This is a genomic window from Chryseobacterium sp. KLBC 52 (genome assembly GCF_003347605.1).
Taxonomy (GTDB): domain Bacteria; phylum Bacteroidota; class Bacteroidia; order Flavobacteriales; family Weeksellaceae; genus Chryseobacterium.
On the sequence record NZ_QDFZ01000004.1, the window covers coordinates 173,015 to 288,120 of the forward strand.

General features: G+C 36.5%; 118 protein-coding genes, 6 tRNA genes and 1 pseudogene (1 of these 125 cut by a window edge). 85 read left to right on the forward strand and 40 right to left on the reverse strand.

Going from position 1 to position 115,106, the window contains the following annotated elements; translation table 11 throughout:
• From DDF69_RS05600 to DDF69_RS05640, 9 genes are all read right to left on the reverse strand, one after another.
• Nucleotides 1–11, reverse strand: a tRNA-Glu gene (locus tag DDF69_RS05600); it reaches 61 nt to the left of the window's first position.
• Nucleotides 12–74: 63 nt separating this feature from the next.
• Nucleotides 75–146, reverse strand: a tRNA-Glu gene (locus DDF69_RS05605).
• Nucleotides 147–229: 83 nt separating this feature from the next.
• Nucleotides 230–301: transfer RNA gene (locus DDF69_RS05610), tRNA-Glu, on the reverse strand.
• Nucleotides 302–364: 63 nt separating this feature from the next.
• Nucleotides 365–436, reverse strand: a tRNA-Glu gene (locus DDF69_RS05615).
• A gap of 83 nt (nucleotides 437–519) precedes the next feature.
• Nucleotides 520–591, reverse strand: a tRNA-Glu gene (locus DDF69_RS05620).
• 10 nt (nucleotides 592–601) lie between these two features.
• The gene (gene rpsT, locus DDF69_RS05625) at nucleotides 602–856 is read right to left on the reverse strand and encodes a 30S ribosomal protein S20 (protein ID WP_002983073.1); all 255 of its coding nucleotides are present in this window, start codon (nucleotides 854–856) and stop codon (nucleotides 602–604) included.
• A gap of 66 nt (nucleotides 857–922) precedes the next feature.
• Entirely contained in the window at nucleotides 923–1,243 is a 321-nt protein-coding gene (locus tag DDF69_RS05630; RefSeq protein ID WP_114819915.1) for a hypothetical protein, read from the reverse strand.
• Between the two features lie 370 nt (nucleotides 1,244–1,613).
• Nucleotides 1,614–1,685, reverse strand: a tRNA-Glu gene (locus DDF69_RS05635).
• Between the two features lie 60 nt (nucleotides 1,686–1,745).
• Nucleotides 1,746–3,032, reverse strand: a complete 1,287-nt coding sequence (locus DDF69_RS05640; RefSeq protein WP_185144316.1) for an N-acetylmuramoyl-L-alanine amidase — start codon at nucleotides 3,030–3,032, stop codon at nucleotides 1,746–1,748.
• A 53-nt stretch (nucleotides 3,033–3,085) separates the two neighbouring features.
• Between DDF69_RS05640 and DDF69_RS05645 the strand changes: the two genes are divergently transcribed.
• The 3 genes from DDF69_RS05645 (at nucleotide 3,086) to DDF69_RS05655 (ending at nucleotide 6,650) form a co-directional block, all read left to right on the forward strand.
• A complete protein-coding gene (locus DDF69_RS05645; protein WP_114819916.1) occupies nucleotides 3,086–5,671 on the forward strand; it encodes a putative LPS assembly protein LptD in 2,586 nt (861 codons plus the stop codon).
• A 143-nt stretch (nucleotides 5,672–5,814) separates the two neighbouring features.
• Complete coding sequence (locus DDF69_RS05650; RefSeq protein ID WP_034694591.1) at nucleotides 5,815–6,195, forward strand: RidA family protein; 381 nt, start codon at nucleotides 5,815–5,817, stop codon at nucleotides 6,193–6,195.
• Entirely contained in the window at nucleotides 6,195–6,650 is a 456-nt protein-coding gene (locus DDF69_RS05655) for a hypothetical protein (RefSeq protein ID WP_034694594.1), read from the forward strand. The genes DDF69_RS05650 and DDF69_RS05655 overlap by 1 nt, the downstream gene beginning before the upstream one ends.
• A 68-nt stretch (nucleotides 6,651–6,718) precedes the next feature.
• On the opposite strand, the gene DDF69_RS05660 is transcribed toward DDF69_RS05655, so the two are convergent.
• On the reverse strand, nucleotides 6,719–8,248 hold the full coding sequence (locus DDF69_RS05660; RefSeq protein ID WP_114819917.1) for a trypsin-like peptidase domain-containing protein: 1,530 nt from the start codon (nucleotides 8,246–8,248) through the stop codon (nucleotides 6,719–6,721).
• 340 nt (nucleotides 8,249–8,588) lie between these two features.
• Here DDF69_RS05660 and DDF69_RS05665 point away from each other — a divergent pair, with 340 nt between their 5' ends.
• Genes DDF69_RS05665 through DDF69_RS05680 form a run of 4 tightly spaced genes read left to right on the forward strand, consistent with a single transcriptional unit; the run spans nucleotide 8,589 to nucleotide 12,063 of the window.
• Entirely contained in the window at nucleotides 8,589–9,950 is a 1,362-nt protein-coding gene (locus DDF69_RS05665; RefSeq protein ID WP_114819918.1) for a rhodanese-related sulfurtransferase, read from the forward strand.
• 57 nt (nucleotides 9,951–10,007) lie between these two features.
• Nucleotides 10,008–11,252: a peptidase U32 family protein gene (locus DDF69_RS05670; protein WP_114819919.1), complete on the forward strand. Its 1,245-nt coding sequence runs from the start codon at nucleotides 10,008–10,010 to the stop codon at nucleotides 11,250–11,252.
• Nucleotides 11,252–11,482 (forward strand): ferredoxin, encoded by a 231-nt coding sequence (locus DDF69_RS05675; protein ID WP_114819920.1) that lies wholly within the window; start codon nucleotides 11,252–11,254, stop codon nucleotides 11,480–11,482. Before DDF69_RS05670 ends, DDF69_RS05675 begins: the two co-directional genes overlap by 1 nt.
• A gap of 5 nt (nucleotides 11,483–11,487) precedes the next feature.
• Complete coding sequence (locus DDF69_RS05680) at nucleotides 11,488–12,063, forward strand: 5-formyltetrahydrofolate cyclo-ligase (RefSeq protein WP_114819921.1); 576 nt, start codon at nucleotides 11,488–11,490, stop codon at nucleotides 12,061–12,063.
• Here DDF69_RS05680 and DDF69_RS05685 read toward each other — a convergent pair.
• Both DDF69_RS05685 and DDF69_RS05690 read right to left on the reverse strand, forming a co-directional pair.
• Nucleotides 12,012–12,593, reverse strand: coding sequence for a hypothetical protein (locus tag DDF69_RS05685; RefSeq protein ID WP_114819922.1), 582 nt, complete (start codon nucleotides 12,591–12,593; stop codon nucleotides 12,012–12,014). The genes DDF69_RS05680 and DDF69_RS05685 overlap by 52 nt on opposite strands.
• Entirely contained in the window at nucleotides 12,577–13,758 is a 1,182-nt protein-coding gene (locus DDF69_RS05690) for a hypothetical protein (protein WP_114819923.1), read from the reverse strand. The genes DDF69_RS05685 and DDF69_RS05690 overlap by 17 nt, the downstream gene beginning before the upstream one ends.
• Nucleotides 13,759–13,941: 183 nt before the next feature.
• On the opposite strand from DDF69_RS05690, the gene DDF69_RS05695 reads away from it, so the two are divergent.
• Nucleotides 13,942–14,271, forward strand: a complete 330-nt coding sequence (locus tag DDF69_RS05695; protein ID WP_034694620.1) for a hypothetical protein — start codon at nucleotides 13,942–13,944, stop codon at nucleotides 14,269–14,271.
• Nucleotides 14,272–14,393: 122 nt separating this feature from the next.
• On the opposite strand, the gene DDF69_RS05700 is transcribed toward DDF69_RS05695, so the two are convergent.
• The 4 genes from DDF69_RS05700 to rmuC form a co-directional block, all read right to left on the reverse strand.
• The gene (locus DDF69_RS05700; RefSeq protein ID WP_114819924.1) at nucleotides 14,394–15,161 is read right to left on the reverse strand and encodes a TrmH family RNA methyltransferase; all 768 of its coding nucleotides are present in this window, start codon (nucleotides 15,159–15,161) and stop codon (nucleotides 14,394–14,396) included.
• Nucleotides 15,162–15,181: 20 nt separating this feature from the next.
• Nucleotides 15,182–15,973: a CPBP family intramembrane glutamic endopeptidase gene (locus tag DDF69_RS05705; protein ID WP_114819925.1), complete on the reverse strand. Its 792-nt coding sequence runs from the start codon at nucleotides 15,971–15,973 to the stop codon at nucleotides 15,182–15,184.
• Nucleotides 15,974–16,063: 90 nt separating this feature from the next.
• Entirely contained in the window at nucleotides 16,064–16,903 is an 840-nt protein-coding gene (locus DDF69_RS05710) for a LytTR family DNA-binding domain-containing protein (protein WP_114819926.1), read from the reverse strand.
• A gap of 12 nt (nucleotides 16,904–16,915) precedes the next feature.
• Nucleotides 16,916–18,421 (reverse strand): DNA recombination protein RmuC, encoded by a 1,506-nt coding sequence (rmuC, locus tag DDF69_RS05715; RefSeq protein WP_114819927.1) that lies wholly within the window; start codon nucleotides 18,419–18,421, stop codon nucleotides 16,916–16,918.
• A 200-nt stretch (nucleotides 18,422–18,621) separates the two neighbouring features.
• Here rmuC and DDF69_RS05720 point away from each other — a divergent pair, with 200 nt between their 5' ends.
• From DDF69_RS05720 to DDF69_RS05740, 5 genes are all read left to right on the forward strand, one after another.
• Nucleotides 18,622–19,302, forward strand: coding sequence for a response regulator transcription factor (locus DDF69_RS05720; protein ID WP_114819928.1), 681 nt, complete (start codon nucleotides 18,622–18,624; stop codon nucleotides 19,300–19,302).
• The gene (locus DDF69_RS05725) at nucleotides 19,299–20,663 is read left to right on the forward strand and encodes a sensor histidine kinase (RefSeq protein WP_114819929.1); all 1,365 of its coding nucleotides are present in this window, start codon (nucleotides 19,299–19,301) and stop codon (nucleotides 20,661–20,663) included. The genes DDF69_RS05720 and DDF69_RS05725 overlap by 4 nt, the downstream gene beginning before the upstream one ends.
• Before the next feature lie 330 nt (nucleotides 20,664–20,993).
• Nucleotides 20,994–22,268: a TolC family protein gene (locus DDF69_RS05730; protein ID WP_114819930.1), complete on the forward strand. Its 1,275-nt coding sequence runs from the start codon at nucleotides 20,994–20,996 to the stop codon at nucleotides 22,266–22,268.
• Nucleotides 22,269–22,271: 3 nt separating this feature from the next.
• The gene (locus tag DDF69_RS05735; protein ID WP_114819931.1) at nucleotides 22,272–23,387 is read left to right on the forward strand and encodes an efflux RND transporter periplasmic adaptor subunit; all 1,116 of its coding nucleotides are present in this window, start codon (nucleotides 22,272–22,274) and stop codon (nucleotides 23,385–23,387) included.
• Complete coding sequence (locus DDF69_RS05740) at nucleotides 23,387–26,485, forward strand: efflux RND transporter permease subunit (RefSeq protein WP_114819932.1); 3,099 nt, start codon at nucleotides 23,387–23,389, stop codon at nucleotides 26,483–26,485. Before DDF69_RS05735 ends, DDF69_RS05740 begins: the two co-directional genes overlap by 1 nt.
• 59 nt (nucleotides 26,486–26,544) lie before the next feature.
• Here DDF69_RS05740 and DDF69_RS05745 read toward each other — a convergent pair whose 3' ends face one another.
• Both DDF69_RS05745 and DDF69_RS05750 read right to left on the reverse strand, forming a co-directional pair.
• The gene (locus DDF69_RS05745) at nucleotides 26,545–27,300 is read right to left on the reverse strand and encodes a DUF5995 family protein (RefSeq protein WP_114819933.1); all 756 of its coding nucleotides are present in this window, start codon (nucleotides 27,298–27,300) and stop codon (nucleotides 26,545–26,547) included.
• A gap of 204 nt (nucleotides 27,301–27,504) precedes the next feature.
• Nucleotides 27,505–27,759 (reverse strand): hypothetical protein, encoded by a 255-nt coding sequence (locus DDF69_RS05750; RefSeq protein WP_114819934.1) that lies wholly within the window; start codon nucleotides 27,757–27,759, stop codon nucleotides 27,505–27,507.
• A 317-nt stretch (nucleotides 27,760–28,076) separates the two neighbouring features.
• Here DDF69_RS05750 and DDF69_RS05755 point away from each other — a divergent pair, with 317 nt between their 5' ends.
• Nucleotides 28,077–29,477: an MAC/perforin domain-containing protein gene (locus tag DDF69_RS05755; protein WP_114819935.1), complete on the forward strand. Its 1,401-nt coding sequence runs from the start codon at nucleotides 28,077–28,079 to the stop codon at nucleotides 29,475–29,477.
• Between the two features lie 143 nt (nucleotides 29,478–29,620).
• On the opposite strand, the gene DDF69_RS05760 is transcribed toward DDF69_RS05755, so the two are convergent.
• From DDF69_RS05760 to DDF69_RS05770, 3 genes are all read right to left on the reverse strand, one after another.
• Entirely contained in the window at nucleotides 29,621–30,091 is a 471-nt protein-coding gene (locus DDF69_RS05760; RefSeq protein WP_114819936.1) for a YciI family protein, read from the reverse strand.
• 127 nt (nucleotides 30,092–30,218) lie between these two features.
• Entirely contained in the window at nucleotides 30,219–31,397 is a 1,179-nt protein-coding gene (gene pncB / locus DDF69_RS05765; protein WP_114819937.1) for a nicotinate phosphoribosyltransferase, read from the reverse strand.
• Between the two features lie 95 nt (nucleotides 31,398–31,492).
• Nucleotides 31,493–31,969, reverse strand: a complete 477-nt coding sequence (locus tag DDF69_RS05770; protein ID WP_114819938.1) for a Dps family protein — start codon at nucleotides 31,967–31,969, stop codon at nucleotides 31,493–31,495.
• A 442-nt stretch (nucleotides 31,970–32,411) separates the two neighbouring features.
• On the opposite strand from DDF69_RS05770, the gene rpsL reads away from it, so the two are divergent.
• The 8 genes from rpsL (at nucleotide 32,412) to DDF69_RS05810 (ending at nucleotide 41,717) form a co-directional block, all read left to right on the forward strand.
• On the forward strand, nucleotides 32,412–32,825 hold the full coding sequence (gene rpsL / locus DDF69_RS05775) for a 30S ribosomal protein S12 (protein WP_002983146.1): 414 nt from the start codon (nucleotides 32,412–32,414) through the stop codon (nucleotides 32,823–32,825).
• A gap of 23 nt (nucleotides 32,826–32,848) precedes the next feature.
• A complete protein-coding gene (gene rpsG, locus DDF69_RS05780; RefSeq protein WP_062673583.1) occupies nucleotides 32,849–33,325 on the forward strand; it encodes a 30S ribosomal protein S7 in 477 nt (158 codons plus the stop codon).
• A 6-nt stretch (nucleotides 33,326–33,331) separates the two neighbouring features.
• Nucleotides 33,332–35,449 carry an elongation factor G gene (gene fusA, locus DDF69_RS05785; RefSeq protein ID WP_114819939.1) on the forward strand — a complete coding sequence of 706 codons (2,118 nt, stop codon included), beginning with the start codon at nucleotides 33,332–33,334 and terminating at the stop codon, nucleotides 35,447–35,449.
• Nucleotides 35,450–35,465: 16 nt separating this feature from the next.
• Nucleotides 35,466–35,771 (forward strand): 30S ribosomal protein S10, encoded by a 306-nt coding sequence (rpsJ, locus tag DDF69_RS05790; protein ID WP_002661363.1) that lies wholly within the window; start codon nucleotides 35,466–35,468, stop codon nucleotides 35,769–35,771.
• Nucleotides 35,772–36,092: 321 nt separating this feature from the next.
• Nucleotides 36,093–38,348, forward strand: a complete 2,256-nt coding sequence (locus tag DDF69_RS05795) for a TonB-dependent siderophore receptor (RefSeq protein WP_114820019.1) — start codon at nucleotides 36,093–36,095, stop codon at nucleotides 38,346–38,348.
• A gap of 15 nt (nucleotides 38,349–38,363) precedes the next feature.
• Complete coding sequence (locus DDF69_RS05800) at nucleotides 38,364–38,651, forward strand: hypothetical protein (RefSeq protein WP_114819940.1); 288 nt, start codon at nucleotides 38,364–38,366, stop codon at nucleotides 38,649–38,651.
• 145 nt (nucleotides 38,652–38,796) lie between these two features.
• A complete protein-coding gene (locus DDF69_RS05805; protein ID WP_114819941.1) occupies nucleotides 38,797–39,294 on the forward strand; it encodes a low affinity iron permease family protein in 498 nt (165 codons plus the stop codon).
• A 143-nt stretch (nucleotides 39,295–39,437) separates the two neighbouring features.
• Nucleotides 39,438–41,717: a zinc-dependent metalloprotease gene (locus tag DDF69_RS05810; RefSeq protein WP_114819942.1), complete on the forward strand. Its 2,280-nt coding sequence runs from the start codon at nucleotides 39,438–39,440 to the stop codon at nucleotides 41,715–41,717.
• Between the two features lie 60 nt (nucleotides 41,718–41,777).
• On the opposite strand, the gene DDF69_RS05815 is transcribed toward DDF69_RS05810, so the two are convergent.
• The 7 genes from DDF69_RS05815 to DDF69_RS05845 all read right to left on the reverse strand — a co-directional run bounded on the left by DDF69_RS05815 (nucleotide 41,778) and on the right by DDF69_RS05845 (nucleotide 51,063).
• Nucleotides 41,778–44,498 carry a hypothetical protein gene (locus tag DDF69_RS05815; RefSeq protein ID WP_114819943.1) on the reverse strand — a complete coding sequence of 907 codons (2,721 nt, stop codon included), beginning with the start codon at nucleotides 44,496–44,498 and terminating at the stop codon, nucleotides 41,778–41,780.
• Nucleotides 44,499–44,574: 76 nt separating this feature from the next.
• A complete protein-coding gene (locus tag DDF69_RS05820) occupies nucleotides 44,575–45,552 on the reverse strand; it encodes a hypothetical protein (protein ID WP_114819944.1) in 978 nt (325 codons plus the stop codon).
• Between the two features lie 241 nt (nucleotides 45,553–45,793).
• On the reverse strand, nucleotides 45,794–46,216 hold the full coding sequence (locus tag DDF69_RS05825) for a hypothetical protein (RefSeq protein ID WP_114819945.1): 423 nt from the start codon (nucleotides 46,214–46,216) through the stop codon (nucleotides 45,794–45,796).
• Between the two features lie 168 nt (nucleotides 46,217–46,384).
• Complete coding sequence (locus DDF69_RS05830; RefSeq protein WP_114819946.1) at nucleotides 46,385–47,194, reverse strand: hypothetical protein; 810 nt, start codon at nucleotides 47,192–47,194, stop codon at nucleotides 46,385–46,387.
• An 8-nt stretch (nucleotides 47,195–47,202) separates the two neighbouring features.
• A complete protein-coding gene (locus DDF69_RS05835; protein WP_114819947.1) occupies nucleotides 47,203–47,934 on the reverse strand; it encodes an MIP/aquaporin family protein in 732 nt (243 codons plus the stop codon).
• 23 nt (nucleotides 47,935–47,957) lie between these two features.
• On the reverse strand, nucleotides 47,958–49,454 hold the full coding sequence (gene glpK / locus DDF69_RS05840) for a glycerol kinase GlpK (protein ID WP_114819948.1): 1,497 nt from the start codon (nucleotides 49,452–49,454) through the stop codon (nucleotides 47,958–47,960).
• 10 nt (nucleotides 49,455–49,464) lie between these two features.
• A complete protein-coding gene (locus DDF69_RS05845) occupies nucleotides 49,465–51,063 on the reverse strand; it encodes a glycerol-3-phosphate dehydrogenase/oxidase (protein ID WP_114819949.1) in 1,599 nt (532 codons plus the stop codon).
• 116 nt (nucleotides 51,064–51,179) lie between these two features.
• On the opposite strand from DDF69_RS05845, the gene DDF69_RS05850 reads away from it, so the two are divergent.
• The 29 genes from DDF69_RS05850 (at nucleotide 51,180) to rplQ (ending at nucleotide 65,997) form a co-directional block, all read left to right on the forward strand.
• Complete coding sequence (locus DDF69_RS05850; RefSeq protein ID WP_114820020.1) at nucleotides 51,180–51,944, forward strand: DeoR/GlpR family DNA-binding transcription regulator; 765 nt, start codon at nucleotides 51,180–51,182, stop codon at nucleotides 51,942–51,944.
• A 249-nt stretch (nucleotides 51,945–52,193) separates the two neighbouring features.
• Nucleotides 52,194–52,817 carry a 50S ribosomal protein L3 gene (gene rplC, locus DDF69_RS05855; RefSeq protein WP_047427595.1) on the forward strand — a complete coding sequence of 208 codons (624 nt, stop codon included), beginning with the start codon at nucleotides 52,194–52,196 and terminating at the stop codon, nucleotides 52,815–52,817.
• Nucleotides 52,808–53,437 (forward strand): 50S ribosomal protein L4, encoded by a 630-nt coding sequence (rplD, locus tag DDF69_RS05860; RefSeq protein ID WP_034694672.1) that lies wholly within the window; start codon nucleotides 52,808–52,810, stop codon nucleotides 53,435–53,437. The genes rplC and rplD overlap by 10 nt, the downstream gene beginning before the upstream one ends.
• Before the next feature lie 3 nt (nucleotides 53,438–53,440).
• Nucleotides 53,441–53,731 carry a 50S ribosomal protein L23 gene (gene rplW, locus DDF69_RS05865; RefSeq protein WP_002983204.1) on the forward strand — a complete coding sequence of 97 codons (291 nt, stop codon included), beginning with the start codon at nucleotides 53,441–53,443 and terminating at the stop codon, nucleotides 53,729–53,731.
• A gap of 22 nt (nucleotides 53,732–53,753) precedes the next feature.
• Nucleotides 53,754–54,575, forward strand: a complete 822-nt coding sequence (gene rplB / locus DDF69_RS05870; RefSeq protein ID WP_027381305.1) for a 50S ribosomal protein L2 — start codon at nucleotides 53,754–53,756, stop codon at nucleotides 54,573–54,575.
• A 2-nt stretch (nucleotides 54,576–54,577) separates the two neighbouring features.
• On the forward strand, nucleotides 54,578–54,856 hold the full coding sequence (gene rpsS, locus DDF69_RS05875) for a 30S ribosomal protein S19 (protein ID WP_002983209.1): 279 nt from the start codon (nucleotides 54,578–54,580) through the stop codon (nucleotides 54,854–54,856).
• A gap of 2 nt (nucleotides 54,857–54,858) precedes the next feature.
• Complete coding sequence (gene rplV / locus DDF69_RS05880) at nucleotides 54,859–55,257, forward strand: 50S ribosomal protein L22 (protein WP_002983214.1); 399 nt, start codon at nucleotides 54,859–54,861, stop codon at nucleotides 55,255–55,257.
• 7 nt (nucleotides 55,258–55,264) lie between these two features.
• Entirely contained in the window at nucleotides 55,265–56,014 is a 750-nt protein-coding gene (gene rpsC, locus DDF69_RS05885) for a 30S ribosomal protein S3 (protein ID WP_034694675.1), read from the forward strand.
• Nucleotides 56,015–56,112: 98 nt separating this feature from the next.
• Entirely contained in the window at nucleotides 56,113–56,538 is a 426-nt protein-coding gene (rplP, locus tag DDF69_RS05890) for a 50S ribosomal protein L16 (protein WP_076596996.1), read from the forward strand.
• Between the two features lie 12 nt (nucleotides 56,539–56,550).
• Complete coding sequence (gene rpmC, locus DDF69_RS05895) at nucleotides 56,551–56,736, forward strand: 50S ribosomal protein L29 (RefSeq protein ID WP_034694678.1); 186 nt, start codon at nucleotides 56,551–56,553, stop codon at nucleotides 56,734–56,736.
• Nucleotides 56,737–56,748: 12 nt separating this feature from the next.
• The gene (gene rpsQ / locus DDF69_RS05900; protein ID WP_027371715.1) at nucleotides 56,749–57,003 is read left to right on the forward strand and encodes a 30S ribosomal protein S17; all 255 of its coding nucleotides are present in this window, start codon (nucleotides 56,749–56,751) and stop codon (nucleotides 57,001–57,003) included.
• Nucleotides 57,004–57,005: 2 nt separating this feature from the next.
• A complete protein-coding gene (rplN, locus tag DDF69_RS05905) occupies nucleotides 57,006–57,374 on the forward strand; it encodes a 50S ribosomal protein L14 (protein ID WP_002983226.1) in 369 nt (122 codons plus the stop codon).
• Between the two features lie 21 nt (nucleotides 57,375–57,395).
• On the forward strand, nucleotides 57,396–57,722 hold the full coding sequence (gene rplX, locus DDF69_RS05910) for a 50S ribosomal protein L24 (RefSeq protein WP_047427597.1): 327 nt from the start codon (nucleotides 57,396–57,398) through the stop codon (nucleotides 57,720–57,722).
• 11 nt (nucleotides 57,723–57,733) lie between these two features.
• Nucleotides 57,734–58,285 (forward strand): 50S ribosomal protein L5, encoded by a 552-nt coding sequence (gene rplE, locus DDF69_RS05915; protein WP_034694682.1) that lies wholly within the window; start codon nucleotides 57,734–57,736, stop codon nucleotides 58,283–58,285.
• Between the two features lie 3 nt (nucleotides 58,286–58,288).
• Complete coding sequence (gene rpsN, locus DDF69_RS05920; RefSeq protein WP_002983233.1) at nucleotides 58,289–58,558, forward strand: 30S ribosomal protein S14; 270 nt, start codon at nucleotides 58,289–58,291, stop codon at nucleotides 58,556–58,558.
• A gap of 147 nt (nucleotides 58,559–58,705) precedes the next feature.
• Entirely contained in the window at nucleotides 58,706–59,104 is a 399-nt protein-coding gene (gene rpsH / locus DDF69_RS05925; protein ID WP_002983236.1) for a 30S ribosomal protein S8, read from the forward strand.
• A 17-nt stretch (nucleotides 59,105–59,121) separates the two neighbouring features.
• A complete protein-coding gene (gene rplF, locus DDF69_RS05930) occupies nucleotides 59,122–59,667 on the forward strand; it encodes a 50S ribosomal protein L6 (RefSeq protein ID WP_110008552.1) in 546 nt (181 codons plus the stop codon).
• A gap of 15 nt (nucleotides 59,668–59,682) precedes the next feature.
• Nucleotides 59,683–60,036: a 50S ribosomal protein L18 gene (gene rplR / locus DDF69_RS05935; RefSeq protein WP_034694689.1), complete on the forward strand. Its 354-nt coding sequence runs from the start codon at nucleotides 59,683–59,685 to the stop codon at nucleotides 60,034–60,036.
• 19 nt (nucleotides 60,037–60,055) lie between these two features.
• A complete protein-coding gene (gene rpsE / locus DDF69_RS05940) occupies nucleotides 60,056–60,577 on the forward strand; it encodes a 30S ribosomal protein S5 (protein ID WP_002983245.1) in 522 nt (173 codons plus the stop codon).
• An 11-nt stretch (nucleotides 60,578–60,588) separates the two neighbouring features.
• Nucleotides 60,589–60,765, forward strand: coding sequence for a 50S ribosomal protein L30 (rpmD, locus tag DDF69_RS05945; protein ID WP_027371710.1), 177 nt, complete (start codon nucleotides 60,589–60,591; stop codon nucleotides 60,763–60,765).
• 21 nt (nucleotides 60,766–60,786) lie between these two features.
• Nucleotides 60,787–61,236 carry a 50S ribosomal protein L15 gene (gene rplO / locus DDF69_RS05950; RefSeq protein ID WP_114819950.1) on the forward strand — a complete coding sequence of 150 codons (450 nt, stop codon included), beginning with the start codon at nucleotides 60,787–60,789 and terminating at the stop codon, nucleotides 61,234–61,236.
• A 9-nt stretch (nucleotides 61,237–61,245) separates the two neighbouring features.
• The gene (secY, locus tag DDF69_RS05955; RefSeq protein ID WP_034694694.1) at nucleotides 61,246–62,625 is read left to right on the forward strand and encodes a preprotein translocase subunit SecY; all 1,380 of its coding nucleotides are present in this window, start codon (nucleotides 61,246–61,248) and stop codon (nucleotides 62,623–62,625) included.
• A 3-nt stretch (nucleotides 62,626–62,628) separates the two neighbouring features.
• Nucleotides 62,629–62,844, forward strand: coding sequence for a translation initiation factor IF-1 (gene infA / locus DDF69_RS05960; protein ID WP_027381317.1), 216 nt, complete (start codon nucleotides 62,629–62,631; stop codon nucleotides 62,842–62,844).
• A 64-nt stretch (nucleotides 62,845–62,908) separates the two neighbouring features.
• The gene (rpmJ, locus tag DDF69_RS05965) at nucleotides 62,909–63,025 is read left to right on the forward strand and encodes a 50S ribosomal protein L36 (RefSeq protein WP_007839480.1); all 117 of its coding nucleotides are present in this window, start codon (nucleotides 62,909–62,911) and stop codon (nucleotides 63,023–63,025) included.
• Nucleotides 63,026–63,032: 7 nt separating this feature from the next.
• A complete protein-coding gene (gene rpsM / locus DDF69_RS05970; protein ID WP_034694696.1) occupies nucleotides 63,033–63,410 on the forward strand; it encodes a 30S ribosomal protein S13 in 378 nt (125 codons plus the stop codon).
• Nucleotides 63,411–63,422: 12 nt separating this feature from the next.
• The gene (rpsK, locus tag DDF69_RS05975) at nucleotides 63,423–63,812 is read left to right on the forward strand and encodes a 30S ribosomal protein S11 (protein WP_034694697.1); all 390 of its coding nucleotides are present in this window, start codon (nucleotides 63,423–63,425) and stop codon (nucleotides 63,810–63,812) included.
• A gap of 19 nt (nucleotides 63,813–63,831) precedes the next feature.
• Nucleotides 63,832–64,440 (forward strand): 30S ribosomal protein S4, encoded by a 609-nt coding sequence (gene rpsD / locus DDF69_RS05980; RefSeq protein ID WP_062673615.1) that lies wholly within the window; start codon nucleotides 63,832–63,834, stop codon nucleotides 64,438–64,440.
• 33 nt (nucleotides 64,441–64,473) lie between these two features.
• Complete coding sequence (locus DDF69_RS05985) at nucleotides 64,474–65,469, forward strand: DNA-directed RNA polymerase subunit alpha (RefSeq protein WP_047376582.1); 996 nt, start codon at nucleotides 64,474–64,476, stop codon at nucleotides 65,467–65,469.
• 6 nt (nucleotides 65,470–65,475) lie between these two features.
• Nucleotides 65,476–65,997 (forward strand): 50S ribosomal protein L17, encoded by a 522-nt coding sequence (gene rplQ, locus DDF69_RS05990; protein ID WP_062673619.1) that lies wholly within the window; start codon nucleotides 65,476–65,478, stop codon nucleotides 65,995–65,997.
• A 103-nt stretch (nucleotides 65,998–66,100) separates the two neighbouring features.
• Here rplQ and DDF69_RS05995 read toward each other — a convergent pair whose 3' ends face one another.
• The gene (locus DDF69_RS05995) at nucleotides 66,101–66,535 is read right to left on the reverse strand and encodes a hypothetical protein (protein ID WP_114819951.1); all 435 of its coding nucleotides are present in this window, start codon (nucleotides 66,533–66,535) and stop codon (nucleotides 66,101–66,103) included.
• 563 nt (nucleotides 66,536–67,098) lie between these two features.
• Between DDF69_RS05995 and DDF69_RS06000 the strand changes: the two genes are divergently transcribed.
• The 8 genes from DDF69_RS06000 (at nucleotide 67,099) to DDF69_RS06040 (ending at nucleotide 75,036) form a co-directional block, all read left to right on the forward strand.
• Nucleotides 67,099–67,731, forward strand: coding sequence for a response regulator (locus DDF69_RS06000; RefSeq protein ID WP_114819952.1), 633 nt, complete (start codon nucleotides 67,099–67,101; stop codon nucleotides 67,729–67,731).
• Nucleotides 67,732–67,735: 4 nt separating this feature from the next.
• The gene (locus DDF69_RS06005; RefSeq protein ID WP_114819953.1) at nucleotides 67,736–68,566 is read left to right on the forward strand and encodes a hypothetical protein; all 831 of its coding nucleotides are present in this window, start codon (nucleotides 67,736–67,738) and stop codon (nucleotides 68,564–68,566) included.
• A 618-nt stretch (nucleotides 68,567–69,184) separates the two neighbouring features.
• Nucleotides 69,185–69,973, forward strand: coding sequence for a sensor histidine kinase (locus DDF69_RS06015; RefSeq protein ID WP_114819955.1), 789 nt, complete (start codon nucleotides 69,185–69,187; stop codon nucleotides 69,971–69,973).
• Nucleotides 69,974–70,044: 71 nt separating this feature from the next.
• The gene (locus DDF69_RS06020; protein WP_114819956.1) at nucleotides 70,045–70,374 is read left to right on the forward strand and encodes a hypothetical protein; all 330 of its coding nucleotides are present in this window, start codon (nucleotides 70,045–70,047) and stop codon (nucleotides 70,372–70,374) included.
• Nucleotides 70,375–70,399: 25 nt separating this feature from the next.
• Nucleotides 70,400–70,891 carry a hypothetical protein gene (locus DDF69_RS06025; protein ID WP_114819957.1) on the forward strand — a complete coding sequence of 164 codons (492 nt, stop codon included), beginning with the start codon at nucleotides 70,400–70,402 and terminating at the stop codon, nucleotides 70,889–70,891.
• Nucleotides 70,892–70,906: 15 nt separating this feature from the next.
• The gene (locus tag DDF69_RS06030; protein ID WP_114819958.1) at nucleotides 70,907–72,118 is read left to right on the forward strand and encodes a hypothetical protein; all 1,212 of its coding nucleotides are present in this window, start codon (nucleotides 70,907–70,909) and stop codon (nucleotides 72,116–72,118) included.
• 250 nt (nucleotides 72,119–72,368) lie between these two features.
• The gene (eno, locus tag DDF69_RS06035; RefSeq protein WP_114819959.1) at nucleotides 72,369–73,661 is read left to right on the forward strand and encodes a phosphopyruvate hydratase; all 1,293 of its coding nucleotides are present in this window, start codon (nucleotides 72,369–72,371) and stop codon (nucleotides 73,659–73,661) included.
• 88 nt (nucleotides 73,662–73,749) lie between these two features.
• On the forward strand, nucleotides 73,750–75,036 hold the full coding sequence (locus tag DDF69_RS06040; protein ID WP_034694713.1) for a citrate synthase: 1,287 nt from the start codon (nucleotides 73,750–73,752) through the stop codon (nucleotides 75,034–75,036).
• Between the two features lie 100 nt (nucleotides 75,037–75,136).
• On the opposite strand, the gene DDF69_RS22005 is transcribed toward DDF69_RS06040, so the two are convergent.
• Complete coding sequence (locus DDF69_RS22005) at nucleotides 75,137–75,301, reverse strand: hypothetical protein (RefSeq protein WP_162800874.1); 165 nt, start codon at nucleotides 75,299–75,301, stop codon at nucleotides 75,137–75,139.
• 290 nt (nucleotides 75,302–75,591) lie between these two features.
• Between DDF69_RS22005 and DDF69_RS06045 the strand changes: the two genes are divergently transcribed.
• The 11 genes from DDF69_RS06045 to DDF69_RS06095 all read left to right on the forward strand — a co-directional run bounded on the left by DDF69_RS06045 (nucleotide 75,592) and on the right by DDF69_RS06095 (nucleotide 86,148).
• Nucleotides 75,592–76,506, forward strand: a complete 915-nt coding sequence (locus DDF69_RS06045; protein WP_114819960.1) for a dimethylarginine dimethylaminohydrolase family protein — start codon at nucleotides 75,592–75,594, stop codon at nucleotides 76,504–76,506.
• A 106-nt stretch (nucleotides 76,507–76,612) separates the two neighbouring features.
• The gene (locus DDF69_RS06050; RefSeq protein WP_185144317.1) at nucleotides 76,613–77,020 is read left to right on the forward strand and encodes a four helix bundle protein; all 408 of its coding nucleotides are present in this window, start codon (nucleotides 76,613–76,615) and stop codon (nucleotides 77,018–77,020) included.
• A 55-nt stretch (nucleotides 77,021–77,075) separates the two neighbouring features.
• Nucleotides 77,076–77,999 (forward strand): citrulline utilization hydrolase CtlX, encoded by a 924-nt coding sequence (gene ctlX / locus DDF69_RS06055; RefSeq protein WP_114819963.1) that lies wholly within the window; start codon nucleotides 77,076–77,078, stop codon nucleotides 77,997–77,999.
• A 20-nt stretch (nucleotides 78,000–78,019) separates the two neighbouring features.
• On the forward strand, nucleotides 78,020–78,379 hold the full coding sequence (locus DDF69_RS06060) for an S-adenosylmethionine decarboxylase family protein (protein ID WP_114819964.1): 360 nt from the start codon (nucleotides 78,020–78,022) through the stop codon (nucleotides 78,377–78,379).
• Between the two features lie 129 nt (nucleotides 78,380–78,508).
• The gene (locus tag DDF69_RS06065; RefSeq protein WP_228411930.1) at nucleotides 78,509–79,843 is read left to right on the forward strand and encodes a DUF4178 domain-containing protein; all 1,335 of its coding nucleotides are present in this window, start codon (nucleotides 78,509–78,511) and stop codon (nucleotides 79,841–79,843) included.
• Nucleotides 79,840–80,034, forward strand: coding sequence for a hypothetical protein (locus DDF69_RS06070; RefSeq protein ID WP_185144318.1), 195 nt, complete (start codon nucleotides 79,840–79,842; stop codon nucleotides 80,032–80,034). Before DDF69_RS06065 ends, DDF69_RS06070 begins: the two co-directional genes overlap by 4 nt.
• A gap of 13 nt (nucleotides 80,035–80,047) precedes the next feature.
• Nucleotides 80,048–80,263, forward strand: coding sequence for a DUF350 domain-containing protein (locus tag DDF69_RS06075; protein WP_045491052.1), 216 nt, complete (start codon nucleotides 80,048–80,050; stop codon nucleotides 80,261–80,263).
• Nucleotides 80,256–81,770, forward strand: a complete 1,515-nt coding sequence (locus tag DDF69_RS06080) for a polyamine aminopropyltransferase (RefSeq protein ID WP_114819966.1) — start codon at nucleotides 80,256–80,258, stop codon at nucleotides 81,768–81,770. Before DDF69_RS06075 ends, DDF69_RS06080 begins: the two co-directional genes overlap by 8 nt.
• Nucleotides 81,771–81,807: 37 nt before the next feature.
• Nucleotides 81,808–83,337: an NAD(P)-binding protein gene (locus tag DDF69_RS06085; protein ID WP_228411931.1), complete on the forward strand. Its 1,530-nt coding sequence runs from the start codon at nucleotides 81,808–81,810 to the stop codon at nucleotides 83,335–83,337.
• A gap of 4 nt (nucleotides 83,338–83,341) precedes the next feature.
• Entirely contained in the window at nucleotides 83,342–84,391 is a 1,050-nt protein-coding gene (locus DDF69_RS06090) for a hypothetical protein (RefSeq protein WP_114819969.1), read from the forward strand.
• Nucleotides 84,392–84,393: 2 nt separating this feature from the next.
• Nucleotides 84,394–86,148, forward strand: a complete 1,755-nt coding sequence (locus DDF69_RS06095) for a discoidin domain-containing protein (RefSeq protein ID WP_114819970.1) — start codon at nucleotides 84,394–84,396, stop codon at nucleotides 86,146–86,148.
• Between the two features lie 49 nt (nucleotides 86,149–86,197).
• Here the strand turns inward: DDF69_RS06095 and DDF69_RS06100 are convergent, their stop codons facing one another.
• The 6 genes from DDF69_RS06100 to recJ form a co-directional block, all read right to left on the reverse strand.
• Nucleotides 86,198–87,058 (reverse strand): alpha/beta hydrolase, encoded by an 861-nt coding sequence (locus DDF69_RS06100; RefSeq protein WP_114819971.1) that lies wholly within the window; start codon nucleotides 87,056–87,058, stop codon nucleotides 86,198–86,200.
• A 79-nt stretch (nucleotides 87,059–87,137) separates the two neighbouring features.
• Nucleotides 87,138–89,396, reverse strand: a complete 2,259-nt coding sequence (locus DDF69_RS06105) for a TonB-dependent receptor domain-containing protein (protein WP_114819972.1) — start codon at nucleotides 89,394–89,396, stop codon at nucleotides 87,138–87,140.
• A gap of 46 nt (nucleotides 89,397–89,442) precedes the next feature.
• Nucleotides 89,443–91,704, reverse strand: coding sequence for an outer membrane beta-barrel family protein (locus tag DDF69_RS06110; RefSeq protein WP_114819974.1), 2,262 nt, complete (start codon nucleotides 91,702–91,704; stop codon nucleotides 89,443–89,445).
• Between the two features lie 374 nt (nucleotides 91,705–92,078).
• Nucleotides 92,079–92,417 (reverse strand): DUF3817 domain-containing protein, encoded by a 339-nt coding sequence (locus tag DDF69_RS06115; RefSeq protein WP_062673669.1) that lies wholly within the window; start codon nucleotides 92,415–92,417, stop codon nucleotides 92,079–92,081.
• An 80-nt stretch (nucleotides 92,418–92,497) separates the two neighbouring features.
• On the reverse strand, nucleotides 92,498–93,082 hold the full coding sequence (nadD, locus tag DDF69_RS06120) for a nicotinate (nicotinamide) nucleotide adenylyltransferase (RefSeq protein ID WP_114819976.1): 585 nt from the start codon (nucleotides 93,080–93,082) through the stop codon (nucleotides 92,498–92,500).
• A gap of 121 nt (nucleotides 93,083–93,203) precedes the next feature.
• Nucleotides 93,204–94,916 (reverse strand): single-stranded-DNA-specific exonuclease RecJ, encoded by a 1,713-nt coding sequence (gene recJ / locus DDF69_RS06125; protein WP_114819979.1) that lies wholly within the window; start codon nucleotides 94,914–94,916, stop codon nucleotides 93,204–93,206.
• Between the two features lie 332 nt (nucleotides 94,917–95,248).
• Here recJ and DDF69_RS06130 point away from each other — a divergent pair, with 332 nt between their 5' ends.
• Both DDF69_RS06130 and DDF69_RS06135 read left to right on the forward strand, forming a co-directional pair.
• Nucleotides 95,249–96,061, forward strand: coding sequence for a M48 family metalloprotease (locus DDF69_RS06130; RefSeq protein WP_114819989.1), 813 nt, complete (start codon nucleotides 95,249–95,251; stop codon nucleotides 96,059–96,061).
• Nucleotides 96,062–96,452: 391 nt separating this feature from the next.
• Nucleotides 96,453–97,250 carry an SDR family NAD(P)-dependent oxidoreductase gene (locus DDF69_RS06135; RefSeq protein WP_114819990.1) on the forward strand — a complete coding sequence of 266 codons (798 nt, stop codon included), beginning with the start codon at nucleotides 96,453–96,455 and terminating at the stop codon, nucleotides 97,248–97,250.
• Nucleotides 97,251–97,324: 74 nt separating this feature from the next.
• Here DDF69_RS06135 and DDF69_RS06140 read toward each other — a convergent pair whose 3' ends face one another.
• A complete protein-coding gene (locus DDF69_RS06140) occupies nucleotides 97,325–98,947 on the reverse strand; it encodes an ABC-F family ATP-binding cassette domain-containing protein (RefSeq protein WP_034694751.1) in 1,623 nt (540 codons plus the stop codon).
• A 121-nt stretch (nucleotides 98,948–99,068) separates the two neighbouring features.
• Here DDF69_RS06140 and smpB point away from each other — a divergent pair, with 121 nt between their 5' ends.
• From smpB to DDF69_RS06165, 5 genes are all read left to right on the forward strand, one after another.
• The gene (gene smpB, locus DDF69_RS06145) at nucleotides 99,069–99,527 is read left to right on the forward strand and encodes an SsrA-binding protein SmpB (RefSeq protein ID WP_034694839.1); all 459 of its coding nucleotides are present in this window, start codon (nucleotides 99,069–99,071) and stop codon (nucleotides 99,525–99,527) included.
• A 77-nt stretch (nucleotides 99,528–99,604) separates the two neighbouring features.
• Entirely contained in the window at nucleotides 99,605–101,116 is a 1,512-nt protein-coding gene (locus DDF69_RS06150; RefSeq protein WP_114819991.1) for an OmpA family protein, read from the forward strand.
• Between the two features lie 95 nt (nucleotides 101,117–101,211).
• On the forward strand, nucleotides 101,212–101,952 hold the full coding sequence (locus tag DDF69_RS06155; protein ID WP_034694756.1) for a YebC/PmpR family DNA-binding transcriptional regulator: 741 nt from the start codon (nucleotides 101,212–101,214) through the stop codon (nucleotides 101,950–101,952).
• 57 nt (nucleotides 101,953–102,009) lie between these two features.
• Entirely contained in the window at nucleotides 102,010–102,834 is an 825-nt protein-coding gene (locus DDF69_RS06160; RefSeq protein ID WP_114819992.1) for a UDP-2,3-diacylglucosamine diphosphatase, read from the forward strand.
• Nucleotides 102,835–103,806 (forward strand): glycosyltransferase family protein, encoded by a 972-nt coding sequence (locus DDF69_RS06165; protein WP_114819993.1) that lies wholly within the window; start codon nucleotides 102,835–102,837, stop codon nucleotides 103,804–103,806. It abuts the gene before it with no gap.
• Here DDF69_RS06165 and DDF69_RS06170 read toward each other — a convergent pair.
• Together DDF69_RS06170 and DDF69_RS06175 are read right to left on the reverse strand one after the other, a co-directional pair.
• Complete coding sequence (locus DDF69_RS06170; protein WP_114819994.1) at nucleotides 103,795–104,085, reverse strand: GNAT family N-acetyltransferase; 291 nt, start codon at nucleotides 104,083–104,085, stop codon at nucleotides 103,795–103,797. The genes DDF69_RS06165 and DDF69_RS06170 overlap by 12 nt on opposite strands.
• 172 nt (nucleotides 104,086–104,257) lie before the next feature.
• Nucleotides 104,258–105,007 carry an RDD family protein gene (locus tag DDF69_RS06175; protein ID WP_114819995.1) on the reverse strand — a complete coding sequence of 250 codons (750 nt, stop codon included), beginning with the start codon at nucleotides 105,005–105,007 and terminating at the stop codon, nucleotides 104,258–104,260.
• A gap of 28 nt (nucleotides 105,008–105,035) precedes the next feature.
• On the opposite strand from DDF69_RS06175, the gene DDF69_RS06180 reads away from it, so the two are divergent.
• From DDF69_RS06180 to DDF69_RS06215, 8 genes and pseudogenes are all read left to right on the forward strand, one after another.
• A complete protein-coding gene (locus tag DDF69_RS06180; protein ID WP_114819996.1) occupies nucleotides 105,036–106,019 on the forward strand; it encodes a stage II sporulation protein M in 984 nt (327 codons plus the stop codon).
• Nucleotides 106,003–106,965 carry a DUF4013 domain-containing protein gene (locus DDF69_RS06185; protein ID WP_114819997.1) on the forward strand — a complete coding sequence of 321 codons (963 nt, stop codon included), beginning with the start codon at nucleotides 106,003–106,005 and terminating at the stop codon, nucleotides 106,963–106,965. Before DDF69_RS06180 ends, DDF69_RS06185 begins: the two co-directional genes overlap by 17 nt.
• Nucleotides 106,958–107,749, forward strand: coding sequence for a DUF4129 domain-containing protein (locus DDF69_RS06190; protein ID WP_114819998.1), 792 nt, complete (start codon nucleotides 106,958–106,960; stop codon nucleotides 107,747–107,749). The genes DDF69_RS06185 and DDF69_RS06190 overlap by 8 nt, the downstream gene beginning before the upstream one ends.
• Before the next feature lie 12 nt (nucleotides 107,750–107,761).
• Nucleotides 107,762–108,919, forward strand: a complete 1,158-nt coding sequence (locus DDF69_RS06195) for a hypothetical protein (RefSeq protein ID WP_114819999.1) — start codon at nucleotides 107,762–107,764, stop codon at nucleotides 108,917–108,919.
• Nucleotides 108,920–109,032: 113 nt separating this feature from the next.
• Nucleotides 109,033–110,064, forward strand: a complete 1,032-nt coding sequence (locus DDF69_RS06200; RefSeq protein ID WP_185144319.1) for an AAA family ATPase — start codon at nucleotides 109,033–109,035, stop codon at nucleotides 110,062–110,064.
• 62 nt (nucleotides 110,065–110,126) lie between these two features.
• Nucleotides 110,127–110,477, forward strand: a pseudogene (locus tag DDF69_RS06205) (four helix bundle protein).
• A gap of 67 nt (nucleotides 110,478–110,544) precedes the next feature.
• Entirely contained in the window at nucleotides 110,545–111,867 is a 1,323-nt protein-coding gene (locus DDF69_RS06210; RefSeq protein ID WP_114820000.1) for a DUF58 domain-containing protein, read from the forward strand.
• 28 nt (nucleotides 111,868–111,895) lie between these two features.
• Nucleotides 111,896–112,315, forward strand: coding sequence for an OsmC family protein (locus DDF69_RS06215; protein ID WP_002983375.1), 420 nt, complete (start codon nucleotides 111,896–111,898; stop codon nucleotides 112,313–112,315).
• Between the two features lie 72 nt (nucleotides 112,316–112,387).
• Here DDF69_RS06215 and DDF69_RS06220 read toward each other — a convergent pair whose 3' ends face one another.
• Nucleotides 112,388–115,003: an MGH1-like glycoside hydrolase domain-containing protein gene (locus tag DDF69_RS06220; RefSeq protein WP_114820001.1), complete on the reverse strand. Its 2,616-nt coding sequence runs from the start codon at nucleotides 115,001–115,003 to the stop codon at nucleotides 112,388–112,390.
• Nucleotides 115,004–115,106: the final 103 nt, after the last annotated feature.

Genomic DNA, 115,106 nt, shown 5'->3' on the forward strand with positions numbered 1-115,106 from the left:
ACGAACGGGCCCTCTATCTTCCATTACCAAAGTAATGTGTTAGTTTTTGTTTTTATAAGTATCAACTCTTATTGTAGCCCGTAGGGGAATCGAACCCCTCTTACCAGAATGAAAATCTGAGGTCCTAACCGATAGACGAACGGGCCGGTTAGATTTATTTTTAATATAGCTTTTTCTACTTTGATCTTTATAAAACCACCGTTGTTACAGTGGTCTTATAAGATGTAAGTAGCCCGTAGGGGAATCGAACCCCTCTTACCAGAATGAAAATCTGAGGTCCTAACCGATAGACGAACGGGCCCTCTATCTTCCATTACCAAAGTAATGTGTTAGTTTTTGTTTTTATAAGTATCAACTCTTATTGTAGCCCGTAGGGGAATCGAACCCCTCTTACCAGAATGAAAATCTGAGGTCCTAACCGATAGACGAACGGGCCGGTTAGATTTATTTTTAATATAGCTTTTTCTACTTTGATCTTTATAAAACCACCGTTGTTACAGTGGTCTTATAAGATGTAAGTAGCCCGTAGGGGAATCGAACCCCTCTTACCAGAATGAAAATCTGAGGTCCTAACCGATAGACGAACGGGCCAGCTATATTGTTACGCTAATTTATTAACGTGCTTTGTTAATTTGCTTTTCAAGTTAGCTGCTTTGTTTTTGTGGATAATATTTTTCTTAGCTAATTTATCCAATAAAGCGATAACTTTTGGCAATTGTTCTGTAGCAGCAGCTTTGTTCTCTTCATTTCTTAAAGCTTTTAAAGCTGTTCTAGCAGTCTTGTGGTAATATCTGTTACGAAGTCTTCTAGTTTCGTTTTGTCTGATTCTCTTTAGTGCTGATTTATGATTTGCCATATCGTTTAAATGTGAGTGCAAAACTATAAACTTTTTTTTAAACTACCAAATTTATTTTTAAAAATTTTAATTTTCTTCTGATAGGTACTTTCTCAGTTTATTTATTGCTTGTTCTATTTTTAAATTTTCTTGTTCTTTCTCTATTTTTTTGATCGTATTTCCCAGCATGATCAGTGCATTATTCCATTCTCCAGTGGTATTGGTGAAAGTAAGTCCGTCAATTGTTACTTCAAAAGCAACCCTTTCTCCAGTCCTGTAAAGCCTGAAACTGATTTTATCATCTCTGCCTGTAATCCCGCCTTCATTGATTTGTAAATCGTAACTTTTTGGGTTAGAGTGGATTTTCTTAAAAAGCAATTTCGCTTCTTGTATTTTTAAATCCGGCATGATATAAAATTTGATGGTCTGCAGAAAACTACAAACAATGATTTATCAATAATATTTTTCATCAGTGTTACCATATTGGTATAACCAACTATGGATAAATTTTTTGCAAATATAATGCTTTTGTGACATATAACATATAGGGATTGCTTTTTTCAAATAAAAGTCCCTACCTTTTTAGTATAATGATAGTAATTATCAGACTGTCAGTATCCTAAAATTCGGTTATTATTTCATCTGTTATTCTATAATCACAAAATTTGAAAAGCTCTTCAAAGCTGTAGTGCTTAAAAATAATTTTTTAAAAGCAGAATACAGAAATGAGGTCCTCATAAAAAAACCTTTAACTTATCAGCTAAAGGTTTGTAAATTGTAGCCTATAGGGGAATCGAACCCCTGTTGCAAGAATGAAAATCTTGAGTCCTGACCACTAGACGAATAGGCCAAATTTTGAGGTCGCAAAAGTAAGAATTAACTTTGAGACTTCAAAATTATTTTTCTTGATTTATTTGTAGACTTTTTGTATCACGGTATTTTTGACACCTTTAGCTTCAAGTTCTTTTTGAAGTTTTACAGCATCTTCCAAGGTGTATACTTTTCCATACGTATAATAAAAGACTCCATTATCCTTGTTTCTTTCTACATCTTTTAAATTCTGTAGGATATAAGAATTGCCATTCAGCTTATCGCCTGCATACACTTCAATAGTATAATATCCCATGCTGATTCTCTGATTAGGCATAAATCCTACGGCAAATGCATTTCTGAAACCTGCATCTTTTGCTGTTTTAAGGTTAATATCTTTTACCGAAGCCATATTGGTTACAGCATAGTAATACTTGTACTGTCCGTTTTCTTTAAGCGTAAGAATATAGTTCAGACCTTTCAGGGCAGGGTCATTTTCATTATATTTCGTAGGAGAACTCATCAATAGAATTCTGAAATCATTTTTCAAAGGAACTTCTGCCGGTTTTTCAGGTTCTGGCTTTCTTGTTGCAATGGAACCTCCGGATTTTCTGTCAACCGCTTTCTTATAATCAATAATAGCATTGTAGATACTTTCTGCAATTTCGGTCTGTCCTTTGTCTGAAGCAATATAGTGGCTTTCCTCAGGGTGATTGATAAAACCTGTTTCTATCAGTACGGATGGCATGGCATTCATACGGAGAACGTGAAGGTTTTTCTGAAATACACCTCTTGAAGATCTTTTATCTTTATTTACAAAGTTATCTTCTACCAATCCTCCCAGAAGAAGACTTGATTCCAGGTATTTACTTTGCTGAAGTTTCAAAGCAATTAATGACTCCGGAGAATCCGGATTATAAGAGCCAAAGATTTGTTTATCTTTCTCATCCAGGAAGATTACGTCATTTTCCCTTTTGGCGACTTCAAGGTTTTCGTTATTCTGGTTAGGTCCCTGTACATACGTTTCAGTTCCATAAGCTGTAGGCCTTTGAGAAGAATTACAGTGAATAGATACAAAAAGGTCTGCCTTGCTTCTGTTGGCAAGATTGGTTCTGTCGGATAAAGAAGGATACTCGTCTATTTTACGGGTATAGATAACTTTGAAGTCTCTGTTTTTCTCCAACATGGCCCCTACCTTTAATGTAATGGCAAGTGTAATGTCTTTTTCTGCAACTCTTCCGATATCAGAATACGTCCTGTTGGCTCCATGATCACTTCCTCCGTGTCCCGCATCCAGAACGATTGTAAACTTCTTTTGAGAGAAAATAAAGTTGCTGATAAGGATAAGGAGAAATGATAAAATTATTTTAAAATTTTGTTTGTACATCTTACAGTTATAAAAATTATATTAATTTTGGGCCTTAATTATATAGTATAAAATTGGCCAAAACCGTCTTCAAAAATATATTACAAATTTTAATTATCCTAATTTTTAACAATTTTTTAGCACAGAAAACTCCTGAAAAATTGCCTAAAAATGCGGTTAATGATACTATTTCCAAAAAGGATACCATAGTTGTAAAAAAAGAACCCTTAAATGATGTTCTTCGTACAAAAGCGGATGATCAGAGAAGAGATGTTCCAAAAAAAATGACTTTTCTGAACAAGAATGCTCAGGTAAAATATCAGGATATGCAGATTGATGCAGATTACATCTCTATTGATGATAACAAAAATCTGATCTATGCAAGAGGGAAACAAGACTCTTTAGGGAAAATTGTAGAACCTGTAATTACTACGCAGGCAGGGAAAAAATACGAAACCAACGAGTTCAGCTATAATACAAAAACGAAACAGGCCATTGCCTTCAATGCAAGAACAGAAGAAAGTGAAGGGGTAATTATAGCGCAGAAAACTAAAAAATACAATGATTCCGTATTCGCGATGAGAAAAGCGGATTACACAACGGATGATTATTTCATTAAGAAAAAAGATACAGCAGCGGATTATTTTATGAGAGCTTATAATATTAAGCTGATTAAAACCAAAACAAAATCCCAGATCGTTACAGGACCTATTCAGATGTTTATTGAGCAGGTGCCTACACCACTTTATCTTCCATTCGCTATTTTACCATTCTCAGATAAAAGAGCCGCAGGTATTCTGATTCCAAGTTTCGGGGAAAGAGAAGATGTTGGTTTTTTCCTGAATGGAATTGGATACTACCAACCTATTGGAGAGCATTTTGACCTTAAAGTTTTAGCTGATATTTACACAAAAGGAAGCTGGAATTTACGTCCTCAGGTGAATTACCAGAAAAAATACCGTTACTCCGGAAACTTTACGGCAGATATCGGTACAATGGTGAGAGGAATCAAAGGTCTGGACGATTATACTAAAAACAGTACCTACCGAATCAACTGGACTCACTCGCAGGATTCCAAAGCCAATCCTTTCCTTACATTCAGTGCTTCTGTAGATATTGTAAGTACCAAATTCTATAACAACCCGCTGAACAACAACTACATTTTCAACCAGAATGTATTAAATACCCAGCAGAACTCTACGGTAACCCTTACCAAAAGATTCCTGAAACTGCCGATGACTATTACCGGAACAGCTTCCTATTCTCAGAACTTTGCCACAGGATTGGCAGATCTTCGTCTTCCGCAGATGAACGTGGCCATCAATCAGTTCTATTTGTTTAAATCAAGAACAGGAATCAGACAAGGACTTCTTGAAAATATTACGGTAAATACCGGGTTCAACCTTACCAATTTCGTGAATACTCAGGAAAATGAGTTGTTTAAAAAAGAAATGTGGGATAAAATGCAGACAGGGCTTAAAAACAATATCGCATTGGCTACCAATACAACACTGGCCAAATATTTTACTTTCAGTTTAAGTGCGAATATTGATAATGCTTTGACTACAAAAACGCTGAACAGGTATTATGATCCGGTAAAAAATGTTACGGTTGACGAGATCAATAAAAACTTTACAGGGTATTCTACATTCTCCACTTCTGCCAGTCTTCAGACCACCCTTTTCGGAATGATGAAATTCAAAAAAGGATCTGCAGTGGAAGCGGTAAGACATATGATGACTCCAAGTGTGAGTTTTACTTATTCACCAGACTTTTCAAGTCCTAGCTTCGGATATTACAGAAACTATTATAATGCAACCGGAGCGCTGACACCATATTCCATTTTTGAAAAAGGAATCATCGGAAGTCCTTCAAGTGGTATGCAGGGAGCTTTAGGTTTCAATATCGGGAACAATATCGAAATGAAAGTAAAGTCTAAGAGTGATTCCACGGGAGTGAAGAAAATCAAAATTTTTGAATCTTTAAACCTTGCAGGAAGCTATAACTTTGCTGCTAAAGATCACCCTTGGTCTGTATTCTCCATCAACGGACAATCTTCATTTTTCAACAATAAGCTGACCGTAAATACCAGCCTTGCACTGGAACCTTATAAAATTGAGTTCTTACCAGGACAGGATACAGGAATCAGAACAGAGCAGTTCGGACACTTCAGTGTACAGGGTTTCAACGTTCAGTTATCTTATCCTTTAAGCAGCGAGATTTTTGGAGAAAAAACAGATTATGCTAAAAAGTACTCCTCGAAGGGAGAAGTCCGAAATGAAAATTACTATTTTGATGATGATCATTATGCGCACTTTGATCAGGCATGGACTTTAAATGTCAGTGCCAATTATGCTTACTCTAAAGGCTTGAGCAGGTTTGGTAATAAAATTGCATCCTTAGGTTTGGATGGAAGTATCAAACTAACTCCATACTGGAATATCAACGGAAGTACCCATTATGATATGGTGACCAAAGAATTGGCCTACACAAGGATTGGTTTTTCAAGAGATCAGCGAAGCTTTACGATCAATTTCAACTGGGTTCCATTTGGACAGTATAAAGTATACGACTTCTTTATCGGTATCAAAGCCAATATCTTAAGTGACGCCTTGAAGTACAAAGACAGAAGCTTTACCCAGCCTAATGCACCTTTCTAATATCAGATTGGCATTTGAGAATATAAATTTTATATTTGCAGGCAGAATAAATTCTAATGAAATCACTGTTGGCAGAATTCAAAGACCAATATATTGCAGATAGTGATTGCTTATGAACTTAGAAAAAAATTAAATATCCGCATATGAAACAAATAATCAACACAGTTAATGCACCCGCAGCTATCGGGCCTTATTCACAAGCTAATATGGCCAACGGAGTTTTGTATATCTCCGGGCAGATTCCTGTAGATCCTGCAACTGGTAAACTGGTAGAAGGTATTGAAAAAGAAACGCATCAGGTAATGAAAAACCTTGAAGCGATTCTTACTGAAGCTGGCATGACTTTCAAAAATGTTGTAAAAGCGACCATCTTCCTTAAAAGTATGGATGATTTTGCTGTAATGAATGATATCTATGCATCTTACTTAGATTCAGAAAGCTATCCAGCCCGTGAAACAGTACAGGTTTCATGTTTGCCTAAAAATGTGGATATCGAAATTTCTATGATTGCACATCAGGATTAATGAACTTTATAAGAAATACAATTGCGGTTCTGATAGGTCTTGGTATTGCAGGACTTATTATTACTCTTGGTATAAGGGCTTTTCCGCAATGGGTAACTTTTGAGGCTTTTGCTCCGTTTGAGCACTGGCAGAGGTTTCTTTTCAGCATGAAAGATGATAAGGCGTTTTTCGGCTTCCTTTTGTTTATTTCCGGATTAGGAACTACTATCGGAGGAGTTGCAACTGCCATTATCGTTAAATACGCTAAAGTAGCCTATGCTATTCTGATTGGCTTTATTATGCTTTTTATTGCCATGTTGGATGTTATTATTTTTCCTTATCATCCTACATTTTACAAGATCTCCATTTTCCTTACGTTCTTTCCGTTTTCCTGGATCGGAGGTAAGATTGTTGAAGTGATCTACGAAAGAAATAAAAAGAAAAGTATTGCTGATAAAATGAACAAGTCTAAATAAACAATAAAAAAACGCTGCAAAGATCTGCAGCGTTTTTTGTTGATATGAAAAACTGATTTGTTTTCTGATTAAGGCATTTTGAAACCTTTGGTATAAATTCTTCCGTAGTCATCCACAAATTTCACCTGTACATTCCCCTGATATTTCTCAAGGATCTTTTCAACATCTTTCTGTGAATTCACCGGTTTACCATTTACCTCGATGATGATATAGTTGTCCACGATTCCGATTTTAGCCATTTCGCTGCCCTCAGATACGTTTTTAGCCACGACACCACTGTTCAGTCCGTATTCTGTTTTGAAACGTTCTGTAAGAGGATCAAATTCAGCCCCGATTTTTTCAGTTACAGTAAGATCTGCTTTCGTTCTGGTAGAAGTACCTCCTTTCTGGTCTCTAAGGGTTACAGTAGTAGTACCTTCTTTACCATTTCTTGAATACGTTACCTGAACTTTATCACCAGGACGTTTGCTTCCGATAGACATAGAAAGATCCGCAAAATCTGTGATATCGTAGTTGTCTACTTTAGTAATTACATCTCCTTTTTTCAATCCTGCATCTTCAGCACCACTGTTTTCGCCAAATCCTGTAACATAAATTCCGGAACCGACCTTCAGGTTAGTTTTGAACTGTTTGTTGTATGAAGATACCAATTGATCATTTGAAAGGTCTAAAGACTGAACGCCCAGGAATCCTCTCTGTACAATTCCGAATTTCTTGATATCCTCAACGATTTTTCTTGCCAGGTTGGAAGGAACAGCAAATCCGTATCCCTGATAATATCCTGTAGTAGACTGAATCGCAGAGTTGATTCCGATAAGCTCTCCATTAGTGTTCACTAAAGCTCCTCCTGAGTTACCCGGGTTAATAGCAGCATCCGTCTGAATGAAACTTTCAATAGGATTAGTAGCTTTTCCCTGGCTTCCCAAGATTCCGATACCTCTTCCTTTTGCAGAAACAATACCTGCTGTTACCGTAGAATTTAATCCCAATGGATTTCCTACTGCAAGTACCCACTGTCCTACATCAATATTGTCAGAATTTGCAAAATTCAGATAAGGAAGACCCTTTTCTTCAATCTTTAATAAAGAAATGTCCGTGTTAGGATCTGTTCCTACTAAAGTTGCAATATATGATTTCTTGTTGCTTAATACGACTTCCAGTTTATTAGCACCTGCTACCACGTGGTTGTTGGAAATAATATAACCGTCCGGAGAGATGATGACCCCTGAACCCATTCCCGATGGCATGTTGTCTGGAGCCTGCTGCTGCTTTTGTCTCTGCTGTCCTCTTCCTCCAAAAGGATCTCCAAAGAAAAAGTCAAACAAATCCTGCTCTGAAGCACGGCTTGATGTTCTGCTTTGGTAGTTTTTAATGGTCACTACAGCTGGAACGGTTGTTTTAGCTGCCTTTACAAAATCTTCACCTACCGCTCCCGTATTCATTCCTGCGAATGAGGTGTTGGGGGCTGCTGTTGTGAAATAAGATTGATCTCCATTGTTGGAGCCGTGTCCGAAATATTGTAAAGCTCCAACGGTAGTAGCTCCGGAAATGACTCCAACTACTGCAAATGGTAATAGTTTTTTTAAAGTACTCTTCATTGTATATCTTTCTTGTTTATTAATTAATTTTTCTTTTTATGTTTTTGAGTAAACAAATTTAATGTTAAATAAGTAAGCAATTAGTATGCTATGTTTCAATTTTAACTAAAATTTAACGGCTATTATATCATTTTATGCCTTATGTCATAATTGTTAATGCCACAGTTAACAAAACTTAAAAAAAAATTAAAGAAAATATGGCAGACTTATGATATAAAGTCGTGTGTTTTTCATCGTTGTCATGTCATTACTCACTGTTCGTGATTGTTGTCATAAATATACTTAATTCTAAAATTATTATCTTTGCAAAAATTTTATTCTCACTTAAAACGTTTATAGCATGCAACTGTATAACACCTTAAGCGCAGAAGAAAGAGCTCAGCTTATTGATGAAGCCGGTAAAGACCGTCTTACTTTGTCTTTCTATGCGTATGCCAAAATCGAAGACCCTAAAAAATTTCGCGACGAATTATTTATAGCCTGGAATGCATTGGATGCACTCGGCCGTATTTATGTTGCAACAGAAGGAATCAATGCTCAGATGAGTGTTCCTGCTGATCAGTTTGAGGCTTTTCGTGATACGCTGGAAGTATATGACTTCATGAAAGGAATCCGTTTGAACGTAGCGGTAGACCAGGACAATTACTCATTTTTAAAATTAACCATAAAAGTCAGAAATAAAATTGTTGCTGACGGTTTGAATGACGAGACTTTTGATGTGACCAATAAAGGAATTCACTTAAAAGCTCAGGAGTTCAATAATATGCTGGATGATCCCAATACCATTGTCGTAGATTTCAGAAATCACTACGAAAGTGAAGTGGGGCATTTTGAAGGAGCGATTACTCCGGATGTGGAAAACTTCAGAGAAAGTTTACCAATCATTAACGAACAGCTGCAGGATTTTAAAGAAGATAAAAACCTATTGATGTACTGTACCGGAGGAATCCGTTGTGAAAAAGCAAGTGCGTACTTCAAACACCAGGGTTTCAAAAATGTATATCAATTGGAAGGAGGTATCATTGAATATACACGTCAGATCAAAGAAGAAGGAATAGAAAGTAAGTTTATCGGTAAAAACTTTGTATTTGACCACCGTTTAGGGGAGAGAATTACAGATGATATTATTTCACAGTGCCACCAGTGTGGAAAACCTTGTGATAATCATACGAACTGCGCAAACGATGCGTGCCACCTTCTATTTATCCAATGTGACGAATGTAAAGCGGCAATGGAAAACTGCTGTTCTACAGAATGTCTGGACACCATCCATTTACCTTGGGATGAGCAGGTGAAATTAAGAAAGGGACTTCAGGTTGGAAATAAAGTATTCAGAAAAGGAAAATCTGATGCTTTGAAATTCAAAAACTCCGGAGACTTATCAGACAAACCTTTAGCAAAAGCTGAAACAAAAAATATCCGTCAGAAGATTGCTGTCAAAAAAGAATTGATTGGAAAAGCAGAACATTACTATTCCAAATCAAAAATTGCACAGTTTTTAATTGAAAATAAAGATCTGTCGGTAGGGGATAAAATAATAATTTCAGGTCCGACAACAGGAGAGCAGGAAGTTACTGTTACTGAAATCTATGCTAACGGAGGCCCTTGCGAAACAGCAAAACAAGGAGATCAGATTACTTTTGCATTACCATTCAGAGTTCGCTTATCTGATAAGCTGTACAGAATTGTGCAAAATTCATAATTCAGGGCTTTCAGTAAATTATTTCTGTTTTAATAACCTAGTAATTCCGGACTCAAAATGACAAAAAACGGAACAATAGAGTTGATGTCTCCTGCAGGAGATTTCATATCACTTCAGGCAGCTATAGATAATGGTGCAGACTCTGTCTATTTTGGAGTTGAGCAGCTCAATATGCGTGCCAGAGCCACAATGAACTTTACCATTGATGATCTGCCGGAAATTGCCGCAAGATGTGCTGAAAAAGGAGTAAGAACGTATCTTACCCTTAATACCATCATCTATGACCATGATCTCTCCATCGTCAGAACACTTCTTGATAAAGCGAAAGAGGCAGGTCTTACAGCAGTAATTGCAATGGATCAGGCTGTAATTTCTTATGCAAGGCAAATTGGTATGGAGGTGCATATTTCCACCCAGATTAATATAACCAATATTGAAACGGTAAAATTCTATGCTCTTTTTGCTGATACAATGGTAATGAGCCGTGAATTAAGTATCAGCCAGATCAAAAAAATCTGTACCCAGATTGAAAAAGATCAGGTAAAAGGACCTTCCGGTAATCTTGTTGAAGTGGAAATTTTCGGACATGGTGCCTTATGCATGGCAGTATCCGGGAAATGTTATCTGAGTCTTCATTCCCATAATTCTTCAGCAAACAGAGGTGCCTGCAAACAGAACTGCCGGAAAAAATATACTGTGATTGATCAGGAGTCAGGTTTTGAAATTGAACTTGACAACGAATATATGATGTCTCCCAAAGACCTTTGTACGATTGGTTTCCTGAATCAGATTGTGGATGCCGGAGTGAAAGTCTTGAAGGTAGAAGGAAGAGGAAGGGCTCCGGAATATGTAGCAACAGTTACAAAATGTTATAGGGAAGCAATCGACAGTATTGCCGAAGGAACATTTTCTCAGGAAAAAGTGGATAAGTGGATGAAACTTCTGGAGACCGTCTACAACAGAGGTTTCTGGAGTGGTTATTATCTTGGCCAGGAGCTGGGTGAGTGGTCTTCAAACTCAGGTTCCGGTGCAACACAAAAGAAAGTTTATATCGGAAAAGGACGACACTTCTATCCGAAAGCCAATATCGCAGAATTTGTGGTTGAAGCGTATGATATTTCTGTAGGAGACAATGTGCTTATACAGGGACCCACTACAGGATCACAGGAAATGGTCATCGAAAGCATGATGGTTGATGAGAAGGAAGGAGCGGACAAGGCAACAAAATCTGATGTGATTACTTTTCCTACGAAGTTCCGCATACGCCCAAGTGACAAATTATATAAAATTGTGAAAGCGTAATGGTCATTGCTACACTTCAAAGAGATAAATGTATTGGGTGTAATTACTGTGTCGAATTCGCTCCGGAATATTTTAGAATGTCCAAAAAAGATGGTAAATCAGTATTGCTTAAGACCATTGATAAAAAAGGCTTCTACACGTTAAAAACACCAGACCAGGAAGCGTTTGAATATTTGGAGAGAGCCGCCAACGCCTGTCCTGTGAAAATTATTTCTGTAAGAATCACTTAATCATTATGCTGAAAGCTGAGCTTAGAAAAAAATATACCCAAAAAAGGAAAGCCTTGTCTTCAGATGAGGCTTTTCTGTTATCTGAGAAGATTTTTGAAAATTTCATTCAATATTTTAAGCCAAAAGAATCAGAAAAAGTACATATTTTTATCCCGATTCCGGCAAGAATGGAAATTGATACCCGGATCTTCATTCAATATTTTTTAGCGCAGAACATCCGTGTTTATGTACCTAAAATTGTTGCTGATAAGCTGATTAATATTGAAATTTTTGAAGATACTGTTTTTGAAACCAACAATTGGGGGATTTCGGAACCTGTTTCCAATGATGATTCCGGAGAAAATTATTTTCATTATGTGATTACGCCTTTATTGTACTGTGACAAAAAAGGGAATAGAGTAGGATACGGTAAAGGTTTTTATGACGGATTGTTTCAAAGTATTTCTCCTGAGACAAAAAAAATCGGAGTCAATTATTTTGACCCCGATGAATATGTGGATGATGTCTGGGAAAATGATATTCCATTAGACTATTTGGTTACTCCTACTGAGGTGCTGTCTTTTTTAAGCGGTTTGGAATAAAAATCCAGAAAGTAGAATTTAAATTCTTTTTTAAGCTTGGACGTAGAAAGCAGGATGTATTGTGCGTTCTTTTCAAAGCTTCCCAAAGATTTATTTTTACTGTCAAAGTACTCCACATCGAACTTGGCGTAGTCCAGCGTATCTTTTTTATAAAACTCTTTATACACATTCAGGTTGCTTACTTTAGCTGTTTTTGCTTTCATGCTGTCCAGCTCTTTTAGCAATGTTTTAAATGTCAGAGAATCCGGTTTGTGGAAATAACTTTCCATTTGTGAATAAATCACGGTATCTATTTCTGTATTTCTGTTTCCGCTAAGGTATAGGGTAGACAGATCAAGAAGTTCCTGAACTTTTTGTTTGGTAATGGAATTAATCGCCTGCATACTATCCATCTGTACAGCAGGATAGCTTTTTTCGTTGGTGCTGTTTCGTAGTTTATCGAGGTCGCTTACCTCTGAGGTTTTATTGTTACAGGCAATAAATAAAGTCAGAAGCACGGTGAAAATTAAAAAATTACTTATTCTTTTCATCTGTGGTAGCAATTTTAAATTTGATGGATACAATTTTACCTTTGATATCCTTTTTCATTTCTATTACATTCAGGTTTTTCAGAGAGGTTGTAGGAGTCGTTACCAGCGTGATATACTTCTGCTTATCCAGCCTTTCAATACCATAAGTATCATTATCATATACCTGATAGATCACTGCATTGTTGCTGATCAGGTTTTCAAGCTGATTTCTTTTTTGCTTGATAAGAGCCACCTGCTCATCAGGATTTCCTCCTTTGATGTCTTTTATAGAGAAATAATAGACCGCCATCTTATAATCATCCGGCTTTAGTTCTATTTTCTCTTCTTCAGGAGCATTTTCAAGGTTTCTGTTAACTTCCAGCGGTTCGTAGAAAGGAGCGCTGATTCTCATTTTTAAATTTTTATCCTTGGTCGAATAATAGAAACACTCGCCCGGCTTTATTTTATACATCAATGGAGATTCATTTTCTTTCACTACCATTATTTCTAAGGTATTGATCACAGAAACTCCTCTGTCTTTGTCGATGAAACAATATTTGTAAGTTTTTGAAAAAAGAACATCTTTAAATCCTAATAGACCGGTAATCGTAATTAAAACTGAAGTAACAAGTGCCCAGGCATTCTTTTTGAAGAAATTTTTCTTAGGATGAACAGCTGGAATTTCAATTTCGTTGGTTGCTGTTTTATTTTGTGTAATTGTTTGGTTTTCAGTGTTCGATTTTTGTAAATCAGTATTTTCTTGAGCTCTGGTATCAACTTTTTTAGGTTGAAATTCAATTTTTGGAAGTTCAGGAGCTTCAGAAACTGTTTTTTCAAGTTCGTCCAGATCTTCGTCATCAAAATTTTCATTTTCCTGGAGTAATTCACCAGCAAAAAGATGTTGTTTCTTGAAATCGTACCATGAGTCATAACCTGCATAAATACTCAATAAATTGAGCATATCTATTCTTGGTAATTTAGTAACCGGTGAAGTTTTAAAGTAGGTGTAAAATGACTTTTCACTGATGTTTCCTTTCGCCTTTTTTCGAAGGTCTTCCTGAAAATATATAATATCTATACCCTTCCACTTGGATATGTCATCCTGCGAAGGGGTATATTCTTTTAAGTATTGACCCTGAACATCCTTTTTTAGCTGCTCAAAGTGTAATAGATCTAAATCTGTCAATTTTTCAAAAAATAATTAAATTGTTGATTATCAGCTATGTTTTTTTGTAAAACTATTTTACAAAGGTATTACAATTATTTTTCATAGACAAATTTTCTAACTGCTCTACCTTTGTCTTGTTCAAATAACAGAACAGAAGAAAATTTTATAAAACAATATTAACAAAATTAAATTTAATTTATTATGAAAAAGTCATTATTCGTAGCTGCTATCGCTGCAATCTCTCTAGTTGCTTGTAAAAAAACTGAAGCTACTGCTACTGAAGGTACAACTGATTCTGCTGCTGCTACTGTAGCTGATTCTGCTGCTGTAGTTTCTGATTCAGCTGCTAAAGTTGTTGATTCTGCTGCAACTACTGCTGTAGAAGCTACTAAAGATGCTGCTGCTGCTACTACTGCTGCTGGTGCTGAAGTTGCTAAAGATGCTGCTAAAGGTGCTGCTGACGCTGCTAAAGGTGCTGCTGATGCTGCTAAAGGAGCTGCTGATGCTGCTAAAGATGCTGCTAAGAAATAATTCTAGCATACGCTTAACAATAAAAGAACCGTTTCACCCAGTGAAACGGTTTTTTTATGCTTAGTCATTGCGAGCCGAAGGCGAAGCAATCACTTTTATATCAAAATCAGATCGGGAATAGATTATCCCTTCTTTTGTTTCAGAGATTCATAGCACGTAATTGCTACTGCATTACTCAGGTTCAAAGAATCAATACTTCCAGCCATAGGAATTAACGTGTTTTTTCCTTTTCCAATCCAGAAATCACTCAATCCGGAATGTTCCGTCCCGAATAATACCGCAGAACGCTGCTTGAAATCTCTCTTATAAAGATCTTCCGCACTTTCGTCCATAAGCGTTGTGTAGATATTGAAGCTGTTTTTTTGCAGAAATTCCAAGGTTTCTTCATTCTCAGCCTGATAGACTTCCATTCCGAAAAGGCAGCCAACACTGGATCTGATGACATTCGGATTATAAAAATCGGTTTTTCCGTCTGCAACAATCAGTGCATCGACTCCAAAAGCTTCACAACTTCTTAAAATAGCACCAAGATTTCCCGGTTTTTCTACGCCTTCAACAATAATTACCGTAGAATCTTCTTTAGGAACAAAGGTTGAAAGCGGAGTTTCTTTTGCCTGGTAGATGCCGATAATTCCTTCAGAACTTCCTCTGTAAGCAATTTTTTCATAGACTTTTTCACTTACATAATGGATTTTTCCATCAGGAAGAGTTCCTTTGAAGATATTTTCAGAGATAAAGAACTCCAGCGGCTCAAAATCATACCGCATGGCTCTTTCATTTTCCTGCTGGCCCTCTACCACAAAAACTTTTGATTTTTTACGAAACCTGTTGTCAGTAAGGAGCTTAGTGACGTTTTTTATTTTATCGTTTTGAAAACTTTCTATCAACATGCTGCAAAATTATGCAAAATTTATGATTGAACTTCTCTGGTTTTGATAAAAAGACTTTTCCACGTAATCTCCATTGGAATTTTATTTTTCCTTTTATAATAGATGACCGCTAAGATCAGGACGATAATGGATAGAAGTTTATAGAGATTTCCATAGAAGTTTCCGGAAACATTTTCCGATACATTAAAGATTTCCCAGTACAGATTCATAAAAAAATGAAGGAAAATTGCGGTCCATAAGTTGTATTCCGATTCAAAATATGCCCAGGCGAAGAATATTGATCCTAAAAATGTAATGGCAAATATCTCAACAAGTTCCGTTATATTTTGACTTTGGTAGATATGTACCTGTGCAAATAATAGTGAACCCAATAAGGCAGATGATAAAAATCCAAGCCGTGTAAATCTGTATAGTATTCCAATAAGAAAAGCTCTGAAAATAAATTCTTCAAAAAATGCTGATGAAAGAGTATTGATAAACAAGGATTCAAAATTTATTTTTAAGATTGGTTTAAAATGAATCAGGTATCCAATGAGCATAGGAGTAGTTCCGGTAAGTGCTAACACAAATCCTTTGATAATGGGTTTGTTTAATGAGAACAGATCAAGGATCTGTTTTTGGGGTAACAGAATTTTTAAGGTGACTATCAATGGAATTAATGTTACCGAATAAGCAATTATATGGGCTATTGCTTTACTGTGAAACAAATCTTTTGAGAAAGTCTGTATGGTTTTAAAAAAGAGAAAATCAAAGAAATAATAGGTTGTAAATCCTAGAATAAAGATTAAAAAGAAGCGGATGTTTTTACTCATAACTGTTAATTTTGAGCAAAAATGTAGCTTTAAATCAATGCTTTCAACTTAATGTGATGAATGACAAAGAATAGTGACGAATGACAAAATTTATAGATTTTGCTGCTGTAACTGAGGAATAATTGAAGGAATAAAACTTCTTGAAACAGGAATTTCAAAATCAATTTTGGGAAGAATTAATTTATAACCCTGAGCATTTCCTTTGATTTTCTTTACCCTTCCAAGGTTGACAATATAAGAACGGTGGCATTTTTTGACAGAACCTGTTTCGATTTGTTGTAAAACATTGGCTAAACTTATTCTGATCAATGCTTTTTGTAAGCTGTTGTTCTCTAAAAAGTAAAATGTACAATAATTTTCCATAGACTGAACGAATAGAAAATCGTTCTCATTAATGATAAGTTCTGTATTTTGTGCCGTTATTTTTAACAGATTTTGTCGTTGTTCAGAAGCCGAAACGGGAAGATGTTGAGAAATATCGCGGGCTTTCTTTTCATGAATATTCTTTAAATAGATGTACCGTGATAAAATATAGATGATTGAAATAGGAATTCCGACAGCCAAAGTATACAGGAACATATAAAAGTAATTGACTATATCCAGCTTTACATGGCTCAAGAATAATGAATTGTAAAAGTAGGATAAAACAGAACCCAGAAATAGGATGAGAGTTATTTTTAAGAGTTCAGAACCAATATTCCAGTTGCTGAAACGGGAAGTTGTAAGATTGGCCATTAAAAATGCCATTCCAAAAATAATGCAATAGGGAAAAAGTAATACAAATTTATAGGGATGCTGAAAATTTTCGGTACCAAAAGGCTGAAAAATAATCAGAAACAAATAGACAGCAATTCCTGCTCCCAGTGAAGAAACGAAAATTTCTTTGAAAGATTCAGACTTTGGGTATGGATATGCAGCAAATGAAAACATAAAACCTGGGATTTAGCTTTCTGATGGTTCAATAAAATTACCGTTGTCGATAAGACTTTGAGGCAGGTCTTTTTTATTTTTAATTCCAAGTGACTTCAATTTCTGCGTCTGGATCACCAGGTTGTCATTTCCGGTATGAAGCTGTTTGTAAGCATCATTGAATACATTTTTCGCCTGATCCAGATTTCGGCCTACTTTTTCCAGATTTTCTACAAAACCTACGAATTTGTCATAGAGTCTGGCTCCACGATCAGCAATTTCAATAGAATTCCGGTTTTGATATTCACGCTTCCAAAGATCGGCAATCAGCTTAAGAGAAGTGATCAGATTACTTGGATTCAACAACAGTATTCTTCTTTCGTAAGCATAGTTCCAAAGGTTCTGGTCTGCCTGCATTGCTGCAATATAAGCCGGTTCACTCGGAATAAACATCATCACGAAATCCAATGATTTTCCATAATCGTCATAGGCTTTTTGACTGAGTTGATTAATATGATTTTTAATTGAACCAAGATGCTGGCTCAATTTTATCGCATAAACATCTGCATCAGTTTCATCTACCAATTCTGTGAAAGCAGTCAGAGATACTTTTGAATCAATAATAACATTCCTTTCGTCAGGGTATTTTACAACGGCATCAGGACGCATTTTCTTTCCGGAGAATTCTGAAAACAGAGCTTTATTGTCTTCATCGCGTAATTCATGCTCAAGGAAATATTCTCTTCCTTTTACCAGTCCGGATTTTTCAAGAATGCTTTCCAGAATCATCTCACCCCAGTTCCCCTGGGTTTTACTTTCTCCTTTCAGGGCGCGGGTTAATTTTTTGGCATCTTCGGAAATCTGCTGGTTCAGTTCCGCCAGTTCTTTTACTTTTTCCGCCAGGGAAAAACGTTCTTTATTTTCCTTTTCATAGGCTTCGTTGACTTTATTTTTTAAATCCGCGATTTTCTCCTGAAAAGGTTCAAGGATATTTTTTAAGTTATTTTGATTTAAGGCAGTAAACTTTTCAGTTTTTTCTTCTAAAATTTTATTGGCAAGGTTTTCAAACTGAAGTTTAGAATCTTCCTGAATCTTGACAATTTCTTCTTTCTGGGTGTCAAGAGATTGCTGAAGACCTTCATTTTTAGCCGAAAGCTCAGAATTTTTAGCAAAAAGAGTCTGTTTTTCAAGAATGTGAGTGTCTATCTGAGAAGTCTGTCTCTGATTGATTTGTTTCAATTCCTGAAACTGAAGATTTAACGATGAATATTCGGCCGATATTTTAGAAAATTCATTTTTCAGGTCATCCAAAAGATCCTGCTGCAGCATATTGGCTTCTTTTTCTTTACTGATATTCTGATGAAGCTCCTGAATTTTCAGGTTTGAATTTTCAAGATCAGATTGATTTTTTATAGATAAGGTGTTCAGTGCATCATAAGAACTTCTTGAGACCATTGATGATTTCAAGGCAAAATATAATATAACAGCGCCAAGTATACCACCGGCAATCAATCCAATAATTAAATATATCATCTCCATCTTCCAAAATTATGAAAAAAGGTCGGAAGCTGGAAGCGGGATGTCGGAAGTTCCTTTTGGACAGATAAGAACTGACTGCTTTTTTTAAAGGTAAATAAAATGGAAACTATTGCTTTATAAAATTCTATTACTTCTCTCTTCCAGCCCCATCTTCCTTTCTGAATTAGAATACCTATATTTATGGGAAATTTCAGAGACTTATGAATATTTTGTTGGTAGAAGATGATCAAAGAATCAGCAATTTTCTGATTAAAGGCCTTTCTGAGGCTGGCTATAATACGACCCTTGCAGATTCCGGTGAAAAGGCGCGTGAGCTTATTCATACCTATGATTTTGATATTATTTTAATGGATATCATGCTTCCAGGGCTTGATGGAATGCAGCTTACCCAGATTATCAGATTTAAAGGAAACTATACCCCGATTTTGGTTTTAAGTGCGCTGAACAGTCCTGATGATAAAATCAAAATGCTCGATATGGGCGCTGATGATTATTTATCCAAACCCTTCCATTTTGAAGAACTGATTTCAAGGATTAAAGCCTTAACCAGAAGAAATAAAATGAGCTACCAAAAGGAGGATCAATATTTATCATGTGGAAATATCGTCATTGATACGGATCTTCATAAAGTAACTCAGAATGACAAGGAAATAGAATTTTCCCCTACGGAATACAAATTGTTTACTTTCCTGATGGAGAATAAAAATAAAGTATTGAGCAGAACCCAGATTTTACATAAAGTATGGGGAATTGATTTCGATAATACAACGAATGTAGTGGATGTTTATATTTCCTATGTCCGTAATAAGATTGATGAGACCGAACAGAAAATTATTCATACAGTAAAAGGAACCGGATATTTGATCAAAGACTCAAAATGACGCTCAGAAACAGATTTACCCTTATTTCAAGCCTGTCGTTCGGCATTGTTTCTATCATCACATCTGCGGTGATATTTTTTGCCTACTATGACAGCACCAAGATTTTTTATTTTGAAAAACTGAGAAATACGGCTCTTATCTCTGCTATTTATTATCTCGAAAAAGACGAACTCCCGAAAGACCGACATGCCCAGATCAAAAAAGAATACAATCATCTGATTCAGAATAACAGGGTAGCGGTTTATAATCAGAATAATGAAGTTACTTTTGGACACAATCTGAATGATAAGAATATAAAACTTTCCCATTTACAGGCTGTACGAAGCAATAAAGGAATACAGTTTATGTCTGATAATCAATTCTACTACGGGATTTTTTATCCGGATAATCAGGGAGATTTTGTTGTTTTTGTGAAATCTTCCAACGATTCTTTCCAGTCGCAGATTCTGAGATTGGCTATTATCATGCTTTCGGTGCTTGTAATTGGACTGCTTGCCATCTATTTTCTGAGCAGATATCTTTCCAAGGTGGTTTATAAACCTATTTCCAATGTGGTAGAACGGATCAATAAAGTGGAGTATAATAACATTTCTACGGCAATTATTACTTCTACTAATACCAATGACGAGATTGAAGATCTGATAAAGTCCTATAATAAACTACTGGGTAGAATCTCTGAAAATGTACTCCTGCAGCAGAACTTTATCAATTATGTTTCCCATGAATTTAAAACACCCTTAGCTGCAATTTCCGGAAATCTGGAAGTGTTTGCCCAAAAAGACCGTACGCCGCAAGAATATAGAGAAGTAGCAAAAGAGTCATTGGAAAACGTGTATGAGATTGAAAATATTCTGAACAACCTTTTACTGATGTCCGGAATGACAAAGCTGGAATCTTCTCACAAACCCATGAGAGTAGATGAGCTGATCTGGAAGATTTATGAAAAACTGGAGCCCAAAGCAAAGGAAAACCATTCATCCATTAAAATACAGCTTCAGGTAACAAAACCTGCTTTGCTGGAATTTCCGGGAAACGAAACACTTCTCTATCTTGCGTTATATAATATTGTAGAAAATGCCATCAAATATTCCTATGATAAACCTGTAGTGATTATATTATCAGAAAAAGACAACCAGTTGTTTATTGAGGTCAGAGATGAAGGAAGAGGAATTCCGTCTGATGATCTTGTGAAAATATCTGAAACTTTCTACAGAGGAAAAAACGTAGATACTGTGAAAGGAAGTGGAATTGGCTTGTCTCTTTCAAAAAGTATCTTTGATCATCATCATATTGTAATGAGAATTGATTCTACAGTCAATGTGGGAACCAATGTCCTTCTTGAATTTCCTGCTCATTCCTGATTTTTTTCTCGCAGATTTTGCTGATTGAGCAGATTCATAATCTTAGATTAATTTAAAATCTTATTAAGAACATATTCATAATAACGAAATCTGCGTTATCTGCAAAATCTGCGCGAGAGTAAAAATATTCAATAGGAGCGGGTTTTAACCCGCTTACAAAATACAATCAAAATCCTTCGGCTTTAGCGAAAACATACCAATTCAAACACAATTCCCAGGAATAAAAAAAGTTCTAATCAAACTCTAATGTTGAACTAACCGAATTTTAATTTTCTTTACAATTCCCTCTAATATTAGACAAATAGCTTTGTGGTCTTAAAATAAGAGACTTTGAAAAAGCTATTTTTTACACTATTTTATATTCATTGTTTCAGTTTCTTTTCCGCACAGATTTCAGATACCCTGAAAATTGGAAGGAAGGAAGCTGAAACTATTTTTCTGGCTAAAAACCTTGACCTGATTGCTCAGAAGCTGGAAATTTCACAAGCTGAAGCAAGAGCAGTACAGGCGAAATACTGGCCTAATCCTACATTAAGCATCAGTGAAGTTAATCTATGGAGAACTTATGACATAGAAGAGCAGCCTGCCCTTATCGGAAACTGGGGAAAGAATACCCAGATTTCTGCGGAAATAGAACAGGTAATTCAGACTGCGGGTAAAAGACGAAAAAATATTGAACTCCAGAAAATAGAAGTGGAAGTAGAGAAGTATGAACTGCAGGAAGTTCTGCGTGAACTTAAAAAGACCCTCAGAAATACCATTACTGAAGTTCTTTACAATCAGGAACAGCAGAAAATTTATCTGGGACAGATTGCTTCCATTGAAAAATTAACAAAATCCTATAATAATCAGTTAAACCTCGGGAATATCAGTAAAGCTGAATATGTCCGCTTAAAAGCCCAGGAGATTGAATTCAAAAAGAAACTGGTTTCATTGAAGCAGGAAATCGAAGAGCAGCAGGTAGAACTGAAAGCTTTATTAATGCTGCCTTCTCAAACGCATCTGGAGATTTCAGATTCATTTGTCATGCCCGAAAAACAACTATCAGAACTGGAAGTGAACCAATGGATAGACAAGGCAAAAGAAAACCGCCCTGATATCATGATCTCGAAAAACAAAGAGAAACATGCTGCCAAAAACCTGGAAATTCAAAATGCCATGAAAACTCCTGACGTTGCGGTTTCCATAGGGTACGACCGCGGAGGGAATATTATGAAAGACTTTATAGGATTAGGAGTTTCTATGGATCTGCCCATTTTCGACCGTAACAAAGGAAATATTCAGGAAGCTAAGCTCGAAATTGAGAAAAGTAAACTGGAGACCCGCAAAAACATGCTGAAATCTGAGAACGAAATTGTCTCTGTTTTCAGAAATTATATCAGAACACAACAGGTTTCAGAAGAGATTGATGATAATTATGAATCTACACTGGACGGTCTGCTGGTAAGCCATGAGAAGAATTTCAGACTAAGAAATATCAGCATGCTGGAGTACATGGATTTTCTGGATACCTACATCGGAAATAAAATGATCATCCTGGACACTAAAAAAGAATTGAATCAATACTACGAAAACCTGCAGTATGTTGTAGGACAAGATTTATAAGATATGAACAAAAATATTACTAAATACACTGCTGCAGCTTATCTGTCTGCCCTCATCATTTTTACAGGCTGTGCCGGAAAACAGGAAAATAAGGAAGCCGAAAAAGGCTACTGCATCAGCAAAGAACTCAAAAAAGATATTAAACTGGCCCAGGCAGAACTGCTTCCCATAGAAGAAAGTATCACCCTTACAGGAGAAGTGGAAAGCAATTCTGATAAAACAGTTCCTTTTGTAAGCCTTGTAGACGGAGTGGTGATAGATACTTACTTCTCACTGGGTGATTATGTGAAAAAAGGACAAACGCTGGCAAGTGTAAAAAGTACAGCTGTGAATGAAATGCAGGATGATACTCAAACTTTACAGGCTCAGCTGGCAGTGGCGAAAAGAAAGCTGTCTTCCGTAGAAGCCATGTATAAAGATGATATTGCCTCTCAGAAAGATTTGCAGGAAGCGCGTTCTGAAGTAGCCATACTGCAATCCAATATTTCCAAGACACAGAAAAATATGCAGCTGTATTCCGCAGGAAGAAATACCATTCAGATAAAAGCTCCGGCAGACGGATACGTTATTTCAAAAAATATTTCCAAAGGAATGCCTGTTACTGCAGGAGGAGATCAGCTGTTTACGATTTCCAATCTGGATAAAGTATGGGTAATGGCCAATGTGTATGCTACCAATATGAGACACGTGTATGTAGATCAGCCGGTAGTGGTGAAAACGCTTGCTTATCCGGACGACAGCTTTTCAGGAAAAATCAATAATATTTCTCAGGTTTTTAATGAAAATGAAAGAGTACTGAAGGCTAAAATCATTATGGATAATAACGGAATGAAGCTAAGGCCGGGAATGTCTGCAGATGTTGTATTGCCAGTGAATTCACAAAATAAAAGCGCCCTGGCTATTCCTGCGAAATCTTTAATCTTTGATAACAACCAAAGCTATGTAGTGGTGTATAAAAAAGACTGTGAACTGGAGATCAGACCCGTAACAGAGATTGCTTCCAACAGCCAGTATATTTATGTAGAAGGCAATTTAAAACCAGGTGAAAATATCATTGCTTCCAACGGACTATTGATTTATGAAAACCTGAAAAACCAATTAAATAATTCCACGAAGTAATGCGAAAATTTGTACAGAATATAGTTTCCTTCTCGTTAAAAAACTCACTGATTGTTCTTTTGGGAACTTTTCTTTTGCTGGCCGGAGGAATCTATTCCTATATGCATACGCCCATTGAAGCATTTCCGGATGTTACCAATACAAGGGTAAGAGTGATTACCCAGTGGCCGGGAAGAAGTGCTGAAGAAATAGAAAAATTTGTCACTTTACCCATTTCCAAGGAAATGAATGCCATCCCGAATAAAACATCGGTGCGTTCCATTTCCTTATTTGGATTGTCTGTGGTGACGGTTATTTTTGATGATCATGTGAATGATTTTTATGCCCAGCAATATGCTTCCAATAAACTCGGAAATGTAGAACTTCCAGCCGGAGCAGAATATAGTATTGAGCCTCCTTCGGGAGCTACCGGTGAAATTTACAGATATATTATTAAAAGTAAACTTCCCATCAAAGAAGTAACCGCTATTCAGGATTGGGTAGTGGAAAGAGAATTGCTTGCCGTTCCCGGAGTGGCGGATGTGGTGAGCTTTGGTGGAGAAGAGAAGACCTATGAAATAAAAATTAATCCTACGGAATTACATAATTACGACCTTTCCCCCCTGGATGTGTATGAAGCGGTTTCGAAGAGTAATATCAATGTAGGAGGTGATGTAGTGGCAAAAGGTGATCAGGCTTATGTAGTGCGGGGGATCGGTCTTTTGGAGAAAAAAGAAGATATTGAGAATATTCAGATCGAGGTCAAAGGTTCTACGCCTATTCTGGTGAAACACGTAGCGGAAGTAAAAGTTTCTGCAAAACCTAGATTGGGGCAGGTAGGATACAACAAAGAAAATGATGTTGTAGAAGGAATTGTGATCATGCTTCGGGGTGAAAACCCTAGTGAAGTCATTGCAAGACTGAAAGACAGAATAGAAGAATTAAATGGGGGAGAGCTTCCCGGTGACGTACAGATTGTTCCGATTATCGACCGTACAGAGCTTGTGAACACAACGGTTCATACCGTTTCCAAAAACCTTATTGAAGGAGTTATTCTCGTTTCCATTATTGTATTTATTTTCCTTTACAACTGGAGAACCACTTTTATTGTAGCATCTGTGATTCCTCTGTCTTTCCTGTTTGCTATTATTATGTTGAAAATTCAGGGTCTGCCGGCCAACCTGATTTCCATGGGAGCGCTGGACTTTGGATTGCTTCTGGAAGGAACACTGGTTATTGTCGAACATGTCTTTGTCGCCCTCGAACTTAAAGCGAAAAAAATTGGACTGCGGAGATTTAATAAAATTTCAAAACTGGGAATCATCAAGAAAAGCGCAGGAAGCGTAGCAAGCTACATTTTCTTTGCCCTGTTGATTCTGATTGTTGCCCTGATGCCGATTTTCTCTTTCCAGAAAGTAGAAGGAAAAATGTTCTCACCATTAGCATTTACACTTGGGTATGCATTATTGGGATCATTGATTTTAAGTTTGACTTACGTTCCGGCAATGTGTAAGCTGCTATTGACTAAAAATATTGAAGAGAAAGAAAACTTTATTTCAAGATTCTTCAGAGTTAATATTTATAGGATCTATGAATTCAGTGACCGTCATAAAAAAGGATTTATCATTGGTTTCGTTGCCTTGCTTGCTGTTTGTGGATGGAGATTTTCCAATTACGGATCCGAATTCTTACCCAAACTGAATGAAGGTGCTATCTACGTAAGAGCCACTCTTCCCAACAGTGTCAACCTGGATGAATCTGTACGATTGACTAAAGAGATGAAAGAGATTCTCATGAAGTATGATGAAGTAAAATTTGTCATGACCCAGACCGGACGTCCCAATGACGGAACCGATCCCACCGGATTCTTTAATATCGAATTTAATATTCAGCTGAAACCGGAAAATGAATGGAAGAAAAAAATATCCAAAGAAGAACTCCTTGAAGAAATGAGAGTTTCCCTTGAAAGATTTCCGGGTATCAATTTTGGATTCAGCCAGCCGATTCAGGATAATGTGGAAGAATATGTAGCAGGAGTAAAAGCTCCGCTGGTCATTAAAATTTTTGGAAATGATCTTTTCGAACTTGAAAATTATGCCAATAAAGTAGCCAACTCCATCAGAACAGTTCCGGGAATATCGGATGTGAATGTTTTCAAAAATATAGGACTTCCGGAGTTGAGAATACAGCTTCACGATTCCAAAATGGCAAAATATGGTGTTTCCACAGCAGATGCCCAGGCAGTCATCGAAATGACGATCGGAGGGCAGGCTGCCACCAAATTTTACGAAGAAGAAAGAATGTTTGACGTAATGCTTAGGTTCGAAAAAGATTACAGAGATACGCCGGAAAAGATGGGGAACATTCTCATTCCGACTCAGGATAATAAAAAGGTTCCATTGAAAGAAATTGCAACCATTGATTATCATACCGGACCGTCATTTATTTATCGTGAAGGAAACAGCAGATATATCGGAGTTGGATTTAATATTGAAGGTCGAGATTTGGGTAGCACTATCAAAGAAGCAAAAGCCAAGGTAGATAAGGAAGTAAAGCTTCCGAAGAATCATAAAATGACCTGGGCCGGAGAGTTTGAAAGTAAAGAAAGAGCCGCAAAACAACTGGCTATGGTGGTACCGATTTCTTTAGTTCTTATTCTGATGCTGTTGTATTTCAACTTCGGAAACATCAAAGACACGCTGATTTCTTCCATTACATTGGCATTTGCGTTTATCGGAGGATTCTTATCCCTTTGGTTTACGGGAACCATCTTTGGAATTTCAGCAGGAATTGGTTTCATTATCCTTTTCGGAGTGGCCACCATTGATGGTATCGTTCTGATCGGAGTGATGAAGGAAAATCTGCAAAACAGGATGTCACTTAAAGAATCCATAGCCCAGGGAGTGAAAAGCAGAATCCGTCCTGTGGTAATGATTGCCCTGATGGGATCCATGGGACTTCTTCCGGCAGCCATGTCAAACGGAATGGGTTCGGAAATTCAGAAACCTTTAGCCATTATGATTGTTGGCGGGCTGATCGTCTGTATGCTGCTGTCATTTACAATACTACCTATCATTTTCCATTATGCTTACCGTAAAAAGCATAAGGAAGCAATATAGTTTTTTTCATTTTGTTCATTATGAGGCCGGGATCCGTGAGGAAGATCCCGGCCTTTTTGTTATGAGTTTTTTGTAGCTTCTAAAATCTCAATATTTTTTACCACATCACTACTTTCGCAATTTTTTAGTTCTTTTAAAAGGGCAGGAGTGAGTATTTTCGGATTCAGAATTTGGGTGGCAACTTTAGCGGCTGCGTAATCAACAATACCAATCACGGATTCTTTTAAAAAATTCGGTGTATTGGAAGCAATGACTGCTGTTGCCCAGGAAGTGTCTCTTGCCTTGGAGATGGCAAAATCAAGTACAGCATTATCTTTTCCGTTAGAAAGTTTGTCAACAAGATCCACAGGATAACAGATTTTGTTTAAAGAATCCTGTACGTTCTGATTAATGGAAGCAATGACATTATTAATGTTCTCAAAATCTTTTTTTAAAGGATTTATTTTCCTGTAAGGCATAATAGAAGCGGCAGCTACGCCCAGGTCAAGATTGATGTGTGCATTCATCCCAAGGAATATATGCTGCAATATCAAAAGATTCTTGTTTTTGGTGGCTTCAAAAGCGGTATACCAGGAATTGGTACATCTTTCTCCTTTGCTATAGCTTTCCCATGCCTGAAGATACCTTTGGGCAAAAGCAATATCAAGCAATGTCATTCTGGGATTATCTTCAAACCTTTTCTGCTGAATACCTTTCAGAACCTGTGCGGTCATGATTCGGTAAGTACAGGCAAAATATCCAGCGGGACTCTTGTTTTCCTTACACCAGACAATAATTTCATCCAGTTTTTTCAGAACTTCCTCAATGGTTTTCATGATGGTTTTGTTTACTTGAAGATACTAAAAAAGAGGCGTCTCAAAATTGTCATTCTGAACGAAATGTAATGTAGTGAAGAATTTCATGTAGTTGTTTATCAATAAGATTCTTCCTTCGTCAGAAATCGAAGATTCGACGTAGTCAATGACAAAAGCCAATTGTTTGACTTTTGAGACCGCTTCTTTATGTATTGTTCATTCTGATTATGGGGTGATGGTTATCGGATCAGTGATGATAATCGGATCAGGAAAAGGTTCAAGAATAAGTGGCTTGCACATCGCTGCCGGTTGGCAGGTTCCTCCCATGCATATAAAGTTAGTCATTGTGGTAGTGCCGTCAGGACATCTGATCATGCCTTCGCCATGGCATCCCCCCGGACATTCTGCCGGATACAGGGTTCCTCCGAATACATCTTTCAGCTCCGTTCTCGAAAGTTTTGTAATGTTTAATTTTTTCATGAGTTTAATTTTTAATTATGGTATTGGTTTGTTGTAACCCGCTCACAATTAATAGAGTGAGGTGAGTTGTTAATAAGCTAAAATAATTAAATTAATTCATTGGTAAAAGAAATAAGGTTTAAATTTTAAATTTTTTATATGTGTAATCAGTTGAAATGAAATAGGTTGTGTTTTAAATGATATACTTATTTCTATGTAAAGAGATATAAGTTGTTTTAGTTTTCTATTGTTAATTGTTTATTAATTCCCTTATTAATGATTTATGTCATTCTGGTTTTGAATGCAAAGAATTAAGTTTGTGCACTTAAAATAAAAATATGAAAAAACTAAGTTTCTTTTTTACCAGTATTGTTTTGCTGTTTTTAACATCCTGCTCTACTGAAGAATTTGAAAATTCTAACCAAAATGAAAACTCAAAAAAAAGCTCAGGGAGAAATTTTGCTAAATTTGCTGGTGATGGCGCTTATGACATCTTAGGATACGGTTATAACGCAACAGGAGAATATGCAAATTCAAACTCCTCAGGATATCAGGTAATTGATCTTGAAAAGTTCAAAAATGAACAGGCAGGAAGATTGATTACTGATAATGTATTTTCTCAGGAATATCTTGAAGAATATGGAGAAAATGCAGAAGCGTATTCAAAAATGGTTTCCACAAAGGTAGGAGCAACAGCAGGATTCTCTTTATTCAAAAAGCTTATTTCGGTTACTTTTAGCTCTTCAGTGAGTAACACGACAACCAATAAATTTGATGCTAAATATATTTATGGAAGCTATAATCTTTTAATTAAACAAAGAAGATTCAGATTTAATGCAACTCCTGTTTTATTATCAGATTATTTGACTCCGGAGTTTATGAGTGATCTACAGGCCAATAGCCCTGCGCAGATTGTAAACGATTATGGAACCCATGTTGCCGTAGATATTTATACAGGTGCTAAGATGGATGTTATGTTTCAGTCTGAAACAACCAATCAAAGCCGTGAAAAAGCAGCCAGAGTGGGAGTTAAAGTAGGGGTGAAAAGTATTTTTGATGCCAATGTTGATAACGACATAGATACTTCAGAATCCAATAAAAACTTTTCCAGAAAATTATCCTTTAAAACCAGAGGAGGAGATCCATCGAAGAGTTTGGTAGGAGAATTGAACCTTGATCAGACGAATCCTAAAATTAATATTTCAAGCTGGCAGAACAGCTCAACACCCACTAATGCGGTATTGGTAGAATTTGGAAGCAATGGTTTGATCCCTCTTTATGAATTTATTAAAGATCCTGTGAAGCAAGCTCAACTGAAAGCTTATATCAATCAATATTTAATTGATAATCAGGTGAGGTTAGATTATACCAATACGGCTAATCTTGTGAATGGTAATTTTGTTAGAAATCCTGCGACCAACCAGATCTTTTTTATGTTTGAAAACAAATTGAGATATATTCAAAGTCCCATGACCCTTTACGGATTATTTAATATTACCAGTGGTGAAATCGCTACAGTGAGCCCAAGTAATTTGTCAACGGTGGAACGCGGAGCAGATTTAACTCCTGATAATGATCTTAAACAGGATAATTATACCAATAAGATCTATATGAGAGAAGGTAATACTTTAAGATATATTCCCAATATTGGTATTTATAATAAATATAGATTTAATAATAATGCAGTTAAAAAAATAAATGGTACCAATGGTTATACAATAGGTAGCGATATTTTTTAATTTAAAATTAGAACTGTAAAAAGAGACTGTCACCAAAGACAGTCTCTTTTTATTTCTCAAATGTTTGCGGATAATTATTTGAATGCAGACGGAATATTTTATGTGTTTATTCCAGGAAAGAAGTTAATTCTTTTCCTCTTTATTTAAGGATTTTCTTTCGAGATTTCATCATGATGCTTAAGATACAATGGCAACGCTGCAGAACCGTACCAAGGGAAAATTTCATAGCTGAATACACCGGCCTGAACTGCAGGATCTGTTTTTACCCATTGTTCAGCTTCTTCTTTAGATTTGGTATTGAAAATAAACATACCGCGGTAGTTTTCCTTATTCTTTTCAAGGAAAGGGCCGGCAACAACAATTTTGCCTTCATTTGCCAGCTTGCCGATATTGGCCATGTGCCCTTTCATGAGTTCGCCCATTTTGGCTTTATCTTCAATTTTAGTAGTGCCTGATGTCAGCATAACAATCGTATAGGGTTTCATCCCATATTTGTCCGCTCCTAAAGAAGTTGCCATTTCCTGGTTATATTTAGGCTTTTCTGCTTTCTTTTCCTGAGAAAAGGAAAATGCTGATAGGAGAAGACCTGCAAGTAGTAAAGTTCTTGATTTCATCTTGTTTTATTTTGATAAATATAATAAATCCTTACAGATTTCTGAAAACTGAATTTTTAAGTGGTGATATGAAACAAAAAAACCTCGATGATTTCGAGGTTTATATGTAATTGTTCTGATGAGGTTATTAATCTTTTATTCTTAAAAATTCTTTAGCCAGTTCGATCATCTTTGGATCACCGGTATATTTACCGTGCTCATCGGAAAGTTTTACTGTAGGAATCCACTCTTTATTGGGAGCCTGTACGCCAATAAGTTTCATGACGATATTCATGGGCTTTAATCCCACATCATTCGTGAGGTTGGTGCCGATTCCGAATGAGATACCAATTTTTCCTCTGCAATAATTGGTGATTTCCTCTACTTTTTCCAGATTTAAAGCATCCGAAAAAATAATATATTTAAACATAGGATTGATGCCATTTCTTTGATAGTGGGCAATGGTTTTATCTGCAAATTCCAGAGCATCTCCACTGTCATGACGAACGCCATCAAAAAGCTTAGCAAATTTTTTGTCAAACTGCTGGAAGAAAACATCGGTAGTATAAGTGTCAGACAAGGCTACTCCAAGATCACCTCTGTAAACATCTACCCAATGTTCCAGTGCCAACTCATTGGCCATCTTGAATCCATATTCAGCTGCGTGGAACATAAACCATTCATGAGCATGCGTTCCGATGGGTTTTACTCCATATTTCATAGCAAAATGAACGTTGGAACTTCCGATAAAAGTAGAGTCTTTTTTCTGGGTTAAAGCTTCCATCACCAGATTTTGTACCTTATAAGAGTGTCTTCTTCTGGTTCCGAATTCGGCAAACGTTACTCCAAGTCTGCCCAATGAGTCTGCCTTCTCTATGGTTTTACTCATTACCACCTCGTTGGAATCTCTTTCCATGTGGTTCATTTCGTAATGGAGTTCGCTGATGAGTGCCAGCAGTGGAACTTCCCAAAGAATGGTTCTGTACCAAAGCCCTTCCACAATGACGGAAAGGTCTCCTCCTTCCTGGTGGATTTTTACTTCAGACGGATCATAATGATAACCTTCTAAAAAATCAAGATAGGGCAGATCTATATAAGGACATGTTCTTGCCATGAACTTTTTTTCATCTTTCGTAAGTTTAAGCTCGGCCATTTTATTGACCGCTTCTCTTAAAGCAGCGTCAAACCCTTCCGGAAAGTGGTGTTTTCCCCTGTTGATAAATTCGTATTTTACAATAGAACTCGGGAATAGTTTTACCACAGCATTCTGCATGGTTATTTTATAGAAATCATTATCAAGGATAGAGTTTAATCTGACGTCGTTCATAATATGTGTAATTTTAACGCAAATATAGAAATAAAAAATAAAATCGCCTAAATGTAAGGCGATTTTTTTGAAATATTTCCATGCTTTTGACGGAGTTATTTTCCAAGATAAGAATTGTACATCCAAACTTCTTTTTCCTGCTCGGTAATATAGTCGCTCATTTGCGAATTTGTACCTTCATCTCCCGCTTGATCTGTAATATCTAAAAGTTCTCTCTGCAGATCAATTACCACTTTGAATGAACTTAGAATCTGTTCCACACTTTTAGTGCCGTCAGTTACTTCTTTACTTTCTTTAATGGTTGCCACCTTTAAGTAATCTGAATAATTATGTGCAGGAGTAGCTCCTAACGTAAGGATTCTTTCTGCAATTTCGTCAATCTTTAATACAAGGCTGTTGTATAATTCTTCAAACTTGGGGTGAAGCGTGAAGAACTGATCACCTTTAATGTTCCAGTGAGAACCTCTTGTGTTCTGATAGAATACAGAATAGTTGGCTAACAGTACATTTAATTTTTCTGAAATGTTCTTACAGTCGGCTTCTTTAAGACCGATAATACTCGCGTTTTTCATATGTATATATTTATTTTTAAAATGAGATACAATCATCACTTCAGTTCAGTAGAGTATGAAACTTTTTTATGATGACTGATGTGTTTATCATTTGTATATCCCAAATTTACGAAATATCGTGCCGAACTCGCTTGATTATTAATAGATCATAACTATTAGAAAGTTTTTAATTATAGTTTGGTTGTATCAGATAAAAACCACAAATCCCTTTATAATTGAAATTGTATTAAATAATAAATTTCATAATTATTTAATATTCATTTTTTAAGCGGTAAGCTCTATTTCTTTTTATCACTTTCCCTCATGTATATTATGGTTCTGCGATGATACTTATGAAAAGCGTTTGATTTGAGATGTAAGTATTTGATTTTAATTTTTATATAAGTGTTTGCAGATTAAAAAAATATTACTATTTTTGCACCCTAAAATAAAAAGCAATTAAATGCCTACTATTCAACAATTAGTAAGAAAAGGAAGAGCCACGCTTGCCAAGAAGAGCAAATCGGCTGCCCTTGATTCTTGTCCACAAAGACGTGGTGTATGTACGAGAGTATATACAACTACACCGAAGAAACCTAACTCTGCACTTAGAAAAGTAGCAAGGGTAAGACTTTCTAACGGTAAAGAAGTTAATGCCTATATCCCGGGCGAAGGACACAATCTTCAGGAGCACTCGATAGTATTGGTTAGAGGCGGAAGGGTGAAAGACCTACCGGGAGTACGTTACCACATCGTAAGAGGTGCATTAGACACCGCTGGTGTAAATGGAAGAACTCAGAGAAGATCTAAGTACGGAGCTAAGAGACCTAAACCAGGACAAGCAGCTGCTGCTCCTGCAAAAGGAAAGAAAAAATAATCATTAAATAAGGTACAAAAGCAATGAGAAAGACAAAAGCGAAAAAAAGACCGTTGTTACCAGATCCGAAATTTAATGATCAATTGGTAACGAGATTCGTAAACAACTTAATGCTTGACGGTAAGAAGTCAATCGCATTCAAAATTTTCTATGATGCATTGGATATCGTAGAAACTAAAAAAGGAGATAACGAAAAAACTGCACTTGAAATCTGGAAAGATGCACTTACAAATGTAATGCCTCACGTAGAAGTACGTTCTAGAAGAGTAGGTGGAGCTAACTTCCAAATCCCTATGCCAATCAGAGCTGATAGAAAAATTTCTATGGCAATGAAATGGTTAATCAAGTATTCTAAAGCTAGAAATGATAAGTCTATGGCTTTGAAATTAGCTAATGAAGTTGTAGCTGCTTCAAGAGAAGAAGGTGCTGCTTTCAAAAAGAAATCTGATACTCACAAAATGGCGGAAGCTAACAAGGCTTTCTCACACTTCAAATTCTAATCTGAAATGGGAAGAGATCTTAAATTTACAAGAAATATTGGTATCGCTGCTCACATTGATGCAGGTAAAACTACCACTACAGAAAGGATTTTATTCTATACAGGGGTAAACCACAAAATTGGAGAGGTTCACGATGGTGCTTCTACAATGGACTGGATGGAGCAGGAAGCAGAAAGAGGTATTACTATTACTTCAGCTGCAACTACTTGTTCTTGGAACTTTCCAACAGATCAAGGAAAACCTGTTGCTGATACTAAGCCTTACCACTTCAACATTATCGATACACCGGGACACGTTGACTTCACTGTAGAGGTAAACAGATCTTTAAGAGTATTAGATGGATTGGTATTCTTATTCTCTGCAGTAGATGGAGTAGAGCCTCAGTCTGAAACAAACTGGAGACTTGCTGACAACTACAAAGTTGCAAGAATGGGATTCGTAAACAAAATGGACAGACAAGGTGCTGACTTCCTTAACGTGGTAAACCAGGTTAAAGAAATGTTAGGATCTAACGCAGTTCCAATCGTTTTACCAATCGGTGCTGAAGAAGATTTCAAAGGAGTTGTTGACTTAATTAAAAACAGAGCGATCATCTGGGATGAAGCAGGACAAGGAGCTACTTTCGAAGTAGTGCCAATTCCTGAAGATATGAAGGATGAAGTTCTTGAATATAGAGAGAAACTAGTAGAAGCTGTTTCTGAATATGACGAAACTTTGATGGAGAAATTCTTCGAAGATCCGGATTCAATTACAGAAGAAGAAATCAATGCTGCATTGAGAGCTGCTACTATCGATTTATCTATTATCCCAATGACTTGTGGTTCTTCATTCAAGAATAAAGGAGTACAGTTTATGTTGGATGCAGTATGTAAATACCTTCCTTCTCCATTGGATAAAGATGATATCAAAGGTACTGATCCAAGAACAGACGCTGAGATCACAAGAAAGCCATCTGTAGATGAGCCTTTCTCTGCTCTAGCATTTAAGATTGCTACTGACCCGTTCGTGGGAAGATTAGCATTCTTCAGAGCATATTCTGGAAGACTGGATGCTGGTTCTTATATCTTGAACACTCGTTCAGGAGATAAAGAAAGAATCTCAAGAATCTATCAGATGCACGCTAACAAGCAAAATCCAGTAGAATATATTGAAGCTGGAGATATTGGTGCAGCAGTAGGATTCAAGTCTATCAAAACTGGTGATACGATGTGTGACGAGAAAAACCCGATCATTCTTGAATCTATGGTTTTCCCTGATCCGGTAATTGGTATCGCTGTTGAGCCTAAAACTAAAGCTGACCAGGATAAAATGGGTAACGCTTTAGCTAAATTGGCAGAAGAAGATCCTACGTTTACTGTTAGAACTGACGAAGCTTCTGGACAAACGATTATCTCTGGTATGGGTGAGCTTCACTTAGATATCATTGTTGACCGTATGAAGAGAGAGTTCAAAGTTGAAGTAAACCAGGGACAACCTCAGGTAGAGTACAAAGAAAACTTAACAAAAGTTGCTCAACACAGAGAAGTTTACAAAAAACAATCTGGTGGTAAAGGTAAATTTGCTGACATTGTATTTGAACTAGGACCTGCAGACGAAGGTAAAGTTGGTTTAGAATTTATCAATGAGATCAAAGGTGGTAACGTTCCTAGAGAATTTGTTCCTGCAATTGAAAAAGGATTTAAAGCTGCAATGAAGAACGGTCCTTTGGCTGGTTTCGAAGTTGAAGGTATTAAAGTTACTCTTAAAGATGGATCTTTCCACGCGGTGGATTCTGATGCTCTTTCATTTGAAATGGCTGCTAAATTAGGATTTAAAGAAGCGGGACGTGCTGCTAAGCCAGTAATCATGGAGCCTATTATGAAACTGGAAGTTGTAACTCCGGAAGAATATATGGGTAACATCATTGGTGACCTTAACAAGAGAAGAGGTACTATCAGTGGTCAGGAAGAGAAAAATGGAGCTGTTGTAATCAAAGGTTCTGTTCCACTTTCTGAAATGTTTGGATACGTAACTACTCTAAGAACACTTTCATCAGGAAGAGCTACTTCTTCTATGGAATTAGAGAAGTACCAGGCTACTCCACAAAACGTTGCTGAAGAAATCATAGCTAAAGCAAAAGGTTAATTTTTAAATTAAAGAAATGTCACAAAGAATCAGAATAAAACTAAAATCTTACGATTACAACTTGGTAGACAAGTCTGCTGAGAAAATCGTAAAAACGGTAAAGGCTACTGGTGCTGTTGTAAACGGTCCAATTCCATTACCAACGAACAAGAGAATCTTCACAGTGTTGAGATCTCCGCACGTAAACAAGAAAGCAAGAGAGCAGTTCCAATTATCAGCTCACAAGAGACTAATGGATATCTACTCTTCTTCTTCTAAGACTGTTGATGCTCTAATGAAATTAGAACTTCCTTCAGGTGTAGACGTTGAAATTAAAGTGTGATAAATGCATACTTTGCAATGATTATACAATCCGTTCCTTTTAAGGGACGGATTTTTTTATGCACCAAATCTAACACACCAACACAAGAGTGATGGTGTGTATATCACTAAACCGGCTTTTTTTTGCATTGTAATTTCTGTAATCATAAAAGGCCTCGAATCAATAGCCTTTAATGATGCTACGGATCTGTTTGGAGATTGTAATGGGCTGTAGGATATGATTAATGATCTGATATTACTGGTTGTTTCCAGGGTGACATATGTCACACTTATTAATTTATTTAGAATTAATAAAAATAATAATTTTGCTAAAAATTATCAGATGAATAAAGTAGTATCCTTTTCTCTGCTATTATTGGGTGGGGTTCTTGCCAATGCGCAGAAAGTAAATGATTCAGTAAAACACAAGAAAATTGAAGAAGTAGAACTGTTTGGTGAGAAAAAGAAACAACCGCAAGGTCTTGATGCCATTACAAGATTGCCTTTGAAAACCAGAGATCAGATTCAGAGTATTTCAATAATCTCCCATAAAGCCATTGAAGAATTAGGAGCACTTACAGTCACTGATGTTGCCAAAAACGTTCCTGGGGTAACTTTGTTTTCAAGCTACGGCGGAGGAAACGAAAGTATGTCCATCCGGGGATATCGTGGAGTTCCGGTATTAAAAAACGGGGTTCAGCTGGATTCAGATTTCCGTACTGCAGGGATGATTACAGATATGCAGGGCGTAGAAAGTATTCAGGTGATTAAAGGATCTGCTGCAATTGGTCAGGGAATCGGAAATGGTTTGGGATCTGCAGGAGGAGTTATCAATGTTGTAACAAAAAGACCTCAGTTTGTTGATCAGACTAATGTAGGATTTCGTTACGGAAGCTGGGATTTTTACAGACCTACAGTAGATTTCCAGAGAGTATTGGATTCTCAGGGAAAAGTAGCTGTGAGATTCAACGGAGCGTACCAGAATAATAATTCATTCAGAAGCCATGTGCAGGGCGAAAGAATTTATGTAAACCCATCTGTCGCTTTCCGTCCGGATGATAAAACATTAATCAATGTGGAAATGGATTATCTTCATGATAAAAGAACACCGGACAGAGGAACCATCAACCTTGCTCCTGGAACTGTTGAAGCATTATATCACATGCCAAAAGGAAAATTTCTAGGATATACATCTGATTATTCAAAAACAGAAACTTTCAACTTTGCTACGACAATCGTTCGTAACCTTACCGATAAATTAAAGGTAAGAGCAGCTTTCGTTAATTCGGTAAGCAATACGGATTCTGAAGCTTCTTCAGTTTCATTACCAGCTGGTGAAACAAACTATAATATCAGACAGCGTACTATAGGAAAATCGCAGGGTGAAGATATCAATAAAGTACTACAGTTAGACTTCATCGGAGAGCAGATAAAGACAGGATTTATCAACCATACCTTCCAGGTCGGTTTCGATTGGAGAGAAACAGAAACTTCATCCACAACTTACGAAGCTTATAAAAATTCAATTGCACCCGGGAATTTAATTACGGCACGTGCTACAAAAATTGGTAATACAACTTACACTGCCAATCCACTGGATATTTTTGATGTAGTGAACGGGAGTATTCCCAATCAGCTTCCTGTAAACGTTATTTATAAAAACCTGGGAAGGTCAAACGCTGTTTTAACTCCAAGTATCGGGGCTATGGCTCAGGATGTCATGACGATCGGGAAATATGTAAAAGCCCATTTAGGACTTCGTTACAGCAGATTAAATGGCTCAGCCAATGAATCTGTAGATACGTGGAATCCTAATTTCGGATTGATCGTTTCTCCACTTCCAAATGTGAATGTATTTGGATCATATACAACAACAACTTCTTTAAGATCTTCTAACAACTTCCTGTTAGACGGGGGAAGAGTAGGACCGTCCATGACTAAACAGTGGGAAGCAGGAATTAAATCAGATTGGTTTAATGAGCGTTTAAGATTTAACGTAACGGTATTTGACATTAAAACAGACCACCTTTCATTCACTATTCTTGACGAAAATTATAACCCTGTTGTGATCGACAAACAAACAATGTATGGTCTTGCAGGAAATCTTAGAAGAAAAGGAGTTGAAGTAGAATTGATCGGAAGAATTCTACCCAACCTTCAGGTAATGTCAGGATGGGCTTATCTCGATGCGCAATATCAGGACAGCCCTGCTTACATGAACGGATCTGCACCTATGAATGCACCTAAACATACTGCAAACGGATGGTTGAATTATAAATTCAATAAAGGTACTTTATCAGGACTTGATGTTGGTGCAGGAATTTATTATGTTGGAAAAAGACCGGTTGATGAATGGACTCAGAAAACATTTACAGCGGGCCACCTGAACAGTGTGAAGCCTGGAGATAAACCTTTCGATATGCCGGAATATACAACAGTAGATGCTCAGGTCGGTTATTCTCTGAAAAATGGAATGGGATTAAGAGTATTCTTCAATAATATTTTTGACAGCGTAGGATACAGTTCTTATTTCAGAGGAGGATACATTGATCAGATTCAGCCAAGAAACTTTGCTGTGCAAGTAAATTATAAATTCTAACCCCAAAAAAATAGTATGAAAATTATCAGAACAGTACCCTTAGTATTCATTGCCATTGCCGGTTTAACTTCATGTTCCGAAGAACATTTATCCGAAGAAGAACTGAAAACAGCAAGAGAAAATATAGAAAGACATTACACAAATCCCAGAAGTATATATTCCTGGGGTAATATTTCTCCCTGGAAAGATCATTGGAATAATATCTCTTATCCAAAAACTTTTTCACCTGGACAGGTAGGAAGGAGCATCATAGCAGAAGAAAAGCTAAATGTTGAAAACCGTTTTTCAGGGAAAATCAAATAACATACTATCAAACATTCATATCAATTTTAATTTGAAAACATTAGGACAATACTTTGTCTTAATGTTTTTTTGTTAGTATTTACTATTTATTATTCGTGATTCCCGTTAATTTTATACATTTAATCCATCATATAAAATGACGACCATGGGAAAAAAGAACCATAGCTTTTTTGAGAAATTTTCAAACTGGGCTGTAAAATTTACAGGAAGTCCATATGCCTTTATAGGAGCTTTTCTTATCGTAGTAGTATGGGCAGTTTCCGGACCTTTTTTTGACTATTCCGAAACCTGGCAGCTGGTAATCAATACCGGAACAACAATCATTACTTTTCTGATGGTATTCCTTATTCAGAAAGCTCAGAATAAAGACTCGAAAGCCATACAGATTAAGCTCAATGAAATTATTGCCGCTCATGAAAAAGCAAGCAACCGTATTGTGGATATTGAAGATCTTACAGAAGCGGAACTGGATCAGCTTCACATCTATTATGAAAAGCTGGGCGAACTTGCCAAAAAAGATGCGGATATCCATATGTCGCATTCTATTGATGCAGCACAAAGAAATCATGACTACAAATTTGAGTTTTTTAAAAGAAAACATGAAGAGTGGATACAGAAAAAAGAACAAAAAAGGATTGATTAATAATATTTTATAATATTTTAAATATTGTTATTTTTTTTATAACACACTATAGGCATTATAGGTAATTTGCTGTTTTTTCTTATTTTTTTATTTGGTTTTTAGCGTTTTTTTTGATAAATATCTAGATTTATTGAAAAAAAAACATGAAAAAAAAATTATTTTGCTTGCCGGTATTTCTGTTAGCAATATCAGCAAATGCCCAGTGGAGCAGAGGGGTACCTCAACAAAAAATAATAAAGAAAAGTGATTATTCTGTTTATTATCAGCTTGATATTGATCAAATAAGAACACAGCTGCTAAGAGCTCCTAAAATAGGTGAAGGTTCTCCCATCACGATTAACATTCCCACTCTTGAAGGAAAAATAGAGAAATTTGCAGTCAACAGTTTCCCGGTAATGGATGAGACGTTGGCTAACAAATATCAGCTGGGATCCTACGTTGGAACCGGAGTAGACGACCCAACCAAATACATCAGGTTCAGTGTTGCCCCCAATGATTTTCAGTCCATGATCATTGGTGCCGACGGCCAATATGAGTTTATAGAGCCGGCAACATCTGATAAGTCATTTTATTCCGTACATGGAAAAACTAATAAAAACGGATATGCATTTACATGTTCTACAAAGGAAAATAAGGAATCTGTTGCCAATCTTCAAAAGCTGAAAAGTGCAGGTATTACTGCAAGATCTAATAATAAAACTTTTCACACCTTAAGGCTTGCTATGTCAGTGACCGGTGAATACACTACTTATTTCGGAGGAGTTGCTGGCGCACTTACTCAGATTAATGCTACTTTGTCAAGAGTAAATGGTGTGTTTGAACAAGAATTTAATGTACATGTCAATGCAATAAATGCTCCGGGCCTGATCTTTACCAATTCTGCTAATGATCCCTACAGTGATTCCGACCAGATGTGTAAATGGAATTATGAACTGATGAATACATTGCATGGAGGAGCTTATGGTGTTACTGATAATGATTTTGATATTGGACACCTATTCGGTGCTACAGGTGGTGGCGGAAATGCAGGTTGTATTGGCTGTGTCGGAAGTAATGATATTTCTACAAGTACAGCTGCTTCTTGCGGAAATTTACCTACTCCGGATAACTATAAAGGAAGTGGATATACCTCTCCAGGAATTGATTATTACGTGAGTGGAACATGGAATAGCAACAGTACAGCTCAATTACCACCAAGTGGAGACGCCTTTGATATTGATTTTGTAACCCATGAAATGGGACATCAGTTGGGAGATAACCATACCTATAGTTATAATGAAAATATAGGAGCTACTACCTATATGGAACCGGGATCAGGATCTACGATTATGGGCTATGCAGGAATTACAGGTGACAATACAGACGTTCAGAAACATTCTGATGCCTATTTTCATAGTGTAAGCATTGACCAGGTGCAGGATAATCTTGCTGCAGTAACTGCTGATGTCGAAACACCTATCACCAATAATCCACCAGTTGTAGCAGCAATGAATACAACCTATACCATTCCTAAATCTACAGCATTTGTACTGACAGCATCAGCAACAGATCCGGATGGAGATGCCCTGACTTATTGCTGGGAACAGGTAAATTCCAGTTTATTAGCTAATGGTATTGGTAAATCAGCGGGTACAGGTGATAGCGCTTCAGCTATAGGTGGTACATCATCTGGAGCTAATTTCAGATCCTGGGCACCTACAACAAGTCCTACCAGATATTTCCCTAAGCTGGCAACCGTATTGGGAGGAGCTGTAAAAAATACAACGGATTTTGAAGCTGCAAGTAAAGTAGCAAGAACTACAAACTTCCGCGTGACGGTGAGAGATAATAAGCCGGGTGGACAGGCTCAGACTGCTTATGCTACTCAGACTGTAGTTGTAGGATCTGCAGCCGCGTTTACTGTAAATACAACATCATTAACACCCAATGCCAATTCTGCAATTGCATGGACTGTTTCAGGAACCACTGCTTCTCCATATAATGTAGCTAATGTAAAAATTGATTATACAGAAGATGCCGGAGTTACCTGGAATGACCTTGCTGCATCAGTTCCAAACACTGGATCAGCGAATGTTTTTATCCCGGCATCTTTAGCAGGAAAAACCATTTACTTGAGAGTTTCTGCCATTGGAAACGTTTTCTATGCTGTAAAGAAGGCTACAGTATCCGGATTATTGGCAGTGGCTGAAGCCGGAAATGTGAAATCTGTTAAAATCTATCCAAATCCTGCAGAAGATGTACTGAACGTCACGAATATTTCTTCAGGTGCTTCTTATGAAATTTTCAGTGCTCCTGGACAGGTGATTGCAAAGGGAACGATAGAAGATGGGAAAATTAATGTAAGAACTCTTGTGAAAGGAGTCTACTTTATTACCATCAATAATAAGGAAGAGAAAAGCACAACCAAGTTTGTGAAGAAGTAACCCAGTAAAAAACCTATAAAAAAAACCTCTGAGTCATCAGAGGTTTTTTTATGGGTTGTATTATCTCATAAAATAGTTGAAATAACTACAGCTTCCCATTAAGTTCTTCGTTGTTTCAGTATCAGAATACTGAGCTTTCAACTGAGCGAAATAGGTTCTGTATTTCTGGTTTTTAAGATTATCCATTTCCTTTTGTCTGGCATCTTCTTTTTCAGACCATTTAGGATCAGAATAATCAAAGTCTTTTGGAGCTTTCGCTTCATATTGGTAATACTTACCTTGTTCAGCACTTGCCATCTGGAATAAGATTCTTGCTTTTTCCTCTTTGTTATTGGAAAGCTTAAGTGCTTTTTGATAATAATTGATTGACAGGTCAAAATTATCAGGTTCAATATAAGACGTATCAAGGAAGTTTTTATAATAATACTTGTAAGGGTTCTTTCTGTCTGTATTCCAGAAATCGTATTTCCCGCCATTACTATTGTCGATATCCATAACAAACAATTCGCGGTAGTATCCTAAAATAGAAGTATTGTACAATAAGTTTCCGATAAGCTGATTGGCTTTTGCTGCTTTTTCACCTGTGCCGTTTCCAATCTTTTTCAATTGAATCAATGCGTCAGCAAGTTGAAGCTTATCCATGCTTGTTGTAATGAAAGGGAAATCAGTGTAGTTTTCTGCTTTCATACTTTCACTATCCGGGCTTCCGAAACTTTCCCAAACATTATGCCCGAAGACAAGGTTTGAAATATTTTTAAATCCGTTGTACTCTGCAGGAGCATATTGTTTTGGAGTGATGGTCTGGCCATTCTTTTCTGTCCATTCGTAATTTTGTCTTGGAATCCCCGCAAAGCTTTTTGCTTTTTCATAATAAGATTTCGCCTTTTCAAAATCGGCAAGTCTCATGGCTCGGTCTCCATAAATCGTATTGAAGAAGGCATCAATATTACCTACACTGTCCATGTTTTTGGCGATGATCTGCTGCTCAAACTGGGTTTTATCAGGCTTTCTGTAAAATTCTTCTACGCTTTTTACCAGACTGGAGTTCGGGTTGTACTGCAAATCTGAAAGTTTATTGTTCATCAGGAATGATTTTCCATCCTCACCCTGAAGGAAATAACGGTTCGCAATAACATCCTTCAGGAAATCTGCTGTAGAAGGTACTTCACCATAGTAATCAAAATTATCTGTAGTGGCAGTGTCTTTCTCTACTTTTTTCTCTACAAAGTATTCCGCATACTCTTTCATCAGATGGTCTTCATAGTCTGCATCAATTTTCGGCTGGGAAACAATATCATTAAGAACTTTCATTCTTTTGATTTCCTCCAGATATTCCGGATTGGCCGTTTTGATGTCATTCAGAATTTCAGAACTTTCTTTATAGTCTTTCTTTAAAAACTTAAGATAAGCATCTGCAATCTGCCAGTATTCATCCTTAGACTTTTCTTTTGTTTTGTCTGTGAATTTTTCCAGGTCATTAAGGAAGTCCTGTGTCTTCTCATCGTAATAATACCCTGTTCTGTTATAGAATGGAATTCTGTCCGGATTGCTGAACAACTCATCATCACTTTGGTCTGCTTTAGCATTGTCACCTTTTTTGTCAGATTTTGAACCTCCGAAAAGATTTTTAAAGAACCTTACAATTTTCTGCCAGAAAGAAAGCTTTTCTTCCTTTACCTCAGTTTTGGCTTGATCTGTTGATTTATCTTTTGAAGTGTTATCTTTAGAATTTTCTTTTGCTTCTGCTTTTTGAGCATCGGAAGTGTAATAGTAGGTAGGCAGATAGCTTCTTTCAAGTTCATTGATACTTCTGGCAGCCATTACCTTCAGAATCTCAGAATCAGGATTGATTTCATACATCTTTTCCATCATCGGAATAGGATTGTTGAAGTCTTCATAGCCTAGCAGGAAATAAGCCATATTCTTTTCCTCATTCGTGTTGGCTCTTTTCATGATATTGCTGAAAGAGGCCGTGTCTGAAAGCTTCATAGAAACAAATGCAGATTCCTTACGGTCTTTGCTGTTCATGAATACCTGAAAGAAGTTCCAGTTGGCATCACTGTTCATTTCCAATCCTCTTTGTGCTCCTGCCAATTGGTCCAGAGACATGAAGTAGACCGTTCCTTTCAGTTTGATAGGAGCAACATATGTTTTGAAAGCCTGCACAGCAGAATCGTAATTTCTTGTATAATGATTCAGACGTACCAGCTGATATCCGTAACGTTGTTTGATTTCAGGATTTCTCGCTGCATTGTATAAAGAGGTTAAAGCTGAGATCGTTTTATGGTAATCGAGAGCAGTAGCATTTTTTCTGTTGGCATCCCTGTCGTAATAGAATGAGTTTTCACTTTCTATATAATTGATGCTCATATAAGGTTCAAGATATTTGGCTTCAATCAAATAATCAATACCTTCTTTGTATTTTTGATAAAATCCGGTACCTAGTTTCTGCAAAAGAGGGTTGGTTGGATTTCCGTTCTTTAAAGCATTCAGGTCGTTCATACTGATCTTATACACCAGATTCTGGGTTTCAGAATAGCTCAGCTGATTGTTGAAGAACTTTTTCCAGGTTTCCACATTGTCATCAGGAATCAATGCCGAATTATATCCTCCATAAAATCTGCTTGAATAATTGTGCAGAAAAGGAAGGTAGGCCTTGTCCTTGATGATGGTTTGCGTAAAAAGGTTGAAGTAATCATAATCAGGATCTGACCACGCGCACGCGTCAGATTGGGTATAGAAAAGTGATACAACCGCAAGTGAAAGAATATACTTTTTCATAGGGTGTGCAGTGTTTTTTTAGTTTTAATATTGTATGATGTAGTGTTCTGGCAAGTGTGCCTCTATCTCCAGGAGATTAAAATTTTCGGTCTAAGACAAATTTACTATCTAATTGATAATAAATAATATTAAAATGTGGGATTTTTTTCTGTAAAAACGCAATGACATCGTTAAGCTGTTCTTCGGAGATTTCTTCTACCTTTATTTTGAAACCTTTGTTTAAATAACTTCCAAAGTAGAATCCGTCTTTCATGACTTCAACTTCGTGATCTGAAATTTTTTTGAAATCGGAGTTTTCCAGATCTCTTTTCGATAAGGCATTAATAAGTTTATGTTTTCCTAAATGATTGGTAACAATTCCCCACGAATAAATAGGAAGTGCCACTTCAACATTCTTGATAGGATAGTCTTCCATTTTTGAAAGGTAGCTTTTCAGAATATTCACATCCAGAATAGAATTCTTATCAGACTTTTCCAAAGGCGATGAAGTAGAGTAGCACATCAGATATACCTTTTCCACAGGAGGAATTCCGGTCTGCTTTTTATCTTTCACCTGGTGAAGGCGAAGTGTACAGGTAATTTCTTTTCCTGAAATTTTTTTGAGTTCTTTCAGGAATTTAAAATAATCATTTCTTGTTCCGGCTGTCCAGTCACAGTCGATTTGAATTTCATGATTGGTTTTGAGGTGATATTCTTCTGCTTTCTTTTGAATTAAAAGATGAATGCTTTCTGCCAGAAATCTGATCTCTTCTGATGAGATACCCAATAAGGTCTGATTAGTAATGAAAACCGTAGGAACAATCTGTTTATCTGTCTGAAAACTTGCGTCTTTAGTGATTACAGCAACGGGTTGAAATTTCCCGTTCACTTTATCTACATCAAAGAATCTGGTATATAAATAAGGAACTGCAGCTTTATCTAATGCTTTCTTTTCTGCATTGTCAAGCTTCAGTTTGGTTTTCCAGTAATAAAACGTGTAAGGATGATTCTCTTTCCTGTTGCATGATACAGTAAAAAAGAGAAGAAGTAGAAATAAAATTTTTAAATGTCTCATTGGTGTAAATCACCCTTCAAAATTAAAGATATTTTGGCAGAATATAAACCGTAAAATCCCGGTGATTAAAGGTAGGAAGCAAATAAATATCGTATTTACATATTATGACTTGTTTAAATGTAGTCGATTGTATAACTATTCCCCTCCTCCGGAGGGGCGGCAAATTTATAATTTGACGGGGTGGTTCCCAACAACAAGAAAACCACCCCTGACGGAATGGCTTTTTCTATATATTATTGTACTACTTAAAAAATTCGCTTTCGCAGGTACAGGTTTCTTTGTTGAGGCTCTCACTGGCTGAGCAGCAGCCTTCAAGATTTTTAACGTTACCTTTTTCATCGGTAAGGTAGATTTTATCCTTATCGAATTTCACGAAAAACGTTTCTTCAAATTTTTTAAAAACCACTTTCATTACCTTATTGGGTGAGTATTTACCAACATTGATTTCTTCTGTGGTTTCTTCTCCGCTGGCCTGATTCACCTGGACGTATCCAAAATGTACATCACCATTATTTTTAAGATCCAGATAATAATGAGGAGTTCCTGTGCCACTATATCCTTTCATGATATCAAAAGCTCTGTATCCAATAAAAGGAAGCTCTGTCTGCTGTGCCCACGTAAAAATGCTGATGCACAGAATTATTACACTGAAAAACTTTTTCATAGATTATTTTTTTCAAAAGTAAAGATATTTAAGCAAAACAGCTACCGTAAAAAAACGGTTATTATACTTTAGAATAAATGTTGAATTAAATATAGTAATCTCGTGATCACAACATCATGATAAAGCCACCCCAAAAGGAGTGGCTTCTATAATTGAGTTAAAATCTGATTAAAAAACGGTTGCCGCAAGCTGAATCCTTGCAAACTTATTCGATGGATTCCACATCGCCATCATGGATACCGGAAGGCTGTAATGATCAGTAATCTTAACAACCTTTCCAGCCTTTACCCCTACATTTACGATGTCAAAGCTGTTTTGGCCATTGCCATATAAAAAGGTTTTGTCGTTGAGAGCGAATCCTGCTCCTACGAATGCATCGAGATTGACTTTCTGTCCTTTGATGACAGGATAGCTTGCCTGTACATAGGTAGAATATCTGTTCTTTTTATAACTTCCATCAGCTTCCAGAATTACTTCTCCTGCATTGGCTCCTCCATACAGCATGATATCAGCCTCAATATTGATCGGGAATGATGGCCCGAAAGTATAGTTGGTTCTTAAATCAATAATATGGGCAGTTCTTCTCTGTGAGTAACTAAAGATGTCATCTGCAGCTACTGCAGTATTGATGTTTCTGGAGTTATAAAGATCCCATAGTCCGATATAAAAACGTCCGTCAGAATATTGAATATAATAATTGATCTCTTTATAATGGGTGTTGTCTTTATCATCTGCCAGTGCAGATGCTCCCCAGATTCCTACCTTCCATTTCTTCTCCGCATCCAGGGCATATGACAGATTTCCCATTACAACAGGTTTATCGGTGATGATAGGGCCTCTCCACAAGTGATTATTCTGAATATTGGCTGTAAAATCAAGTCTGCCTTCTCTGGATTCCTTGTTTTCGCCACTTTCCTGCGAAAATAACCTTCCTGTGCCCAAAACAAGAAAGAAGATTCCTTTTAAGATTTTTTTCATCGTGTGTTTTATTTTAAGAATCCATATAATACTGCTGCAATAATAGCTCCTGTAACCGGACCTACTACAGGAATCCACGCATATCCCCAATCACTGCTTCCCTTTACAGGTAAAATGGAATGCATGATTCTTGGAGCAAGATCTCTTGCCGGGTTAATGGCATAGCCTGTAGTTCCTCCCAGAGATAAACCAATTGCCCATACTACAAAGGTAACAGGGATCGCTCCGATGGAACCCAGGCCTACTTTGGCTGCTGGATCTGTCTGCAAAGAAATACTTGGATCTGCAAAGTAGAAAACACAGAATACCAGTACAAAAGTTCCGATGATCTCACTGATAAGATTGGAAGATGTTTTTCTGATAGCCGGGCCTGTACTGAAACATGCCAGTTTTGCTCCTTCATCTTCCGTAATGGCAAAATGATCTTTATGAAACAGCCATACTAAAAATGCACCCAGCATTCCTCCGATCATTTGCGCTGCAATATAAGAGGGAACCAGGTCCCACGAAAACTTTCCTGCAGTCGCAAGACCAATGGTTACAGCCGGATTCAGATGGGCCCCACTTATTGGCCCTGCAACGGTTACTCCCACAAATACGGCCAATGCCCATGCGGTAGTAATAACAATCCATCCGGAATTATTTCCTTTCGTATCTTTTAAGACAACATTGGCTACAACACCGTTGCCTAACAATATAAGAAGCATCGTTCCGATTACTTCTGCAATAAATGGGGTCATATAAGTTTTTTTTGATGAGTGAGTTAATCTTCTATCCAGCTTTGAGCGCTTTTTACAGCTTTCTTCCAGAAATGGGTCATTTTATCCACCTGTTCTCTGTTTAATTGAGGGTGGAAATCTTTATCTACAATCCATTGTTCCTGGATTTCGTCGATACTTTTCCAGTATCCTACTGCAAGTCCTGCAAGGTAGGCAGCTCCAAGAGCTGTAGTTTCCAGTGTTTTCGGTCTTGTGATTTTAAATCCGAAAAGGTCAGATTGTATCTGCATCAGAAGATCACTTGCAGATGCACCACCGTCTACTCTTAATTCAAGACTTGCTTTTCCGGAATCGGCTTCCATTGCTTTTACAATATCATAAACCTGAAATGCAATTCCTTCCAGGGTTGCTCTTGCGATATGGGCATCGGTCGTTCCGCGGGTAATTCCTACAATAGTTCCACGGGCATACTGATCCCAGTAAGGAGCACCAAGGCCAGTTAATGCAGGAACAAAATAAACGCCTCCATTATCTTCTACTGAAGCGGCCAGTTCATTCACCTGATCAGAAGAATGAATAAGCTTAAGACCATCTCTTAGCCATTGGATGGCGGCACCTCCTACGAATACACTTCCTTCGAGAGCGTAGTTCACTTTTCCATTGATTTTCCAGGCTACTGTTGTTAGAAGATTGTTTTTAGAAGAAACAGCTTCCGTTCCTGTATTCATTAATAAGAAACATCCTGTTCCGTAAGTGTTTTTTACCATTCCCGGAGTGGTGCACATCTGTCCGAATAAAGCAGCCTGCTGGTCACCGGCAATACCCGCGATTGGAATTTTGGTAGAGAATAGAGTAGTAGCGGTCTCTCCGTATATCTCACTGCTTTGTTTTACTTCAGGAAGAATGTTTTTAGGAATGTCAAACAATTCTAATAAATCATTATCCCATTCTAAAGTATGAATATTAAGAAGCATTGTTCTGCTGGCATTGGAAACATCAGTGATAAACATTTTTCCACGAGTCAGTTTCCATACAAGCCATGTATCAACAGTTCCGAAACATAATTTTCCTTCTTCGGCTTTCTGTCTTGCTCCTTCTACGTTATCAAGAATCCATTTTAACTTAGTGGCTGAAAAGTAAGCATCCAGAACCAATCCTGTTTTTTCTTTGATGGTTTCTGCATGTCCTTGTTCTTTCAGTTCGTCGCAGTATTTTGAAGTTCTTCGGTCCTGCCATACAATAGCATTGTAGATAGGTTCGCCGGTTTCCTTATCCCAAACAATGGTAGTTTCACGTTGGTTGGTAATTCCGATAGCGGCAACTTCCAGTCCGGAGATTCCTGCTTTTGCTATAATTTCTGCTGCTACGGAGATCTGCGAAGACCAGATTTCGTTTGGATCGTGCTCTACCCAGCCTGGGGTAGGAAATATTTGTCTGAAATCTTTTTGAGATACATATTCTATTTCTCCACTATGGTTGAAGAGAATCGCTCTGGAGGAAGTTGTTCCCTGATCTAGAGCGAGGATAAGCTTTTCATTCATGTATATAGTGCTAATTTAGGTTGATAACTTTAGGGGAATAAGGTGTTAATAAATACCCTTTTGCCAATTCAATGAATTCATTTTCCTGCTGCTGAGCCCATTCTTCAGAATATCCTTTCTCTTCAGCAATGATTCTTGCTACGTTATGAGCACTGTCTATAGCTGCTCTGGCATCCAGGAACAGTAGACGTACTCTTCTTGCCAGAATATCTTCAATGGTCTCTGCCATTTCGGATCTTACAGCCCATACTACTTCTGCTACGGTGAAAGGGTGATCCGGATGGATTTTCTGATCGTAACGCGGATTGCTTTGTTGTAATGCTTTGATAGCAGGAATATCAGATCCATACACGTAGAGATGGTTGGTTCTGTCTACCTGTTCCGGTTTTACATTTCCATGAATAGAAAGATGCTCCGTTTTAGATGGGTTATTTCCCAGCCTGTGAACTTTCATTGCTTCGTCTACGGTGTCTTCTGCCATTTTACGGTAGGTGGTCCATTTTCCTCCGATAATAGAAACTAATCCGGTTTCTGAAGTAATAACTTTATGGCTTCGGGAAACTTCTTTGGTACTTTTGCTTCCGTCTTTAGGAGCTGCAAGCGGACGAAGACCCGCGAAAACAGATTTTACATCTTCACGCGTTGGCTTTTTAGCCAAATATTGTCTTGCTGTATTTAAAACAAAGCTGATTTCTTCTTCCAGTGCACGAGGCTCAAAGCTTTCGTCCTTCAAAAGAGTATCGGTAGTTCCTACCAAGGCTCTGTCATGCCATGGCACAACAAATAAAACCCTGCCGTCCGATGTTTTCGGAATCATGATGGCATCATCGCTTTTCAGGAAGGATTTATCCAGTACCAGGTGAATTCCCTGACTTGGTACTACAAGTTTACCATGCTTAGGGTTGTTCATATTAAGAATATCATTTGTAAATACACCGGTTGCGTTGATCACTACTTTACCGTGTATCTGATATTGCTGTTTGGAAAACTGGTCTTCTGCAACGACGCCTATTACTTTATCAGAAGCATCTTTCAAAAGGTTGATTACTTTCACATAGTTAACGGCACTTCCCCCTTTCTCAATGATCGTTTGGGTAAGGTTGATCGCAAGTCTGGCATCGTCAAACTGTCCGTCCTGGTAAACAACACCACTCATTAAATGATTTTGTTCAATAGTAGGAAGCTTTTCCACTGTTTTCGCTTTGCTGATGTATTTCGTTTTACCCAGGCTTAGTTTTCCCGCAAGGAAATCATAAACAGATAAACCTATCTTATAGTAGATTCCTCCCCACCATGTGTAGTTGGGGATAATGAAAGACTGATTTTTTACGATATGAGCGGCGTTCTTTGCTAAGAGTCCTCTTTCCTTTAATGCTTCTTTTACCAATCCGACATCTCCCTGAGCGAGATATCTAACTCCGCCGTGTACCAATTTGGTACTTCTGCTGGATGTTGCTTTTGCGAAGTCATGAGATTCAAGTAATAAAGTTTTGAATCCCCTGCTTACCGCATCTAATGCTGAACCTAAACCACTGGCTCCTCCTCCTATGACAATAAAGTCCCATTCTTTTACATTGGTTAACTTACTGAGTTCTTCGTTTCGTTTCATAAATGTTTCGTTTATGTTTCGTTTTCAAATATATAAATTAAAAATGAAAGCAAAAAGAAAATAAATGAAATTTTAAGATGTCGAAAAAAAACGGTAATTTTGATGAAACGAATAAAATGGAAAAGCTATTACCAAGGCAGGATGAAATACTTAAAGAGCTGGATGAGAAAGGACATGTGCTTGTTCAGGATCTGTGTGAAAAGCTCAATGTTTCTTCAGTTACGATCCGAAAGGATCTGAACTATCTCGAAAGCCTGGGGCTTCTTTTCAGAAATCATGGAGGAGCAAGCAAGCAGGTAAGATATGCTTATGAAAAAAATGTAGGGGAGAAAGAAAGCATCAATGTGGAGGCGAAACAGGTGATTGCCAAAGCAGCATTGTCATTGATTCAGGAAAATGATTGTATTATACTGGCGTCCGGAACAACCATGCATTATCTTGCCAGAATGCTGGTGAATTTTGGGCCGCTTACGGTATTGACATCTTCTTTACGGGTGGCAATTGAACTTTGTAATAATCCTAACATTAATATTATACAATTGGGAGGTGAGGTACGAAAAAGCTCTACTTCTATAGTGGGTTCTATTTCTGAAGGAATTCTAAAACAGTTTTCTTGCAATAAACTTTTTCTGGGCGTAGATGGAATTGATCCTGAGTTCGGAATCAGTACTTCCAATGCTGCAGAAGCTCATCTGAATCAGATTATGATGGAATGTGCAGATCAGACGGTGATTCTTGCGGATTCTTCCAAACTAAATAAGAAAGGATTCGGAAAGATTGCAGCCTTGGATCAGGTGGATTATCTTATTACGGATAGTGGCATTTGTGCTGAGGACAGGGCCGGGCTGGAAGAAGTGGGAGTGAAGGTAATGGCTCAGTAAGGTCTTCATCTTAATTTCTTTTTAAAAATCAAAATAAATCTTTGGGAAATTGGTTCTGAATTTTTTCAAAATTATCTAATTGATTAAAAATCAAAATATTTTAGTCGAAATATTTGTCAGTTACAAAATTATTCATAAATTTGCACACTCATTTTAGGGGCGTAGTATGCCTATATCAAAAGTAGAAATTACTTCAGACTTCCGAAAAATGGTGATAAATAAAGGATAAATTTTATTATAATATAAACAATGTCAGGTATTATTGGTAAAAAAATCGGTATGACATCTTTGTTTAACGAAGAAGGGAAAAACATTCCTTGTACAGTTATTCAAGCTGGTCCATGCTCGGTTTTACAGGTCAGAACCTTAGAAAACGACGGTTATACAGCTGTTCAGTTAGGTTTCGATGACAAGAGTGAGAAGAACGTTGGTAAAGCGTTAGCTGGCCATTTTAAAAAGGCTGGTTCTGCTCCTAAAGCTAAATTAGTAGAATTCCACAACGGATTCGCTGAAGTGAAAGTAGGAGAAGAAGTAAAAGTTGATCTATTCGCTGAAGGTGAATATGTTGACGTAACAGGAACTTCAAAAGGTAAAGGCTTCCAGGGTGTTGTTAAGAGACACGGATTTGGAGGTGTAATGCAGGCAACTCATGGTCAGCACAACAGACTTAGAGCTCCAGGTTCTATCGGTGCTGGTTCAGACCCTTCAAGAGTATTCAAAGGGATGAGAATGGCTGGAAGAATGGGAGGTAAGCAGGTAACTGTTCAAAACCTTCAAGTGTTAAAAGTTGATCAAGAACAAAATCTTTTAGTAGTAAAAGGTGCTGTTCCGGGAGCTAAAAATTCTTATGTAATTATCAGAAAATGGAACTAGTAGTATTAAATACATCAGGAAAGGAGACCGGAAGAAAAGTAACTCTAGACGAAACAGTATTCGGAATTGAGCCAAATCAGCACGCGGTTTACTTAGAAGTTAAACAGTATCTTGCTGCTCAAAGACAAGGTACTCATAAAGCAAAAGAAAGAAGCGAAATTACTGCTTCTACTAAAAAGCTTAAGAAGCAAAAAGGATCAGGATCTGCTAGATACGGAGATATCAAATCTCCAGTATTCAGAGGTGGAGGTAGAGTATTCGGACCAAAACCAAGAGACTACAGATTCAAACTGAACAAAGCTCTTAAGAGATTGGCTAAAAAATCTGTTTTATCTCAAAAAATGAGAGACAACAGCATTAAAGTTTTAGAAGATGTGAGCTTTGACGCTCCTAAGACTAAAGATTTCATCAATGTATTAAATGCATTGGAACTTAACGGTAAAAAATCTTTATTCGTTCTTCCTGAAGCTAACAAGAATGTGTATTTATCTTCAAGAAACTTACCTAAAACTAAAGTAATGAACTTCAACGAGATCAGTTCTTACGATTTAGTAAACGCTGGTGAGATCATTTTCTTCGAAGGTGCAGTTGAAAAATTCCAGGAAAATTTAAAGAAATAAATCATGTCAGTTATTATTAAACCAGTTATTTCAGAAAAGGCTAATTACCTTACAGATTTAAGAGGTTCTTATTCTTTCTTAGTGAATCCTAAGGCGAATAAAATCGAGATCAAAAAAGCTGTTGAGGCAGCTTACGGTGTAAAAGTAGCAGACGTTAACACAATGATTTATGCTCCGAAGGTTTCTTCAAAGTACACTAAAAAAGGTCTTCAAGTAGGAAAGACAAATAAATTGAAAAAAGCGGTAATCAAACTTGCTGAAGGTGAGGTTATCGATATTTTTGCTGTAAATTAATTATTAATTATAAATAATAGTAATGTCTGTTAGAAAATTAAAACCTATCACCCCGGGACAGAGATTCAGAATTGTAAACAATTTTGAGGAAATTACTACCAACAAACCAGAGAAATCTCTAACAGTTGGTATTAAAAAGTCAGGTGGACGTAACCAAACAGGTAAAATGACCATGCGTTACACCGGAGGTGGACACAAAAAGAAATACAGAATTATTGACTTCAAAAGAAACAAAGCAAACGTTGAAGCCACTGTAAAATCTGTAGAATACGATCCAAACAGAACTGCATTTATCGCTTTATTAGAGTACGCAGACGGAGAGAAGAGATATATCATCGCTCCAAACGGTATCAAAGTTGATCAGAAAGTAGTATCAGGAGAAAGCGTTGAACCAAACGTAGGTAACGCAATGAAATTGAAAAACATTCCATTGGGTACTGTAATCTCTTGTGTTGAAATGAAGCCTGGACAAGGTGCAATTTTAGCAAGAAGTGCTGGTTCTTCAGCTCAATTAACTTCCAGAGATGGTAAATATGCAATCATCAAGTTACCTTCAGGAGAATCAAGAATGATCCTTACTGAATGTATGGCAATGATTGGTTCTGTTTCCAACTCAGATCACCAATTAACTGTATCAGGTAAGGCTGGTAGAAGCAGATGGTTAGGTAGAAGACCAAGAACAAGAGCGGTTGTAATGAACCCAGTAGATCACCCAATGGGTGGTGGTGAAGGACGTTCTTCAGGAGGTCACCCAAGATCTAGAAACGGTAAACCAGCTAAAGGTTACAAAACTAGAAAGAAAAACAAAGTGTCTAACCGTTACATCGTATCTAAAAGAAAATAATTATGGCAAGATCACTTAAGAAAGGACCGTTCATTCATCATACTTTAGATAAGAAGGTTCAGGCAAATATAGAGTCTGGTAAGAAGACAGTTATCAAAACTTGGTCTAGAGCATCTATGATCTCTCCGGACTTCGTAGGACAAACTATTGCTGTACACAACGGGAAATCTTTTATCCCGGTTTACGTTACAGAAAACATGGTTGGTCACAAGTTAGGCGAATTTTCTCCAACAAGATCTTTCAGAGGTCATGGTGGTAACAAAAACAAAGGAAGCAGATAATCATGGGATCAAGAAAACAAGATAGTTCAATCGCAAGAAAAGAAGCTAACAAAGACGTTGTAAAAGCTTCATTAAATAATTGCCCGTCTTCTCCAAGAAAAATGAGATTAGTTGCTGATATCATTAGAGGAGAGCAGGTAGACAAAGCACTTTATATCCTAAAATATTCTAAGAAGGATGCTTCTAACAAGTTAGAAAAATTACTTCTTTCTGCTATGGCTAACTGGCAAGTGAAAAACGAAGGTGCTGACATCGAGGAAGCAAACCTTATCGTTAAAGAAATATTTGTGGATAGTGCAAGACAATTGAAGAGACTAAGACCAGCTCCGCAAGGTAGAGGGTATAGAATCAGAAAAAGATCTAACCACGTTACATTAATCTTAGGTAACAAAGAAAATTAATCAAGGTATGGGACAGAAGACAAATCCAATTGGTAACAGATTAGGTATCATCAGAGGATGGGATTCTAACTGGTTTGGTGGAAACGATTATGGAGACAGAATCGCTGAAGACTACAAAATCAGAAGATACCTTGAAGCTAGATTATCTAAAGGTGGTATTTCAAAAATTTATATTGAAAGAACTTTAAAATTAGTTACAGTAACTATTACTACTGCTAGACCGGGACTTATCATCGGTAAAGGAGGTCAGGAAGTTGATAAATTGAAAGAAGAGTTGAAGAAACTTACAGGTAAGGATATTCAAATCAACATTTTCGAAATCAAAAGACCTGAATTAGATGCTGTACTAGTTGCTGATAGTATTTCTAAGCAAATTGAAAACAGAATTTCTTACAGAAGAGCTGTTAAAATGGCAATGGCAAGTACTATGAGAATGGGTGCTGAAGGTATCAAAGTTCAGATCTCTGGTAGATTAAACGGAGCTGAAATGGCAAGATCAGAATCTTTCAAAGAAGGAAGAATTCCATTGTCAACTTTCAGAGCTGATATCGATTACCACTGGGCAGAAGCTCACACTACTTACGGTAGACTAGGGGTTAAAGTTTGGATCATGAAAGGTGAAGTTTACGGTAAAAGAGAACTTTCTCCACTAGTGGGACAACAGAAAAAAGGAGGTCAGTCAGACAGAGGAAACAGAGGAGGAGACAGAGACAACAGAAGACCTAGAAAAAACAACAACAATAACAATAATAATTAAAATTTTAGATTAGAAATTTTGAATTTTAAATTACCGTTACTTTTTTAAAATTAAAAAAAATCTAAAATCTAAAATCTAAAATCTAAAATTTAGAAATTATGTTACAACCAAAAAGAACCAAATTCCGTAGAGTTCACAAGATGAAGATGAAGGGGAATGCCCAAAGAGGTAGTCAACTTGCATACGGAACTTTTGGGATCAAAGCAACGGAAGGAGCTTGGATCACTGCAAGACAGATTGAAGCAGCTCGTATCGCTGCGACAAGATATATGAAGAGAGAAGGTCAACTATGGATCAAAATCTTCCCGGATAAGCCAATTACTAAGAAACCAGCGGAAGTACGTATGGGTAAAGGTAAGGGTGCTGTTGAATACTGGGTAGCTGTAGTAAAACCAGGTAAAATTATGTTCGAAGTTGGAGGTGTACCTTACGATATCGCTAAGGAAGCTCTTAGACTTGCTGCACAAAAATTACCAGTAGTTACTAAATTCATCGTTGCTAACGATTTTGTTAAACCTCTATAATCTTTGAATACAATGAAAAATGCTGATATTAAAAATTTAAGCGCGGGTGATATTCAAGCTCAATTAACTGAAGCAAAAGCTCAATATTCTAAATTGAAATTGGCTCATGCAATCAGCCCAATTGAAAACCCGATTCAAATCAGAGATTTGAGAAAAACAATCGCAAGACTAAACACTGAGTTAACTAACAAACAATAATTTCATTTTACAATGGATAGAAATTTAAGAAAAGAAAGAATCGGAGTGGTTTCCAGCAATAAAATGGAAAAAACTATTGTTGTTAGTGAAACTACAAGAGTAAAGCACCCGATGTACGGTAAATTCGTTTTGAAAACGAAAAAATATACTGCACACGACGAGAACAACGAATGCACAGAAGGTGATACAGTTTTGATCCAGGAAACTAGACCTTTGAGCAAGAGCAAGAGATGGAGATTAGTAAGAATCATTGAAAAAGCTAAGTAATAATGTTACAAACAGAATCAAGATTAAAAGTTGCTGATAACACAGGTGCTAAAGAAGTACTAGTGATCAGAGTTCTGGGAGGAACCAGAAGAAGATATGCTTCAGTTGGTGATAAAATCGTTGTTACGATCAAGGATTCTACGCCATCTGGAAACGCAAAAAAAGGTCAGGTATCTAAAGCTGTAGTAGTAAGAACTAAAAAAGCAGTAAGAAGAAAAGATGGTTCATACATCAAATTCGACGACAATGCTTGTGTATTACTAAACGCAGCGGGAGAAATGAGAGGAACGCGTGTTTTCGGACCAGTTGCTCGTGAGTTGAGAGACAAAGAATATATGAAAATCATTTCATTAGCTCCTGAAGTACTTTAATTTTAAAAATTTTTAAAAGAAATGTCAAAGTTAAAAATAAAAAGAGGAGATAACGTAATCATTACTACTGGTAAGAAAGATATCAAAGGTAAGACTGGTGAAGTTATTGAAGTGATCAAGAAAGAAGGTAGAGACCCAAGAGTAATCGTTGCAGGACTTAACATCGTTAAAAAACACGTTAAGCCTTCAGCTTCTAATCCTCAAGGAGGAATTACTGAGAAGGAAGCTTCTATTCATATCTCAAACGTAGCTTTAGTTGGTAAAGACGGAAAAGCTATCAAAATCGGTTACAAAATCGAAGGAGATAAGAAAGTAAGAATTAACAAAAAAACGGGTGAAACTTTATAATTTGAATTAACATGGAATATATAGCAAGACCCAAAAAAGCATATAAAGAGACAATTGTTCCTGCAATGATGGAAGAATTCGGGTATAAGTCAGTAATGCAAGTACCTAAATTAGAGAAAATCGTTGTATCACAAGGTTTAGGTGATGCTACTGCAGACAAAAAAATCATTGATTATGCTGTAGAAGAGCTTACAAATATCACAGGTCAAAAAGCTGTTGGTACAATCTCTAAGAAAGACGAAGCTGCTTTCAAATTGAGAAAAGGTATGCCAGTAGGTGCAAAGGTTACCCTAAGAGGAAACCAGATGTATGAATTCTTAGACAGACTTACTGCTTCTGCTTTGCCTCGTATCAGAGATTTCTCTGGAATCAAAGCTGATGGTTTCGATGGTAGAGGTAACTACAACTTAGGTATTACTGAGCAGATTATCTTCCCTGAAATCGTAATTGACAAAGTGAAAAAAATCCAGGGGATGGACATCACTTTCGTTACTACTGCGAAAACAGATAAAGAAGCTAAAGCATTATTAACTCACTTCGGTTTACCATTTAAAAAGAACTAAGAAATGGCTAAAGAATCAATGAAAGCGCGTGAGCGCAAAAGAGAAGCACTAGTTGCTAAATACGCTGCTAAAAGACAAGCTCTTAAAGAAGCTGGTGATTACGAAGGACTTCAAAAATTGCCTAAAAATGCTTCTCCTGTAAGATTACACAACAGATGTAAACTAACAGGTAGACCAAGAGGATACATGAGAACGTTCGGTATTTCCAGAGTAACTTTCAGAGAAATGGCAAACAACGGTCTTATCCCAGGTGTAAGAAAAGCTAGTTGGTAATTATTACTAATTAAAAAATCGGAACAATTAAGTTGTTCAGATACTAAAGATAAAAATATCAGACCGAAGATTTCTGAAGTCTGATATTTTACTCTTCAAGTCTTTGCAAAACTGATTGTTCTTTAACCAATAATTTATAAAAGAAAAATGGTAACAGATCCAATTTCAGATTTCCTAACTAGAGTAAGGAACGCACAAAGCGCAGGCCACAAAGTGGTGGAAATTCCTGCATCGAAAATCAAAAAGGAGATTACTAAGATCCTATTTGATCAAGGGTATATCTTAAACTACAAGTTTGAAGATAACGCTGTTCAAGGAGTGATCAAAATCGCTTTAAAGTATGATAAGCAAACTAACAAACCGGCTATCAAGTCTATCCAAAGAGCTTCTAGACCAGGTTTGAGACAGTACAAAGGTTCAGCTGAGCTTCCAAGAGTACTAAACGGTTTGGGTATTTCTATCATCTCTACTTCTAAAGGAGTAATGACTGACAAGAAAGCTAGAGAAGAGAAAGTAGGCGGTGAAGTAATCTGCTATGTTTATTAATTTTTAATCAGAGGAAAATGTCAAGAATTGGTAAAGCAATTATAACAATTCCAGCAGGAGTTACAATCACTGAAAACAACGGTGTAGTAACTGTAAAAGGAGCTAAAGGAGAACTTTCTCAGGAGCTTACTGCAGGAATTACTATAGAACAAAAAGATGGTGAACTTAACGTAAACAGACCATCTGATTCTAAACAACACAAAGCGCTTCACGGTTTATACAGAGCGTTAATCAACAACATGATTGTTGGTGTAAGTGCTGGTTTCGAAAAGAAACTTGAACTAGTAGGGGTAGGATATAGAGCTTCACACGCAGGTCAAAAACTTGAGTTGGCTTTAGGATTCTCTCACGGTATCGTATTAGAACTTCCAAGTGAAGTAAAAGTTGATACATTGACTGAAAAAGGTAAAAACCCAATTATTACTTTAACGTCTCACGACAACCAACTTCTAGGAATGGTAGCTGCAAAGATCCGTTCTTTCAGAAAGCCTGAACCATACAAAGGAAAAGGTGTAAGATTCGTAGGAGAAATTGTTAGACGTAAAGCTGGTAAATCTGCTTAATAAATTATAAGTATTATGGCATTAAGTAAATTAGAAAAAAGAATAAGAATCAAAAGAAGAGTAAGAGGGAAAATCTCTGGATCTTCTGAATTGCCAAGATTATCTGTATACAAAAGTAATAAGGAAATTTACGCTCAGTTAATCGACGATAAAAATGGTAAAACTTTAGCATCAGCTTCTTCAAGAGAGAAAGGTGTAGACGCTAAAGGTACTAAGACTGAAGTTTCTGCTGCTGTTGGTAAAGCTATCGCTGCTAAAGCTATCGCTGCAGGAATCGAAAGTATTGTATTTGACAGAAACGGATTCGTATACCACGGTAGAGTAAAAGCTCTGGCTGATGGTGCAAGAGAAGGTGGACTTAAATTCTAATCATTAAATTTCGGAAAATATGTTAGGACTAGATAATATAGAAAGAGTAAAACCGGGAGGATTAGAATTAAAAGATCGTCTCGTAGCTGTTAACAGAGTAACAAAAGTAACCAAAGGAGGTAGAGCTTTCGGATTTTCTGCTATTGTTGTAGTAGGTAACGAAGAAGGTGTTATCGGTTTCGGTTTAGGAAAATCTAAAGAGGTTGCTTCTGCAATTGCTAAAGCAGTTGAAGACGCTAAGAAAAACCTTGTGAAAGTTCCTGTAATGAACCATACTATCCCTCACCAAACTACTGCTAGATACGGTGGTGCAGATATCTTCTTAAGACCTGCTTCTCACGGTACAGGATTGATCGCCGGAGGTGCGGTAAGAGCGGTATTGGAATCTGCTGGTATTCACGATATCCTTTCAAAATCTAAAGGATCTTCTAACCCTCACAACGTGGTGAAAGCTACTTTCAAAGCGTTATTAGACATCAGAAGACCTGAAGAAATCGCTAGAATGAGAGGGATTTCTCTAAGTAAAGTGTTTAACGGTTAATAATTAAAGCAATGGCAACAATTAAAGTAAAGCAAGTAAGAAGCGCTATTGGTAGAACAAAAACCCAAAAGAGAACGCTTGAAGCATTAGGATTAAAAAAACTTCACCAAGTTGTAGAACATGAAGCTACTCCTTCCATCTTAGGAATGATCGCTGCTGTAGGACACTTACTTGAAGTTCAAAAATAATTTTATAAAAGAGAAATTAAAATGAATTTAAATAACATAAAACCTGCTGCAGGATCTACTTTCAACTCAAAGAGAATTGGTAGAGGTCAAGGTAGCGGAAAAGGAGGTACTTCAACAAAAGGACACAAAGGTCAGAAAGCTAGAGCTGGTTATTCTCAAAAAATCGGTTTCGAAGGTGGACAGATGCCTTTACAAAGAAGATTACCTAAATTCGGATTCAAAAACGTAAACAGAAAAGAGTTTAGAGGAGTTAACCTTGATACTATCCAAACTTTAATCGAGAACAAATCCATCACTGGAGAAATCACGAAAGAAGTTCTAATAGCAAACGGGATAATTTCTAAAAACGAATTAGTGAAAATTATGGGTAGAGGAGAATTGAAATCTGCGGTTTCAATCTCTGCTGACAAATTCACTAAATCTGCTGAAGAGCTTATTGCTAAAGCAGGTGGAAAAGCAATTACCTTATAATACTTACTAATGAAAGAATTTATACAAACACTTAAAAATATTTGGAGTCTTAAAGAACTTAGAGATAAAATTCTCTTTACTTTAGGTATTATCCTTGTGTATAGATTCGCATCTTATATCTCGCTTCCTGCAATTAACCTTGCAGAGGTGGGAGATCTCTTAGAGCATTATAAAAATCAAGGCGGTAACAAGCAAGGAGCAGGTCTCCTTGGCTTGCTTTCGTCGTTTACGGGGGGAGCTTTCAGCCACGCTTCCGTAATGGCGTTAGGAATCATGCCTTATATTTCTGCTTCTATTATTGTTCAGTTGATGGGGATGGCTATTCCTTATCTTCAGAAGCTTCAGAAAGATGGAGAGTCAGGTAGAAATACATTGAACCAAATTACAAGATGGTTAACGATTGGAGTTTGTCTGGTACAGGCGCCTTCTTACTTAACTTCTATTACTCAATTATTCTTACCATATGCTCAGTTCCAGTCTGCATACTATGTAGAGCCAAATTCAATCATGTTCTGGTTACCAAGTATTGTTATTTTGGTTGCCGGTTCAGTATTTGCAATGTGGCTAGGTGAAAAGATTACCGATAAAGGAATCGGAAATGGTATCTCTATCCTTATTATGGTGGGGATCCTTTCAAGATTGCCTGAGGCATTCGTACAGGAGATGGCCGTGCAGAACGGAAAAGGAGGAATGGGATCTATCATGATCCTTATTGAAGTATTATTCTGGATGGTGGTTGTTCTTTTAGCAGTGATCTTATCAGTTGCTGTTAGAAAAATCCCAATTCAGTATGTAAGCAGAGCTCAAGCAAGAGGAGGTGTAAACAGAAATCTTATGCAGGGAGCAAGACAATGGATTCCATTGAAAGTAAATGCTGCTGGTGTAATGCCGATTATCTTTGCTCAGGCATTGATGTTCGTACCAGGATTATTAACAAAATTCGATGAGTCTAATACTTTTCTTGCAGGTTTCAAGAATGTTTTTAGCTGGCAGTACAACGTATTGTTTGCGCTATTAATTATTATCTTCTCATTTTTCTATACTGCGATTACAATTCCGGTAAACCAGATGGCTGATGATTTGAAGAGAAATGGAGGTTTAGTACCAAAAGTAAGACCAGGAAAAGAGACCGCTGATTATTTAGATGATATTTTATCAAAAATTACCTTGCCAGGTGCAATATTTTTGTCTATCTTTGCAATCCTTCCGGCAATTGTGCATGGAACCTTTGTTCAGACAGATGCGTTTGCCCTATTTTTTGGGGGAACGTCCCTATTAATTATGGTGGGTGTAATTTTAGATACAGTTCAACAGATTAATACATATCTGCTGAACCATCATTATGATGGCTTAATGCAGTCTAAATTATCAAGAACGACTGGATATTAATTTATGGCAAAACAAAAACATATTGAACAAGACGGCGTTATAACGGAAGCACTTTCGAACGCTCAGTTCCGTGTAGAACTAGAAAATGGGCATATTCTTATCGCTCATATTTCTGGTAAAATGAGAATGCATTATATTAAACTTTTACCTGGTGATAAGGTAAAACTAGAAATGTCTCCTTATGATTTATCAAAAGGGAGAATCACATTTAGATATTAAACAAACGCCAAATGGAATCTTCGGATCTCCATTTGGCTCTTGTTAAAAAATAAATACTATCAAAATGAAAGTAAGAGCATCAATTAAAAAAAGAAGCGCTGATTGCAAAATCGTACGCAGAAAAGGTGTACTGTTCGTAATCAACAAGAAGAACCCAAAATTTAAACAAAGACAAGGTTAATTAAATTATGGCGAGAATTGCAGGTATTGATTTACCAAAAAACAAAAGAGGAGTTATCGGTTTAACTTACATTTATGGTGTTGGAAGAAGTACTTCTTCTGAAATCCTTAAAGCTGCCGGTATCAGCGAAGACAAAAAAGTCAACGAATGGAATGACGATGAATTGGCTGCCATCAGAACTTATATCTTAGAAAACGTAAAAGTTGAAGGAGAATTAAGATCTGAAGTGCAATTGAACATCAAGAGATTGATGGACATAGGATGCCAACGAGGAATACGTCACAGACTTGGATTACCTTTAAGAGGCCAGAGAACGAAAAACAACTCTAGAACCAGAAAAGGAAAGAGAAAAACTGTTGCTAACAAGAAAAAAGCTAGTAAATAATCGTTAGGAATTATGGCAAAACAAACTAAAGTAGTTAAGAAGAGAAAAGTAAAAGTTGAAGCTATTGGAGAAGCACATATTCAGGCTTCTTTCAATAACATCATCATTTCTTTAACAAATAAAAACGGAGAGGTTATCTCTTGGGCTTCTGCCGGTAAAATGGGTTTCAGAGGTTCTAAAAAGAATACTCCATTTGCTGCTCAGATGGCAGCTGAAAATTGCTCTGCTGTAGCTCACGAAGCTGGTTTAAGAAGAGTAAAGGTGTTTGTGAAAGGTCCAGGTGCAGGTAGAGAATCTGCTATCAGATCTATTCACAATTCAGGAATTGAAGTTAGCGAAATCGTTGATGTGACTCCAATGCCACACAACGGATGTAGACCACCAAAAAGAAGAAGAGTTTAATTTTTAGAATTTACCCATTATGGCAAGATATATTGGACCTAAAACTAAGATTGCTAGAAAGTTTGGTGCTGCAATCTACGGAGATGACAAAAACTTCGAAAAGAGAAAAAACCAACCGCCAGGACAACACGGTCCTAACAAAAGAAGAGGTGCTAAAAAATCAGAATATGCAGTTCAGTTAGCTGAAAAACAAAAAGCTAAATATACTTACGGTATTTTAGAAAGACAGTTTGCTAACTTATTTGACAAAGCACACAGAAGTAAAGGTGTAACAGGGGAAGTTCTATTACAACTTTGTGAATCAAGATTGGATAACGTAGTATTCAGATTAGGTTTTGCTAAAACAAGATCTGGAGCTAGACAATTAGTTTCTCACAGACACATCACTGTGAACGGAGAGATTCTTAATATCCCTTCTTACTTGGTAAAAGCTGGTGATGTAATCGCTGTAAGAGAAAAGTCTAAGTCTCTTGAAGTTGTTACCAATGCATTGGCTTCTAAGTCAAACTATGAGTGGTTACAATTCAACGATGAGAAGAAAGAAGGTACCTTCATTTCTGCTCCTGAAAGAATCCAGATTCCGGAGGACATTAAGGAGAACCTTATCGTCGAACTTTACTCTAAATAATTTTTTAATCAAATTTTTGCTCAACCCAATAATATGGCAATTTTACAATTCATAAAACCCGATAAAGTAATTTTACTTAACTCTGATGAATTTAAAGGTCAATTTGAATTCAGACCTTTAGAACCAGGTTTCGGGCTTACAATCGGTAATGCTTTGAGAAGAGTGTTGCTTTCTTCTCTGGAAGGATACGCTATTTCATCTATCAAAATAGAAGGTGTAGAGCACGAATTTTCAACTATTCCAGGAGTAATCGAAGACGTTACCGAAATTATTCTTAACCTTAAGCAGGTAAGATTAAAAGCTGCAGCAGAAGGCCAGGCTAACGAGCAGGTTGTTGCTAAAGTTTCAGGTCAAACGGTTATTACTGCTGGTGATTTAGGAAAGTCTATCAATGGATTTGAGGTTCTGAACCCGGATCTAGTGATCTGCAACCTAAACAGTGATGTAACTTTCGAAATTACTTTCAATATTGAAAAAGGAAGAGGGTATGTTCCTTCTGAACAAAATAAGTCAAACAATGCTCCTGTAGGAACTATTGCTATCGACTCTATTTTCACGCCGATCAAGAAAGTACAATACAGCATTGAAAATTATCGTGTAGAGCAAAAAACAGACTACGAAAAACTTGTATTAGATATAGAAACTGACGGGTCTATCAGCCCTCAGAATGCTTTAACTGAAGCTTCTAAGATATTAATTTATCACTTCATGTTATTCTCTGATGAGAGAATCACGCTTGAAACTGAAGCTGTAAAAGCATCTATCCAGTACGATGAAGAAACTCTTCACACAAGACAACTTCTTAAGTCTAAATTAGCAGATATGGATCTTTCTGTAAGAGCCCTTAACTGTCTGAAAGCAGCTGAAGTAGAAACTCTTGGAGAACTGGTTTCTTACAGTAAGTCTGATTTGATGAAATTCAGAAATTTTGGTAAAAAATCTTTGACAGAACTAGAAGAATTAGTGCATTCAAAAGGTCTTAACTTCGGTTTCGACGTTGCAAAATATAAGTTAGACGCTGATAAATAATTAATAATGAGACACGGTAAAAAATTCAATCACTTAGGAAGAACAGCTTCTCACAGAAGTGCTTTACTTTCTAATATGGCTTGTTCTCTAATTGAGCATAAAAGAATCAACACTACTGTAGCTAAAGCTAAAGCTTTAAGAGTATATGTTGAGCCTCTATTAACAAAAGCAAAAGAAGATACTACACACAACAGAAGAGTAGTATTCTCTTACCTTCAAAATAAATTTGCGGTTGCTGAATTATTCAGAACTGTAGCTCCTAAAATCGCTGAAAGAAACGGTGGTTATACAAGAATCATCAAGACAGGATTCAGACCAGGTGATGCTGCTGATACTGCTCTTATCGAACTAGTAGATTTCAACGAGCTTTACAACCCTAATGCTGAAGAGAAAAAAGCTACAAGAAGAAGCAGAAGATCAACTGCTACTACTAAAAAAGCGGAAGCAGTAGTTGCTGATGCTCCTGTAGTAGAAGAAAAAGTAGAAGAAGCTAAAGCTGATACTACTGAAGAAAAAACTGAAGAATAATATTCATTCAGATATATAAAAAAAACCATCCGGATTCCGGATGGTTTTTTTGTTTAGTGTTCTTTGCATAAAATGTCCCTCAGTAATGAAGGACAATTTTTATTTAAATTTTAGTTCTTTTCAGCTCAATAATATTATTACCCTGTTCAAGGTGAAGGCTGTCTCCTTTTACCCTTGCAGTCATATCATCTTTCTTGTAAATCGTTTCATCACCTTTGGTTTCCGATTTAGGTAATGTAAATGTTTTCTTATTGCTGGTAATGGCTACTGTATTTTCTTTCGGATCATTTTTAAATACTACTTTTACCAATGTGCCGTCGGTAGCTTTGTAAACAAAATCGGTTTTCTCAATTTTCTTTCCGTTGATATCTACTGTTGAAGAACTTTGTGTTACCGAATCTATTTTTCCATTATGGTCTGTCACTACAGTTTCTGAACTGTCTGTTTTAATAATGCTTTTGTTTCCGCTTTCACTTTTTTTACAGCTGATTACAGCTAGTGCCAATACAGCGCTTAGTGCTAAAAGACTTTTTTTCATGATTATATTATTTGATATTCAATATGATTTTATAATTTGATTTTACAAAAATCATGCCTTACAATATGAGAAAATTTAATGGTTATTCATGCATATTTCTTTTGTTTTTCTCTTTGAATAATTGGCTTGACAAAAAGAAAATTTTGAGTGTAAGGGAGGCAGTTCTTCTTATCAAATGAAAAAAATTCTGAAACGGGTTGGAATATTACAGTAGGTCATCAGCGGGCACTTTATATTGCTGGAATAGGATTGAAAAGAAAAAAACAGATTGATCTTTTAAGAAAATCACATTCCATAGTGAAGTAAGCAGGCTGATCAGCAAATTCTCAATCATATTATGAAATAATTGTTAATTTAAGGTGATTTATTGTGTCTTATTTGTTTTTGTTTTTAATTTATTGTGAAATAATTACACATATATGGTTTTTGGAAACAAAAATTGATTAAATTTAATAAAACTAAAAAACTGAACCATCACCTCAAACTCAAACATTCATATTACACAAAAGTGTAATTGATTTGAAACTGTTTTCTGTTGAAATTTGCTTCAAACAAACAAAGTCATGAGCATTTCCATAGCCATAGTAGAAGATGAGAAAAACTACAACAATGCGTTGAAGAAGGTCATCGATTATCAGAAGGATATGAAAGTGATTGCTCAGTTCTTTGATGGTAATGATGCCATAACAAATCTACCCGATATTTCTCCTGATGTTGTGATGATGGATATTCAATTACAGGATATGCTAGGAATCGAAATCATTGAAAAATTACGGAAAGAAATGCCCAATACACAGTTTATCATGTGTACCAGTTTTGATGATGATGAAAAGATTTTTAATTCGCTAAAAGCTGGTGCTATGGGATATCTGGTAAAAGGTGAAAGTATGGATAAAATTCTTTCTTCCATACGGGATGTATACAGTGGCGGTGCACCCATGAGTTTTTCTATTGCAAGGAAAGTACTCAGCCATTTTGAAAAAAAACTTCCGGAAATCAGAGGCTTCGATGAACTGACAGAACGCGAAAAGGAAATCCTTGAACTTCTTTCGCAGGGACTTCTTTACAAAGAAATTGCGGATAAAAAATTCATTAGTATCGATACTGTTAAAAAACACGTCGGAAATATCTACAGAAAACTCCACGTCAACAATAAAGTGGAAGCAGTTAATAAATTTAATCAATCAAAAAACTAAAAAAATGGAAAAAGAACTTTACGATTTTAAATGTGCCCTGGAAGCAACCATCGTTGCTATGCAGAAAGCAGGAACAATTAGAGATTTCTATGAAATGACCGAGTTTACTGAACAGGAACAATGGATAAAGGATTATATTGTAAAAAATGGTGTGAAATTTTTTGTCACGCATCCTATTGGTGATGAAGAATTTCGGGTAAACAGTGGCGTATTCCAGCAACGGGTTCCCAACCTTGCACAGGAGTTATATGTCGACTTCCGTTTATTTGAAACCCTTGTCAGAGACCGTTTAAATGAAGGTTATACATTGATGAAAATCTCTTTCAGAGAAATTACAGACAGTAACATAAGTGAATATTCCAGAATACTGGGCGAAGAGAATCAAATGTTCTTAAAAAGTAAAAAAGAATATTTATATGCAACGCTTTCCTTCCACGTTGAAACGGAGACAGAGGCTAAACCCGCCAAACATTATTTTATATTTAATTTGGATACTTATTATGAGATTAATGTTAATTCATTTGGGGACTTCAATAGAACTCGCGTAGGCCAAATTCTTATCAATGCATCAAGCGATGCATATGTCGCCGAATGTATACGTTATGATTTGATTCTCGTAAAACAATACATCGATAGAATACACATGTATTTGGAGGGCTGTCTTAGAAAAAATGTTGTTAGACTTGATTTTATACCATGCATTGGAAGGAAAAAGACTATGACTTTTGCGACTGGAAAAGAGTCACTATATCTTGCAACCATGCCTTCAGATAATAATAAACAATTGCTCAGTGCAGATTTTCCATATTATGATCAGGGAAGCCTAGAGCCATAAAATGCTTATTACAGCCTACTATATTATTTCTTTTATGGTATTGATAAAAGGAATCATAGTTTTGAGAGGAAGCAAATTGTCCTCTCAAGACTATTTTTTGTTGTATTTAATCGTCAATTTTACTGTAGATTTTTTTTCAGAAATTAATCTTATTTCAACGAAATCAATTCAGTATAATTATCTGAATCTTTTCAATAGCTTTTATTTTATCATCTTTTATTTCAGGTACATTAAAAATAAGAAGATAGCGGTTGTAGTATCCATAGTAGTTGTAATAGCTATACTCCTGAATATTGAGCTTTTTTATGTTGATAAGTATAATCTGAATATTGCAATTACCTATTGTGTTATCAATATACTCCAGGTATTGTACTGGTGCAGTTATAAATTAAACAATATCAGTGAATCGAAAATTACGGAAGATCCTGTCTTTTGGATTTCAACTTCAATACTTTTATGGAGTTGTTTTTTTCTTTTCAGAATTACTCCTATGTATCTGCTGGATGAAATTGATAAACCATTTCTAAAATTGTTGAAACAGATATTGAATATAATCAATATCGTATGCTGTGGCTTATTCTTTATTGCTTTACACAAATATAAATTGATGGATAGAAAATGAAGTCTTTACCTTCAGAAATAAAACTTATTTTTTTAATAGCATTACTCCTGGTTGTGCTTTTAGTTGCTTTTACTATTTTCATTGTACTAATGTACAACCGGAAACAGCTTTTATACCTTAAAGAACAACAACTCAAAGAATCCGAACATCAAAACCAGCTTCTTCAGAAAGAACTCGAGAAACAAAAAGTGCTGGAACAGGAACGGGAGCGTATTTCACACGATATGCATGATGATCTGGGAGCAGGAATTTCTGCATTGAAACTTCAGGCAGAATTTCTGAAACAGAAGGCTGGAGACGATGATCTGCTAAATGATATTGATGAACTTCTGAAAACTTCTGAAGAAATGAACATCTCCATGAGAGAAATGCTCTGGAGCCTGAATTCAGGAAATGACACCTTAGGAAGCTTTATCGAGTATGCTATCCTTTATACCGGAAACTTTTTGAAGAAAACAAGAATAATGGTGTATTCAGAATGTGAAGGTATCATCGTAGAAACGCCTATCTCCACAGAAATGAGACGTAATCTTTTTCTCTGCTTAAAAGAAGCTGTCAATAACGTATACAAACACAGTCAGGCGAATACGGTGAAACTTTCCTTCTCGCAGGAAGACAATAATTTCTCTATGAAAATCTCTGATAACGGAAACGGAATCCCCGATGGGCAGAAAGAAGGTAACGGCCTTAGAAATATGAAACGTAGAATGAACGAGTTATCCGGCGAATGTACAATTATACCCGAAACTCCGGGAACCTGTCTGGTGTTTAAAATAGCCCTATAAATAAATTACCCTTTTGTGTAATTGACTGGTCCGTTTTTTAGAAGGAAATTTGATATATAAAATTAAAAGCCATGAAAACTCTTATTAACGACAGTATTGGAGATTTGGAAGCTGCTTTGAAAAACAACACGGATCTTCAGGAGAAGTTCAAAACCAATCCGATAGAGGCTATTAAAAATGTAGAAATAAAAAACCCGAAAGATACAGACTATTGGATCTACAGAATTATTGTACTTATGCTCGGGTTGGCAGTTATTACCATTATAGCAGGGCTTATTCTCATTGCTTACTGGAATGATGGTGCCGCTAAAGATAATCAGCTGGTCACTATTTTTGCGACCATTTCTTCAGGTGCAATAGGAGCCTTAGCCGGACTTTTATCACCTACACCGAGAAAATAATAAAAAACTTAAAAAACGAAATGTCATGAAAGCTAAAAAAAATCAAACAGAAAAAATTTTAAAAGCTCAAAATCATCTATTAAACTATAAAATTTTGGAAATGCAGATGATAAATAGTTCATTATTGGATGTTCTTGGGGGAGATAGTAGATATGTTGCTGGGAAGAACCTGGAATTACCAGATGATAATTCAGAAGTTACAGTGTCAATATATTTTGGAGGAGAAAATCAATTTGGTTCGGCAAGACTTAAAGTTTTAAGAACTAATAAACCTTCAATATATATTGAAACATCGGAAGATGATATTGTAATTGGTACGTGTAAAGAATTGATTGGAAACGCTTTTGTTATAGGTGCCGAAATTACAGATTCAAATAGAGATCCCGAAAATAATAATACTATTCTAAAAATAAAAATAAAACAGAATAACAAGATAATTTATCAAGATAGCCACACTATAGATGTAGGTAATGAAGGAGCTACAGCTACTTTTACATATAATATTACATTTTATTAACTTCAAATAAGGATCATGAAAACAATACAATTACTAATATGTTGGATATGCATGTTGTGTTCTCATCTTTATTTTAGCCAAGAAAAGGATGAGATAGATTTAGATTTATTGCGTGCGCAAGCGTCGCCTGCTGCAAATTTATTGGGTATTGCAAATTCCGATATTGAAAAACCTACTGATTTAAAAAGCGTAATGGTTTCTTTGAGGGAAGGAACCGGTAATTTTTCCGGTTTACCAACATCTTTTGCAATGGATATCGCTCCCTTTAAGTTAAATGGGAAATATCAAAATTTAATTGATAGCGCTAACTTTAGTGAAAAATTTAAACAGAGTTTTATTATATCTCTAGGTTTTAGAGGCATCGAAAAAGATGATGAGCTAAATATTGAAGATAAATCCAGGTTAGGTTTTGGAGCTAAGTTTTCTTTACTAAGAGGAAGGTTTGATGAAAACACGAGAAAAATTTTAGGAGAGGTCTATCAATATCATATTGCACGCCAGAAGAGAATAGATCTTATAGAAAATGATAAACTAATAATAGAATATCACACTTCTAAAATGGAACTGTTAAAAAAGAAAAAGGCTTTAAAAAATACAACAAGTAAAGAATATTTAGAACTTCAGGAAGCGATAGAAAGACTAGATCATCTTGAATTTCAGCGTATTGATTTATTAACGAGAGAACACAATTTAGGACTTGCTGAATTGGATGATAAGATAAGAAAAGATGTTCAAGAAATTAAACTAGAGCGTTATGGGCCTTTTTTGGATATGTCAATGGGAACAGTTTTAGATTTCAGAAGTAATAAATTTAATAATTCACAAATAAGTAAAGTCGGAGTCTGGCTGACCGGGGGGTACAATTGGGAGAAGCATCCATCAACATTTATTTTTATGGCTAGATATCTGTACAATCCAGATTCATCTTTAGCAAACCCATCACTGAAAAAAGAAAATTTACACACTTTAGATTTTGGATCACGACTGGTATTCAAAATATTTGAAGAAAAATTTCTTTTAAGTGGAGAATGTATTTATAGAAGTATACTTAATAAATCAGATTTTGAAGCTTCCTGGAAGTACCTTCTTAATTTTGAATATGAATTGACAAAAAACCAAAGATTAACATTCTCCTTCGGCAAGGATTTTAATGGAGATTATGAGAAGAAAGGGAATCTTATTGTAGCATTAAACCTATTAGTTGGGCTAGGTAAAATAAAACTATAAATAAAGAGGTAAGCTACAACAAAAACTAATATTAAATAATTTTTTTAAGCTCCAGCATTTTATAGTGTCTGGAGTTTTTTCGTAAGATTGTTTTACCATTTTAAAAACCTGGTTCTTCACAAAGAATTTGTCGTATTATCATAATATAAATTAACTAAAATTTAACTCGGATTTATCTCAAAAAAATCCCGTGAAATACCCCTGAAAGTTAAATTTTGATTAAATTTGTCTAAACTAAAAAAAATAAAAAATGAGTGCAATTTCTTACATAGAAGCGAGACAGATTTTAGATTCCAGAGGAAATCCTACCATTGAAGTAGATGTATTTACAGAAAGCGGGGCAATGGGCCGTGCAGCTGTACCTTCAGGAGCATCTACAGGAGAACACGAAGCGGTAGAATTACGTGATGGTGGTTCAGAATATCAGGGGAAAGGAGTTCTGAAAGCTGTTGAAAATGTAAAAGAAGTAATTGCAGAGAATTTAGTGGGACAACCGGTTTTTGAACAAAACTATATCGATCAGATTATGATTGATCTTGACGGAACGTCTAACAAAGGTAATCTTGGTGCTAATGCTATTCTTGGTGTTTCTCTAGCGGTAGCCAGAGCTGCTGCTGCTGAATTGGGAATGCCTCTTTATAAATATGTTGGTGGAGTAAATGCCAATACACTTCCGGTTCCAATGATGAATGTAATCAACGGTGGATCTCACTCAGATGCGCCTATCGCATTCCAGGAATTTATGATCATGCCGGTAAAAGCAGATTCTTTCTCTCACGCTTTGAGAAAAGGAACTGAAATTTTCCACAACCTAAAATCCATCCTTAAAGGAAGAGGGCTTTCTACAGCAGTAGGAGACGAAGGAGGTTTTGCTCCTACTTTCAACGGAACAGAAGATGCTTTGGATACATTACTTCAGGCGATCGAAAAAGCTGGATACAAGCCTGGTGACGACATCATGCTGGCATTAGACTGTGCTGCTTCAGAATTCTACAAAGACGGAACTTACGATTACAGAAAATTCGAAGGAGACAAAGGTGCTCACAGATCAAGAGAAGAGCAGGTTTCTTACCTTGCAGAATTGGCTGCTAAATATCCGATCATCTCTATCGAAGACGGTATGCAGGAAGATGACTGGGAAGGATGGAAAATGCTTACAGATAAAATCGGTGACAGAGTACAGCTGGTAGGGGACGATTTATTCGTAACAAACGTAGACAGATTATCAAGAGGAGTAAAAGAAGGTATTGCCAACTCAATCCTTGTAAAAGTAAACCAGATCGGTTCTCTTTCTGAAACAATGGCTGCTGTACAAATGGCTCAGAATAACAAATTCACTTCAGTAATGTCTCACAGATCAGGAGAAACTGAAGATTCTACAATTGCTGATTTAGCCGTAGCAATGAACTGTGGACAGATCAAAACAGGTTCAGCATCAAGATCAGACAGAATGGCAAAATACAACCAGTTATTGAGAATTGAAGAAGCTTTAGGTGAAACTGCAATTTTCCCAGGATTGGAAGCTTTTAAAATCAAAAGATAATTAATCGAATTTATAAATAACGGCAAGCGAAATTTTTAGTTTGCCGTATTTTATGGAAAGTGGTATATTTAAAAAAAATAAATAAATAATGTCAGACAACAAAGTAATATTGAATTACGACGGTAATTCATATGAATATCCAATCGTGGATAGTACTATCGGAGACAGAGGGATTGATATTTCAAAATTAAGAGACCAGACAGGTTTGATCACTCTGGATTTAGGTTACAAAAATACAGGAGCTACCATTAGCGACATCACTTACTTAGACGGAGATAAAGGAGAATTATTCTACAGAGGTTATCCAATCGAACAGATTGCTGAGAAATCTAACTTCACTGAAGTAATGTATCTTTTATTACATGGAGAATTACCTACTCAGGATCAGTTTACTTCATTCGACAACAACATTAAAAAATATAACTTCATCGCAGACGAAATGAAAAAGATCATTGATGTTTTTCCTCGTTCTGCTCACCCTATGGGAGTTTTATCTTCTATGACCTCTGCTTTGACAGCTTTCAACCCGAAAGCAGTGAACGTAAACTCTAAAGAAGAAATGGATCATGCTGCTGAGCTTATGATCGCTAAGTTCTCTCACCTTTGTGCCTGGACTTACAGAAAAACTCAAGGTTTACCATTAAACCACGGTGATAACAACCTGAACTACGTAGAGAACTTCTACAAAATGGCATTCAGATTACCAAACGCTGATTTCGAAATCGATCCGGTAGTAGTAAATGCTCTAGATAAATTATTAATCCTTCACGCAGACCACGAACAAAACTGTTCTACTTCTACAGTAAGAATGGTAGGTTCTGCTCACACAGGTCTTTTCGCTTCTATCTCTGCCGGAGTATCTGCACTTTGGGGACCACTTCACGGTGGTGCTAATCAGGCTGTAATCGAAATGCTTGAATTGATCGAAAAAGATGGAGGTGACGTATCTAAATATGTTGCTAAAGCTAAAGATAAAGGGGATAGCTTCCGTCTAATGGGATTCGGACACAGAGTGTACAAAAACTTCGACCCAAGAGCGAAAATCATCAAGAAAGCTGCTGACGATATCCTTAAAGCATTAGGTATCCAGGATAAAGCTCTTGACATTGCAATGCAGTTAGAAAGAGTAGCGCTGGAAGACGAGTACTTCGTAGAAAGAAAACTATATCCAAACGTAGACTTCTACTCAGGTATCATCTACAGAGCATTAGGAATTCCTACAGAAATGTTTACTGTAATGTTTGCATTAGGAAGACTTCCAGGATGGATTTCTCAGTGGAAAGAAATGAGACTGAAAGGAGACCCGATCGGAAGACCAAGACAGGTTTACCAAGGTGCTCAGGAAAGAAACTACATCGATATCGCAAGCAGATAATATTTGCTTATACCATAAAAGAATCCCAAAGTAAGCTTTGGGATTTTTTATTTATCATAGAATAAGAAAACCCGCTTAAAAAAGCAGGTTTTCATTTTTATTAAGGACATACACATCTATCGCAAGTCCAGATATAACAGTTTCCTGCATCATCCCATTCGCAGCATCTTCTGCCAGTTGAAATTGGAGCGCCTCCCATTACAGATTTTTGTTGATCTCTTCCCAATTTTTGTGCGTTTTTCAGCACCGGATTGTTCTTGTTCATAACTTTGATTTTTGGTGTTAATAGTTAAGTTTTATGATCTATAATTTCGCGAAAATTATATCACTAATATAGGAAATTAAATAATATAATTATCTGTTTTTTTGTTCTTATGTAGATGGAAAATAGTAAGTTGTAGATGTTTTTGGGACTATTCACTGCAGTTGGCCGGCCAGACAAGGAAATTTTGTTGAAGGGTGCTGATTTTAGAAATCAAATTTCACACATAAAATAATCGAAAAGTTTTACAGGTAGAGACCTTTACTTATATTTGTAGTATTGCATAAATCTTTATGAGACTAAATATTAAAAACGAAACGGGTAGGCTGAAGTCAGTAGTTCTAGGCCAGCCTAATTCATTGGGACCAGTTCCCACACTAGAGGAAAGTTATGACGCCAAGTCATATTACTCAATCGAACACAACATTTATCCTAAAGAAGAGGATATTATCAATGAAATGAATGCTTTTGAAGCAGTTTTAAAAAAGTATGGTGTTGAAGTTCTGCGTCCTAGTATCATCCAGGACTACAATCAGGTTTTTTCAAGAGATGTAGCCTTTGTCATTGATGATAAGATGATCATTTCCAATGTGATTGCAGACAGAGCAGATGAGCAGGAAGCCTACAAAAGTGTTTTTGAAAAAGTAGCATGGAGAAAGATCATTAATCTTCCCGAAACAGCACACATTGAAGGAGGTGATGTAATCGTATGGAATGACTTTATTTTCATTGGAACCTGTTTCAGTGAAGATTACAGAAACTATAAAACGGCAAGAACCAATGAGTATGCCATTGAAATTCTGAAAGAATATTTTCCCAAGAAAAGAATTATCGACCTGGAACTGAAGAAAAACGATAAAGTTCCGTTTGAAGGGATTCTTCATCTGGATTGTACATTTAATCCTGTAGGAGAAGACAAGTGTATCATTTATAAGAACGGATTTGTAGATGAAAGTGATTACCGCTTAATCATTGATATTTTCGGAGAAGAAAACTGCTTCCACATCAATGATGAAGAAATGTTTGAAATGTTCCCGAATATTTTCTCTATTTCTCCTGATGTAGTAGTTTCAGACCAAGCATTCACCAGAATGAATGACCATTTAAGAAACGAGTGGGGAATGACGGTAGAAGAAATCCCTTACAGAGAAATCTCCAAAATGGGAGGCTTGCTGAGATGCTCTACAATGCCGCTTGTAAGAGAATAATGGAGTGGGAGAGTTTTAGGGTTTGAGAATGGGAGAGTTTTAGAGTCTGAGCGTTAGAGCGTTGGTGGGTTTGAATATTTTTTTAATTTTAAAAAAATATTTGGGTATGTCGACAATTAAATTTCATCAGGGCTTAAAAGTTTATCAACAATCATTTGAAACAGCTCAGTTGATTTATGAACTCTCAAAATCCTTTTCAAAAGAAGAACTTTACTCACCTACAGATCAGATAAGAAGATCATCAAGATCTGTAACGGCAAATATTAGTGAGGCTTGGGGGAAAAGAAAATATGAAAAATCCTTCATCGCTAAGCTTACAGATTCGGAGGGAGAAGCGAGAGAAACCCAAACATGGCTTCAGTTTGCCTTTGCCTGCCATTATATGAATGAAGAGCAATATAATAATTTGCACAACAAGTATAACCAAATAATAGGGATGTTAGTTAACATGATGAGCCAGTCAGAAAAGTGGTGTTCATTTTCTTCGGTGAATAAAGAAGATAATAATTTGTAAAACGCTGTTCAGACTCTCAAACTCTTATACGCTAATACCCTCAAACTTATAAAAAATGCAAACAACAGATACCGTATTAATGATAGAACCGATTGCATTCGGTTACAATGCTGAAACAGCGAAAAATAATTATTTCCAGGTAGAACAGACAGGTTCTGATATCCAGTCAAAAGCTTTGGCTGAATTCAATACTTTTGTTGGAAAACTGAGAGAAAAAGGAATCAATGTGATTACCATAAAAGATACTTTAGATCCACACACACCGGATTCTATCTTCCCAAACAACTGGGTAAGTTTCCATAAAGATGGGAAGGTGGTTTTATATCCAATGTTCGCCTCCAACAGAAGAGTAGAAAGAAGAGAGGATATTATTGAAAGCATCCGGAATCAGGGATTCGAGGTAGCTGAGATTGATGATTGGTCCTTTTCAGAAACTCAGGGGCATTTTCTGGAAGGAACGGGAAGTATGATTTTTGATCATGATAACAAAATTGCTTACGGTTCTGTTTCTTTGAGACTGGATGAAAAACTGTTCAGAGAATTCTGTACAAAATATGGATTTACTCCCGTTGTTTTCCATTCTTTCCAAACAGTAGGAACAGAAAGACTTCCTATCTACCATACCAATGTAATGATGTGTGTCGCAGATCAATTTGTTGTAATCTGCCTTGACTGTATCGATGATGAGCTGGAAAGAGAAAAAGTAACAGAAACGATTAAAGGCTCAGGAAAAGAAATCATCGAAATTTCTGAGGAACAGATGCAGCAGTTTGCAGGAAATATGCTTCAGGTTCAAAACAAAGACGGTGAAAAATTCCTGGTGATGAGCCAGACAGCCTATCAGTCTTTATCTTCAGAACAGGTGGCTGCTATCGAAAAATACTGCCCGATAATCTATTCCGACCTGAATACCATTGAAGTAAATGGTGGAGGAAGCGCAAGATGTATGCTTGCTGAGGTTTTTCTTCCAAAAAAATAATATATTTACGAAAAAATTAATTGAACCCATTATCAAGTAAAGGTTTACATATTCTTCTGACTTTGGAAACAGAGTCAGAAGATTTGTTATTAGACAGCAAAGGATTTCTGGAGTTTACAGAAGATATTCTGAAAACCAAAGAGGTAGAAATTGTAGGAGTAACCAATCATATTTTTGAGAATGAGAGTTTTACTTCCGCAGTCATCCTGAAAGAGTCTCACCTTTGTATCCACACGTGGCCGGAGTTTAAACAGCTTACTTTTGATGTTTTTCTTTGCAATTATTCGCAGGATAATACCACTAAAGTAGAGCAGATTGCAGATGAAGTGGTTCAGTATTTTAAAGCTAACACCATTCAGAAACACAAAATTTACAGATAACAAATGCACTACGTCTGCCCAGCATGCGAATCAGAAAATACATTAAATCTCACTTTTCCTATTGAGGAATATGTTTGTAAAACCTGCTCTCATCTCATTGATGTCGCAGGAAATAAAAAGATTAAACATTTGAAAATACCGACAGAAAACGTTGTCTTGGATGTCGGACAGAAAGGAAAAATTGAAGGTGTAGAATATACGGTCGTTGCGATTACCATCAAAAAATACGGAAACAGTATTTTCTGGCGGGAATATTCTTTAAAAGACAGCAAAGGAAATGATGCTTTCCTGAGCGAGAGTGATGGGCATTGGGTTTTACTGATTTCTATACATCCTGATGATTTTAAAGGTAAAGATTCGAAATTACCCACCTATGCCGGACGAACGTATCGCTGGTATGAAAACACTCCATGCACTATTGATGCTGCTGCCGGTTTTTTTGATGAACACCTGGATTTCAGCATTGCGACCTACAAAGAATATGTCAATGGAACCCGTATGATCTCTCAGGAGAAGACCGCTAAGAAAAGCCAGTATTTTTATGGAGTTCACATTTCAAAATATGACGTTAAAAGAGCTTTTAAAATAGCTCACATGCCGTATTATACAGGGGTTGGAATTGTTCAGCCTTATTATTTTGATATGAAACAGGCTGTAAACATTTTTTGTGTGGGCGCATTAATGATATGTCTGCTTCAGCTGAATGTGTACATCTCAAGAACAAACGAAACTGTTTTTGCGGAGACCATCAATTTTGCTGATGTAAAAGACAAAGAAATGGTCAGCAAAAGTTTTACCCTTTCAGGAGGCTCAGCACCATTAAAAGTGAATGCATTTTCCGGTGTTGATAATTCCTGGGCTAATGTTCAGCTAAGCCTTGTCAATGAAAATACCAATGAAATTGTCTATACCTCGAAAGATATCGAACAATATCATGGGTACGAAGATGGGGAAAGCTGGTCAGAAGGAAGTCAGTCTGAAGAATTTAATCTTTGTGGAGTAAGTTCTGGGCAATATCACTTTCTTATTTCAGCAGAAAAAGAAGGATCTTTATTGCCTGCGTTTTCTGGTCTTCAGTCACCGGATTCAAGGGTATTAATCTCCAGGGATAAATCAGGAACAGTAGAGGTAACCGATATCTATAAAGGACAGCCTATCACTTTCATAGATGGAAAGACTTTAGAAAAAGATACGACAGAACTAGGTAAACTGGTGAAAGCTTCCTTTGGAACTTCAAAAATAGACTCTCTTATCAATGCTGAAGGTCTAAGACTTACAACAGATCCTATTTCAAATAATACCTATATACAGCTCAAAGCGACCTGGCTTCCTGTTTCATTCTGGAACTTCGGATTCATTTTATTCATAATGATTGCACTCTTTGTCGCCATGTGGATAGGAAAACATTTCTTTAATGTGAATAAATGGAAGAATAGTTCAAACACCCCATATGCCACATCATGATGAACAATATTTTACATTATATAAGACAAAACTGGATGCTCTGCCTGATTGGAGGGTTTTTCATGACCTGGTTTGTTTACCTTACCTACCGGGGAAATCAGGTCTGCGATTGTGCCAAAACGGAAACATACCGCGACGGAACTACAAGAAGCCATTCCAGAGTAGGATTCTACAGATACTATCACAAATAAAAATATAAAAACTATGGACAACATCAATTTCTTACCCATATTGAACTCGGTTCTTTACTCATTCTTAGGAATCGCAATTCTGCTTGTATGCTATTTCATTATTGAAAAGCTTACCCCGGAGAAAACATGGCATGAGATCGCTCAGAACAAAAACATAGCACTGGCTATTGTTTTCGGAGCATTTATCATCGGAATTTCAATGATCATAAGTGCGGCAATTCATGGATAAGAAGAGGATTCCTCTTGAGCTGCTTTTATTGTTTTCAGTATTCGTCATTGCTACATGTGGATTGATTTATGAGCTGGTGGCCGGAGCCCTGGCGAGCTATCTTTTAGGAGACTCTGTAAAGCAGTTTTCTTTCATTATCGGGGTATATCTTTTTTCAATGGGCGTAGGTTCCTATCTTGCGAAATTCATCAAAGGAAATCTTATTGATAAATTCATTGAGATCGAAATCCTGGTAGGAATCGTAGGAGGAATCAGTTCCGTAGTGCTGTTTATTTTATTTAATACACTAGCACACTTTGAAAGCGTTCTATACCTTTTTGTCTTTTTCACAGGCTGCCTTGTCGGAGTAGAAATTCCGCTTCTGATGAACATTCTGAAAGACAGAGTTCAGTTTAAAGATTTAGTTTCAAATGTCTTTGCGTTCGATTATATAGGAGCTTTATTAGCATCGATTCTTTTTCCGTTGGTTTTGATTCCAAAATTAGGAATTGTAAAGACACCTTTATTTTTCGGATTGATCAATATCTCTATTGCGATATTTCTATGCTATTACCTTACAAAGGAATTATCAAAACCTTTATCTCTCAAAGTAAAATCTATAGCAGCATTTGCATTCTTGCTGGGACTTTTCTTTTTCTCAGATACGATTCTGTCTTATTCTGAAGAAAAATTGTACGGTGAAAATGTGGTTTATACTAAAAGTTCACCCTATCAAAGAATCGTTTTAACGAGGAATACGCACGAGTTTCGTTTATATCTGAATAACAACTTACAGTTTTCTTCCACGGATGAATACCGTTATCATGAAGCTTTAGTACATCCGGCGATGTCTATGGCAAAAAATATTGATAACGTTCTGATTTTGGGAGGAGGTGATGGCTTTGCAGCCAGAGAGGTATTGAAATACAAAGACGTTAAAAAAGTAACCCTTGTGGATCTTGACGGGGAAATGACTCAGTTTTTCAAGACGAATGAAACCATGCGCAGGCTGAATCAAAATTCTTTTTCCAATCCAAAAGTAGAGATCATCAATAAAGACGCGTACATCTGGGTAAAAGACAGCAAAAAGAAATTTGACGTTATCATCATAGACTTTCCGGATCCGTCCAATTACAGCTTAGGAAAACTTTATTCCCTGCAGTTTTATAGAGAACTGGAGAAGCTGACAACACTTGATACTAAAATTGTGGTTCAGACCACCTCTCCGTATTTTGCTCCGAAATCTTTCTGGTGTATTGAGAAAACAATCAATCAGATTTTTCCTTTCACTGCTGCATATCATACCTATGTTCCGTCTTTTGGGGAATGGGGATTCTCAATGGCTTCATTTGAGCCCATCAACAACAGAGTCTACAGAAAGCTTCCCGGCTTAAAATATTATGATTATAACTTTTCACAGATGTCTTATTTTAATAAAGATATGAAAGTGAAAGACATAGAAGTTAACCGTCTGGACAACCAGATATTAGTTCGTTATTTCGATGAAGAGTGGGGGAAAGTACAGTAGAAAGGATTTTCTTACAACTATATTTTTAGGTAGCCTTATGCTTCCCTTTTTGCAGTATTGCGGAAAGAAAGTAAAAGCTTTGCTGTTGAAAATTACCGGGACAAACCATGTTCTTGGCCACAAGTTATGGGCAAAAAATTTTCCACAGTTTTCACAAGTTATCCACACAAAATATCTTATCGTGGGTGGTGGGATTTCCGGGCTTTCGGCATGTCGATTCTTCAGTCAGAATAATGAACAGGATTATCTTCTCCTTGAAATGGAAAACCATCTGGGAGGAAATTCTTCCAACGGACAGAATTCATTTTCAAAATTCCCTTTGGGAGCACATTATTTACCTTTACCCAATAAGGAAAACGTAGAAATAATAGATTTCCTGAAAGAATGTAAAATCTGCCTGGGAACAGAAGAAAACGGAGAACCCATTCTTGATGAATACCAAATGACTTTTCCACAGCAGGAAAGACTTTTCTATAAAAATTCCTGGCAGAATGATATTGTACCTCAGAAAGGTATTTCAGCAGAAACACAACAGGAGCTTAGCCGTTTTTTTAAGCTGATGGATGATTTTCGCGTAAAGAAAGATCCACAGGGGAAATACTGGTTTGCCATTCCCGTACATGATTCCAGCAGAGAAGATGAGGTGGTGAAACTTGAAAAAATCATTTTTAAAGATTGGCTTAAGGAAAATAATTACCAGTCGGAAGAACTTCTCTGGTTGCTGGATTATTCCTGCAGAGACGATTTCGGATTAGGAATTGACTATGTTTCAGCTTGGGCAGGTATTCATTATTTTGCCGGAAGAAAAAATAACTGGAGTACGAAATATAAAGATCAGGTATTCACCTGGCCGGAAGGAAATGCAAGACTGGCAAAACATTTTTCAAAATATACAGAGGGAAAACACATGCCAGAAAACTTAGTTTTTGATGTGAAAATCAATGATAAAGTTGAGGTATTGAGTTTTGATAATACTCAAAAGAAAACAAAAAAGATCATTGCAGATAAAGTACTGTTTGCATCACCGCAGTTTGTGAATGAGAGAATTTTTAATCAAAGAAGAGCATCATCATTTCATTATGTGCCGTGGCTTTTAACAACGATCACGTTAAAGAATGAATTTGGTGGAGATGAAGAACTGGCCTGGGATAATGTAATCTATGGGACTTCAGGATTAGGTTATATCTTTGATCAACATCAGAATCTGAACCAGATCATAGGTGAAAAAGTAATTACCCATTACAAGAGCTTTTCAACGCCAGACTGCAAAAAAGCGAGGAAAAAACTTTATGGAATGAAAGAATCTGAACTTAAAACTTTAGTTTTGGATGATCTGAAGAAAGCCCATCCATTGATAGAAGATTTCATCCTGGAAATGCAGTTTCATAAAATAGGACATGCGATGATTGCTCCCGTTCCCAATCAAATTTTTGGTGAAGAAACCCAAAAAGTAAAAGAGTCCATAGAAGGAAAAATTTTCTTCGCTCATTCTGATCTTTCGGGAATCTCTATTTTTGAAGAAGCCTTTTATCAGGGAATCCGGACTGCAGAACAAATGATACAATAATACAATGAAACAGCCGTGGATACATAATGCAAAAACAGACTGGTGGTTTATTTTATCACCACCTTTTGTTGTATTGCTGATTATATTTCTTTTTCAGAAACAGATTCAGGGGCTGGAAAATCACTATTCCTTTTACACATGGCTTTTCCTGATCGTTTTTGTGGATGTGGCTCACGTTTATTCTACGCTGTTCAAAACGTATTTCGTAAAGGGAGAAATACAGAAAAATAGATGGCTTTATCTCGGAATTCCTGCGGTAAGCTGGATTTTGGGAATCATCCTGTTTCAATTTGGGACTTTGACATTCTGGTCGGTCCTGGCACTGGTTGCCGTTTTTCATTTTATACGCCAGCAATATGGTTTTATGAGAATTTACGCCCGCTTTGAACCGAATAACTGGAGCAAAAGAATAGATGAGGTAGCCGTTTATTCCGCAACTATTTTTCCCATGTTGTACTGGTTTAAAACTCCCCGTGCCTTCACTTGGTTCGTCAACAACGAGTTTGACTGGCTTCAGAATCTTCCGGATTATGTTCCTTTAATGACCGTTATTTATTCTGCCATTCTGATTATTTGGATTATTAAAACTGTTGTTGAAGCCTTTAAAACAAAAAAAATTAACATTCCGAAAACAGCACTGATCACCGGAACTTTTCTTTCTTGGTATTTCGGGATTGTTTACTTCAATAATGATCTTCTGTTTACTTTTCTGAATGTGGTTTCTCATGGTATTCCTTATATAGCGTTGATTTATATCCGGGAAATACAGCAAAAAGAAAATCATCAGCTGAGTTGGATGCATATTTTTAAATCTTTTTCAGGAATATTTCTCTTTGTCGGCGTCATTTTATTGTTCGCTTTTCTGGAAGAATTTTTATGGGAAACTCTGGTCTGGAATGAACATTTTTCCTTGAATTTAATGATCTCTGAAAATCTGTTTCAGTTCCTTGTTCCGTTGTTAGTTGTTCCCCAGCTTACCCATTATCTGCTGGATGGCTTTATTTGGAGAAAACCCAAAAAGTTGCCTAACTTTGTCTCAATCTTTAAAATCTAAAAATGAGACAATATTTTCTGTCACTGGCAATCTTTCTCGGAATGATGGTGGGTGCTCAGCAGAAAACATTCTGCAATCCCATCAATATCGATTATGGGTATACTCCGTTTGAAGTTTTTTCAAAACAAGGGAAACACCGTGCTACAGCAGATCCGGTGATTGTTAATTTTAAAAATAAACTGTTTCTTTTTTCTACCAACCAGGAAGGATACTGGTATAGTGATGATATGTTGGACTGGAAGTTTGTGAAAAGGAAGTTTTTAAGAGATAATAAATACATTCACGATCTTAATGCTCCGGCAGTTTGGGCCATGAAAGATACTTTATACGTGTATGGCTCTACCTGGGAACAGGATTTTCCGATCTGGAAAAGTACAAATCCTACGAAAGATGACTGGAAAATAGCAGTGGATACTTTAAAAGTAGGAGCGTGGGATCCGGCATTTCATTATGATGAAGATAAAAATAAACTGTATCTCTACTGGGGCTCAAGTAATGAATGGCCATTGCTGGGAACAGAAGTAAAAGTGAAAAATCTTCAGTCTGAAGGTTTCGTTAAGCCCATTATTAAACTAAAACCTGAAGATCACGGATGGGAACGCTTCGGGGAATACAATGACAATGTTTTTCTTCAGCCTTTTGTAGAAGGAGCGTGGATGACGAAACACAACGGAAAATATTATATGCAGTATGGTGCTCCGGCAACAGAATTCAGCGGATATTCCGATGGAGTGTATGTAAGTAAAAATCCTTTGGAAGGCTTCGAATATCAGCAGCATAATCCTTTCTCTTATAAACCGGGTGGTTTTGCCAGAGGTGCAGGGCACGGAGCGACATTTGAAGACAATTACAAAAACTGGTGGCACATCTCCACCATTTTTATCTCTACCAAAAATAATTTTGAAAGAAGACTGGGAATCTGGCCTGCTGGGTTTGATAAAGACGATGTGATGTATTGTAACACAGCTTATGGGGATTATCCTACTTACCTTCCGCAGTATGCACAAGGGAAAGATTTTACAAAAGGTCTTTTTGCCGGATGGATGCTGCTGAATTATAATAAACCGGTTCAGGTTTCATCTACTTTGGGAGGGTATCAGCCTAATTATGCTGTAGATGAAGATATCAAAACGTACTGGAGTGCCAAAACCGGAAATTCCGGGGAATGGTTTCAGACAGATTTAGGGGAGGTTTCCACGATCAATGCCATTCAGATCAATTACGCAGATCAGGATGCTGAGTTTATGGGGAAAACTTTTGGAAAAATGCATCAGTATAAAATTTATGGTTCTAATGATGGAAAGAAATGGAATGTAATTGTGGATAAAAGCAAGAATACAAAGGACGTACCTCACGACTATGTGGAACTTGAACAACCTGCAAAAGCCCGTTTCCTTAAAATGGAAAACCTGAAAATGCCTACCGGAAAATTTGCATTAAGCGGCTTCAGAGTATTTGGAAAAGGAGCAGGGAAACAGCCTGCTAAAGTGGAAGGGTTTGTGCCTTTAAGAGCTGACCCGAAAAAATATGGTGAAAGAAGAAGTATCTGGATGAAATGGCAGCAGAATCCTGAAGCGGATGGCTATGTAATCTATTTTGGAAAAACTCCCGATAAATTGTATGGAAGCATTATGGTGTACGGAAAGAATGAGTATTTCTTTACAGGGGCAGACAGAACAGATGCCTACTACTTCCAGATTGAAGCTTTTAATGCCAATGGCGTTTCTGAAAGAACAGCCGTTGCAAAATCTGAATAAAATTCAATTTTAAAATAAAAAATAACACGTTTTGGAGAATCGGAACGTGTTATTTTTTGCCAATATTTTTAATTAAGGTTTCAATTTTATCAATAAGAAATACATCATTTGGATGTTTATCCCAATCCAGATGTCCTCCATTGAATTGATAAGATTCATGCATAACATGGCTGGCAGTCAATGCTGAATCAAGCCTTTTTTCCTGTGTAGACGGAATTACACGATCCGAATTTCCATAGTACGACAAAGTAGGAGGGGAATCGCTTTTTATCCATTTCACAGGACTGGCAAAACCTATCTTTGATATTCCGGTTTTAGTTATTCCCGGATCCACAAGTCTGCTTTCCACAAAAGAATATTCCTGATAATTTTTAAAACCCGGGTCCGCAAGATCTGCAGGACCTACAATATTAATGACAGCTTTTACTTTTTTATCTGTATCAAACTTGTAGGCATACAGCATCGATAAATGGGCTCCGGCGCTGTTGCCTAATAAAATCAAATTGGGATGGTAGCCTAGTTTATTTTTTAATAATTCAGTTACTCTTTTAATATCATCAGTTTGGTTTGGAAGTCCAAATTGGGTAGCTGAAGCTAGTCTGTAGTTCATATTAACGAAAATATGATCTGGAAATTTCTGCATCATAGAGAGTGTGAAAAAGGTGAGCTGCGATTTATCTCCAGCCCTCCAACCTCCACCATGAATTACAATAAAAACATCCTTTTCTTTATCCGTTTTTTTATGTGGCATATAGAGATCCATAATCTGCTTTGGATTGTTTCCATAGTGAATATTTTCCTCCTTATCAAAATGGATATCATGGCCAAGCTTTATCTTTTTTTCTTTGCAACCTGTCCATATAAAAAGGAAACTGAGGGATATCAAAATAATTTTTATATCTTTTTTCATAATGATTAAATATAAAAAATCCGCTGAAAAGAATCAGCGGATACCGTAAGAATAATTAAATATGAAGAAAGATAATTCTCTATCTTGTTCTGCTTTTGATGGCATCTGACGCCCCTTCGATATCTCTTACCTTTTTCACTTTCTGGTTTCCGAAATTGTAGGTAAGGCTTACGATTAAACTTCTGTTGTAACGGTTTTGGTGGATATAATTATAATTTCCGTTCTCCTGAAAGTCTTCAATTTTAACAATGTTGGTATTCAGGACATCATTGACATTCACTGCAAACGTCCAGTCGTTCCACATTTTTTTAAGACTGAGATCCAGACTCATTAAGTTTTTCAGTGAACCAAGCTCAATCTGCTGTTTGTCTACGAAGAAATAATTAAGTCCGAAGAACCATGTTTTCTTTTTATCAAGACGAATGGTGTTGTTGGTCTGGATCAGAAGACTGGTAGAATTCGTTTTATTGGTGTAGGTAATAAAGTTTCCATTAGGCCCTTTTTGATCTTTGAAGCGGTCTCCGGTCGTAGGATCAGTATCAAGACTTCCATTGTTAATATTATGCTGCACTCCGATATTGAAGTTGGTTGTCCAGTACTGTTTGAAAAACGACTTCTGAATACCTACCATGGCCGACATTTCCTGTTTATTTCCAAAATTGGTTCTGATGTATCTCAATGCCGGGTTATCACCAATTTTACCATCCGGCGATACCGGATATCCCTGAAGCGGAACCTGGGTGATCACATCATGAATGTAAGAGTGGTTTAAAATCAGGAAATACGAATTTTTGAACATATAAGTAAGCTCCTGATTATAAGTAGAAGATGCTTTTACAAACGGGTCATTCTGAGTATAATTATCATCTGTAAGAATATTCCTTACCGGATTAAGTTCCCAGAAACTGGGTCTTCTCATTCTGCTTGAAAAGGAATAGGAAATATTGTTTTTATCATTAATTGCATAATTCAGGCTTAGGTAGGGAAGAAGGTTTTTGTAATTTCTCTCAATTCTTCTAAGGGCTTCTGTGGGAGCATTGTCAGAAGTTCCAAGACTGTTGGTGATCTCGTATCGGGCCCCAACTTTTCCTGAAAGTTTGTCGGAAATCTTTTTCTCAACGGTAAGATACATTCCGTAGATGTTTTCATCATAGATAAAATGGTTGGGTTTTGAATCCGGTGCTGTTACAGGATTAAAAGAGTAAGTGATGTTTTTAGAATCGTTATCTGTTTTTGTTTTGTTATAATTTCCACCGATGGAAACGGTAAGATCATTTTTAAACTTTTGATTATAATCCACCATTCCGGAGAAGTTATTAATGATCTGTGGAAGGTCCTGAATAACTTGTTTTGTTCTTGCTCCCACAACTCTGTCAATATCTGAAGCAAAGGTTTGGTTATCTGTGAACTGAAATCTTCTGTAGTTAAGATAAGCAGCATTTACATTCAGTTTACTGCCTAAAGAATCTGTTTTTAATTCATAATTTAAATTCACAGAATTGTTATAAGATCTTGTATTCTCTCTGTTTTTAGACCACGTATATTCCGTTTTCGTTTTTTTTATGGTATTGAATAAATCTACCGTTGAATTATAACTTTTATTGGCCCATGTATTCCATGATAACGCAAGATTGCTTTTGTCGTTCAGCTGATAATCAATATTCAGATAACCTCCTATATTTTTATTCGGATCGTCAATATCTCCAGTAGATTCGTTGGAAGTTGTTGAAGTTCCATTTCTTAATGTATATGTTTGTGCCTCTATATTTTCACCACCGCTAAGACTGGCACTTACTCCCAGCTTGTTTTTTCTGTAGTTGGCTGAGAAACTTGCCTGACTTCCGTTATACTTATTGGTTGTGTTAGACATTCTCATGTTTCCGTTGAGACCGTCACTCATTTTCTTCTTTAAAACGATATTGATGATTCCATCAGAAGATTCTACCTGGTACTCGCTGCCTGGAACAGTAATGACTTCAATTTTCTGGATATTTTCCGCCGGAGTATTTTTCAGAAACTGAGCCAGAGACTCAGAATCCATATTGCTTTTTCTTCCGTTGATATAGATCAGTGCATTATTCTTTCCTGCGATTTTCAATGTTTTATCATCTGTGGAAGATAATAATGGGGTCTGCTTCAGAAGATCAAAAGTGGTGTTTCCTTTGGCAACTGGTGATGCTGCGACATCGTATACAAAACGGTCGCTTTGCTTTTTGAAAACCTGCTTGGTGATGGTAACACCTTCTATGTTTTTTGTTTTTGCCGTATCAGATTTCTTCTCTTGTGCAAATGCACAGGTACCGAATACAATAGCCATTGACAAAATTATACGTTTCATGTTGTTTTTATTTAAGAGTGGATTTAGTGAAATAAGTGGTTATAGATTAGGTTCTTGATTTTACAGCATCGTTAGCTGATTTCATTTCCCTTGCTTTTTTCAGTTTCTGATTCCCGAAGTTATAGGTAACTCCGATGCTCATGAGTCTTGGATAGTTGAAGTTGGCGATATTATTGTATTTTCCATTAGGCTGTACTCCTTTAATGCTGTAGAAACTTTGATTAAATAAGTCGCTCACCTCTGCTACGATAGTCCAGTCTCCTGCAATTTTTTTCAGACTGAAATCAAAGCTTTGTCTTGCTCCTATCATCCCTCCTTCCATGGCAGTCTGGCTGGCAAAGAAGTAATTCACTCCCAGGAACCAGTCTTTTTTAGAGGACAGTCTGATGACATTATTGATGGTTGCAGACATATTGTAATTTTTGACATCAATGATATAAGGATCTACTACTTCCGTTTCTCCCGGAGCAGGCATGGAAGTAGGATCTTCAAATACTCCGCCTTTGTAGGTAACATATCCTAAATTGACAGAATAGTTGGTTGTCCATATGTCTTTGAACCAGGATTTGTTCATTCCAAGAGTAAGAGCAATTTCTCTGTTTTTACCATAATTGGTTCTGATGTACCTCAGGAATCTGGTAGTTTCCATAATTGGATTTCCTTTGATATCCTTGATGATTTTCCCCTCAGCATCTTTTTTAGGAGCTGTTACCGTTCCCTGCAATGGAATCAGGTCTGAAGCTGCTGCATCTTCCACCATATTAAAACTAAGATTGGCATAGAATGCATTTTTGTACATATAATTTAACTCCTGATTATAGTACTTGGAAGCCAGTATAAATGGATTGTTCTGTGTATAATTGGTTGGAGTAAAATAAGTTCTTGAAGGATTCAGTTCCCAGAATCTAGGTCTTCTGATTCTGCTGGAAAAAGTATAGCTTAGATTATGATCGGAATGGATGGCGTAATTTAAATTCAGGTAAGGCAGAAGGTTGTTGTAATTTCTTTCAAATCCTGTTTTATCTACAATATCACCTGTACTTCTGGTCATTTCGTAGCGGGCACCTATTTTTCCGGATATTTTCTCAGTCAGTTTTCTTTCATAATTCAGATAAATCCCAAGTATATTTTCTTTATAAATAAAGTGATTGGTCTGATTGGGATCTATTACAAACTCTCCGTTTTTAAGTTTATCCTGTCTGGTGTCGTTATCTGTATTGGTATGATTGTAACTGATTCCCATTAACCAGGTGGCTCCTTTTGCTGTCTTTTTCAGATAATCAATATTGGCAGCGTAATTATTAATGATTTGTGGTACCGCCTGATGCAATGCTGAATATTTATTGATGGTATCATTCGTTAAAGGAAAACTTTCATTGAAACTTACTTTATCTCTGTTGAACCATAGGTAAGAAACGTTGGATGTAAGCTTACTTCCGAGAGAATCTGTTTTCATCTCATAATTCAAATTGAAAGAATGATTTCTGGTCTGTGCATCCTCGTTATTCACTGTTCTGTTGTTTAAGACTCCGTTTTGCCAGTTGGTAATATCCAGTACAGAATTGAAACTTTTATTGTATCTCATGTTGTAGGAGAATCCAAGGCTGTGCTTTTTATTAATCTCATAATCAACATTGAAACCGCCTCCAAAATTTTTGTTAGGATCATCATTAAACCCAAAGGATTCATTTCTGAAAGTAGGATCTCCGTTGGACAGCGTATACCTTTGTCTGTCTGTCCAGCTTCCCGTTCTGAAATTGGAATTACCAGACCACTTTCCCTGTCTGAAGTTAAAAGAAGCTCCTGCATTAGGGTTATTGTAATATGCCTGTTCGTTTTGCATTTTCAACGTTCCGTTGTAGCCGTTGTTTTTGCTTTTTTTCATCACAATATTAATCACCCCTTCTTTAGATTCAACCTGAAATTCACTTCCGGGAACTGTAATGACTTCTATTTTCTGGATATCCTCAGAGGGAGTAGACTTCAGCATTTCAATCAATGCCTCAGAATCCATATTGGTTTTTTTATTGTTGATGTAAATGATTGCATCATTTTTTCCCAAAATCTTCAGCGTTTTTCCGTCAATGCTGGAAATCATCGGTGTTTGTTTCAAAAGAGTGAAGGTATTGGTTCCTTTAGCAATAGATGAAGAAGCTACATCATATACCAAACGGTCCCCTTGCTTTTTGAAAACCTGCTTCTTGAGAGTCACTGCATCAATAGCATTTACTTTCATACTGTCTTTTTTCTGCTGGGCAGTGACAAGTCCACCGAAAAATAGTGCTGCAATAAGAATTTGAGTCTTCATGATTATTCTTTTTTAATTAATAGCTTGTATGGTTTGTTATTTAACATTACAAAGATATATAATAAATTTAGTATTATGCAATACAAAGTACTTAAAAATATTTTTAAATCATTATAATCGGTTGATTATCAATTAATAAAAATTTACATTAAAATATTGATTGCTTGACCTTTCTGTATAATAAGACAAATAAATGATGTTAAATGTTACATCAATGAAAGAAATTATGAAAGATTTTTTTTTAAATATATAATGATTACTGAAATTTATTCCCATACTTCACGAGTTATGCTTCACAAAAAACCACAGGTGAAACAGGATGCATAATAACTGTAAAAATAAAAAGGACCGAAAAGGTCCTTTTATTATATTGTTTATTCTCTGTCGAATCGGGCGAGCTTTTTATCTACCCAAACTGTTGCAAAAGGGAAGAATGCCGATAATAGGGCAAAAACAAAATCTTCATCATCCCAGTTATAAATTTTTCTGGCAGGAAGGCATAACAAAAGATAAAGCGTAAAAAATAATCCGTGTAAACTACCAATAACGCTGATGAAGATAATCGAATATAAATTTTCATCATACCGGATCCAGATCATCGCAACACCATACAACAAAAGACATGAAATGGCCTCCGCAAGACAAATCTGCTTAAACCATCTGATGATTTTTTCCTGAGAATATTTTGAGAATATTTTTTCGATGAAGTCCATTTCTAAAGATTGAGGTGAGAATTAAAAGGTAAGAGTCTTTCTCCCGCTTTTGGTTAATCTCTCATTTCTGATGTACAAAATTACTTATAAAAATTGCTACCATCCAAATATTCAAAAACTTCTGGTGGCAGCATAGGTCTTACATTTTTACTATCCCTTATCATATTACGGATTTCCGTAGCTGAAAGTTCTATTACCGGAGCTTTGATCATGGAGATATTTTCATGCTGTAAATACTCAGAATCTTTTTTCTCACCTTCAAATACTCTGGGATACACAATAATATGATGATTTTTGATCAGTATATCAGAGTTTTTCCATTTGTGAAGGCTTTTCAGGTTATCCTCTCCCATGATGAGACTGAAAGAATAATCAGGGTATTTTTCATGAAGATACGTTAAGGTATCAATAGTATAACTTGGTTTCGGAAGAGAGAACTCCACATTGGAAGCTCTCATATTGGGATAATTCTTTACTGCCAGCTGTACCATATCCAGCCTGTTATGATCATTCAGTAAAGATTTTTTGTCTTTAAAAGGATTTTGAGGACTTACTACAAACCAAAGTTCATCCATATCAGAATTTTCAAGAATATAATTAGCCAGAATAAGATGCCCGATATGAATAGGATTGAATGATCCGAAAAATAAACCGATTTTTTTCATTTTTTGTTAGGTAATAGGTAGCGGATGGCAGGTAGCAGTAGTTTAGAATATCAATATTTTGATCAGAACTTTAAATTAGTTCAGGCTTTTATTACCTGCAATCTAAATCCTGCAACCTCACTTACTCTCTGAATTTTACATCCTTGATATTAAGATAATGGGTGACATTGCCTTTCCAGTGATTTTCTTCCAGGGTAAAAGCAAGATCAAAGTTTTTATTTTTAAAATCGTCAACAAACTGTCCCAGTTTGAATCCGACACATTCAATATTTCGTCCTGTAGATTCCTGTTTGATATAAAACTTCAGGTGATTATTATCTTTTCCCATTGTTTTTACATATCCGGAAAGCTTCTGATCCGTTAAGGTAAAAATAGGTTTCATATTGTGAGGTCCAAATGGAGCCAGCTTTCTGTGGAAATTGATAAACTCTCTGTTGATCTCATCTACTTTAATCTCCGTATCAATCGTAATAGAAGGTTCCTTTTGATGATCCTTGATTTTTTCAGAAACTATTCTTTCAAATTTTTCTTTGAATGCTGCAAACTTCTCTTTTTCCATTGAAAGTCCTGCAGCAGCATGATGCCCCCCGAATTTTAGAAAATATTCGGAACACAAATCAAGAGCTTCATGAACATCAAAGTCAGAAACAGATCTTGCGGAAGCTACCATTTCCCCATTATTACCATCGGTAAAAACAAGGGTAGGTTTGTAATAGGTTTCAATAAGCCTTGAGGCAACAATACCGATTACACCTTTATTCCATTCCGGATGATAAACAATTGTAGTATGCTTGGTTTCCTGCTGGGATTCTATAATCTGATTGAGGGCCGAAAGAGTGGAATTCATATCCAGTTCACGCCTTTCATCGTTGAGGTTCATAATATCATTTACAATCTGATTGGCATGTTTCAGATTATCAGAAACCATTAGCTCCACAGCTGCTTTGCCATGAGAAATTCTTCCGGCAGCATTGATCTTAGGAGCGATTTCAAAAACAATATTGGAAATTTCAAAATGAGAAAGCTTATCCTCAGGAATCAATAATCTTAAACCAAGATTTCTGGTCTTTCTGAGGGTTTTTAATCCCATTTTAGCCAGAACTCTGTTTTCTCCTGTCATAGAAACGATATCAGCAGCAATGGAAATTGCCAGAAGGTCTGTCAGTTCAAATAATTCTGCTTCCGGTAATTTGTAAATGGTATTAAGTCCCTGGCAGAGTTTAAAACCAACGCCACATCCGGAAAGTTCTTTGAAAGGATATCGGCAGTCGCTTCTTTTAGGATCAAGCACAGCCGCCGCATTAGGAATCTCTTCTCCCGGAAGGTGATGGTCACAGATAATAAAGTCTATCCCAAGATTGCTGGCATAGTTGATCATATCCAGAGCTTTAATTCCACAGTCCAGAGCAATGATTAATGAAAAACCATTTTCTTTGGCAAAATCAATTCCTTCTGTGGAAATTCCATATCCTTCAGAATTCCTGTCCGGAATATAATAATCCAGATATTTTTTCTCAACAATTTTGCTGAGATACAGGTACATCAGGGCAACTGCTGTAGTTCCGTCCACATCATAGTCACCATATACCAATATTTTTTCTCCATTTTCAATAGCGGTGGCAATACGCTCTACAGCTTTTTGCATGTCTGCCATTAAAAAAGGATTGTGTATATCGTTAAGGTTGGGTTTGAAGAATTCTCTGGCCTTTTGATAATTGTCAATTCCCCTTAGAACGAGGATTTTAGATTCAAAAGTACCAAAACCAAGTGACGAACTTAGTCTGTCAACAACTTCCTCATCGGGTTCAGGCTTGTAAATCCATTTTTGACTCATTTCACAAAAATAAGGAAAAAAGTTCTAAAAGCGTCTTTAAAAATCAGCAAATTAGATTTTAAAATGGGTGTTACAATCCTTGGCAAAATTTATACTTGCTTGTTAAATTGATCAGATTAATTATTTTTTTATCCATTTTAAAAATGATTTCTACAGGAAAATTATCCTCAGTCAGACTATATTTCTCGGGTCTTTTTCATGATTGTTTTATTGGTGATAAGGGTATATACTTTCGATAATTAAAAAAATAATATTCAAAAAAGATATGGTAGAATTTTTAACTCAATAATTGTTAAAAATGGCTATCTTCGTGCTCCAAATTTTAAATGACTATGAAAAAAATTATGATAAGCCTTATGCTATTAGGGGCTATGTATTCGATTAATGCGCAGAAAATTAACCTCGGAAAAGCTGCCGGAATGGTTTCAAATGGTGCAAAAGCCTTAACATTTACCAACGAAGATGCTATTAAATTATCCAAAGAATCAGTAGAATGGATGGATAAAAACAATCCTGTAGCGGGACCTAAAGACCCATATACTGTGAGACTGAATAAACTGTTCGGAAAGCATAAATCTCAGGATGGACTGAACTTAAATTATAAAGTTTATAAAGTAAAAGATATTAATGCCTTTGCCTGTGCAGACGGAAGTGTACGTGTCTTCTCTTCATTAATGGATATCATGACGGATAATGAATTACTTGCTGTAATCGGTCATGAAATCGGACACGTAAAGAATCAGGATACCAAAGATGCTATGAAATCAGCCTATCTGAAGGCAGCTGCATTAGATGCTGCTTCCTCAGCTTCGTCAGATGTAGCAGCACTAAATGAAAGTCAGGTAGGGAAGATGGCGAATGCGTTTTTAGATGCTTCGCACAGCAAAAAGCAGGAATCTGAAGCAGATACTTATTCATATGACTTCATGAAAGCCAATAAGTATGATGTGGTAGGAGCGTATACAGCTTTTAAAAAGTTAGCCTTACTTTCACAGGGAAGCACACAGACTAATTTTGAAAAGATGTTCAACTCTCACCCTGATAGCAATAAAAGAGCGGAAGCGATTAAAAAAAGAGCTGAAAAAGACGGTTTGTGGAAAGACCCGGGAACCGTTTCTTTACCTGCATCCAAATTAACAAAATAAGTTTTAATTAACTATTTAAAATAATACAACTGTTTTAAAAGTCAAATTTTCTGAGCTGTTGTTTGATCATTTCAAGCATCACGTAATCTTAGAATAGGCTTTTAAGACAGTTTTATTTTTTCTTACCTGTTGATTTGCAAAAATTGAAATTTTCATTGCTGCCTGATAAGCCTGCAATATGATCTGAGGTGGATCAGGATATCCATTTTCCTTATTTTCTTTCAATATTTCCAATATAAATGGGCTTTTCAACAAAGCGATTTTGAGCTTTTCAACAAAACGAGATCGTGATGGACTATGTAATTTTGCTTTATCAGGATACAGGATACAGTAAAAATATTTTTTGAATAAACTTCCAGCAAAAAATTAAATAAATTAAAACTAGTTCAAAATGGATTTACAATTAAAAGGAAAAAAGGCTCTCGTTACCGGCTCAAGCTCAGGTTTAGGTGAAGCTATTGCAAAATTACTGGCAGACGAAGGGGCTGCTGTGATTATTCATGGCAGAGACAAGGATCGCGCAGAAAAAGTTATGCTTTCTATATTGGAGAAAGGAGGCAGTGCCGAAATTGCTGTAGGTGACCTTTCTACGGATGATGGTGCAGATCAGGTTGCATCTGCGGCTTTGAAGTCCGGGAAGATTGATATCCTCATTAATAATGCAGGCACTACCTCTCACAAATCATGGGGGGAAGCTAGTGCTGAGGATTGGCTGGACATTTACAATACTAATGTAGTTTCCTACGTCCGGATGATTCAACGCATTGTTCCTCAGATGAAAAAATTAGGTTGGGGAAGGGTAATACATATTGGTGGAGGACTTGGTATACAGCCTATTAAAGAGCAGCCTCATTATAATGCTACTTTGGCGGCCCGCCACAATATGTCTGTTTCTCTTGCCAGATCAGTTAAAGATACGGGAATTACCTCTAATGTAGTTTCACCAGGAGCAATCATGAATCCAATGGTTGAAGAGTGGCTAAAAAATGCTGCACCGAAGTTTAATTGGGGTACTGATCCGAAGGAAATTAAATACAAAGCTGTACAGGAGCTCATTCCTAATGATACGGGCAGATTCGGTGAACCTGAAGAAATTGCAGGAGCTGTGGCCTATCTTTGTAGTCCTTTTGCTGATTATATCAGTGGTTCTGTACTTAGGGTTGATGGCGGTACAATCCGTTGCTTGTAAAAACAACAGATATGATTATAAAAAAGGCTGTCCTGAAAGACAGCCTTTGATTTTTATCTGATATTCTTTAAAGATTAAGAATACATTTTTTCTCTCAATTCTTTTACCTTTTTATCAGCAAGGTACTCGTCATAGGTCATTTCTCTGTCGATGATTCCGGTAGGAGTCAGCTCAATGATTCTGTTACAGACTGTTGAAAGCATTTCGTGGTCATGAGATGCCAGTAAAAGATTTCCTTTGAAGTTGGATAAAGAGTTGTTCAAGGTTGTGATACTCTCAAGGTCTAAGTGGTTGGTAGGTTCATCCAATAGAAGAACATTTGCTTTTTGAAGCATCATTCTACTGAACATACATCTCATTTTTTCACCTCCTGAAAGTACTTTACAAGATTTCAAAGCTTCATCTCCTGAAAATAGCATTCTTCCTAAGAATCCTCTTACGAATTCTTCGTGACGCTCTTCGTCATTCTTTGTAAACTGTCTCAACCAGTCAACTAAGCTTAAGTCTTCCTGGAAGAAGTTGGTGTTGTCTAAAGGCATGTGAGACTGGTTTGTTGTCACTCCCCATGCAACTGTTCCTTTATCAGCTTCTACATTTCCAGCCAGAATTTCGAAGAATTCGGTAATAGCTAAAGAGTTTTTGGAAAGGACAGCTACTTTATCTCCTTTTTTAAGATTTAAATCAACATTAGAGAATAATAATTCTCCGTCTTTTGTTTTCTCAAGACCTTTTACATCAAGGATCTGATCTCCTGCTTCTCTTTCCATTTCGAAAATAATAGCAGGATATCTTCTTGAAGAAGGCTTAATATCATCAATATTTAATTTGTCGATCATTTTCTTTCTTGCAGTTGCCTGTTTTGCCTTAGCAACGTTAGAACTGAATCTAGCAATGAAGTCCTGAAGTTCTTTTTTCTTCTCTTCAGCTTTTTTGTTGGCCTGAGCTCTTTGTCTAGTTGCCAATTGAGATGCCTGATACCAGAAAGAGTAGTTACCCGTGTACAGGTTAAGCTTAGAATAATCAAGGTCACCGATGTGTGTACAAACCGTATCAAGGAAGTGACGGTCGTGAGATACAACAATTACTGTGTTTTCATAATCAGCAAGGAAGTCTTCCAGCCATGAGATAGTGTCAATGTCAAGGTCGTTGGTAGGCTCATCCAGAATCAAAACATCAGGGTTTCCGAAAAGTGCCTGAGCCAAAAGAACTTTTACTTTGTCTTTGTTCTCAAGTTCACTCATCAGCTGCCAGTGCATATCATCTGTGATTCCTACGTTAGAAAGCATGGTCTGAGCATCAGATTCTGCAGTCCATCCACCCATTTCGTCATAAATTACACCCAATTCTCCGGCTTTGATACCGTCTTCGTCAGAGAAATCTTCTTTTGCGTATAACGCATCCATTTCCTCTTTTATCTCAAATAATTTCTTATTACCTCTTAAAACAGCTTCAAGAACTGTAAACTGATCATAAGCAAAGTGATCCTGCTCCAAAACTGACATTCTCTTCCCTGGTTCCAGAGATACATGCCCTGTTGTAGGATCCTGCTTTCCTGTTAGTATTTTCAGGAATGTAGACTTTCCCGCACCGTTTGCTCCGATGATCCCGTAGCAGTTTCCTTTGGTAAACATAATATTTACCTCGTCAAAAAGAACTCTTTTCCCGAATTGTAAAGATAAGTTAGATACTGTTAACATATAGTTTTGTAAATTTGGCGCAAAAATACGAAAAGAATTTGGGTATTTTGTAATAATATAATAGTCAAGTTTTTAAATGTATGGTATTTTTTATATATTTCATTAACGAAATTTTAAAATGATGAAGATTGAGAAAACAGTTAGCATATTAAATAAAAGAGCCCGTTTTGAATATGAAATTCTGGAAGAATACGAAGCCGGAATGGTTTTGACGGGTACGGAAATAAAATCTTTACGTTCATCCAAAGCATCCATTACAGAATCCTTCTGTCAGTTTATTGATGGGGAATTGTACATCATCAACATGATGATTGATGAGTATAAATTGGGAACTTTTTACAATCACAAAACAAAAAGGGAACGGAAATTGCTCTTGCACAAAAAAGAATTACAAAAACTTGAAAAAAAGTTAAAGGATGCCGGGAACACCATAATACCTTTAAAATTATATATCACTGACCGAGGGAAAGCAAAGGTGCTGATAGCGCTTGGTAGAGGGAAAAAACTTTTCGATAAAAGAGAGGCGATAAAAGATAGAGAAAATAAACGGAACCTCGACAGAATATTAAAGAAAAGTTAAAAATCATTTGAAAAACTTTGTATATAAAGAAAAATTATATTTATTTTGCATTATCAATTATTTAATCATTTAATTCTATGAAAAATCTAAAATTAGGAATTTCAGCATTGGCGCTTACTGTTGCCTCTACTGTTTTCGCACAGACTACCAACAATCCGTGGTTAATCGGAGTTGGTGCTCATGCTGAAAACCACGTAGCAGCAAGAGGTAACTTCAGTAATACGTTCTCTGCTAACAATTTGACAAAAAGTATGTTCAATGTGAACAACTTTTCTATTACACCTCCACTATCTAAGTTAACAGTTGCTAGAAACGTTGGTAAAGGTTTAGTAATTGACTGGCAAACTTCTGTTGGAAATGTTGAAAACAAAAGATTCAACATGGGGAAAGAATTTTTCCTAATGACAGGTCTTGGTTTCCAGGCTCACGCTGCAGGTCTTTTATGGAACGAAGAATCTTGGTTTGATCCATATTTAAGAGTTGGTGCTAACTACTTAAGACATGACTATACAGCTCTTACTTTCCCTAGAACATCTGTTGATGCTAACGGTAACGCAATCGAAACTGTAACAAACGGTAAGGATGGTAACGAAAACGGTAAAGCTAACCACTTTACTGTAGCTACAGGTGCTGGTGCTAACTTCTGGGTAACTAAGAACTTCGGTCTTGGTATTCAGGGAGATTATGTATCAACTCCAGGTGATAAATCTACTGTTGCTAACTTCTGGCAAGCTTCTGCTTCTATCTTATTCAGATTCGGAAACAGAGACAGAGATAAGGATGGTATCCTAGATAAAGATGACCTTTGTCCAGATACTCCAGGTTTACCAGAATTCCAAGGATGTCCTGATACTGACGGTGACGGAGTTCCAGATAAAGACGATCAATGTCCAGAAGTGGCAGGTCCAGTTGAAAACAACGGATGCCCTTGGCCAGATACTGACGGTGATGGTGTAATCGACAAAGATGACGCTTGTCCTACAGTAGCAGGTCCTGCTGAAAACAACGGTTGTCCTTGGCCAGATACAGACGGTGACGGTATCTTAGATAAAGATGATGCTTGTCCTACTGTTCCAGGTCTTCCAGAATACAACGGATGTCCTAAACCAAAAGAAGTAACAGCTACTGACGTTGAGAAAAACCTTAAGAGCGTATACTTCGATTTCAACAAAGCTACAATCAAGCCTGAATCTAAAGGAGCTTTAGATACTGCTGCTGAAATCATTAAGAAAGATGGAGGTAGATTCCTATTAGTTGGTGAAACTGACAAAAAAGGAAGTGATGCTTACAACTTGAAATTATCTAAGGAAAGAGCTGCTTCTGTAGTTGCTGCTTTAGATGCGAGAGGTGTAGATATCAACGCATTAAAATCAGTTGGTATTGGAGAGCAAAATGCTAAAGTTGCAGAATCTGCATCTGATGCTGAAAGACAAGCTGATAGAAAAGTAACTGTTAGATACATTGGTGATGACAGTGAGTGGAACAAATATCAGAAATCTGATGTTGTAGCTCCAGCGAAAAAAGCTACTAAAAAAGCTACTAAAAAAGCTCCAGCTAAGAAAAAAGCTGTTGCTAAAAAGAAAAAATAATTAATTTTTCTAAATAATGAATACCTCCAATTTGATTGGAGGTATTTTTTTTTTGTGGACTTTTGAGTAATTTTGTTGGAAATTTAAAAATTAAAATGGGAAGAGCATTTGAATATAGAAAAGCTTCTAAAATGGCCAGATGGGATAAGATGGCCAAAACATTCTCTAAAATTGGAAAAGATATTGCTTTAGCGGTGAAAGCTGGTGGAACAGATCCTGAATCCAATCCTGCATTGAGAAGATGTATCCAAAACGCAAAAGGTGCCAATATGCCTAAGGATAATGTTGAAAGAGCAATTAAAAAGGCAAGTGGTGCGGATGCAGAAAACTATGAAGAAATCACTTATGAAGGTTATGGGCAAGGTGGTGTTGCTTTTTTTGTGGAATGTACTACAAACAATACAACAAGAACGGTAGCTAACGTAAGAGCTGTTTTCAACAAGTTTGACGGTAACCTTGGTAAAAATGGTGAACTGGCATTTATCTTCGACAGAAAAGGAATTTTCACCATAGATTTAGCTCAGATTAAAATGGATTGGGATGATTTCGAAATGGAAATGATTGACGGAGGAGCAGAAGATGTAGAAAAAGATGAAGAAGAAGTAATGATTACTACTGCTTTTGAAGATTTCGGTTCTTTATCTCACAAATTAGATGCGCTTGGAATTGAAGCAAAAAGTGCAGAACTTCAGAGAATTCCAAACAATACAAAAGAAGTAAACGCAGAACAGTTCAAAGCTAATATGAAAATGCTTGAGCGTTTCGAAGAAGATGATGACGTGCAAAACGTTTACCACAACATGGAAATCACAGAAGAGCTGATGAACTCTTTATAAAAAATAATATAGCATTCATATACAGTTAATTTTCAATTAGTTTCTTTGTATAAAACTATGAAAAGAAACGTTGAATTAGTTGTTATATCGGATGTTCATTTGGGAACTTATGGATGTAAGGCTAAAGAATTGTTGAGATATCTCAATTCTATCCAACCTAAAACGTTAGTTTTAAACGGTGATATTATTGATATCTGGCAGTTTAAAAAGTCTTACTTCCCTAAACCTCATTTGAAGGTAATCAGAAAGATACTTTCACTGGCTACCAAAAACACAGATGTCTATTACATTACAGGCAATCACGATGAAATGTTCCGCAAGTTCACCGATTTTGAACTAGGGAATCTTAAAGTCTGCAATAAGATCTGTCTGAACATTGATCAGAAAAAAACCTGGATATTTCACGGTGATGTTTTCGATGCATCCGTCCAGCATTCCAAATGGATCGCCAAACTCGGCGGAAAAGGTTACGACCTCCTTATTATTATCAATAATGTTGTAAATTGGTTCTTAGAAAAAATGGGTAAAGAAAAATATTCGTTTTCCAAAAAGATCAAAAACAATGTGAAAAAAGCAGTAAAATATATCGGGGATTTTGAATTGACAGCTTCTGAGCTGGCTATTGATAACCAATATGATTATGTGGTATGTGGCCATATTCACCAGCCACAGATCCGTGAGGTTGTTAATAAAAAAGGATCCTGTACTTACCTGAATTCCGGTGACTGGATAGAAAATCTTTCTGCTTTGGAATATCATGATAAACAATGGAAGATCTTTTATTACGATGAGCATAAGCATTTGCTGAAAGATGATGAAGCAGAAGAAATCCCGGAAATGGATAATTCTGCTCTTTTAAAAATTGTAACCAACTTTTCCTAAATGAAGATTTTGTATGCATTCCAGGGTACTGGAAACGGGCATGTTGCCAGAGCACAGGAAATTATTCCTCTTCTCAAAAAGCATGCATCTGTGGATACCTTAATAAGCGGTCATCAATCGCAATTGAAGGCTGATTTTGACATTAACTTTCAATACGGAGGCATTTCCCTTCTTTATAATAAAACAGGAGGCCTGTCTTACCGAAAAACATTCACCGAAAATAAATTCTTTGAAGCAGCTAAAACCATCAGAGAATTGGAGCTGTCACAGTATGATTTAATTATTAACGATTATGAACCTCTGACAGGCTGGGCTTCCAAACTTAAAAAGCTTCCGTTGATAGAACTCAGCCACCAGGCTTCCATGAGTTTTCCTGAAACACCCAAACCAAAGGAAAAAGATTTTCTTGGAGAAATGATTTTGAAATATTACGTTCCCAGTGAAAGGAAAATCGGGTTTCATTTTGAAAATTATCATCCACAGATCAAAAAACCGGTGATCAGGAGAAAGATCAGAAATCTGAATCCTTATCAACAGGGATATTATCTTGTGTACCTGCCTAGTTTTGCAGATGAGAATATCATCAAGGTTTTAAGAAAAATTCCTGTGGAGTGGAAAGTGTTTTCAAAATACAGCAAAGTACGGGTGAAAGTAAAAAATGTGGAAGTATTTCCCATTGATGAAAGCCAGTATCTGAAATACTTTGAAGGCTGTGACGGAATTTTGTGCAATGCAGGTTTTGAAACTCCGGCTGAAGCACTATTTATGGATAAGAAACTATTTGTGATTCCTATTCACAATCAATATGAGCAGGAATGCAATGCATGCGCTCTGGATAAAATGGGAATCCCCAATTCCAAGGTTTTAAATCTTCAGGAAATAATGGAATGGGTAGCATCAGATCATCATCTCAGAGTAGATTATCCGGATGATATTGAAGATATTCTGGTAAACGAGGTATTAATTCTTTAAAAAGATATCGTCCACATCACTCATTCTCATCATCACAGACCTTGCATAGGAACAGTGCGGATATACCTTCCAGTTATTTTCTCTGGCAAATCTGATGGCTTCTTCCACTAAAAATTTTCCCATTCCTCTGCCTTCAAATTCGGGATGTACCAATACAAAAGAAATAATAAATTTATGATCTTCAGGGAAAATAGTATAGGTAAGCCTTCCGACTTCTTTTAGTTCGTTATTTAAAGTGAGAACTCCGCCGTTCCCGGATTTATTGTTTTCAAATTTCATGATTCAGGACTTTATTTTTCAATATACAAAAATTGCACCGAGCTTTGCATAAGCAATAAGCAATAAGCAATAAGCAATAAGCAATAAGCAATAAGCAATAAGCAATAAGCAATAAGCAATAAGTCTTGCTGTCAATCTCGCTCAACATTTTTCAAATTGACCATTCACCTACCTAATTATCTTTCCCCGTATAATAGTTATAATCTTTGATAATAACATTGATAAACTGCCTTTCCGTCATTTTAGTGGGATCTATTTCCAGCTTCAGAATACTTTTGATTTTTTCGGATAGTTTACTGATGATCTGTCGGTCATCCACTTTCAGAGCTTTGGTATAATTATCTTTGATGATTCTCATATCATTATCACTCAAAGCAATCACCTGCGGAAAAGAAGGAACATAATTCTCATGGATATTCTCCAGGATTGTATGAGAAATATTAATGTTATTTTTTAGGGAGATCACAGCCGTTCCGGAAGCAATGTCTCCTAAACGCTGGTTGTTTTTAGAAACAATCATAGAAATAAGCCCGACTACTCCGGCAAATGAAACATCTACAATTCTGAAAACCCAGCGGATCATATAATCTGCGAAGCTGGCCTGGTAACCATCTATTTTCACCACTTTTATTTTCATCAGTTTCTTACCGGGAGTCTGCCCTTCCATTAAGCTTTCCAATACAAGAGGATAAATATAAATAGGAAATGTAAGGACAAGATAGACAGCACGTATCGACCAACCGTCAAGGCCATTCAGAAGATATCCCAAATCGAAAATATTAAAGAACAGATACAGGATAATGACTACGTAAGCAATCCTGATCAAAAGATCAATAATGAAGGCAAGCATTCTTTCTCCTACACCTGCAATATTAAAATTAATATTTACATTTTGTGAGGTATTTATCGCAATTTGAGACATATTTTTTATTATTTTAGCCTTAACAATTATGAGAGAAGTTTATTTCATTAAACAAAATAAAGAAAAATGGTTGGGAATAGAACAGGTTATTCAAGGGAAAATTAAAAAAAATCCTGATGACCTGTCTTCGTTGTATATAAATCTCATCAACGATCTTTCTTTTGCCCAGACTTATTACCCCAAAAGTAATACTACCGTTTATCTGAACCATTTATCTGCCCAGATTTTTCAGAAAATTTATAAAACCAAAAGGGTAGAGGAAAACAGATTGGTTTACTTTTTCAAAACAGAAGTTCCGTTGTTGATGTATCAGTACCGGAGATATCTGATGTATGCCTTTCTCTTTTTTATTTTATTTACTTCAATCGGAGTACTTTCGGCCATTTATGATAAGAACTTTGTGAATATTATTCTCGGAGAAGGATATGTGAATGAAACTATCGAAAATATTAAAAATAATAATGCGGTAGGCGTTTATCAGAGTGGCAGTACCTGGGGAAGCACCATCGGAATTATTTTTAATAATATCCAGGTAGGAGCAAAATTATATATTTACGGTATTGCCGGAGGAGTGGGAACATTGTTTGCATTGCTTTCCAATAGTGTAATGCTGGGAGCCTTTCAATATTTCTTCTATGATTACGGAGCATTGAAAGACAGCGCCAGAGGAATATGGCTTCACGGAGTTTTTGAGATTTTTGCTATGGTGGTAGAAGCGATGTGTGGATTGATTCTGGGCGCTTCTATTTTGTTTCCAAGAACATTTTCAAGATTTAATTCGTTTAAAAAAGGATTTAAAGATTCATTTAAAATATTTTTAAGTACCGTTCCTTTCACCATTTGTGCAGGGATTATAGAAGGATATGTCACCAGACACGCATTGAAGATGCCTTTACTATTGAACCTAATCATCATTTTTGGCTCACTGGCAATTATTGGATACTACTATTTTGTATATCCGTCTGTTGTTTACAAAAAAACTAATAAACACATCAATGATACAATTTTATAAAAAAAGAGATTTCGGAACTTTTATCAGTGATAGTTTCAATTTTTTCAAATTATACGGAAAGAATTATTTTAAAAACTATATTTTGATCAACGGCTTGCTTTTGATCTTAATGGTTACAGTTGTTATTTTCGGATATAAAGAACTTTTTTCACAGATATTCGGATCGAATCTTGGAGGTGAAACGTATTATTTTGAGCAGTATTTTTCTGAAAACTCAGGGATGCTGATTACAGTGGGATTATTAACTTTCCTGCTTTTCATGGTTCTTATGATTGTCAATTATCTGTATCCTGTTTTTTACTTAAAAAGAATTGCACAAGGTGCAGAAAAAATAAAGACTGATGAAATTCTGGGAGACTTTAAAAACAATGCCGGAAGAATTGGGAAACTATGTCTGGGAATGATCTTTATCGTTACTCCGGCCATTTTATTTGTAGTGGGCTTTTCTTATATCCTGGTTCTTATCATTATCGGATTCTTCCTTATCCTGCTTCTTTATCCTACGATATTTAATTTTACAACATTTCTGATGTATGATTATTTTAATTCGGACAGAGGTTTCTGGGGAAGTTTGAGCTATGCTTTGCGTTCTCAGTTTTCTTACCCGAATGGAAGTGAAAAATCGCCGTTCTGGAAATATTGGGGATCTGCATTTGTGATGTTTATTATTATGTATATGATAACATCCATATTCACATTGATCCCCATGATGTTTTTTTACGGATCGCTTCTTACGTCTACACCGGATGGAAATTTTGAGCAGAATCCTTTTACCGGAGCTGCAGGAATTGTATTTTTTGTATTCTATGGATTTTCTATGCTGCTTTCTTTTTTCCTTTCCAATCTGATGTATGTAAATGCGGGATTGATGTATTATGACAGCAGAACAGATCTCCACCAGAAAGTAGAATTGGCAGAAATAGACACGATTGGAATCAATGAATAAAATTCTTTTTTTCATACTGCTTTTTTTCTCTCTTGGGCTGGTTAAAGCTCAGGAAGATAATCCTGCTTCTGATGATCTGGTAGATTCATTGTATACCACCGGACATTACAGGAATATGCTGCGTGCGGATTCTGTGCTGATGAAATACCCGGTATCGGAGAATGAGGTATATCCCAAAACATTTAAAGAAAATATTCCGTCAAGATATAAAGGAAATGAATTTGATTATTCCGTATCAAAGCCGAGAGAATCTTTTTTTCAGAAGCTGATGCGAAAAATCAATCAGATCATACAGAGTATTTTTGGGGAAACAGCATTCACTAAGTCGGCAGAGCTTACTACTATTCTTATTCGTTTGTTTGCCATTATCCTGGTAGGTTTTCTGCTTTATTTCATCATTAAATACATCATGGGGAAGGATGGAAACTTTATTTTTGGCAGGAAGAATAAAAAACTGGATCTCAATGTGCAGGAGCTCCATGAGAATATCCACGAAATCAATTTCCCTGATAGTATCGCGAAATTTGAACTTGCAGGAGATTACCGCTCCGCAGTTCGGTACCAATTCCTGTTTGTTCTTAAAAAACTAAGTGACAAAAAACTGATCAACTGGAATCCGGAAAAGACCAACAAGGATTATGCTGCAGAACTTAAGGCTCCTCATCTGAAAAATGAATTTTATAATCTTTCTTATATCTTTGATTATGTCTGGTACGGTGAATTTAATATTGAAGAAGAGAGCTATCAGAAATTTAAAAACCAGTATCAGGCCTTTAAACCATAACAAATAGTAACCATGAATAAAACTTTCAAAACATATGCTGTAATTTTCGTCATTGTGATGATTATTCTGGCGTTGCTTGAAGTTAACAAAAAAGAAACGACAGACTGGCGGAAGAATTTTGATATCAACGAAAAGTCTCCGTTTGGATTATTTGTTTTTAATAATGAAGCCAAAGATCTTTTTAAAAATAACCTGAAGAAAATTGAGCAGGTTCCTTACGAATATTACAGCCAGCACAAAAAAGGAGCTCACAATATTGTAGTCATTGAAAATAACCTAGACGGTGAGTCATGGAAAAAAATCCTGTCTCAGGTATCTGAAGGTTCAGACGCATTTCTGATGGTAACCCGTATGCCTAAAGAAATTTCAGACAGTATCGGATATTACGATTCTGAAATTTCTTTTGAAGAAGAAAATGTCCTGAAGCTTACCGATAAAAAATTTCAGAATGATTTTCTTAAATTAGATAAATTTCCATCGGGTAGAGGTTTTTCATTCATTAAGCCTAAAGTGGAAGTACTGGGGAAAACCGTTGAGAAAAAGAATACAGATCAGGCCAATTTTATTAAAGTAAAGTTTGGGAAAGGATACATCTATGCTCATACAGAACCGCTTTTCCTGACCAATTATTATCTTCTGAAACCCGGCAATGTAAAATATGCACAGGATGTGTTTTCATATCTTCAGGATAGGGAAACCCTTTGGTTTGTCTCAAATAAAAGCTCTGAATCACGCTTTTTCATGAGATTTATATTGTCAAATCCACCTTTAAAATATGCATGGTGGGTATTTTTAGGAGGACTTATTCTTTTTATCTTCTTTAATGCAAAAAGGAAACAGAGAATCGTCCCTGTAGAAGAACCATTAAGAAATACTTCCTTGGATTTTGTGAAAAGCATTGGAAATCTGTATCTTCAGGAAGGCGATTTTCATGACATGATGGCCAAGAAGGCACAGTATTTTCTGAACAAAGTGAGAATGGATCTGTTGATAGATACTCAGAATGTAGATGAAGAGTTTGCAAAAAAATTACATCTGAAAACTGGTAAACCCGTGGAAATGATTGGCGAAGCAATAGCACTTATCAAAAAAGCTCAGGATCCTTACGCCAGTGTAATGAAGGAAGATCTTACAAGGATCAATAAGCTCCTTGATGAAATACTTAAATAATATAACAATAGAATAACCTAACCATATAACAGTTTTTCAATGCTAAAATGTCTTTTCGTTAGAATAAATGTAATTGTAGATAGTCATTGTTAAACTAGCAAATTAAAATTATTATGGAAAACTTTGATAACCCGAATATAGAAAACCAAAACGCTATCAATCTTAATAAACAGGAAGAGCAGTTTCAGTCGAGAATTGATATGATTGAACTTCGTGCGAGTTTAGAGAAAGTAAAATCTGAGATCGGAAAAGTAATTGTAGGACAGGAGAAGATGATTGAACATCTTTTGGCTGCATTACTTTCAAACGGACACGTACTTATTGAAGGCGTTCCAGGAGTAGCGAAAACAATCACGGCAAAATTATTAGCCAAAACCATTGACGTAGGGTTTAGCAGAATTCAGTTTACTCCGGACCTGATGCCTTCCGATATTTTGGGGACTTCCGTATTTAATGTGAAAAATTCAGAATTTGAATTCAAAAAAGGTCCTATCTTCTCCAACTTCATCCTGATTGATGAGATCAACAGATCACCTGCCAAAACGCAGTCTGCATTATTTGAAGTGATGGAAGAAAGACAGATCACAATGGATGGTATACGTTATACGATGGAAGAACCTTTCCTTGTTATTGCTACCCAAAACCCAATTGAACATGAAGGAACATACAGACTTCCTGAAGCACAACTGGACCGTTTTCTATTCAAAATCAATGTAGGATATCCTAGCCTTGAACAGGAAATTGCGATCATTAAAAATCAGCACGAAAGCAAAAAAGAAGATAAAACAGAAGGAATTAACCGTGTGATCAGTGCAGAACAGTTGAAAAACTATCAGCATCTGGTAAAAGAAATCATTGTGGAAGCCCAATTGATGGAATACATTGCAAAGATTATCATCAATACCAGAGAAAACCAATTCTTATATCTGGGAGCATCTCCAAGAGCTTCTCTGGCACTTCTTACCGCTTCAAAATCATTTGCAGCAATAAGAGGAAGAGATTTTGTAACTCCTGAAGATATTAAAGAAGCAAGTTATGCTGTTTTAAGACATAGAGTCATTGTATCTCCCGAAAGAGAAATGGAAGGTCTTACTGCAGATGAAATTATCCGTCAGATTTTAGAAGGAATAGAGATTCCAAGGTAGGTAGTAGATAATAGGTGGCAGGTAGCAGTTGATAGTAAGTGAAACTGACAAAATTATTATATATGGCAAATTTTAAAGAGCTTTTAGTTTGGCAGAAATCAATTGATTTTGTTACTGAAATGTATAGAATTACAGAAACTTTTCCTAAAGCCGAAATCTACGGATTAGTATCACAAATCAGAAGAGCAGCTGTTTCAATCCCCTCTAATATTGCTGAGTGAAATTCGAGACGAAGTAAACCTGATTACCTACAATTTTTAAAAATAGCAAGAGGCAGTTGTGCAGAGGTAGAAACACAATTAATCATTTCAAAAAATCTCGGTTTTTTAAATGAGGATGGTTATTTGAAACTCAATAAAAGTATTATAGAAATATCCAAAATGTTGAACGGACTTATTAATTCCTTACAATAATAATGAATGTGAAAAAGCTAATAAACGACCACCTAAAACCTTTCATCTGCAACCTGCCACCTAACCAATGAAAAACTTATACATCAATACACGTTTCTTTTTTACACTCATCGGAGTGGGGATTCTGTATGTCCTTGCATTTTTCTTTCCGGTGCTGATGTGGGTTGCCCATATTGCACTCCTGATTTGCTTTCTGGCGGCAATGGTAGATTTTCTGTTGCTTTTCAACCAAAAGAATGCATTGCAGGTTCAAAGAATTCTGCCAGAAAAACTGTCCAACGGAGATGAGAATTTTGTAAAAATTGACATCAAGAATAATTACAGCTTTACCATAGCCACTAAAATTATTGATGAAATTCCGTTTCAGTTTCAAAAAAGAGATTTTCTGATTGAAAAACAGATCGCTTCAGGAGCAAATACATTTTTTCAATACTCATTAGAACCTAAAGAAAGAGGAGAATATCATTTCGGAGGTCTAAATGTGTATGCATCATCACCATTGGGATTCATCTCAAAAAGATTTATTTTCCAAAAAGATGCTATGCTTCCTTCTTATCCATCCTTTGTTCATCTCAGAAAATATGAACTGATGGCTATTCAGAGTGAATTTTTATTAGGCGGAATCAAGAAAGTCAGAAAGCTGGGACATACGATGGAATTTGAGCAGATCAAAGAATATGTTCCCGGAGATGATATCAGAACGATCAACTGGAAAGCAACGTCAAAGACGAACCGTCTGATGGTGAACCAGTTTCAGGACGAAAAATCACAGCGTATTTTTATGCTGATTGATAAAGGACGAACCATGAAAATGCCTTTCAACGGATTGAGCTTACTGGATTATTCTATCAATGCTACGATGGCACTCTCCCATATTATTTTGAGAAAAGGAGACAGAGCCGGAATGATGACGTTTTCCAAGAAGGCAGAAAATAAAATTGCCGCTGATAATAAATCCGGACAGCTGAAGAAAATCTCTGAAGCACTTTATAATATTAAAACAGATTTCTTCGAGAGTGATTTCAACCGTTTGTATCAGGATGTAAAATATTCCATCAATCAAAGAAGCTTAATCCTGCTTTTTACCAATTTTGAAACACTGGACGGATTGAACCGGCAGTTGAAATATCTTCGTGGAATTGCGAAAAACCATTTGCTGGTCGTGGTATTCTTTAAAAATTCAGAACTACAGACACTGATCAACAAAAAACCTGAGAATATGCAGGAAATCTATGATGAAATCATTGCTGAAAAATTCGAATTTGAAAAGAAACTGATCATCCAGGAACTTCGTAAATACGGAATTTATACCGTCTATACCCTTCCGGAAAATTTGAATATCGATGTTATCAATAAATATCTGGAGATAAAAGCGAGAGGAATTTTATAACTTTGTAGAAGCAATAAGCAAATAAACAATGAAAATTACACTTAACAGAATAAACGACGATTTTTTATTTGAATGTACCAATGCTCAGGGAAATTCTATTCTTTTGGATAATACTTCCCAGCCGGGAGCCAAAGGAGTTTCTCCAATGGAAAGCGTATTGATGGCTGTGGCCGGCTGCAGCGGAATTGATGTAGTTTCTATTCTGAAAAAGCAACGTCAGGAAATCAAGAGTTTTCAGGCAGAAGTAGAAGGAGAAAGAGTACAGGTAGAAGATGCTAAACCTTTTAAATCTATTAATGTTAAATTCCTTCTGGAAGGAGAAATTGATCCTAAAAAAGCATTAAAGGCTGCAGAACTTTCTTTTGAAAAATATTGCTCTGTATCAAAAACGTTAGAACCGAATGTAGAAATCGGATACGAAGTATATGTGAATGGAGAAAAAATTTAATCTCTTATTTAAAAAAATAGCAAAAGCCGGATGAGACATCCGGCTTTTTTATTACTCATTACCAATTACTCATTAAAAGGTAAGTCTTGGTTTGATCAGTTTCGCCACAGTAGCTGTCCATCCCGTTTGGTGAGAAGCGCCTACACCACGGCCGTTATCTCCATGGAAATATTCAAAAAACGTAATATAATCTCTGAAATGTTCATCATAATTGAACTTTGGATTTCCTCCGTTGAAAGCCCTTTGTCCATGCTCATCTTTTAAAAATATTGAACAGAGCCTTTTGCTGATATTCTGAGCTACCTCGTCAAGATTCCTTTTATCACCGCTCCCCGTTGGAAGTTCTACTTTCAGACTGTTTCCATAATAATAATGGAAGCGCTGCAGACTTTCTACAATCAGAAAATTGATCGGAAACCAAATTGGGCCGCGCCAGTTGCTGTTTCCGCCAAACATACGGCTGTCACTTTCTGCAGGTGTATAGTAGACCATATTTTCAGACCCATGTACAGAGAAAACAAAAGGATTTTCCTCATATACCTTAGACATAGCACGGATTCCGTACGAACTCAGAAACTCATTTTCATCAAGCATTCTGGTCAGAACCTTTGTCAATCTGTTTTTGCGGAGGATACTCATCAGGTGTTTTCGGCCTTGCCCTTCCTCGTCCCAGTGAGAAACAAGTTTGGTCAGTTCCGGTTTGTTTTTTAAGATCCATTCCATTCGGGTTCTGAAATTCGGCATCTTTTCCAGTAGGCGGTGGTCTACAATTTCAACAGCAAACAAAGGAATCAAACCGACGATACTTCTTAATTTTAAAGAAACACTGTCTCCGTTTCCAAGCTGCAATACATCATAAAAGAATCCATCTTCTTCATTCCAAAGCCCTTTCGTTCCTTCACCCAGGTTTTCCATAGCTTCAGCGATATAAAGATAATGTTCAAAAAACTTGATCGCCATATCCTCATATACCTGATAATATTGGGCAAGCTCCATGGCAATACGCATCATATTCAGCGCATACATCGCCATCCAGCTTGTGCCGTCTGCCTGTTCAAGGTGCTGGCCATCCTTTAATTCCATATTCCGGTCAAAAGCTCCGATATTATCGAGACCAAGGAAACCACCACCAAAGATATTTTTCCCGTTTTTATCCTTTCGGTTCACCCACCAGGTGAAATTAAGAAGCAGTTTCTGGAATACTTTTTCCAAGAATAATAAATCCGGCTTTCCATTGGTTTTTTCATCAATTTTAAAAACACGGAAGCATGACCAGGCGTGTACTGGCGGATTCACATCACTCATATTCCATTCATAGGCTGGAAGCTGTCCGTTAGGATGCATATACCATTCCTTCGTAAGGAGCAAAAGTTGTCCCTTGGCAAATTCCGCATCGATGATGGAAAAAGGAACACAGTGAAATGCCAGATCCCATGTGGCATACCAGGGATATTCCCATTTATCGGGCATTGAAATGATATCCTTATTATGGAGATGATTCCATTCCGTATTTCTTACATATTCGTTGAAATTTCTTGGGGCTTCAAAGTTGGGATCACCTTTCAGCCATTTCCCGATATTGTAGTGATAAAACTGCTTATTCCATAGAAGCCCTGCAAAAGCCTGTCTCTGAACATTTCTTTCATCTTCATTCACGGTGTCGTTCTGAATTTCTTTATAAAACTCTTCAGCTTCAGCCTGTCTCGTATTGAATATTTCATCAAACTTTTCAAAAGGTTCATCAGCTTGATCCGGACATAACCTGAACTCAAAAACTTTAGATTCTCCGGCTCCGATAAACTCATCAATCAGAAAAGAAGCTTTTGTTCCCTTTTTTTCAGGATTTACCGTATTCGTCTGATGGATGATAAAATTATTGATTCCATCTTTGAAATATGTATTTTCAGCTGCAGGAGCTCCGTAAAGCTTAGAATTATTGGTTTCATTATCACAAAATACGCTTTGCGCATTGGTATTTCGGGAATAGAGTTTCTTGATGGAAATACTGTCGTGTTCAATGTTGATACTTCCGTCATGAGAAGCATTGACTTCTGCTTTATAGGTATTGTATCCCCATTTCCAGTTGTTTCTGAACCATACAGTAGGCGCTACCATAATAGGTGCTTCATGCTGACTTCGGTTGCATACCGTGACTCTGGCAAGAATATCATTGTGATCTGCTTTGCAGTATTCTATGAAAATATCAAAATATTCATCATTATCGAAAATTCCGGTATCGAAAATTTCATATTCCGGTTCCTTTTTACTGCGTCTCCCGTTTTCTGCAACAAGCTCATCGTAAGGAAATTCATTGATCGGATATTTATACACCATTTTCATATAACTATGGGTAGGTGTATTATCCAGATAATAAAAGATTTCTTTGATGTCTTCCCCATGATTCCCCTGAGGATTGCTCAATCCAAAGAATCTTTCCTTTACCATTTTATCTTTCTTGTTCCAGAACGAAAAAGCAAAACATAAAAGCTGCTTTACATCAGAAATTCCGGCAATACCTTCTTCACCCCAGCGGTAGGCATAGCTTTCTGCATTATTATGATTGGTAAAATTCCAGGCATTCCCGTTCGGGCTATAATCTTCGCGTACATTTCCCCACTGCCGGTTGCTTACATAAGGTCCCCAGTTTTTCCATTTGGTATCTTGTAATCTATCTTTTTCGGCGGTCATATCTCATCACTTTTCCATACGAAGTTAGTTTTTTTGAGAAGTAATTCCAATTTTTTTCATCTGAATAATTATTAATATACTCTTGAAATACTTGTGTTTAAGG

Bases quoted from the DNA above. Each gene is read 5' to 3' on its own strand.
- rpsT (WP_002983073.1), bottom strand. From the start codon at position 856: ATGGCAAATCATAAATCAGCACTAAAGAGAATCAGACAAAACGAAACT.
- DDF69_RS05630 (WP_114819915.1), bottom strand. From the start codon at position 1,243: ATGCCGGATTTAAAAATACAAGAAGCGAAATTGCTTTTTAAGAAAATC.
- DDF69_RS05640 (WP_185144316.1), bottom strand. From the start codon at position 3,032: ATGTACAAACAAAATTTTAAAATAATTTTATCATTTCTCCTTATCCTT.
- DDF69_RS05650 (WP_034694591.1), top strand. From the start codon at position 5,815: ATGAAACAAATAATCAACACAGTTAATGCACCCGCAGCTATCGGGCCT.
- DDF69_RS05655 (WP_034694594.1), top strand. From the start codon at position 6,195: ATGAACTTTATAAGAAATACAATTGCGGTTCTGATAGGTCTTGGTATT.
- DDF69_RS05660 (WP_114819917.1), bottom strand. From the start codon at position 8,248: ATGAAGAGTACTTTAAAAAAACTATTACCATTTGCAGTAGTTGGAGTC.
- DDF69_RS05665 (WP_114819918.1), top strand. From the start codon at position 8,589: ATGCAACTGTATAACACCTTAAGCGCAGAAGAAAGAGCTCAGCTTATT.
- DDF69_RS05670 (WP_114819919.1), top strand. From the start codon at position 10,008: ATGACAAAAAACGGAACAATAGAGTTGATGTCTCCTGCAGGAGATTTC.
- DDF69_RS05675 (WP_114819920.1), top strand. From the start codon at position 11,252: ATGGTCATTGCTACACTTCAAAGAGATAAATGTATTGGGTGTAATTAC.
- DDF69_RS05680 (WP_114819921.1), top strand. From the start codon at position 11,488: ATGCTGAAAGCTGAGCTTAGAAAAAAATATACCCAAAAAAGGAAAGCC.
- DDF69_RS05685 (WP_114819922.1), bottom strand. From the start codon at position 12,593: ATGAAAAGAATAAGTAATTTTTTAATTTTCACCGTGCTTCTGACTTTA.
- DDF69_RS05695 (WP_034694620.1), top strand. From the start codon at position 13,942: ATGAAAAAGTCATTATTCGTAGCTGCTATCGCTGCAATCTCTCTAGTT.
- DDF69_RS05700 (WP_114819924.1), bottom strand. From the start codon at position 15,161: ATGTTGATAGAAAGTTTTCAAAACGATAAAATAAAAAACGTCACTAAG.
- DDF69_RS05705 (WP_114819925.1), bottom strand. From the start codon at position 15,973: ATGAGTAAAAACATCCGCTTCTTTTTAATCTTTATTCTAGGATTTACA.
- DDF69_RS05710 (WP_114819926.1), bottom strand. From the start codon at position 16,903: ATGTTTTCATTTGCTGCATATCCATACCCAAAGTCTGAATCTTTCAAA.
- rmuC (WP_114819927.1), bottom strand. From the start codon at position 18,421: ATGGAGATGATATATTTAATTATTGGATTGATTGCCGGTGGTATACTT.
- DDF69_RS05720 (WP_114819928.1), top strand. From the start codon at position 18,622: ATGAATATTTTGTTGGTAGAAGATGATCAAAGAATCAGCAATTTTCTG.
- DDF69_RS05725 (WP_114819929.1), top strand. From the start codon at position 19,299: ATGACGCTCAGAAACAGATTTACCCTTATTTCAAGCCTGTCGTTCGGC.
- DDF69_RS05735 (WP_114819931.1), top strand. From the start codon at position 22,272: ATGAACAAAAATATTACTAAATACACTGCTGCAGCTTATCTGTCTGCC.
- DDF69_RS05740 (WP_114819932.1), top strand. From the start codon at position 23,387: ATGCGAAAATTTGTACAGAATATAGTTTCCTTCTCGTTAAAAAACTCA.
- DDF69_RS05745 (WP_114819933.1), bottom strand. From the start codon at position 27,300: ATGAAAACCATTGAGGAAGTTCTGAAAAAACTGGATGAAATTATTGTC.
- DDF69_RS05750 (WP_114819934.1), bottom strand. From the start codon at position 27,759: ATGAAAAAATTAAACATTACAAAACTTTCGAGAACGGAGCTGAAAGAT.
- DDF69_RS05755 (WP_114819935.1), top strand. From the start codon at position 28,077: ATGAAAAAACTAAGTTTCTTTTTTACCAGTATTGTTTTGCTGTTTTTA.
- DDF69_RS05760 (WP_114819936.1), bottom strand. From the start codon at position 30,091: ATGAAATCAAGAACTTTACTACTTGCAGGTCTTCTCCTATCAGCATTT.
- pncB (WP_114819937.1), bottom strand. From the start codon at position 31,397: ATGAACGACGTCAGATTAAACTCTATCCTTGATAATGATTTCTATAAA.
- DDF69_RS05770 (WP_114819938.1), bottom strand. From the start codon at position 31,969: ATGAAAAACGCGAGTATTATCGGTCTTAAAGAAGCCGACTGTAAGAAC.
- rpsL (WP_002983146.1), top strand. From the start codon at position 32,412: ATGCCTACTATTCAACAATTAGTAAGAAAAGGAAGAGCCACGCTTGCC.
- rpsG (WP_062673583.1), top strand. From the start codon at position 32,849: ATGAGAAAGACAAAAGCGAAAAAAAGACCGTTGTTACCAGATCCGAAA.
- fusA (WP_114819939.1), top strand. From the start codon at position 33,332: ATGGGAAGAGATCTTAAATTTACAAGAAATATTGGTATCGCTGCTCAC.
- rpsJ (WP_002661363.1), top strand. From the start codon at position 35,466: ATGTCACAAAGAATCAGAATAAAACTAAAATCTTACGATTACAACTTG.
- DDF69_RS05795 (WP_114820019.1), top strand. From the start codon at position 36,093: ATGAATAAAGTAGTATCCTTTTCTCTGCTATTATTGGGTGGGGTTCTT.
- DDF69_RS05800 (WP_114819940.1), top strand. From the start codon at position 38,364: ATGAAAATTATCAGAACAGTACCCTTAGTATTCATTGCCATTGCCGGT.
- DDF69_RS05805 (WP_114819941.1), top strand. From the start codon at position 38,797: ATGGGAAAAAAGAACCATAGCTTTTTTGAGAAATTTTCAAACTGGGCT.
- DDF69_RS05810 (WP_114819942.1), top strand. From the start codon at position 39,438: ATGAAAAAAAAATTATTTTGCTTGCCGGTATTTCTGTTAGCAATATCA.
- DDF69_RS05815 (WP_114819943.1), bottom strand. From the start codon at position 44,498: ATGAAAAAGTATATTCTTTCACTTGCGGTTGTATCACTTTTCTATACC.
- DDF69_RS05820 (WP_114819944.1), bottom strand. From the start codon at position 45,552: ATGAGACATTTAAAAATTTTATTTCTACTTCTTCTCTTTTTTACTGTA.
- DDF69_RS05825 (WP_114819945.1), bottom strand. From the start codon at position 46,216: ATGAAAAAGTTTTTCAGTGTAATAATTCTGTGCATCAGCATTTTTACG.
- DDF69_RS05830 (WP_114819946.1), bottom strand. From the start codon at position 47,194: ATGAAAAAAATCTTAAAAGGAATCTTCTTTCTTGTTTTGGGCACAGGA.
- DDF69_RS05835 (WP_114819947.1), bottom strand. From the start codon at position 47,934: ATGACCCCATTTATTGCAGAAGTAATCGGAACGATGCTTCTTATATTG.
- glpK (WP_114819948.1), bottom strand. From the start codon at position 49,454: ATGAATGAAAAGCTTATCCTCGCTCTAGATCAGGGAACAACTTCCTCC.
- DDF69_RS05845 (WP_114819949.1), bottom strand. From the start codon at position 51,063: ATGAAACGAAACGAAGAACTCAGTAAGTTAACCAATGTAAAAGAATGG.
- DDF69_RS05850 (WP_114820020.1), top strand. From the start codon at position 51,180: ATGGAAAAGCTATTACCAAGGCAGGATGAAATACTTAAAGAGCTGGAT.
- rplC (WP_047427595.1), top strand. From the start codon at position 52,194: ATGTCAGGTATTATTGGTAAAAAAATCGGTATGACATCTTTGTTTAAC.
- rplD (WP_034694672.1), top strand. From the start codon at position 52,808: ATGGAACTAGTAGTATTAAATACATCAGGAAAGGAGACCGGAAGAAAA.
- rplW (WP_002983204.1), top strand. From the start codon at position 53,441: ATGTCAGTTATTATTAAACCAGTTATTTCAGAAAAGGCTAATTACCTT.
- rplB (WP_027381305.1), top strand. From the start codon at position 53,754: ATGTCTGTTAGAAAATTAAAACCTATCACCCCGGGACAGAGATTCAGA.
- rpsS (WP_002983209.1), top strand. From the start codon at position 54,578: ATGGCAAGATCACTTAAGAAAGGACCGTTCATTCATCATACTTTAGAT.
- rplV (WP_002983214.1), top strand. From the start codon at position 54,859: ATGGGATCAAGAAAACAAGATAGTTCAATCGCAAGAAAAGAAGCTAAC.
- rpsC (WP_034694675.1), top strand. From the start codon at position 55,265: ATGGGACAGAAGACAAATCCAATTGGTAACAGATTAGGTATCATCAGA.
- rplP (WP_076596996.1), top strand. From the start codon at position 56,113: ATGTTACAACCAAAAAGAACCAAATTCCGTAGAGTTCACAAGATGAAG.
- rpmC (WP_034694678.1), top strand. From the start codon at position 56,551: ATGAAAAATGCTGATATTAAAAATTTAAGCGCGGGTGATATTCAAGCT.
- rpsQ (WP_027371715.1), top strand. From the start codon at position 56,749: ATGGATAGAAATTTAAGAAAAGAAAGAATCGGAGTGGTTTCCAGCAAT.
- rplN (WP_002983226.1), top strand. From the start codon at position 57,006: ATGTTACAAACAGAATCAAGATTAAAAGTTGCTGATAACACAGGTGCT.
- rplX (WP_047427597.1), top strand. From the start codon at position 57,396: ATGTCAAAGTTAAAAATAAAAAGAGGAGATAACGTAATCATTACTACT.
- rplE (WP_034694682.1), top strand. From the start codon at position 57,734: ATGGAATATATAGCAAGACCCAAAAAAGCATATAAAGAGACAATTGTT.
- rpsN (WP_002983233.1), top strand. From the start codon at position 58,289: ATGGCTAAAGAATCAATGAAAGCGCGTGAGCGCAAAAGAGAAGCACTA.
- rpsH (WP_002983236.1), top strand. From the start codon at position 58,706: ATGGTAACAGATCCAATTTCAGATTTCCTAACTAGAGTAAGGAACGCA.
- rplF (WP_110008552.1), top strand. From the start codon at position 59,122: ATGTCAAGAATTGGTAAAGCAATTATAACAATTCCAGCAGGAGTTACA.
- rplR (WP_034694689.1), top strand. From the start codon at position 59,683: ATGGCATTAAGTAAATTAGAAAAAAGAATAAGAATCAAAAGAAGAGTA.
- rpsE (WP_002983245.1), top strand. From the start codon at position 60,056: ATGTTAGGACTAGATAATATAGAAAGAGTAAAACCGGGAGGATTAGAA.
- rpmD (WP_027371710.1), top strand. From the start codon at position 60,589: ATGGCAACAATTAAAGTAAAGCAAGTAAGAAGCGCTATTGGTAGAACA.
- rplO (WP_114819950.1), top strand. From the start codon at position 60,787: ATGAATTTAAATAACATAAAACCTGCTGCAGGATCTACTTTCAACTCA.
- secY (WP_034694694.1), top strand. From the start codon at position 61,246: ATGAAAGAATTTATACAAACACTTAAAAATATTTGGAGTCTTAAAGAA.
- infA (WP_027381317.1), top strand. From the start codon at position 62,629: ATGGCAAAACAAAAACATATTGAACAAGACGGCGTTATAACGGAAGCA.
- rpmJ (WP_007839480.1), top strand. From the start codon at position 62,909: ATGAAAGTAAGAGCATCAATTAAAAAAAGAAGCGCTGATTGCAAAATC.
- rpsM (WP_034694696.1), top strand. From the start codon at position 63,033: ATGGCGAGAATTGCAGGTATTGATTTACCAAAAAACAAAAGAGGAGTT.
- rpsK (WP_034694697.1), top strand. From the start codon at position 63,423: ATGGCAAAACAAACTAAAGTAGTTAAGAAGAGAAAAGTAAAAGTTGAA.
- rpsD (WP_062673615.1), top strand. From the start codon at position 63,832: ATGGCAAGATATATTGGACCTAAAACTAAGATTGCTAGAAAGTTTGGT.
- DDF69_RS05985 (WP_047376582.1), top strand. From the start codon at position 64,474: ATGGCAATTTTACAATTCATAAAACCCGATAAAGTAATTTTACTTAAC.
- rplQ (WP_062673619.1), top strand. From the start codon at position 65,476: ATGAGACACGGTAAAAAATTCAATCACTTAGGAAGAACAGCTTCTCAC.
- DDF69_RS05995 (WP_114819951.1), bottom strand. From the start codon at position 66,535: ATGAAAAAAAGTCTTTTAGCACTAAGCGCTGTATTGGCACTAGCTGTA.
- DDF69_RS06000 (WP_114819952.1), top strand. From the start codon at position 67,099: ATGAGCATTTCCATAGCCATAGTAGAAGATGAGAAAAACTACAACAAT.
- DDF69_RS06005 (WP_114819953.1), top strand. From the start codon at position 67,736: ATGGAAAAAGAACTTTACGATTTTAAATGTGCCCTGGAAGCAACCATC.
- DDF69_RS06015 (WP_114819955.1), top strand. From the start codon at position 69,185: ATGAAGTCTTTACCTTCAGAAATAAAACTTATTTTTTTAATAGCATTA.
- DDF69_RS06020 (WP_114819956.1), top strand. From the start codon at position 70,045: ATGAAAACTCTTATTAACGACAGTATTGGAGATTTGGAAGCTGCTTTG.
- DDF69_RS06025 (WP_114819957.1), top strand. From the start codon at position 70,400: ATGAAAGCTAAAAAAAATCAAACAGAAAAAATTTTAAAAGCTCAAAAT.
- DDF69_RS06030 (WP_114819958.1), top strand. From the start codon at position 70,907: ATGAAAACAATACAATTACTAATATGTTGGATATGCATGTTGTGTTCT.
- eno (WP_114819959.1), top strand. From the start codon at position 72,369: ATGAGTGCAATTTCTTACATAGAAGCGAGACAGATTTTAGATTCCAGA.
- DDF69_RS06040 (WP_034694713.1), top strand. From the start codon at position 73,750: ATGTCAGACAACAAAGTAATATTGAATTACGACGGTAATTCATATGAA.
- DDF69_RS22005 (WP_162800874.1), bottom strand. From the start codon at position 75,301: ATGAACAAGAACAATCCGGTGCTGAAAAACGCACAAAAATTGGGAAGA.
- DDF69_RS06045 (WP_114819960.1), top strand. From the start codon at position 75,592: ATGAGACTAAATATTAAAAACGAAACGGGTAGGCTGAAGTCAGTAGTT.
- DDF69_RS06050 (WP_185144317.1), top strand. From the start codon at position 76,613: ATGTCGACAATTAAATTTCATCAGGGCTTAAAAGTTTATCAACAATCA.
- ctlX (WP_114819963.1), top strand. From the start codon at position 77,076: ATGCAAACAACAGATACCGTATTAATGATAGAACCGATTGCATTCGGT.
- DDF69_RS06070 (WP_185144318.1), top strand. From the start codon at position 79,840: ATGATGAACAATATTTTACATTATATAAGACAAAACTGGATGCTCTGC.
- DDF69_RS06075 (WP_045491052.1), top strand. From the start codon at position 80,048: ATGGACAACATCAATTTCTTACCCATATTGAACTCGGTTCTTTACTCA.
- DDF69_RS06080 (WP_114819966.1), top strand. From the start codon at position 80,256: ATGGATAAGAAGAGGATTCCTCTTGAGCTGCTTTTATTGTTTTCAGTA.
- DDF69_RS06085 (WP_228411931.1), top strand. From the start codon at position 81,808: ATGCTTCCCTTTTTGCAGTATTGCGGAAAGAAAGTAAAAGCTTTGCTG.
- DDF69_RS06090 (WP_114819969.1), top strand. From the start codon at position 83,342: ATGAAACAGCCGTGGATACATAATGCAAAAACAGACTGGTGGTTTATT.
- DDF69_RS06095 (WP_114819970.1), top strand. From the start codon at position 84,394: ATGAGACAATATTTTCTGTCACTGGCAATCTTTCTCGGAATGATGGTG.
- DDF69_RS06100 (WP_114819971.1), bottom strand. From the start codon at position 87,058: ATGAAAAAAGATATAAAAATTATTTTGATATCCCTCAGTTTCCTTTTT.
- DDF69_RS06105 (WP_114819972.1), bottom strand. From the start codon at position 89,396: ATGAAACGTATAATTTTGTCAATGGCTATTGTATTCGGTACCTGTGCA.
- DDF69_RS06110 (WP_114819974.1), bottom strand. From the start codon at position 91,704: ATGAAGACTCAAATTCTTATTGCAGCACTATTTTTCGGTGGACTTGTC.
- DDF69_RS06115 (WP_062673669.1), bottom strand. From the start codon at position 92,417: ATGGACTTCATCGAAAAAATATTCTCAAAATATTCTCAGGAAAAAATC.
- nadD (WP_114819976.1), bottom strand. From the start codon at position 93,082: ATGAAAAAAATCGGTTTATTTTTCGGATCATTCAATCCTATTCATATC.
- recJ (WP_114819979.1), bottom strand. From the start codon at position 94,916: ATGAGTCAAAAATGGATTTACAAGCCTGAACCCGATGAGGAAGTTGTT.
- DDF69_RS06130 (WP_114819989.1), top strand. From the start codon at position 95,249: ATGAAAAAAATTATGATAAGCCTTATGCTATTAGGGGCTATGTATTCG.
- DDF69_RS06135 (WP_114819990.1), top strand. From the start codon at position 96,453: ATGGATTTACAATTAAAAGGAAAAAAGGCTCTCGTTACCGGCTCAAGC.
- DDF69_RS06140 (WP_034694751.1), bottom strand. From the start codon at position 98,947: ATGTTAACAGTATCTAACTTATCTTTACAATTCGGGAAAAGAGTTCTT.
- smpB (WP_034694839.1), top strand. From the start codon at position 99,069: ATGAAGATTGAGAAAACAGTTAGCATATTAAATAAAAGAGCCCGTTTT.
- DDF69_RS06150 (WP_114819991.1), top strand. From the start codon at position 99,605: ATGAAAAATCTAAAATTAGGAATTTCAGCATTGGCGCTTACTGTTGCC.
- DDF69_RS06155 (WP_034694756.1), top strand. From the start codon at position 101,212: ATGGGAAGAGCATTTGAATATAGAAAAGCTTCTAAAATGGCCAGATGG.
- DDF69_RS06160 (WP_114819992.1), top strand. From the start codon at position 102,010: ATGAAAAGAAACGTTGAATTAGTTGTTATATCGGATGTTCATTTGGGA.
- DDF69_RS06165 (WP_114819993.1), top strand. From the start codon at position 102,835: ATGAAGATTTTGTATGCATTCCAGGGTACTGGAAACGGGCATGTTGCC.
- DDF69_RS06170 (WP_114819994.1), bottom strand. From the start codon at position 104,085: ATGAAATTTGAAAACAATAAATCCGGGAACGGCGGAGTTCTCACTTTA.
- DDF69_RS06175 (WP_114819995.1), bottom strand. From the start codon at position 105,007: ATGTCTCAAATTGCGATAAATACCTCACAAAATGTAAATATTAATTTT.
- DDF69_RS06180 (WP_114819996.1), top strand. From the start codon at position 105,036: ATGAGAGAAGTTTATTTCATTAAACAAAATAAAGAAAAATGGTTGGGA.
- DDF69_RS06185 (WP_114819997.1), top strand. From the start codon at position 106,003: ATGATACAATTTTATAAAAAAAGAGATTTCGGAACTTTTATCAGTGAT.
- DDF69_RS06190 (WP_114819998.1), top strand. From the start codon at position 106,958: ATGAATAAAATTCTTTTTTTCATACTGCTTTTTTTCTCTCTTGGGCTG.
- DDF69_RS06195 (WP_114819999.1), top strand. From the start codon at position 107,762: ATGAATAAAACTTTCAAAACATATGCTGTAATTTTCGTCATTGTGATG.
- DDF69_RS06200 (WP_185144319.1), top strand. From the start codon at position 109,033: ATGGAAAACTTTGATAACCCGAATATAGAAAACCAAAACGCTATCAAT.
- DDF69_RS06210 (WP_114820000.1), top strand. From the start codon at position 110,545: ATGAAAAACTTATACATCAATACACGTTTCTTTTTTACACTCATCGGA.
- DDF69_RS06215 (WP_002983375.1), top strand. From the start codon at position 111,896: ATGAAAATTACACTTAACAGAATAAACGACGATTTTTTATTTGAATGT.
- DDF69_RS06220 (WP_114820001.1), bottom strand. From the start codon at position 115,003: ATGACCGCCGAAAAAGATAGATTACAAGATACCAAATGGAAAAACTGG.